The 88,899-nt window shown below is 50.9% G+C and carries 81 protein-coding genes and 1 other annotated feature (1 of these 82 cut by a window edge); of the genes, 67 read left to right on the top strand and 14 right to left on the bottom strand.

Going from position 1 to position 88,899, the window contains the following annotated elements; genetic code table 11:
- Positions 1-101: 101 nt before the first annotated feature.
- On the bottom strand, positions 102-425 hold the full coding sequence (locus PGL02S_RS19635) for a hypothetical protein (RefSeq protein ID WP_063455990.1): 324 nt from the start codon (positions 423-425) through the stop codon (positions 102-104).
- 425 nt (positions 426-850) lie between these two features.
- Here PGL02S_RS19635 and PGL02S_RS19630 point away from each other — a divergent pair, with 425 nt between their 5' ends.
- The 4 genes from PGL02S_RS19630 to PGL02S_RS19615 all read left to right on the top strand — a co-directional run bounded on the left by PGL02S_RS19630 (position 851) and on the right by PGL02S_RS19615 (position 9,341).
- Positions 851-1,819 (top strand): ABC transporter permease, encoded by a 969-nt coding sequence (locus PGL02S_RS19630; protein WP_051449366.1) that lies wholly within the window; start codon positions 851-853, stop codon positions 1,817-1,819.
- 16 nt (positions 1,820-1,835) lie between these two features.
- A complete protein-coding gene (locus tag PGL02S_RS19625) occupies positions 1,836-2,753 on the top strand; it encodes a carbohydrate ABC transporter permease (RefSeq protein WP_036644583.1) in 918 nt (305 codons plus the stop codon).
- A 285-nt stretch (positions 2,754-3,038) separates the two neighbouring features.
- Entirely contained in the window at positions 3,039-4,577 is a 1,539-nt protein-coding gene (locus tag PGL02S_RS19620) for an extracellular solute-binding protein (protein WP_036644580.1), read from the top strand.
- A gap of 123 nt (positions 4,578-4,700) precedes the next feature.
- Entirely contained in the window at positions 4,701-9,341 is a 4,641-nt protein-coding gene (locus PGL02S_RS19615) for an S-layer homology domain-containing protein (protein WP_036644578.1), read from the top strand.
- Between the two features lie 109 nt (positions 9,342-9,450).
- On the opposite strand, the gene PGL02S_RS28540 is transcribed toward PGL02S_RS19615, so the two are convergent.
- Positions 9,451-9,597: a hypothetical protein gene (locus PGL02S_RS28540; RefSeq protein ID WP_160163985.1), complete on the bottom strand. Its 147-nt coding sequence runs from the start codon at positions 9,595-9,597 to the stop codon at positions 9,451-9,453.
- A 145-nt stretch (positions 9,598-9,742) separates the two neighbouring features.
- Here PGL02S_RS28540 and PGL02S_RS19610 point away from each other — a divergent pair, with 145 nt between their 5' ends.
- On the top strand, positions 9,743-10,252 hold the full coding sequence (locus PGL02S_RS19610) for a hypothetical protein (protein WP_155984661.1): 510 nt from the start codon (positions 9,743-9,745) through the stop codon (positions 10,250-10,252).
- Positions 10,253-10,270: 18 nt separating this feature from the next.
- Here PGL02S_RS19610 and PGL02S_RS19605 read toward each other — a convergent pair whose 3' ends face one another.
- Positions 10,271-11,017: an aminoglycoside adenylyltransferase domain-containing protein gene (locus PGL02S_RS19605; protein ID WP_244892247.1), complete on the bottom strand. Its 747-nt coding sequence runs from the start codon at positions 11,015-11,017 to the stop codon at positions 10,271-10,273.
- Between the two features lie 207 nt (positions 11,018-11,224).
- On the opposite strand from PGL02S_RS19605, the gene PGL02S_RS19600 reads away from it, so the two are divergent.
- Positions 11,225-11,926: a 4'-phosphopantetheinyl transferase family protein gene (locus PGL02S_RS19600; RefSeq protein ID WP_051449365.1), complete on the top strand. Its 702-nt coding sequence runs from the start codon at positions 11,225-11,227 to the stop codon at positions 11,924-11,926.
- Between the two features lie 72 nt (positions 11,927-11,998).
- Here PGL02S_RS19600 and PGL02S_RS19595 read toward each other — a convergent pair whose 3' ends face one another.
- Positions 11,999-13,573 (bottom strand): FAD-dependent oxidoreductase, encoded by a 1,575-nt coding sequence (locus PGL02S_RS19595; protein WP_036644572.1) that lies wholly within the window; start codon positions 13,571-13,573, stop codon positions 11,999-12,001.
- A 156-nt stretch (positions 13,574-13,729) separates the two neighbouring features.
- A complete protein-coding gene (locus PGL02S_RS19590) occupies positions 13,730-16,042 on the bottom strand; it encodes a helix-turn-helix domain-containing protein (RefSeq protein ID WP_173937147.1) in 2,313 nt (770 codons plus the stop codon).
- A 202-nt stretch (positions 16,043-16,244) separates the two neighbouring features.
- Here PGL02S_RS19590 and PGL02S_RS19585 point away from each other — a divergent pair, with 202 nt between their 5' ends.
- The 11 genes from PGL02S_RS19585 to sigK all read left to right on the top strand — a co-directional run bounded on the left by PGL02S_RS19585 (position 16,245) and on the right by sigK (position 27,722).
- On the top strand, positions 16,245-17,774 hold the full coding sequence (locus PGL02S_RS19585) for an extracellular solute-binding protein (RefSeq protein WP_036644568.1): 1,530 nt from the start codon (positions 16,245-16,247) through the stop codon (positions 17,772-17,774).
- Positions 17,775-17,992: 218 nt separating this feature from the next.
- The gene (locus PGL02S_RS19580; protein ID WP_036644565.1) at positions 17,993-19,531 is read left to right on the top strand and encodes an extracellular solute-binding protein; all 1,539 of its coding nucleotides are present in this window, start codon (positions 17,993-17,995) and stop codon (positions 19,529-19,531) included.
- A gap of 87 nt (positions 19,532-19,618) precedes the next feature.
- The gene (locus tag PGL02S_RS19575) at positions 19,619-20,578 is read left to right on the top strand and encodes an ABC transporter permease (protein WP_036644563.1); all 960 of its coding nucleotides are present in this window, start codon (positions 19,619-19,621) and stop codon (positions 20,576-20,578) included.
- 21 nt (positions 20,579-20,599) lie between these two features.
- On the top strand, positions 20,600-21,478 hold the full coding sequence (locus PGL02S_RS19570; RefSeq protein WP_006208946.1) for a carbohydrate ABC transporter permease: 879 nt from the start codon (positions 20,600-20,602) through the stop codon (positions 21,476-21,478).
- 20 nt (positions 21,479-21,498) lie between these two features.
- The gene (locus PGL02S_RS19565; protein WP_036644561.1) at positions 21,499-22,926 is read left to right on the top strand and encodes a family 43 glycosylhydrolase; all 1,428 of its coding nucleotides are present in this window, start codon (positions 21,499-21,501) and stop codon (positions 22,924-22,926) included.
- A 15-nt stretch (positions 22,927-22,941) separates the two neighbouring features.
- The gene (locus tag PGL02S_RS19560; protein WP_036644559.1) at positions 22,942-24,069 is read left to right on the top strand and encodes a prenyltransferase/squalene oxidase repeat-containing protein; all 1,128 of its coding nucleotides are present in this window, start codon (positions 22,942-22,944) and stop codon (positions 24,067-24,069) included.
- A 211-nt stretch (positions 24,070-24,280) separates the two neighbouring features.
- Complete coding sequence (locus PGL02S_RS19555) at positions 24,281-24,598, top strand: cupin domain-containing protein (protein WP_036644556.1); 318 nt, start codon at positions 24,281-24,283, stop codon at positions 24,596-24,598.
- Between the two features lie 60 nt (positions 24,599-24,658).
- Positions 24,659-25,474, top strand: coding sequence for an alpha/beta hydrolase (locus PGL02S_RS19550; protein ID WP_036644553.1), 816 nt, complete (start codon positions 24,659-24,661; stop codon positions 25,472-25,474).
- A gap of 71 nt (positions 25,475-25,545) precedes the next feature.
- Positions 25,546-25,797, top strand: a complete 252-nt coding sequence (locus PGL02S_RS28285; RefSeq protein ID WP_164762879.1) for a hypothetical protein — start codon at positions 25,546-25,548, stop codon at positions 25,795-25,797.
- Positions 25,760-26,821, top strand: coding sequence for a dienelactone hydrolase family protein (locus PGL02S_RS19545; protein WP_036644551.1), 1,062 nt, complete (start codon positions 25,760-25,762; stop codon positions 26,819-26,821). The genes PGL02S_RS28285 and PGL02S_RS19545 overlap by 38 nt, the downstream gene beginning before the upstream one ends.
- A gap of 199 nt (positions 26,822-27,020) precedes the next feature.
- Positions 27,021-27,722 carry an RNA polymerase sporulation sigma factor SigK gene (gene sigK / locus PGL02S_RS19540; protein ID WP_006208952.1) on the top strand — a complete coding sequence of 234 codons (702 nt, stop codon included), beginning with the start codon at positions 27,021-27,023 and terminating at the stop codon, positions 27,720-27,722.
- A 121-nt stretch (positions 27,723-27,843) separates the two neighbouring features.
- Here the strand turns inward: sigK and PGL02S_RS19535 are convergent, their stop codons facing one another.
- The 3 genes from PGL02S_RS19535 to garR are packed head-to-tail and all read right to left on the bottom strand — an operon-like array spanning position 27,844 to position 31,582.
- Positions 27,844-29,277, bottom strand: coding sequence for a four-carbon acid sugar kinase family protein (locus tag PGL02S_RS19535; protein WP_036644548.1), 1,434 nt, complete (start codon positions 29,275-29,277; stop codon positions 27,844-27,846).
- Positions 29,278-29,314: 37 nt separating this feature from the next.
- Positions 29,315-30,658: a GntP family permease gene (locus PGL02S_RS19530; RefSeq protein WP_036644544.1), complete on the bottom strand. Its 1,344-nt coding sequence runs from the start codon at positions 30,656-30,658 to the stop codon at positions 29,315-29,317.
- Positions 30,659-30,688: 30 nt separating this feature from the next.
- Entirely contained in the window at positions 30,689-31,582 is an 894-nt protein-coding gene (gene garR, locus PGL02S_RS19525; RefSeq protein ID WP_036644542.1) for a 2-hydroxy-3-oxopropionate reductase, read from the bottom strand.
- Positions 31,583-31,798: 216 nt separating this feature from the next.
- On the opposite strand from garR, the gene PGL02S_RS19520 reads away from it, so the two are divergent.
- Positions 31,799-32,422 (top strand): GntR family transcriptional regulator, encoded by a 624-nt coding sequence (locus PGL02S_RS19520; RefSeq protein WP_006208957.1) that lies wholly within the window; start codon positions 31,799-31,801, stop codon positions 32,420-32,422.
- Positions 32,423-32,499: 77 nt separating this feature from the next.
- Here PGL02S_RS19520 and PGL02S_RS19515 read toward each other — a convergent pair whose 3' ends face one another.
- The 3 genes from PGL02S_RS19515 to PGL02S_RS19505 all read right to left on the bottom strand — a co-directional run bounded on the left by PGL02S_RS19515 (position 32,500) and on the right by PGL02S_RS19505 (position 34,258).
- Positions 32,500-32,772, bottom strand: a complete 273-nt coding sequence (locus tag PGL02S_RS19515; RefSeq protein WP_036644540.1) for a hypothetical protein — start codon at positions 32,770-32,772, stop codon at positions 32,500-32,502.
- A gap of 210 nt (positions 32,773-32,982) precedes the next feature.
- Complete coding sequence (locus PGL02S_RS19510; RefSeq protein ID WP_006208959.1) at positions 32,983-33,261, bottom strand: hypothetical protein; 279 nt, start codon at positions 33,259-33,261, stop codon at positions 32,983-32,985.
- 160 nt (positions 33,262-33,421) lie between these two features.
- A complete protein-coding gene (locus tag PGL02S_RS19505) occupies positions 33,422-34,258 on the bottom strand; it encodes a sugar phosphate isomerase/epimerase family protein (RefSeq protein ID WP_036644538.1) in 837 nt (278 codons plus the stop codon).
- A 310-nt stretch (positions 34,259-34,568) separates the two neighbouring features.
- Here PGL02S_RS19505 and PGL02S_RS19500 point away from each other — a divergent pair, with 310 nt between their 5' ends.
- The 7 genes from PGL02S_RS19500 to PGL02S_RS19470 all read left to right on the top strand — a co-directional run bounded on the left by PGL02S_RS19500 (position 34,569) and on the right by PGL02S_RS19470 (position 41,329).
- Positions 34,569-35,534, top strand: coding sequence for an acetylxylan esterase (locus PGL02S_RS19500; protein WP_036644536.1), 966 nt, complete (start codon positions 34,569-34,571; stop codon positions 35,532-35,534).
- Positions 35,535-35,806: 272 nt separating this feature from the next.
- A complete protein-coding gene (locus tag PGL02S_RS19495; protein ID WP_006208962.1) occupies positions 35,807-36,178 on the top strand; it encodes a Na-translocating system protein MpsC family protein in 372 nt (123 codons plus the stop codon).
- A 150-nt stretch (positions 36,179-36,328) separates the two neighbouring features.
- Positions 36,329-37,108, top strand: coding sequence for an ABC transporter ATP-binding protein (locus tag PGL02S_RS19490; protein ID WP_006208963.1), 780 nt, complete (start codon positions 36,329-36,331; stop codon positions 37,106-37,108).
- A 30-nt stretch (positions 37,109-37,138) separates the two neighbouring features.
- The gene (locus PGL02S_RS19485) at positions 37,139-38,020 is read left to right on the top strand and encodes an ABC transporter permease (protein WP_006208964.1); all 882 of its coding nucleotides are present in this window, start codon (positions 37,139-37,141) and stop codon (positions 38,018-38,020) included.
- Between the two features lie 43 nt (positions 38,021-38,063).
- Positions 38,064-39,101, top strand: coding sequence for an ABC transporter substrate-binding protein (locus PGL02S_RS19480; RefSeq protein ID WP_036644533.1), 1,038 nt, complete (start codon positions 38,064-38,066; stop codon positions 39,099-39,101).
- Positions 39,102-39,150: 49 nt separating this feature from the next.
- Positions 39,151-39,813, top strand: coding sequence for a cysteine hydrolase family protein (locus PGL02S_RS19475; protein ID WP_006208966.1), 663 nt, complete (start codon positions 39,151-39,153; stop codon positions 39,811-39,813).
- A gap of 112 nt (positions 39,814-39,925) precedes the next feature.
- Positions 39,926-41,329 carry an MFS transporter gene (locus PGL02S_RS19470; protein WP_036644530.1) on the top strand — a complete coding sequence of 468 codons (1,404 nt, stop codon included), beginning with the start codon at positions 39,926-39,928 and terminating at the stop codon, positions 41,327-41,329.
- Between the two features lie 124 nt (positions 41,330-41,453).
- On the opposite strand, the gene PGL02S_RS19465 is transcribed toward PGL02S_RS19470, so the two are convergent.
- Entirely contained in the window at positions 41,454-42,527 is a 1,074-nt protein-coding gene (locus PGL02S_RS19465) for a M42 family metallopeptidase (protein WP_036644528.1), read from the bottom strand.
- Positions 42,528-43,079: 552 nt separating this feature from the next.
- Here PGL02S_RS19465 and spoVAC point away from each other — a divergent pair.
- The 20 genes from spoVAC (at position 43,080) to leuS (ending at position 63,306) form a co-directional block, all read left to right on the top strand.
- Positions 43,080-43,568, top strand: a complete 489-nt coding sequence (gene spoVAC, locus PGL02S_RS19460; protein WP_006208970.1) for a stage V sporulation protein AC — start codon at positions 43,080-43,082, stop codon at positions 43,566-43,568.
- A gap of 6 nt (positions 43,569-43,574) precedes the next feature.
- On the top strand, positions 43,575-44,588 hold the full coding sequence (spoVAD, locus tag PGL02S_RS19455; protein WP_006208971.1) for a stage V sporulation protein AD: 1,014 nt from the start codon (positions 43,575-43,577) through the stop codon (positions 44,586-44,588).
- A 4-nt stretch (positions 44,589-44,592) separates the two neighbouring features.
- Entirely contained in the window at positions 44,593-44,943 is a 351-nt protein-coding gene (gene spoVAE / locus PGL02S_RS19450; protein ID WP_006208972.1) for a stage V sporulation protein AE, read from the top strand.
- Positions 44,944-45,117: 174 nt separating this feature from the next.
- Positions 45,118-46,074: an AAA family ATPase gene (locus tag PGL02S_RS19445; protein WP_006208973.1), complete on the top strand. Its 957-nt coding sequence runs from the start codon at positions 45,118-45,120 to the stop codon at positions 46,072-46,074.
- A 2-nt stretch (positions 46,075-46,076) separates the two neighbouring features.
- Positions 46,077-47,324: a DUF58 domain-containing protein gene (locus PGL02S_RS19440; protein ID WP_036644523.1), complete on the top strand. Its 1,248-nt coding sequence runs from the start codon at positions 46,077-46,079 to the stop codon at positions 47,322-47,324.
- On the top strand, positions 47,324-49,561 hold the full coding sequence (locus PGL02S_RS19435) for a DUF4129 domain-containing transglutaminase family protein (protein WP_036644520.1): 2,238 nt from the start codon (positions 47,324-47,326) through the stop codon (positions 49,559-49,561). Before PGL02S_RS19440 ends, PGL02S_RS19435 begins: the two co-directional genes overlap by 1 nt.
- A gap of 240 nt (positions 49,562-49,801) precedes the next feature.
- Complete coding sequence (locus PGL02S_RS19430; protein WP_006208975.1) at positions 49,802-50,332, top strand: YqeG family HAD IIIA-type phosphatase; 531 nt, start codon at positions 49,802-49,804, stop codon at positions 50,330-50,332.
- Positions 50,329-51,453, top strand: a complete 1,125-nt coding sequence (yqeH, locus tag PGL02S_RS19425; RefSeq protein ID WP_036644517.1) for a ribosome biogenesis GTPase YqeH — start codon at positions 50,329-50,331, stop codon at positions 51,451-51,453. The genes PGL02S_RS19430 and yqeH overlap by 4 nt, the downstream gene beginning before the upstream one ends.
- 53 nt (positions 51,454-51,506) lie before the next feature.
- A complete protein-coding gene (locus PGL02S_RS19420) occupies positions 51,507-52,367 on the top strand; it encodes a shikimate dehydrogenase (RefSeq protein WP_006208977.1) in 861 nt (286 codons plus the stop codon).
- A gap of 107 nt (positions 52,368-52,474) precedes the next feature.
- The gene (gene yhbY / locus PGL02S_RS19415; protein ID WP_006208978.1) at positions 52,475-52,765 is read left to right on the top strand and encodes a ribosome assembly RNA-binding protein YhbY; all 291 of its coding nucleotides are present in this window, start codon (positions 52,475-52,477) and stop codon (positions 52,763-52,765) included.
- A gap of 60 nt (positions 52,766-52,825) precedes the next feature.
- Positions 52,826-53,416, top strand: coding sequence for a nicotinate-nucleotide adenylyltransferase (gene nadD, locus PGL02S_RS19410; protein ID WP_036644516.1), 591 nt, complete (start codon positions 52,826-52,828; stop codon positions 53,414-53,416).
- On the top strand, positions 53,400-53,978 hold the full coding sequence (gene yqeK, locus PGL02S_RS19405; RefSeq protein WP_006208980.1) for a bis(5'-nucleosyl)-tetraphosphatase (symmetrical) YqeK: 579 nt from the start codon (positions 53,400-53,402) through the stop codon (positions 53,976-53,978). The genes nadD and yqeK overlap by 17 nt, the downstream gene beginning before the upstream one ends.
- Complete coding sequence (gene rsfS / locus PGL02S_RS19400) at positions 53,975-54,322, top strand: ribosome silencing factor (protein ID WP_036644514.1); 348 nt, start codon at positions 53,975-53,977, stop codon at positions 54,320-54,322. The genes yqeK and rsfS overlap by 4 nt, the downstream gene beginning before the upstream one ends.
- Positions 54,319-55,218 (top strand): CvfB family protein, encoded by a 900-nt coding sequence (locus PGL02S_RS19395; protein WP_036644512.1) that lies wholly within the window; start codon positions 54,319-54,321, stop codon positions 55,216-55,218. Before rsfS ends, PGL02S_RS19395 begins: the two co-directional genes overlap by 4 nt.
- Positions 55,219-55,261: 43 nt before the next feature.
- Positions 55,262-56,032, top strand: a complete 771-nt coding sequence (locus PGL02S_RS19390) for a class I SAM-dependent DNA methyltransferase (RefSeq protein ID WP_006208983.1) — start codon at positions 55,262-55,264, stop codon at positions 56,030-56,032.
- Positions 56,033-56,355: 323 nt separating this feature from the next.
- Positions 56,356-57,222: a sugar phosphate isomerase/epimerase family protein gene (locus PGL02S_RS19385; RefSeq protein ID WP_036644511.1), complete on the top strand. Its 867-nt coding sequence runs from the start codon at positions 56,356-56,358 to the stop codon at positions 57,220-57,222.
- 28 nt (positions 57,223-57,250) lie between these two features.
- Positions 57,251-58,420 carry a Gfo/Idh/MocA family protein gene (locus PGL02S_RS19380; protein ID WP_036644508.1) on the top strand — a complete coding sequence of 390 codons (1,170 nt, stop codon included), beginning with the start codon at positions 57,251-57,253 and terminating at the stop codon, positions 58,418-58,420.
- A 23-nt stretch (positions 58,421-58,443) separates the two neighbouring features.
- The gene (locus tag PGL02S_RS19375) at positions 58,444-59,529 is read left to right on the top strand and encodes a Gfo/Idh/MocA family protein (protein ID WP_036644505.1); all 1,086 of its coding nucleotides are present in this window, start codon (positions 58,444-58,446) and stop codon (positions 59,527-59,529) included.
- A 65-nt stretch (positions 59,530-59,594) separates the two neighbouring features.
- Positions 59,595-60,479, top strand: a complete 885-nt coding sequence (locus tag PGL02S_RS19370; RefSeq protein ID WP_051449363.1) for an AraC family transcriptional regulator — start codon at positions 59,595-59,597, stop codon at positions 60,477-60,479.
- Positions 60,480-60,519: 40 nt separating this feature from the next.
- Positions 60,520-60,776, top strand: a binding site (T-box leader).
- A gap of 88 nt (positions 60,777-60,864) precedes the next feature.
- Positions 60,865-63,306 carry a leucine--tRNA ligase gene (gene leuS / locus PGL02S_RS19365; RefSeq protein WP_036644499.1) on the top strand — a complete coding sequence of 814 codons (2,442 nt, stop codon included), beginning with the start codon at positions 60,865-60,867 and terminating at the stop codon, positions 63,304-63,306.
- Here the strand turns inward: leuS and comER are convergent.
- The gene (gene comER / locus PGL02S_RS19360) at positions 63,287-64,129 is read right to left on the bottom strand and encodes a late competence protein ComER (RefSeq protein ID WP_036644497.1); all 843 of its coding nucleotides are present in this window, start codon (positions 64,127-64,129) and stop codon (positions 63,287-63,289) included. The genes leuS and comER overlap by 20 nt on opposite strands.
- A gap of 173 nt (positions 64,130-64,302) precedes the next feature.
- On the opposite strand from comER, the gene PGL02S_RS19355 reads away from it, so the two are divergent.
- The 6 genes from PGL02S_RS19355 (at position 64,303) to holA (ending at position 71,771) form a co-directional block, all read left to right on the top strand.
- On the top strand, positions 64,303-64,968 hold the full coding sequence (locus PGL02S_RS19355) for a helix-hairpin-helix domain-containing protein (protein ID WP_036644494.1): 666 nt from the start codon (positions 64,303-64,305) through the stop codon (positions 64,966-64,968).
- Positions 64,969-65,016: 48 nt separating this feature from the next.
- Positions 65,017-65,535, top strand: coding sequence for a deoxycytidylate deaminase (locus PGL02S_RS19350; RefSeq protein WP_006208991.1), 519 nt, complete (start codon positions 65,017-65,019; stop codon positions 65,533-65,535).
- 196 nt (positions 65,536-65,731) lie between these two features.
- The gene (locus tag PGL02S_RS19345) at positions 65,732-68,386 is read left to right on the top strand and encodes a ComEC/Rec2 family competence protein (RefSeq protein WP_036644492.1); all 2,655 of its coding nucleotides are present in this window, start codon (positions 65,732-65,734) and stop codon (positions 68,384-68,386) included.
- A 183-nt stretch (positions 68,387-68,569) separates the two neighbouring features.
- Positions 68,570-69,118 (top strand): RNA polymerase sigma factor, encoded by a 549-nt coding sequence (locus PGL02S_RS19340; protein WP_036644490.1) that lies wholly within the window; start codon positions 68,570-68,572, stop codon positions 69,116-69,118.
- Positions 69,115-70,362, top strand: coding sequence for a zf-HC2 domain-containing protein (locus PGL02S_RS19335; RefSeq protein WP_036644489.1), 1,248 nt, complete (start codon positions 69,115-69,117; stop codon positions 70,360-70,362). The genes PGL02S_RS19340 and PGL02S_RS19335 overlap by 4 nt, the downstream gene beginning before the upstream one ends.
- Before the next feature lie 389 nt (positions 70,363-70,751).
- Entirely contained in the window at positions 70,752-71,771 is a 1,020-nt protein-coding gene (holA, locus tag PGL02S_RS19330) for a DNA polymerase III subunit delta (protein WP_036644487.1), read from the top strand.
- 146 nt (positions 71,772-71,917) lie between these two features.
- Here holA and rpsT read toward each other — a convergent pair whose 3' ends face one another.
- Complete coding sequence (gene rpsT, locus PGL02S_RS19325; RefSeq protein ID WP_006208995.1) at positions 71,918-72,190, bottom strand: 30S ribosomal protein S20; 273 nt, start codon at positions 72,188-72,190, stop codon at positions 71,918-71,920.
- Between the two features lie 162 nt (positions 72,191-72,352).
- Between rpsT and gpr the strand changes: the two genes are divergently transcribed.
- From gpr to PGL02S_RS19245, 16 genes are all read left to right on the top strand, one after another.
- Positions 72,353-73,354: a GPR endopeptidase gene (gpr, locus tag PGL02S_RS19320; RefSeq protein WP_036644484.1), complete on the top strand. Its 1,002-nt coding sequence runs from the start codon at positions 72,353-72,355 to the stop codon at positions 73,352-73,354.
- A 168-nt stretch (positions 73,355-73,522) separates the two neighbouring features.
- Entirely contained in the window at positions 73,523-74,893 is a 1,371-nt protein-coding gene (locus PGL02S_RS19315) for a stage II sporulation protein P (RefSeq protein ID WP_036644482.1), read from the top strand.
- A 63-nt stretch (positions 74,894-74,956) separates the two neighbouring features.
- Positions 74,957-75,364: a hypothetical protein gene (locus PGL02S_RS19310; RefSeq protein WP_255308653.1), complete on the top strand. Its 408-nt coding sequence runs from the start codon at positions 74,957-74,959 to the stop codon at positions 75,362-75,364.
- An 87-nt stretch (positions 75,365-75,451) separates the two neighbouring features.
- Positions 75,452-77,266, top strand: coding sequence for a translation elongation factor 4 (gene lepA, locus PGL02S_RS19305; RefSeq protein ID WP_036644477.1), 1,815 nt, complete (start codon positions 75,452-75,454; stop codon positions 77,264-77,266).
- A gap of 201 nt (positions 77,267-77,467) precedes the next feature.
- Positions 77,468-78,634, top strand: a complete 1,167-nt coding sequence (gene hemW, locus PGL02S_RS19300; RefSeq protein ID WP_036644474.1) for a radical SAM family heme chaperone HemW — start codon at positions 77,468-77,470, stop codon at positions 78,632-78,634.
- A gap of 75 nt (positions 78,635-78,709) precedes the next feature.
- Positions 78,710-79,171: an N-acetyltransferase gene (locus PGL02S_RS19295; protein ID WP_036644473.1), complete on the top strand. Its 462-nt coding sequence runs from the start codon at positions 78,710-78,712 to the stop codon at positions 79,169-79,171.
- A 108-nt stretch (positions 79,172-79,279) separates the two neighbouring features.
- The gene (gene hrcA / locus PGL02S_RS19290; protein ID WP_006209001.1) at positions 79,280-80,314 is read left to right on the top strand and encodes a heat-inducible transcriptional repressor HrcA; all 1,035 of its coding nucleotides are present in this window, start codon (positions 79,280-79,282) and stop codon (positions 80,312-80,314) included.
- 13 nt (positions 80,315-80,327) lie between these two features.
- Positions 80,328-81,863, top strand: coding sequence for a TCP-1/cpn60 chaperonin family protein (locus PGL02S_RS19285; protein WP_006209002.1), 1,536 nt, complete (start codon positions 80,328-80,330; stop codon positions 81,861-81,863).
- A 61-nt stretch (positions 81,864-81,924) separates the two neighbouring features.
- Positions 81,925-82,521: a nucleotide exchange factor GrpE gene (gene grpE, locus PGL02S_RS19280; protein ID WP_006209003.1), complete on the top strand. Its 597-nt coding sequence runs from the start codon at positions 81,925-81,927 to the stop codon at positions 82,519-82,521.
- Between the two features lie 87 nt (positions 82,522-82,608).
- Positions 82,609-84,447: a molecular chaperone DnaK gene (gene dnaK / locus PGL02S_RS19275; protein ID WP_006209004.1), complete on the top strand. Its 1,839-nt coding sequence runs from the start codon at positions 82,609-82,611 to the stop codon at positions 84,445-84,447.
- Between the two features lie 92 nt (positions 84,448-84,539).
- Positions 84,540-85,658: a molecular chaperone DnaJ gene (dnaJ, locus tag PGL02S_RS19270; RefSeq protein WP_006209005.1), complete on the top strand. Its 1,119-nt coding sequence runs from the start codon at positions 84,540-84,542 to the stop codon at positions 85,656-85,658.
- Positions 85,659-85,837: 179 nt separating this feature from the next.
- Positions 85,838-86,209, top strand: coding sequence for a hypothetical protein (locus PGL02S_RS19265; RefSeq protein ID WP_006209006.1), 372 nt, complete (start codon positions 85,838-85,840; stop codon positions 86,207-86,209).
- A gap of 49 nt (positions 86,210-86,258) precedes the next feature.
- Positions 86,259-86,459: a YfhD family protein gene (locus PGL02S_RS19260; protein ID WP_006209007.1), complete on the top strand. Its 201-nt coding sequence runs from the start codon at positions 86,259-86,261 to the stop codon at positions 86,457-86,459.
- Positions 86,460-86,642: 183 nt separating this feature from the next.
- A complete protein-coding gene (gene prmA / locus PGL02S_RS19255; protein WP_036644469.1) occupies positions 86,643-87,620 on the top strand; it encodes a 50S ribosomal protein L11 methyltransferase in 978 nt (325 codons plus the stop codon).
- A 2-nt stretch (positions 87,621-87,622) separates the two neighbouring features.
- Complete coding sequence (locus PGL02S_RS19250) at positions 87,623-88,315, top strand: site-2 protease family protein (RefSeq protein WP_036644467.1); 693 nt, start codon at positions 87,623-87,625, stop codon at positions 88,313-88,315.
- Between the two features lie 74 nt (positions 88,316-88,389).
- Positions 88,390-88,899, top strand: partial view of a 16S rRNA (uracil(1498)-N(3))-methyltransferase gene (locus PGL02S_RS19245; protein ID WP_006209010.1) — the 5' portion only. Its footprint extends 261 nt past the window's final position; the window shows 510 of its 771 coding nt (coding positions 1-510); it begins with the start codon at positions 88,390-88,392; the stop codon falls past the right edge of the window.

The raw sequence follows: 88,899 nt of genomic DNA, 5'->3' as shown, positions 1-88,899 counted from the left end.
TCCAATCGCTGTTGTCGCGGAATTTCCAGGAATGAAGGTTACGTAGGAAGAAATTCGGCTCCAGATTATGCTTTCGATGTGAGTTTTCTTATGGAAAACTTTCAGCCGACCGCTACCGCTTTTCCGGAATCGATATGTCCTCTCCGCTGGTCCGCGTGGGTCATGCCCACAAAAAGCGTCTCCCCCTTGAAGTGGGGGAGGGGGCAAAACGCAGCGCAGCAGAGCGCGCGCAGTACATAAACTAACCAAACGAGCCGTTCGGGGCATACATCCCGAACGGCTCGTTTGTTTATCCCTCCATCCCCAACCATCGGCAGGACGGAAGTAATCACCCGCATGGGCGCTTCAGATGGTTGTGCAGAAAGGCTAAGCTCGGCGCAGAGCAGACGAGGTGCTGCCTTTAGCGACGGTGCACGGCAAGCCATAAATCGACCGCCTAAACCCTATTGAGTAAGCTTCAACGGAGCAGGCGGAATTGTTCTGGAGAAGCGGCAGCGGTCCCCTTTATCCCCGGATTTCCACATTATCTATCCATTCAGATGAAATCCGGGGGTAACAGGGATCGGAAGAACAATCCGTATGCGGAGTGATGAACCATCCTCTTTTTTGGCAGTGTATGCTTTGAATTTCAGATTTGAATTTCGTTGGCAGCGATTAGCCGATCGTGACAAGTTAACACCTCATGAAATACCTGCCGTAACCTCATGTCATAATTACTGACGTCCATGCCCCAACACAACATCATATTACCATAAATAGTAATCATCCTCGCCTACTCAGTCTCCTCGGCGCGAATTACAATTTGTAGTAACCAAGGAGATTGAATCAATAGAAAGGGGGAGACGAGTCGATGAAACCCACGATAGAACCATCGCCGGCACCGCATAGAGAGATAAAACCAAAACGAGGATACTGGGGCCGTTTAGGGACGGACATTTGGAAAGAGTGGGATCTTTACCTGCTGCTTGTGCCGGGCATCTTGTTCATTTTATTGTTCAAATACACACCGATGTACGGGATCACGATCGCATTTAAGGATTTCAACATCTTCACCGGATTTGCCGATAGCCCGTGGGTAGGATGGAAGCATTTCGAGAAGCTGTTCACGTCGCCGGACTTTGCGCAGGTATTCAAAAATACGGTCATCATCAGCTTCCTGAAAATCGTGATTTTGTTTCCTCTCCCCATTATGATCGCCCTGATGCTCAATGAGCTGAGGAATATGGTATTTAAACGCACGGTGCAAACCGTCATCTATCTTCCGCATTTCCTGTCATGGGTCATCGTTGGCGGATTGTTTATCGATCTCCTCTCAACAAACGGAGGAATCGTCAACAAATTGCTGGTATCCCTGGGGATGGAGCAGATTGCCTTTTTCCTGGATAACAGCGTGTTCCGGGGCGTGCTGATCACATCCGCAGGCTGGAAGGAAACGGGCTGGAGTACGATCGTATATTTGGCAGCGTTTACAATGATTGACCCGATGCTGTACGAAGCCGCGAAGATTGACGGGGCCGGACGCTGGAAGCAGCTGTGGCATATCACGCTGCCGGGGATCGCGCCGATTATTGTCCTGATGTTTATCCTGCGGCTCGGGAACGTGCTGGAAGCGGGAACGGAGCAAATTCTTGTCATGTATAATCCGGTGGTGTACCAGGTGTCGGATGTCATCGGAACCTATGTATACCGGCAGGGTCTCGGGAACCAGGATTACAGCTTCTCCACCGCGGTTGGCTTGTTCGAAGCCGTTATATCCTTCACGTTGGTCATCATTGGCAATTCTATGAGCAGAAAATACTTACAGCGCGGGATCTGGTAAAGAAAGGGTGGCGCATATGGATCACAAAAAAGCTTTGGAAGGAACAAACACCACCCGAGGTGTCATCCAAACCTCGTTTTCGGAAAAATGCTTCTCGGTATTCAATTATGCTTTTTTCATTGTGATGGGCTTAACCACGCTGCTGCCTTTCATGAATTTGATCGCCAAATCCTTGAGCAGCGAGGGCGCCGTCATATCAGGGCAGGTAGGGCTGCTCCCGGTCGGGGTTCAATTCGAAACCTACAAATATGTGCTTCAGGATTCCATGTTCCTGAATTCGCTCAAGGTGTCCATTTTCTTGACAGTGGTTGGAACGGCCTGCAGCCTGTTCCTGACTACGCTCACGGCTTATCCGTTATCCAAATACCGACTGCGGGGACGAAAAGGCCTGCTGTTGATCTTCGTATTCACGATGCTCTTCAGCGGCGGCCTGATTCCGACTTACCTGCTTATGCAGAACTTGAATTTGGTAAACACCTTCCCGGTGTTGTTCCTGCCAGCGATGGTGAATGTGTACAACATGCTCATTATTAAAAACTATTTCGAGGGTCTTCCGGATGAGCTGGAGGAATCCGCCAAGCTGGACGGCGCGGGGAATATCCGCATCCTGGTCTCGGTCATTGTGCCGCTCTCGCTTCCCGTCATGGCAACGATTGGATTGTTCTTTGCGGTCGCTTTCTGGAATGACTATTTTGCGGCGATGATCTACATTACCGATCCGGCGATCAAACCCATGCAGCTGTACCTGAAGGAGCTGCTGGTTTCGTCCAGCGGGGATTTCCTGAAGGATAATGTCGACGCCGCGATTAACGCAACACCTCAGTCCATACAGGCTTCTTCGATCCTGCTGGCAACGATCCCGATTCTGCTGGTGTATCCATTCCTGCAAAAGTATTTTGTCAAAGGCGTGCTGGTAGGTTCGGTTAAAGGCTAGATGCATCAGGTTTTCTGAAGGTATCAGAAATTATAAACTTTGGAGGATCTGCAGCCTGAATATCGCAAGAAAAACTACCGCTAAACGTGGTCTGTCTTCTTTGAGAGTACGTCGATAGACGTTTTTCTTAACATTATTATAATTTCCGGGGTCCCCACAAAGTACCTGAATGGACTTCGGAGCAAGGCCCCACTTTGTGGGGTTCTCTGATAAAGGTGGTGATGCGCTTCGTATTGCTCAGGTGGCAGGATTCATTGAATTTCTCAATCACAAGGAGGGTTATCCATGATCAAGATTAAAAAATCCGCAGTACTGGCTGGAATTCTCGGATTTACGCTGGCGCTGTCCGGATGCGGCGGCGGGGGAGGCGGCACGACCGATACACCGGCGGCTCAGCCGACGGATGCACCGGCAAGCACGCCAAAAGACGAGGGGAACGGCGGAACAACGGCTGAGAAACCGGGTCTGCGCATGATCATGCAATATGGATTGTTTGATCCGAAGACTGAATATGCGGCCAAGTACATCCAGGAAAGAACCGGATTCAATGTGGAATATGAACTGCTGCCGGCAGAAAATGCGGACGAGAAGCTGAACCTGCTCGTAACCGGTAAAAATAATTATGATATCGTGAAATTAAATGCAATGCAGTTTTATAATCTCGCATCTGCAGGAGCCCTGGAGTCAATCGATGAGCTTCTTGAATCTCATGGGAATTATATCAAACAATCCATAAAACAAGAGTCCTTTGGCAGTGCAACGATCGACGGGAAAATCTTTGGTATCCCAGAGACAGGGGCAGGCGCAAGCATCGGCGAGGCACTGGTGGTCAGACAGGATTGGATGGATGAATTAGGCCTAGCTACACCTACAAACACCGATGAGCTTTACAATGTGCTTAAAACAATTAAAGAGAAGAAGAATGTTATTCCACTCACAGTGAGCAATAAGGCTCCAGCTATCTATGGCAACATTGCCGCAACATTTGGCGTTTTCACCGATTGGAAGGAAGTCGATGGCAAATTGGTGCATCGGGCTGAACTGCCTGAAATGAAAGAATATCTTACTTTTATGAACAAACTGTACAAAGAAGGATTGCTTGATACCGAGACTCCGATTAATACCGCACAGAAATCCATTGAAAAATTTTCGGGTGGTAAAGCTGCGATGTATGAACTGCCTTGGTGGAGCGCCGGGACAACGATTGAGGCACTGACGAAAAATTCCCCGGAAGCAAAAACATCCATTATCCCGTACCTGAAGGGCAAAGATGGTAAGGCTGCTATTGGAGTTAAAACGAATACAACTTGGTATGTGGCTATCCTGAAATCTTCGAAGAACAAGGAAGCTGCCATGGATTTCCTCAATGCGAAGTTGGAGCCTGAGACATTTAAAGGTATCGCGCTTGGCAAGGAAGGCGTCCATCATGAAGTGAAGGACGGTAAGTACTATCCCATTCTGCCTATCTTTAATGATGAACTCAATAATGCAAGCAGCTTCTTGACAGGTGTCGATGAGGAGAAATATCCGATCTACTGGCAGGCGCGCGTTCGTAAGGATCCGGTTCTGCAAGCACATTTCGAAGCTTTCCAGAAAAATGCCGAAGGCATCATCGTGGTTGATCCCATGTCAACGGCTCCGCCAATTGAAGCCGTATCCAAAAATCTGCTGAAATTGACAACCATGCTGGATGACAATGTGCTGCAATTCATTTCCGGAGCGAAGCCGATTGATGCATACGATCAATTCCTCGCTCAATGGAGAGCTGAGGGTGGAGCCGATATGGTAAACGCAGCGAATGAATGGTTCCAATCCACGAAGTAAATGATTTCATTTGAAGAAGCAGTCTGCATTTGCAGCTGCTTTTTCAAAATTAAGAATAAAGAGGTGTTGGTTGAATTTAAAGATCACGGTTCATTCTTAATAAGAGAAGGGTGGAAATCATTAATGTATCGTTTATTTCGCAGGCGGATCGCTCTGCTACTCAGTCTTTCGCTGATCGTATCACTCATCGTTCCGGTTGGTTCTTCCGCGTTCGCGGATAACGAAGCTCCCCTGGCTCCAAGTACGAGTCCTGACCCGGTTACGCTGGTCTCCCAAGGCGGACAGAGTCTGGAGTTTACGGATATTAACGTGGCAGGTGACCCGTTGGAAGGGAAAAATGATTATTTGGCATTGTATACCAGCGGTGCAACCGTTACGGGTTCTGTATATACCGGCGAGGTGTGGGTTCCGACGCTGCAGGTTGCGGTTGCTGTGAATGCAAGCGGCATCGTGCAGGATATCGTTGGACCGGACAGCGATCCGCCGACTGCCTGGGATCCCGGCACATTGCTGCCGATTCCGGCCGGGGGTTATGTTGTCGTGGCAGGCGGCACCCTTTCGTGGGAGCAATCTGCTTTTCAAAAGCCTCTCTTCAATCAGAACAAAACGGGAGATTCGGTGAAGCTGATGCGAGCTGGAATAGAGGTGACAGCGGCCGATTTCCTGCCGGGCCCAGGTCCGGATCCGCTGCCGCCGGAGCTGCATCTGATTACACCAAACGATATAACCGTGGATATCCCGGTCATTGAGATTGCGGGTTTTGTGGCGAACTATGCCGAGGACCTGGATTTAAGCGTCACCGTCAATGGCGATGAGATCACGCTTACAGCGGATGGGGTGTTTCGCACGAATGTTTATTTGGAGCCGGGTCCGAACGCAGCTGAAGTTAAGCTGTTCAAGGGAGAAGGCGAACTGGCTGCTCAAACGCTGAACATCGTGTATGAACCGATTGAGAACCAGGATTATATTGAAGTTGAGGCGGCGCCAAAGGACATTACCATCGACATTGAAGGTCCGCGCAAGAAGCTGGATTACGTTGACAAGGATGTCACGGGCGTGCCTAACATCGTGGCGGTATTTACAAGGGATTATGGCACTTCCATCACGATTCCTCAGACCAATGTTGCCGTGCAGGTGGATGCCAACAATCGTGTACTAAGGGTCATTAATCCATCCATCGACGGCAAACCTCCGGTATGGACTGGACCGACCGATCTTGAAATACCTGAAGGCGGTTATGTGCTGATGGCACAGGACAACAGCTATGCAGGCAATAACATCAAGCGGTATTTGGCCGAGAACTTTAAGGTTGGGGACATGATTAAGCTGCGCAAGAACGGAGAAGTGGTACAGGTACGCGACATCATGAGCGGCAACGGGCTTATTGCCCGGCTTACGCTGGATAACCAGGCGATGTATACGGTAACGGAAGGCAGCACCGTGATTTCTGGCCGCATTGACAACATGGACGATATCACGGCGATTAAACTGCTGATGAACGATAACGAGATTTCTTTTCAAGCAGATGGTTCATTCTCCTACACTTATACGCTTGCGAATGGGACCAACTATATCGAAGTCAAAGTGCTGAAGAATGACATCGAGCAGGATGTTCGTCATCTTGCGGTGTTTGCAAGACCTGGATTTTCCCCGGAAAAAGAAGTTATTCTCTGGGTGGACCAGGCTTCCAATGCGAGAAAGTTCAAAACCAGCGAGGATGTTCTGGCTTTTCTGACAAAAGCCAAGGAGACGGGTGTTACTTCGATTGCGTTTGATGTAAAAGGCGTTGAAGGGTATGTATCGTATAAAAAGAATGACCTGACAGGTAGACCTTACGTCAGTGAGATCAAGGCACCCGAAAAAGCGGGAGCAAGCCCGGATCTGGATCTGCTGCAGGAGTTCATTGACCACGGCCATGCGCTTGGTTTGGAGATTCATGCGGCAATCAACGTGTTTGCCGAGGGATCGATCGCTCATAACGAGTATGCGGTTCTGAACGATCACCTCGACTGGGAGGAGCGCGTGTATTTTCCTGAAAACAACGGGGAGATCAAACGTCTTCGCGAAAGCAAAAAGCAGGGCTTGGTAGCCTTTGTCAACCCGTCCAATGACGAGGTTCGAAATTATCAGCTTAGAACCTTTGAAGAAATCATGAAGAACTATGATGTGGACGGCGTTATCCATGACCGGAGCCGCTATGACAACGAAGGGGCCGATTTCAGTGACGAAACCCGCGTGAAGTTCGAGCAGTTTTTGCAGGCCCGGGGCAAGCAGCTTGTCAATTGGCCAAACGATATCTTCTACTATGAAAACAATGCAAGGGTATACGGCCCGCTGATTCAGGATTGGTGGGAATTCCGCTCAGGGACGATTCAGAGCTTCTTCGGCGAAGTGAAGACGCTGGTGGATTCCTACGAAGCGTCAAAGGGAAGAAAGATAGAAGTCTCCTCCTATGTAGGATCCTGGTACGAAACGTATTATTTGAACGGCGTTAACTGGGGCAGCAAGAACTTCCGGTTTAATCCCGCGCTCGGCATGCCGGACGAATCGGTGTATACGCCGGAATATTATCAGACCGGGTATATCGAGCATTTGGATTTCCTGATGATCGGGGCGTATCAAACCACCAGTCAGGAAATTCAGAAATACATCACGCTTGGCAACATCGTTACGAACGGGGAAATTCCGCTGTATGCGGGCATTGCGATGAACAATGTGCAGGCACCGGCCGTACAGCGCGAAGTGTTCCAGGCGGGCTTGAAATCCACGAACGGACTTATGCTGTTTGATGCATCCCAGGTCAACTGGCCGATTGCGGCAGCTGCTCTGCAGGATAAGGAGTGGGTGAAGGATTACCAGCTTGGCATGAGTTTGCCTGGAAGTCCGGATTCGTTCCTCGAAGGCAATTTCTATAATATTAACCGGATTGAGGGCAACGTCAATGTGATGACGGAGGTCTTCGGTTACTCAACCGGTACGAACCGCTTCGGGGTTGAAGTGGTTGTGGACGCCACGGGGCACGTCACACGCGTGGTCAATCGGAACCAAGCCATTAAATGGAGCTGGGGATCGCCGGAGGAGAACAACAGCGTCATTCCGCAAGGCGGCTTCGTGATTTCGACGCTGGATCCTTCAGGCACAAGAACGCTGCGGCAGCTTGTTGCCAATGCTTATAATACGGGCGACCAGGTTCGTTCGGCGGTACTAAGCGGACTGATGGATGATGAAGGCAAAGAAACGCGCGACAGTCAGCTTGCATTGAAAGGCATGGTTGAAGTTCTGGGACCAGGCAAAGCAACCGTGAAGGTGAACGGTGCGGAGGCCGTCATGTCAGCGAGCGGAGAATTTACTGCTAATATTCCGCTGGCGACCGGTGTGAACTCCATCACGGTGGATGTATTCGTTGACGAATACAAAACCAACAGCAAAACATTTGAGGTGATCCGGACCTCAACGGGTGATGGCGGATCGGAGCCAGGCCATCCAGGTTCTCCTGGTAGCGGCTCCGGTTCATCTGGTGGAACGACGTCTCCTAAACCACCTGTGCCAGAGCGCCTGAGTATCAAAAAAGAAACGGCTGAAGGTGGTCATACGGTCATCGTAGCGGATGCAAACGAGAGCGCCATGCTCGCGGATGTGGAACGTCTCAGCAAGCTGCCCGCAGCCTCGCGCCTGCTTACGTATACGGTGACGGACACGTCGGATTCCGTCGTTCTTCACTTGCCGGTTCAGGGACTGAGCGCTGCGGTGAAGGAGCTGCCAGGGGGATCCATCCTGTTGGAATCCTCCCTTGGCCGCTTGGAAATTCCGCTGCAGTCGCTGACGGAAGCGCTGCAGCGTCGGGGAACGGCCGACAGCCTGCAAATTCGCATCGGTTTTGCTTCGAAAGAAGAAGAGGACCGGATGAAGGCAGCCATGGAGGATGGAGCCTCCATGCTGGATGCGTCGCTTGCTATAACCTTGGCCTGGAAACAGGGTGACAAGTTATCGACGCTGCCAGCACTGAAGGGAGCTTACGCGAAGTTTACCAAGGCGCTGTCCCGTGTCGTCAGCCCATCCCAAACGACGGTGTTGCGATGGGATCCGGCATCCGGCAAGGCAGTGTTCGTGCCGGCACTCATTCGAACGGCCAACGGAAAATCCCATGCGGAGTTCAAATGGATGGAGAGTGGAGTGTATTCCGTTGTCTCCTATGAGAAGACGTTTGCGGATTTAAGCAGTCATTGGGCACGCGAGGACGTATCGCTGCTGGCTTCGAAAAAAGTGATCGAGGGTTTAAGTGATACGCGTTTTGGTCCGAATGAGCCGATCACGAGGGCGCAGTTTACCGCGATGCTCGTTCGTGCTCTTGGACTGAAGGAGCAGGGAGCCGATGCGGGCTTCCAGGACGTGAAGACAAACGATTGGTATGCAGGCGCTGTGGCCACTGCTGTGGAGAATGGGCTGATCGAGGGCTTCAGCAATGGTACGTTCCGTCCGAACGAAGAGATTACACGTGAGCAGATGAGTGTCTTGCTGCTCCGGGCGCTGAAGCTTGCCGGAACGGAACTGGAGGCAGGAGATCCCGCATCTATATTGGAAGGATTCAAGGATCGCGACAGCATTGCAGCCTGGTCGGAAGAGGCCGTATCGGCCATTGTAAGATCAGGCCTGATGGAGGGACGTTCGGCCGACAGGTTCGTGCCGGGAGCTCATTCCACCCGGGCTGAAGGAGCGGTAGTATTAACCAGAATGCTGCAGATGGCAGAATTCATGAATCGATAAAGTCAAAATCCCCGTTCGTTATCAACGAACGGGGATTTTTTATGTATTAGCCCTCTGGAATAGCACAGATCTTGATGCAGCTTTAGTCCGAAGCAGCCGAAAACAGGTGTCAATTGCTATCCGGGCTACCTAATGAATTCAGGAGCTCCGCCGCGATTAAAGCGAATGCGCCAATTACCAGCAAAACAACAACCATGATAATAACAAATGTCTTACCGTTCATCATATTCACCTCTTGATCGGTCATTTTTTTCATATAAAACCGATTATTTCAAATAATAGTAAACATTTCGTTTACTATCTTCATTTTAATAATGATAGGATGTTAACCGTATCTTGGCAATGGATGAATCATTGCTGCTCCTGTTAATTATACAATACATGAATCCTCTTTGAATGGAATGAAAAAATTGAAAAAACCTCTAAAAATCACTCTAATCGTTTCTATCATCTTGAATGTTTTATTGTCTGCTGTATTTCTATATCAATACACACATCATAAAAATAATTATGGAATCGGAGATACCAACTCGTACAGAATATTTATCCACAGGCTTGAGTATTTCAGTCAAACGATGGGTGAGGTCGTAGAAACAAATGGAAAAGTTGAAAATATGAATCTGTTGATTAACGCAGATGAAAGGCTTAACTTATCCATTCATTCGTTTATACGATTTGAGAATTCTATGGCTTCAACCAAGATGAACTCGCATAGCATAGAACTATTTTTATCTTATATCGACGAGGCAATGTTTGAACGGATGTCTGCATTTAATTTAGAAGATTATGATATTAGCACGTTTGAAGACTTGAAAAACCGAACAGATGAATTGCTCCGTCTTTTGCCTGATGCCTATAATCCTCAAGATCAAAAACGATTCATTGAAACCATAAACGATATCATTCTATAAGGTTTGCGTATCCCTTGTCTATTCCAGCGACTCATAAATTTGAGCGAGCATATCGCTCGCAAACGACATGAGTTCATCCGGTGCGGAATCCGCAGCATTACGGGCACCGCCGCTATATTGAGCTAAAGCGCGCTGAATCAAGGGACGATACTTGGAGGGGAGTGCGTGCAGGCCCCATTCACCGCCTTCTTTTTTGGAGGATACCACGCCCTCCTTCAGATAGTACAGCACTCGGCACAGGTTCAGCGTATAGTACATGGGTGAGTTGGTGATGTCCTGCACCGCTCCTTCCACATCCTGTACAATCGCCTGGATGTAATACTGCCGGTCGATAAGATCAAAGATTTCTCGAACCGGTTTCCCGTACAAAGCAATGCCGCGATGATAGATCACGGTGTAATGAGCGGCCAAGTCAGCGTCCTCGAATCCACCACAAACATATTCGTTGTCGGTCAGGTACCTCTCGCGATGAAAGGCGGAATAGTGGAATTCGAACGGGGGCGGATACACGAAATTCTGCAGGCTGGATTCCAGAACAAGGCTAAGCTCCAATCCCTGCTGATTGGGCATGGTATCGTGTAAATCAATGATGTTCTTGGCAAGCCGTCTCATCTGCTCCCGGGTCAGCTTGTCCCGTACCACGAGCAGCAGATCCACATCGCTGGTGTCCGGATTGAAACATCCCATTGCCAATGACCCATGCAAATATATGCCGACCAGATTGCCACCAAGCTCCTCTTTAAATAATTCTACAACACGATTCAAAACCAAGGGTGTGTCCAACTTGATGCCCACCTTTAACTTATGTGATATTCATCCATTATGTTTGGGGATTATTTCCTTGTCAATTGGCGGCGTTGGCTGCAGCCGTTTACGCCAGTAATTGGGGCAGACTGCACCTGGCAAGCAGGGGAATTGTACCTGTGCATCGAAGTGAACAGTGGACTACTTATTTGGTGAAAGGACGGAGTTATGGCTACATTGAATCAGGACCAACCCGGCGCTGTCGAGGTATATGCAATCAAGAATTCGGACCATATCCGTGATGAGACGTTCCGAGCCTTATTCCTGACGTTGTCACCCGAAAGGCAGGACTACGTATCCAAATTCAGAAGGGTGGGCGATTACCACCGCTCAGTGCTTGGAGATGTCATGGTCCACCGGGTTCTTCGGGAGAAGCTGGGGCAAGGTCGAAATCACATAGAAATCATAAGAAATACATATGGCAAGCCGTTCCTGAAGGATTATGAGAACCTGCATTTTAATATCTCGCATTCAGGGCATTGGATTGTGTGCGCCGTCAGCCATGAGCCCGTCGGGATCGACGTGGAGAAGATGGAGGCCATCGATATGGATATCGCCAAGCGCTTTTTCCATAAAACCGAGTTTCACGCACTGTTAGACCGTGATCCGTCGGCGCGGCTTTCTCACTTCTTTGATCTTTGGACGTTAAAGGAAAGTTATATTAAGGCAGTGGGCAAGGGGCTGCACCTGCCGCTGGATTCTTTTGCATTGGAATTGAAGGAGGGCAAGTGGGCACCTGTTGTTGGGGAGAGTGGAGAGACGTATTCTTTTAAACAGTATGCACTGGAAGAAGGCTACAAGCTGTCGGTATGCAGTACCTGCCAGCATTTCCCCGAACGAATCCGGTTCGTAACGGCTGAGGAGTTGTGAATAGTCAGGAAAAAAACCAGCCCGGGGGATGGCCCCTGAGCTGGTTTTTTGGCGTTTCTGTTATGAATGGGATCAGACCGGGCGCAGTGCCGGCCACGCAAGCTCAATCCCTGCACTGACCAGCCTTTGCTGGAAGGTGGCCAGTCTTTCTGCATCGTTTCGCACGTCTGTCGGCAGGATGTCTTGATCCAGACAGTAGCTGATGCAATAACCGGCGGCTTCGCCGATGTTCCATTCTACGGGATGCAATCGGTAACAGCCATTGGTGATATGGGTTACACCGATGTTCTTGCTTGCAGCCAGCACATTCTTCATCCGTTTCGGGATTAAGCTGCCCAGCGGAATCTGGAATGGCAGGGAAGAGATATCGATGTAAGGGCGCTCTCCGGTGCTCGGGTGTAAGTCGATCCGATAACAGCCGATGCCGACCGAATCCTGGAACGTCTCGGCAACGCCGTCCGGCCGCGATTCAGTTGCCACATGCTGTTCCAGTACCGTAAACTCGGCTTGAATTCTTCTGGATTCACGGATATAAGGATACATGGCCATTCCGTCTTCCGTACCCACAACATCCGGCCGCAGGCGCAGCCCGGGGTAGCCCTGCCCGCCATCCGGCCGCGGCACCTCGGTTTGCAGCCAATACAGCAGGGACAGGCTCAGCTGCTTGGCCTGATACATACGATGGTCCGCGTCTTCCTTCGGTACATCGATAATGGAGCCCAGCCAATAGTCGTTTTGCGGCCAGTTTACCAGAGAAACCGGGCCTTCAAACGTGCCTTCGGCAAAATGCTTCGGGTCCAGAATTTGCCGGTATTGAAAGAGAGGGAATTTGCCATGGCCCGGAAAAATCTCATACTCAATCGGCTCATTTGTGGAAGGCTTGACGGCGGTCAGGCTTAACAGCTTATCCGGCCAGAAATCGGGCTTGTAATCGCGCCAAAAATCATACAGCTCCGGCTTCTCAATCGTATGGTCCTCGCCCTCCAGATAATCCACGGCAAAACAATACGTGAAGCCCTGCATGTCCTGCGGCAGCGGCTCCCCATCGACGGCATGCGGTTCGCCTGTCTGGGATTTGGACTCCGCTCCGGTAACATATTCGATACCCGCCAGCGGCAGCAGGTCCCCGAGCTCGGTGGCATCCACGAAGTACGGGGCCTGGAGCAGGATTTGATCCTGGGTCTCAAGATGTTGAACGGTTACGCAGTTCACGTGATCCCCGCTAACCTCGGCAGACACCGCCGCATATCGATACAGGATCGTGAGCCGCCCGCTGTGAATATAGGGGGCCAGCATTTGTTGCAGCACAGCTAATGCGGTCCGGGGCTCATGGCACAACCGGCTGACAATGCCGCTGCCGGGGTTTAGCTGTACATTGGATCTTGCTTTGGGAGTCATGGGGAAATGATCGCGATAGTACTGGCGGACGCCTTCGCGGAACTGCCTGTAGCTGCGCGTGCAGCCAAACGATTCAATCCATGGATGCTCGTCGGGCGGAACCGCCTGGCTTGTCAGCTGTCCTCCGATCCAGGCGGTCTCCTCCGTCATGATGACGGTTTTTCCTGATTTCGCAGCGGCGAGCGCGGCAGCTGTTCCACCTGTCCCGCCGCCGAGAATGACGATATCGGCCTGCATTTGTTGTGTCATTACACAGATTCTCCTTTGGGGGTGGTTTAGAGTGATTCAGTGATCCACATGATCAGAACAAAAAAAATGACTATTCTAATTGTAGGTTCTCTACCCAAGGAAAAGTACGGGACACAGGTGACCTTTTTTGGTAATTTGATGCGGTATTGCTGCGGTTTAAGGCGCGGCTCTGTACTTGCTGCGATATTGTCCGGGCGTCATTCCCTCCAGCTTGCGGAAGGAGCGGATAAAATTCTGCGAATTGTTGTAACTCAGCTTTTCGGCGATATCCTTAATCGGCATATCCGTTTCGACAAGCCACTTCTTGGACATTTTGAAGCGGTATTGGGACAGGTATTCACTGAAGGACATGTTGGTTTCTTTTTTAAATACACTGCTTAGATAGAAATTGTTGTAGTGCAGGCGTGACGCGCATTCCTCAAGCGTAATATTACGGTCAAATTCATTGCGGATCATCTCAATCATCTGCTCCGACAGATTCTGATATTGGGAGTCTTGGCGATCCCGGAATACACTCACCATCGGCCGGATAATACGGGATTTGAACCAGTTCTCGATATCGGGGTTGGTATAGAGCCGAAGGAGCTCCTCCACCAGGGAGCTGTCCCGGATTTCAAGCTGCTCCAGCATGATCCCGTTCTCTTGCATCACAATCATCAGATCATTCAACAGCCGGATGAATGAAATTTGGTAATCATGGGGCGTCCGATCCTTGCGAAATACTTCATCCAGCCACTGCTTCAGCAGCTCTATGGCCCGTTCCTCGTCAGCCAGCTTAATGGCATCAATCAGCTCGTTCTCAAGCTGCATCGGATAGAAATAGACCCGCGTATGCTTGCCGGAGTTGAGACTGAAATAGGGAATGATGACGCCGGTGCCGAGCTTGATGCGGTGCTTGAGCGCTTCGAGCCCTTCCTGATAAGCGCGTGATGTTTTGGATAAGCTCTCATATGGCAAACTGATGCCGATGCTGACTTCAAGATCCAGGACATGGCGGGTCGTCTTCTGAATCTCTTCAGATAACGTATAGAGATCATCATTGAATTCCTCCAGGGAAATCCCGCCCCGTCCGATCAGTGTAACCTGCGTTAGGTCAATAATGACGGACGGCAGCCGATGGGCGGAGGGGATCATCTCCTCAATAATATTGTTGATGGCAAACAGCAGCAGATCGGAATCCTTGCGTTCATAACGCGTTTCATCCAGCATGTCGATCTGAAGGGTAAACACCGCCAGGTGTTCCCAAGCGGATACTTGCTCCTCAAAGCCGAACAATTCGATTTGTTCCATCACTTCCGGGGGACTGATTTTGCCGAGGAACAGTTTATGGAGGAAAAAGGTGCGCAGCTGCTGGCTGGTCTGCCGCAGCTCGCTGCGGAGCTTGGTGTTCGAATTGAACATATCCCGGATATGCTCATCGATGACTTGCAGCTCGCTCTTTTTATTCGCTTGAATTTCCGGCAGGCGCTCTACGATATGTTGGAAGATGCGGCGGATGGGCGTGTACATCTTACGGGTACCGAGCCATACCAGCAGAACGCTAAGGCCGATCATCAGCAGGCAGATATACAGTGTAAACCAGCCGATGGAGCGGGACTCCTTGGTAATGGCGGACATTTCGGTGAAGGAGGCATACAGCCAGCCGTTAAAATCGGACCGTACATAGGTAACCGACACCGGCTTGTTATGTATCTTCGTTTCGAATTGCCCCGACTTGCTGTCAAAATGGTTCAGCGCCTCCTTCGCATACCCGTTATCCGTCAGGTACTGACCAAGCTTCGCTTGCTCGGGATGCACGATAATCCGGTAGTCATGGTCCAGTACCATCACCTCACGGGAATCGGAAGGGCTGTCCATCATCGCGGCGAGACTGCAGCTCGGAATGGTGGCAAGTGCGACTCCCCGGGCGATGGAGGCGGAGAGCGGCATTTTCTTAACAAGCGCAATGGTGTAAGGGCAGGCATAACTGAGCGTATCGCTGGAGCCCAGGGATTCCGTATCCAGCATCACCCAGTTGGAATTCCCCTGAAGCTCCATCAGTGTCAAGAGTTTATTTTTGGAAGCGTATTCATTAAATGGGTACATGCCCCGATTGTTGATCAGCCAGTTCGTGGTTGTATTCGCGAGAATGACATCCGTTACTTTAGTTTCAGGAGACTGCAGCAGGCTCATTTCTTCTCTCAGCTTGTTATACAATTGAAAGTCATAGTAGGACAGCGGCCGATACAGCGCACTTTGCAGAATGTTGGAATTAATCACGTAATTAAGTGTATAGTCCACCGTCCGCAGCACCTGCTCCAGATTGCTGTTCGTTTGATTCATAATCTGAATATTGCTGCCGTTTACATGGTTTTGCACAGAGGTTGATGATTTCATGAACGAGAAGAAGCCGAGGGCTGCAAGAGGGAGGATGCTGATGACACAGCCGAACAGGACCATTTTAGAATAAAAGCTACTTTTTGGATGCAATAGGTTACACCTTCCCATTTTACAAAGTGTATAATCATTGTATGGGCAACCCTGGTTTCATTCAATAATCATTTCGAAATGAATAATCACTGTATTTGATCATCATGGGCTTATCATGTAAAAAGATGTACATATGGTATGATCATCCCATTCATATGGGAATTGCAAGAAGCATGGTGGGAACGGAGGTAGAACGGAAGTGATGACCCGTCTGTCAAACTATGTATTTCTTACGCTGGCTGTCCTTATTGTCTCTGCTGCTTGCCTCAGCATGGCCAGATCCTCAGGCGAGGATGAAGGAAGTACGTCTTCTGGTCGATTAACCAGCATCTCTATTATGGCCAACCTGCACACCGCACAGGTTCCATCCGACTGGATTGAGAAATGGCTTGAGGAACGAACGGGCACTCAGCTGGACATTCAGTGGGTTCCGGACGGCAGCTATGACCAGAAGGTATATGCTTCGCTTGCAACAGGGACGCTGCCGCAGGCGCTGTATTTAAAAAATGCCGCATCCTTGTCCTATTTCAGAGATGAGATTCGGAGCGGGCTGTTCTGGGAGATCGGACCGCTGCTTGCGGACTATCCGAATCTAAAGAACCTGAAACCGGAGGTTCTGAACAATACCTCCATTGACGGTAAACTGTACAGCCTGTATCAGGAGCGCGCTTTAGCCCGTCAAGGCATCATTTACCGTAAGGATTGGGCAGACCGACTCGGGCTTTCGGCACCGGAAACGCTGGATGAGCTGTACGAAATGCTGAAAGGGTTTACATACAATGACCCTGACAACAATGGCGTTGATGATACCATGGGTTTGGCGGATCGGAATGATCTGATCTACGGGGCATTCAAGACCATCAGCTCCTATTACGGAACGCCGAATAATTGGGGATGGTACCATGATTCATTGCAGCCCGAGTTTGTGTTCCCGAATTATATGGAGACCATGAAGTTCTTCCGCAAGCTCCATAGTGAAGGACTTATGAACGAGGATTTTCCGATTACCAGTAAAACGGATCAGCAGGAGCTGTTTGTTACGGGAAAAGCCGGCGTATATATCGGAGCGATGGGGGACGTGCTGTCTTTGGAATCCAGGCTTCTTGCCCATGATCCAGCAGCAGAGCTGGATGTGCATAATCGGGTGCTCGGACCGGAAGGGTACGGCATATGGGCCTCGGAGGGATATGGGACGGTGATCTTGTTTCCGAAGTCCGCCATTGCAACGGAGGAGGAATTGAAGAAAATCCTCTCCTTCTATGATGCGTTAATGAGTCCCGAGCTTGCGAATCTGATTTATTGGGGAATCGAAGGAACCCATTACACCGTTCAGAACGGCAAAGCCATGGCGGTGGATGCTTTTGAGCTTAAGGAAAAGGACGTAAAGCCTTACCAGGCCCTGATGGTCGGAGGATTCAGCACCATACCGGGCATGCTGCAGCCGGTTAACGCGAATAAGGTCAAGGATAAGGCAGAGCAGCTGATTTATGATAATGAAAGCTTCCTGATCTATGATCCGACCGGCCCACTGGAATCTCCGCTGTACAATGAGATCGGAGTCAGATTGAATGAGCATATGCGGGACGCCGCATATCAATTCATGCTCGGCATGATGGATGAGAAGGGATATGAAGCCGAGATTGATCGCTGGCTTGAAGATGGGGGCAGGCAAATTATCGAGGAATATAATGCGTCTTACCGAAGGACGGTAGGGGCGTATCTGCATGAGTAAACCGCTGGGGAGCACGTTCCCTGGCGGTTTTTTTTTGACTTGGCGCGCGAGTGCCATGACAGTGGCAGCATAATCATTAGATTTGATTTAGGTGGTTCCACATATGAGGCGAGCCCGAAATCGCTACATCCAATCTTGGGATTATATACGTAACGGAGCGCCATAATCTAAGCTGTTACTTGCCAGGCCCATTCAAATTTTAATACGGAGGTCAGAAGATGAAGAAGAAAAAAGCCAGTTCCATCCTGGCAATTGTAACCGCTTTATCGGTGTTGGCGGGTTGTGGCGGCGGCAGCTCCGCGCCTGCGGCAACCGGCACTTCCAATGGCAGTGCAGCGCAAGGGGAGAACAAGAGCGAACCGGTAGCCATCTCGATCATGGCCAACCTCCATACCCCTGAAGTTCCCTCCGATATGATTGAGAAGCTGCTGGAAGAGAAAACGGGCACCAAGCTGGAGATTCAGTGGGTACCGGACGGTACATATGACGAAAAGGTTAATGCATCCTTTGCCACAGGAACGCTGCCGCAAGTGACATATCTAAAGAATGCAGCTTCGCTGGTGAATATGCGTGATGCGATCCGCAACGGTCAATTCTGGGAAATCGGCCCGCTGCTGGATCAGTACCCGAACCTCAGTCGGCTGAAACCGGAGGTGTTAAAGAACACGGCGGTGGACGGCAAAATCTATGCGCTTTACCGTGAAGTGCCCTTGTCGCGCCAAGGCATCATTTACCGCAAGGATTGGGCCGACAAGCTTGGGCTCAGCGCTCCAACCCATATCGACGAATTCTACAACATGCTGAAGCAGTTCAAGGAGAACGATCCTGACGGCAACGGCAAAGATGATACCATCCCGCTGACGGACCGAAACGATTTGGTCTATGGTGCCTTCAAGACGATAAGCTCCTGGCTCGGTACACCTAATAACTGGGGCGAGAAGGACGGCAAGCTGGCACCCGAATTCATGTTTCCTGAGTATATGGAGACGATGAATTTCTTCAAGAAGCTTCACCAGGAAGGCCTGATTAATCAGGATTTTCCGGTCACCAGCAAAACCGATCAGCAAAATCTGTTCATCACTGGCAAGTCCGGTGTTTACATCGGAGCGATGGGGGATGTATCCAGCCTGCATCCGAAGGTCGTGGAAGTGAACCCGGATGCAGAGCTCGACGTCCAGAATAAAATCGAAGGCGGACCGAACGGCTATGGCATCTGGTCTGTGCCCGGCTATGGCTCGGTTATTCTCTTCCCGAAAACAGCCATTAAAACAGAAGAGGATCTGAACAATGTTCTTACATTTATGGATCAACTGATGAGTCCAGAACTTGGCAACCTGATCTATTGGGGGGTTGAAGGCACGCATCACAAGCTGGAGGACGGCAAGGTCATTCCTTCAGAGGACACCAAGCTGACGGATCGTGAAGTGAAGCCCTATCAAGCGATCCAGGTCGGCGGGCCTTTAACAATCGAAGGATTTTATGAACCGAAGCATATGCTCCCTGTCAAAGCAAAATCCGAAGAGATGATTACGGAGAACAATGATTATCTGATTGAGGACCCGTCGGCCGCGCTCGATTCCAAGACGTTTAACGAAAAAGGCGTACAGCTGCAGGAGATGATTAAGGACGGTACGTATCGCTACATGCTTGGCGATATCGATGAGGCCGGATTTCAGTCCGTCGTAGATAACTGGCTAAAGAGCGGCGGTCAACAAATTATAGATGAATTCAATGTTTCCTACTCATCTTCCAAATAATGAACAGGCCAGCATCCCGAGGAGTCGGGGGACTGCGATGCTCTGCAGTCCCCCGGGGGTTCGGGGCAGAAAGGAAGTCTTTAGATCATGAGCGAAACCGCAGTGAAGACCGGGATGCGCAAAAGCACCCCCAAAATACCGGAGTCTGGCCGAATGAGAAGAATCATAAAAAACCGGGCGATCTACCTCATGATTCTTCCGGGATTTTTATACTTTCTGATCTTTAAATATATCCCGATGTCGGGATTGATCATAGCTTTCCAGGAGTATCAGGCTTATCTTGGCGTTACGGGCAGCCCCTGGGTTGGACTCAAGCATTTCGAACGGCTGTTTACCGAGCCGATGTTCTTCACGATCCTTGGCAACACACTGCTGCTGTTTTTCTTGAACCTGGCGTTCTATTTTCCTGTGCCGATTATTCTAGCCTTGATGCTGAATGAGGTGCGGCGCGAGGTGTTTAAACGTTTTATCCAGACGCTGGTATACATTCCCCACTTCATGTCTTGGGTCATCATCGTATCCATTTCGTTTGTGATGCTCTCGATGGACCGCGGAATCATTAATGAGTTAATGGTTATGGCCGGATTCGACAAAATCAATTTCCTCATGAGCAGCGATTGGTTCAGGCCAATGTATGTCATGCAGGTCATCTGGCGGGAAGCGGGCTGGGGGACCATCATTTATTTGGCCGCCATGGCCGCGATTGATCCCGGTTTATACGAAGCGTCCCGAATGGACGGGGCAAGCCGTTTTCGGCAAATGTGGCATATTACCCTCCCCTCCATTCGCAGCGTGATCGTTGTACTGTTGATTCTGAAAATCGGGGATGTGCTGGAACTTGGATTCGAACATATTTATCTCCTCTTAAACTCGATGAACCGGGATGTGGCGGAGATATTCGATACGTATGTGTACACTGCGGGTCTCAAGCAAGGACAATTCAGCTTCAGTACAGCCGTCGGGTTCTTCAAATCACTGATCGGTCTGATCTTGGTGATGCTGGCCAACAAGCTGGCGAAAAAAGCCGGAGAAGAAGGCATCTATTAAATAACAGAAAGGTGGACCGCTATGGTACAAGATAAAACGATTTCGAGCCGAATCTTCGATATCGTGAACTATACGCTGCTGTCGATCATTGGCCTGGTTACGATTCTGCCTTTCCTTCATGTCATCGCCGGATCCTTCACAACGGTGACGGAGCTGGCGCAGAAGCAGTTTGTCCTGTTTCCGACCGTATGGTCCCTGGATGCCTATAAATATGTATTTTCAACCAATACCGTTTTTCGCTCGCTTGGCGTTTCCGTGGGGGTAACCTTCTTCGGCACCTTGTTCAGCATGCTGTTAACCTGCCTGATGGCATACGGACTGTCGCGGAGGGATCTGGACGGCCGAAACTTCATAATGTTCATGGTATTGTTCACGATGCTCTTCAGCGGCGGTATGATTCCCACGTTCCTCGTTGTGAAGGAGATGGGCCTGATCGATACCTATGCAGCGCTGATTGTCCCGACGGCCATCAACGCCTTCAATCTCATTATCATGCGAAACTTCTTCCAGAACCTGCCTGAGGGATTGGAGGAATCCGCAAAGATCGACGGCGCAGGCGATTGGGGCATTCTGTTCCGGATTGTCATCCCGCTGTCGATGCCGGCCATTGCAACGATATCGCTTTTCTATGCGGTAACCTACTGGAACACCTATATGTCGGCGATTCTGTATCTGAATGATGCGGCCAAATGGCCTGTCCAGGTCATCCTGCGGCAGATTGTCATTCTGGCCAGCGGATTGGCAGCGGACACGTCCGGTATGGACGAATTTGTCCGTCCGCCGGAGCAGACGGTGAAGATGGCGGTCATTGTCATTGCGACGCTGCCGATCCTGTGTGTATATCCGTTCCTGCAGAAGCATTTTGCGAAAGGTGCGCTGCTGGGTTCAATCAAGGGGTAGGGAGGAGCTGTGGATCGCTAATGGAAAAGAGACAGTATGCGCCTGTTATTGCCGGGAATTATGCCGACCCCTCGGTCATCCGGGTAGGCGCGGATTATTATATGACGCATTCATCCTATAAGCTGACGCCCGGGCTTATTATCTGGCATTCGCGCGATTTGCTGAACTGGAGCAGGGTTGGGGCTGCGCTCCCCCGTTATGAGGGGGACGTGTGGGCGCCGGATTTTGTGGAGCATAACGGGGTGTACTATATCTATTATCCGGCGGGGAGAACGAACTGGGTTGTAACGGCGCCCAGTCCGGCAGGGCCATGGAGCAAACCGATCAATTTGGGCATCAAGGGAATTGATCCAGGGCATACGGCAGGACCGGACGGAAAGCGTTATCTGCATATGTCCGGAGGTGATTGTGTAGAGCTGACAGCGGATGGATTAGCGATTGCCGGTGAAATCAGACACGTGTATGACGGCTGGCGATATCCGGATGACTGGGTAGTGGAGGCATACAGTCTGGAAGGACCGAAGATCACCCTTCACGATGACTATTATTATTTGACGGTGGCTGTAGGCGGGACGGCTGGTCCGCCTACAAGCCATATGGCCGTATCGTCAAGATCCAGAACGCCTTCGGGCCCGTGGGAGCATTCTCCGTACAACCCGATAGTTCACACGGAATCCAGGAGTGAGTCATGGTGGTCCAAAGGACATGTATCATTGATAGATTCTCCAGACGGTCAGTGGTGGATGGTATACCATGCCTATGCCAATGGATTTCATTCGCTTGGCAGGCAGACCCTGCTTGAGCCGGTCGAGTGGACCCCGGACGGGTGGTTTCGTGCTGCGGGAAGCCGTCAAGGGATCGATCATCCGGATGGTGTGGAAGGTGCGATTCCAGCAGATGAGGCAGCGTCGTTTCTTGATACCTTTGACGATTCTGAACTGGGCCTGCACTGGCAATGCGAGGGTGTGGAGCCTGCGGTCCGGTTCCGTTCGGGGAATCATGAGCTGGTTGCTGAAGCGGCAGCGGAGGAAGCCACAGCTTCTCCGCTGCTCTATATGGCGGGCAGTAAGCGTTATTCGGCAGAGGTCGAGGTCGTTGTGGAGGGACCGGCAGAAGGTCGTCTGCTGCTCTATTATAATGATGAGGCATATCTCGGCATGGGAGTCAACGAGCACGGAGTACGGCATTTCCGCTCATTCAAGGGATACGGCACGATGCCGAATCATACTCGCAGGGCATTTCTGCGGTTGGTGAATGATGCGCATACCGTATTTTTCTATTACAGCTTCGATGGGCTGGAATGGATGCGATATGACAAGGTGGTGGACGTCTCAGGGTTTCATCACAACACGTTTGGCGGATTTCAGAGCCTTCGCATCGGATTGGATGCCGTTGGTAAAGGCAAGGTAATCTTCCGGAATTTTTCGTATAACGTTCTAAGCAGCTGAAAGGGGGGGCTTGAAATGAAATCCTATTTAGAAGACCTTGTTGCACGTGGTGACGGGCTGTTTGAAGGTTTCTTCGAGTGGCTTGCGCTTCAGTATGATGAAGTGAGCGGCGGCTTCTATTATGCCCGCAGCTCCAGGGGAGGAGAGGCGTTTACGCCCGATATCGAATCGACGGCCCAAGCGCTGAATATCATCGAGTGCTGTGGAGCGGGCAGCTTGCTGAGCGCAGAGAGGAGAGATCGCATCGTCCGTTTTTTTCAAGCGAAGCAAGACCCGGTAACGGGTTTTTTCTATGATGCCGATCCCCGGATGAGAAGGGACGATGTGATGGTCGGCCGTGCACTTGGTTATAGTCTGGGGGCTCTTCACAAGCTGGGAGCAGCTCCCTTGCATCCGCTGCCGGGCCATCGCAATATGGCGCCGGAATACTGCGATTCACCGGAGGTTTATGCCGAATGGCTCCGCTCGGTCAGTCTGGCAAACAGCTGGCGCGGCTGCGACAGATTGTGTAATTCCGCTCCGCATCTGATGCAGATGACAGCGGAGCAGCGGCAGCCCTTTTTAAGAGAAGCGCTGTCTTATTTCGCCAGCATGCAGGATCCGGAGACCGGGTTGTGGGGAGAAGGCGCCCCCTATGTCCAGATTTCAGGGACCTTTAAGCTGCTGACCTTCTATAACCGATTCCATGTTCCGCTGCCGCGGACGACAGAGATATACCGCTCATTGCGGCATGCCCTGCGAAATGAGAGGGCAGTGGATATGTGTTATATCCGGAATCCGATCAGTCTGCTGTCATCGATGAGAATGGAACTGCCAATGCAGGCATTGGCCGAGATCACCGAGATTACCCTGCACAACATGGCACAGCTTAAGCGTGAGGATGGAGGATTCTCCAGAGAGATCGATCACTCCCCGCCAGCACCGAATGTGGCGCAGGTAAAGCCGGGAGAGTATTATCCCGACATGCCCGCGGCTGTTCCGTTAGGTATGGGTGAGGTGGAAGGGGACATGAATGCGGGAACGCAGGCCATTCTCATTCGTTATTCCCTGCGCGAGCTTGGAAGACTGGCGGAACGGCATCTGCCTTATGCGGAATCCGAGCTGCTGCCTCATTGGGCAGATGCGAAAAGGATCGGTGAATAATCTGATATTCATATAGGGATTCGCGGGACCTGCGGCGAAGAAGTAGGCAGGGGCATTAAGGAAGCCGCAAGAGTGACGCCTTTTCATGAAGAGCGGGGATGTGCGGGGACATCGACATCAGTTGCTCTTCTTGTTGTTCCTTGCGGAAGGCAGAAATCGCTTAGAGTTAAGACATGGATTATGGACTATGGATTAGCAGAGGAGGAGGAACATGGCGGCCATTGGAGTTTGGGAGCAAGCGGAGCCCGGGGTTACAAGAAAGGTGTTTCAACCGGGAATCGGGCTGATGATGATGGAGGTTCATTTTGAAGAAGGGGCGGAAGGGGCACTGCACTCCCATCCTCATGAGCAGATGAGTTACTGTTTGAAGGGTGTCATTGAATTTAAGATCAACGGAGAGAAGACCCTTGTTCGTCAGGGAGACACCATCGTCATTCCCGGCGGAGCAGAGCACGGGGTGAAAGCCCTTGAGCCATCCGCTCTTCTGGATACGTTTACACCGCTCAGACTGGATTTGCTTGGCACTTGAGGAAGGTGCGAACGGAGGGAAGTGAATCTATTGACAAGGGAGCAGGAAGGAATGGGTATAATGAAGCTTTGGGAAGAGGATATTCCCGGATATGAGTCGGTGGAAGAGAAATTCGCACCGTACATGAAACCTTATATTTTGGAAAATGATTCGCCTCGCGGAGCCGTGCTTGTGCTGCCGGGCGGTGGTTATGGAGGACGTGCAGACCACGAGGGCGGTCCGGTTGCCATGTGGCTGAATTCGATTGGCTTATCGGCCTTTGTGGTTCATTACCGCGTGGCCCCTTACCGCTATCCCCATCCGCTGCTGGATGCTCAGCGAGCGATCCGTCTGGTAAGACATCATGCTGAGGAATGGAACATCGATCCGGACCGCATCGGGATCCTGGGCTTCTCTGCCGGCGGACATCTCGCGGCTACTGCCAGCACTTATTTCGATGAAGGGAACCCGGAGTCGGCAGATGCTGTGGAGCGGCATAGCTCACGGCCGAACGCTTCGATTCTGTGTTACCCGGTTATATCGTTTAAAGATCACTACCATGAGGGCTCCATGTTCAATCTGCTGGGTGAGGAGCCTTCGGAGGACAAGAGGCAGGCGCTGTCCCTGGAGTGGGCGGTTAAACCGGAGACCCCGCCTGCCTTTCTGTGGCATACGGCTGATGATGGGGCGGTTCCGGTCGAGAACAGCCTGATGTATGCCAGGGCACTAAGTGAGCAGCGCATCCCGTTTGAGCTTCATGTCTTCCCGGAGGGGCGCCATGGACTTGGGCTGGCCGAAGCGGACGTCAGTGTCGGGCAGTGGACGGGCCTGTGCGAGGGCTGGCTTCGGAAAATCGGATTTTTGTCGCAAGTCGTGATGCAAGAGCAAGGAAGATAAGGCCGGAAGGGCATGACCTTGAGAACACTTTGGATGACCAAACAAACAAGCTCATCTGATGCATCCTTCAGATGAGCTTGTTCGTATGGCCGAAAGATCAGGATCGGACTCTGATCTCCTGGCGGAGGAACAGAACGCAAGAGATGGCGAAGCAGATGAGCGTGGTCGTGGTCAGCCTGGCACTATGGTGCCTTGATGCCTCCGACCTGCCGGGGACATCCATGAATCTAAGCAAGGGAACGCCTGGTGTGAAACAGCGAGTAAATCGAAGGAGGTGGGTTCGGGATGCGGGAAGCAGATACTTTACTGGAGCACATGTATAACGAAGCAATGAGAGAAGCGAAAGACAGGCAGGTTTCCATGAGTCCATCAGAGAGGAAGCGGCATTTGAAGCAAGTGCTTTGGCAATTGATCGGCGAGTTCGAAATCAATGTAAACCACAAGCCTGTAATGCTTGAACGAGTGCCGTGTGAAGGCTACATTCGCGAAAGGGTGGAGCTGTCCGCTGTACCCGGCGTATCCTATGCTGCCTATGTATTGATTCCGGAAGGCAATCAGGGGAAGCCGATGCCTGCCGTCGTTGCCGTTCATGGCCATGGCTATGGAAGCAGGGAGATTGTGGGGCTGAGGGAGGACGGATCAACTGATACCGATCAACCAGGCATCCATCGGCATTTCGCGGTTGAACTGGCGCGGCGGGGCATGGTGGTAATTGCCCCGGATGTAGCCGGTTTCGGTGAACGTCGCCTTGCGGCGGATCTCGCACGGAACCCGGATACCGCGAACTCCTGCCATCGGTTGTCTACCCAGCTGATGATGTACGGCAAGACGGTTGCCGGTCTGCGCGTGGCCGAGACACTTGGGGCAGTGGGCCATCTGGCCGAGCGCTCCGAGGTTCAGCCAGGCAGAATCGGCATTATGGGTTTTTCGGGCGGCGGGCTGATCTCGTTCCTGTGCGCGGCGCTGGATGAACGAATCCGGGCCGCTGTGCTGGCTGGGTATCCTAACACCTTCAAGGACAGTATCATGGAAATCCGCCACTGCGTGTGCAATTACATCCCCGGTATTCTGAATCATGCCGAGCTGCCCGAATGGCTGGGGCTGATGGCTCCCAGGCCCTTGTTTCTGGAGTCTGGAACGCATGATCCGATATTTCCCGCTGCCGGTTTTAACGCTGCAGTTGATCGGCTCAGGGAAATATACCGGCGCGAAGGCTCTGAGGAGAACCTGCAAACCGATCTGTTCCCGGGGGCCCATCAAATCAGCGGCAGGCATTCCTACGATTGGTTATTCGAGCAGTTGAACCGCCCTGATATGCCTCCGCCATTGCCTAGGATCCGTTTTTAAAGCTTGGTGCGACTATGAAAGCCATAAATGGTTAATGCGTAATGATATGTCCCGTTATATGTCTGCATCTTGTGTTTTTTACTTATCACTTTCCCCCGTACAGGCACTTCTGGGCCGCTGCCTACATACAATGAGAAGACCGAGAAACCGAGCGCGATAAGGGCCGGTTGCATTGTAACTTCGCAGGAGGTGTCCCAAAGTGCCTGGACTGTTTACCGCAATTGCTTTGTTTATTAAAGAGTTGACCCTGCTCGTTTCGTACGTGAAAAACAACGCGTTTCCTCAGCCTCTGACTGAGGAGGAGGAAGCTAAACATCTGCAGCGAATGGCCGAAGGCGATCCTCAGTCGCGCAATAAACTGATTGAGCATAATCTTCGGCTGGTCGCACACATCGTCAAAAAATTCGATAACACCGGCGAAGATTTGGAAGACCTCATATCCATCGGAACCATCGGTCTGATCAAGGCCATTGAAAGCTTCCGGCCCAACAAGGGCACAAAGCTGGCCACATTCGCAGCTCGATGTATCGAAAACGAGATATTGATGCATTTGCGCTCGCTTAAAAAAACCCGCAAGGACGTATCCCTCCACGATCCGATAGGAACGGACAAAGAAGGGAACGAAATTACACTTATAGATATCCTCGGAACAGAAGCGGATGATATCGTGGATGCGGTGCAGCTGAAGATTGAGAAGAGCAAGATCTATAGGAATCTCGATATACTGGATGATCGCGAGAAGGAAGTGGTTATTGGTCGCTTTGGCCTGGAAGCCGGCGGAGAGGAACGGACGCAGCGGGAAATTGCCAAGGAGCTTGGCATTTCACGCAGCTATGTGTCACGCATCGAGAAGAGGGCGCTGATGAAGCTGTATCACGAGTTCTACAAGCAGAAGCGATAGGCGCAGCCCGTTGGAGTTTTTCTTGGATCAACGTTCATGGTTCTCATATAGAGCAAACAAAGCCACTTCCCATTTAGGGAGGTGGCTTTAGCTTGGTTTATGCAGAACGTAAATACAGGTTCTACCGTTCCAGCAGTTCGACTGTTTCTTTTAGTGTATCCCGTGTTCCCACATTGCCCGGAAAGATGATATACGGCATACCGGGGAACAAACTCTCATCTCCGGTAATCCATACCGGCACGCCAGGTTTGATTTGTCCGGCTACCGTGGCACGTTTGACCCGGAGACCTTTCGTGCCGATATCGCTGGACGTTATACCGCCTTTTGCAATGATATAACGAGGGCGTGCTTGCAGTCTCTCCACGATGCTGGTCACGGCATCGGAAATTTTGATGGATTGCTTCAATTCTTCTTCTTGTTTGCCTTCACCCAGATCCAGCCGCTCGCGCCGGGTATAAATCGTAACTGTTTTGCCGGAAGCAATAGCACTCTCGGCTAGAGCGATGACACGATCGGTTTCCGACTGGAATGCAGCCGCATCGGTGACCAGGTGAACATCAAATTCGATGAATGTAATCGAATCAACGGTTTTCAATTGTTCCAGCTGCTCTGTCGTTTTTTGGACATGCGATCCTACCAGGATGAGCCCACCACTTGTGGAGGATTCTTGGATAAGCTCCTCTTTTGTAAGCAAGGGTTTGTCGCTGACACCCCCGATCACCTTGGTGAAGGAAGCCGCGCTTCGGAACATGAAATGTTTCCCTTTTTTAATCGCTTGAATGAGTGCAATGGTGAATACTTCGACATCTACATCATCGGCTGCGTTGACCACAACTTTGTTGAAATGCTCAACTGCCATGAGCTGATCCACGATGGGCTCGATTTCCAAGGCTCGAAGGGATTGAAGTGAAATATAGGTTGTATTCGCGGCGGTATACACGCCATTGGTTTTCTCTTCGACCCATTCCCCCAGGTCGGATTTGGTGTAGCCAAACGTACGGTCGCGCGCGAACTCCGTTTCACCGGCGGGAATCAGTTCTTCACCGTACAATACATAATGCACATTATCAACCGTAAACCGTCCGCCTGCCTTGAAAAAGGGGATTATAACCTCGCCATCAAACGAGATGCCGGATTGTGCCTCCACCGTGTCTTTCAGTGTTTCCGTTTCGAGCGGGTAATGGCCTCGCAGGGTGGAATCACCTCGGCTGATAATCACATATGGCTTGTTTGTCGCTTGAGATGCCTCTTCCGCATGAAGGGCAATATCACGATGCACCGCTTTTGTGTCGCTTGCCACAAGGCCGCGGGAATTGGTCAGGATGAAGAACATCGACTGCTCCTCTTCAAATCCCTTGATCATGGTGTTGACTGTCCAATCGGTATATACCGAAATGCCATGTACCGTTTGAACCCCCGTTGGGTCATCATCCAGCACGATGATTTTCCGGTCAAATCCGTCCAATTCGTCCGCAAGTTTGGCTCTTACCCATGTTTCATCGATGCGAGGCAGGTGATCCAACACATCTGCTGCCATTCTCTTTTTCGTATTCATAGGTTCTCATCACCCTTTATCTGTATAGTCGTGCCCGTTATAGTCCTGGTAAGATGCCGCTGAACAAACTTAATACATACACCGATGCGAGTGCTGTCAATCCGGCGATGAAACCGCCGAGTGTCCATACCTTCAGCGTCTGGGTTACTGTCAGCTTGCCGAAGCGGTTCACGACCCAGAAGCCGGAGTCGTTCGGAAGCGATAAACCGATACCGCCCGCACAGATGGCCAGTCCGAGCAAAATAGGAGAAACACCCAGATCGAGAACGAGCGGCCCCATAATACTGGAGGTCGTAACGAGTGCCACGGTTGAGGAGCCCAGCGATGCGCGCAGAATCTGCGAGAATATGAAGGCCAGCATCAACACCGGAATGCTCCAGCTTTGCATCGTTGTGATCAGATAGTCGCCAATGCCGCTATGGTTAATGACTGCGCCGAATGCTCCGCCCGCTCCGGTAATAAGCACAATCATACCGCCGGTCGCGATAGCTTCGGAATAAAGCTTGCCCGAATCCTCCGCGATGTAAGGACGCAGGAAAATGACAGCCGCGAACACGCTGATCAACAGTGCAATGTTCTTATCGCCGATAAAACCGAAGAAGGTTTCTATGGCTGTTCCCGGGTACAGCATTTTGGAGATGGTATTAGCCAGAATAAGCACAATGGGCAGTGCCAGCATCCCGAAAGACAAGGAGGTGCTGATTTCTTTGCGCGGAGCTTTGTTCTCGGCTTCCTCGGCAACCACAACCTCTTCTGTGGTTTGGATGCGTTTTCCTATAAACATTCCGTAAATAAAACCGCCCACTAATGTTGCGGGGATTGCCACCAGGATACCGTACAAGATAAACAATCCCAGATCAGCCCCGGTATTCTCGGCAACCACCATCGGACCAGGCGTTGGCGCAATCATGTTATGGGAAGTAATGAGACCGATGCCGAGAGCGGTTACAAATGTAACAATCGAGATGCCTGTTCGAGTTGCCAAGCTTTTGAGCAGTCCGCTTAAGATGACGAAGGCTGCATCGAAAAACACCGGTATGGAAACAAGGGTACCTGACATGGCCAATCCGGCCGGTGAATTTTTAATGCCGAATATTTTCAGAAGCGAGCCGGCAATCTTTTCAACTGCACCGGAAGCGCCAAGAAACTGGCCGAAGATGACGCCAAGACCGATTAGAATGCCTACCCCGACCAGCGTGTTTCCAAATCCCGACGTTACGATGCCCGGCACTTCCTTGAGCGGGATGCCAATGGCAATCGCGGTGCCGAATGCGATGACGGTCAGAGCCAGAAACGGCTCTACCTTCCATTTAATAATCAGCAGGAACAAGAAGGCTAACGCAATAAGGAATACTACGATGAGCATAGGTCCTGTTAACATGTATTTTCCACCTTTACAATGATATTATTTTTAGTTCGGCATTTTTTTGACTTCCACATTTGCTGCTTTTTCATAGTATTGGACAATGCCCGCATGATCATTTGCCTGTTTGCCTTCATCCTTCAAGGTTTCAAAAATATGGCGGACATGCTCGGTCAATGGGAGGGACATATCAAATGCTTCAACCGTCTCCATGACATTTGTCAAATCTTTCAGATTGATATCAACGCGTCCACCGGCTTTGAAATTTCGTTCGATGATCATTGGAAGCTTGGCATCAAGAACGGCGCTCCCGGCAAGCCCCCCGCGAATAGCGTGATACATTTTTTCGATATCGATGCCAGCTTTGGCAGCAAGCACAAGCGCCTCTGACATAGCGGCAATATTGACATTGACCATAATCTGATTGGCCAGCTTGGCGGTTGCACCACTGCCGCTGGGACCCACCCACGTAATGTCCTTGCCCATGCAAGCGAGCACTGGCTTAACTTTCTCAAAAACGCTTTCATTTCCGCCGGCCATAACGGACAGTGTACCGTCGATTGCTTTGGGTTCGCCGCCGCTGACCGGGGCATCCAGCATTTCTATGCCGTGGTCTTGCAGGCTCTCTGCGACCTCCTTGGCAACAACCGGTGAGATCGAACTCATGTCGATGACAACCGTCCCGGCTTTAGCGCCTTGAACGATACCGTCTTCTCCAAGAATGACATGTTTCACAATGGCGTTGTTTGGAAGCATCGTAATAATGACATCGCTTTCAATTGCAACCTCTTTAGGTGATTGTCCATTTTTTGCCCCCAATTGCGCTAAGTGATCGATGGCCTCTGTATTCAGATCATAAACGGTAAGGCTGTAACCTTTGTTCAACAAGTTTGAGGCCATCGGTTTACCCATGATACCAAGACCTATGAATCCAATATTCATGTAAGTTCCTCCTAGATGATAACGATATTTAAAATTCGAACTAATTGTACACAATAAATTTAAAATTGTATACAAAAATATTATCATTGGATACAAGTGTAAATGTAGTGGATACAAAAATTGAAAGAAAGCTTTTAATGGACCATGCTTTCCCCTATAATTTAAGGACGGTGTATAAGTCATGCTCTATGTGTAAACGAAGGATGGGAATAATGAATGTCTAAACAAGGATTCCAAGCGGCGTATCTCCATTGTTATGAGCTGATCAGGGATAGAATATTGAACGGCGAATTGCCGGGCGGCATGAAATTGGTGGAGGAACGGCTTGCGGAGGAATTGGGTGTAAGCCGCACTCCTGTCCGTGAGTCCATCCGAAAGCTGGAGCAGGAAGGTCTCATCAAGAATAAGCGGGTGGTGAATCCGTCTGACGAGGATTTGCGCCATATTTTTCAGGTGCGCATGCTGCTCGAAGGTTTTGCTGCTCGTTGTGCGGCATTTTATATGGATGAAGCGACGCTGGAACAGCTGCAGGAATGCATTGCTGTGGCCCGCAGCGGGAGCGTCAGCGAAACCATGGAAGCTAACAAGATGTTCCATGATATTATTGTGCAGTCAAGCCGCAATCCGGAGCTTGTTCTTATCATTGATCGAATGCAGTCCATTATTTATCTGTTTCGCAGAGCAGTGGTGCATCATAAACGTCCGTTCCTCATTGATGAGCATCAGCAGATCGTGGATGCAATCCGTGCTCATGATGCTGAAGAGGCTGAGCGCTTAATGAAATCTCATCTGCAGGCAGATCTTGATTTTTACTTGCATTTGAGCAGAAGTTCAATTTAAACACCTTGTCCGGTAGCAAAAATACAAGTTGGAAAGTATAAAGCGGCGGCACCTCTCCAAGGTGCCGCCGCTTTGATCTATGTAGGGTTTAGCTCCCTTGCACCTGACAGCGAGCGCAGACTCAGGTGCGGAGAATTGCCGGATTTAAGCTGCTGCCACTGCAGCACGCGGCGAATCGCAATCGGAGCCAGGATACTGCCGATCATGCCAAGCAGATCGGATTGAAGTGCTCTTTGTGCGATGATATAGCCGCAGGATCCACCGATAAACTCGATGGACATGTAGTGTGTAACATGGGATAAAGTGACAACATAGATAACGAATTCTTCGTTTTTCCTCTGGTTTGGCATAAGCAGCTCCCCCCACTCCTTCTTATCTCTGTATCTTCGGTAAATTGCGATAAGGCTCATGAGCCAGTGCATCATGGTGTTCGATTGAGGTTTTTATGCCATCTTATGTATTTTTATAGGCGATTATGCTCTTCGGCCGGGACATACAAGCCCTGTTACGACAAAAACCAACCGTCTTGTCCACAGAATGACGGTTGGTATATACAGTTTCTACTCTGGTTTTTCTTGTCCCGGATCTGCTTGAATGGTTTCATCTTCACCGGGATAATCCCGCTTGATGCCCATGTGCAGATTGCGATCCTCATAATCGAATCGATTCGGAGGGCGTTGATCCGCGCGCCACGGACTGCTCTTGCCGAGGGATTCGCTGCGAAGATCGGAACCATAGGGTCCCTCCGGAAATTCCTCCGGTGCCAGATCGTTGCGCTGTGACTCAACGGTGGACAGATCGGTGGCTTCCGATCGTTCTTCCTTCTCAAACCCGTTCATATTGCGGCCTCCCGAAAAGGTACTTAAACTACCGTTTCAGTGTACCCTGAACACGAGAATTCATTCCGTCAGCGGCTGAACCGCGAGCTTGGATAACAGCTCATTGCCATACATAATGTTACTTATCCTGCGGTCATTCCGTACGAATCACATGATCCCGCTACAGTCCGGCAGCGCCGAATACTTTATTAAAGGCTTCGCGTGATTTGGCTGCCAGCTCTTCCGGTGTTCCCGTTGGTGCAGACGGGGTCAGAATTTCTTGCGTAACCGGGCCGGTATAACCGATATCGTTCAGGGCCGAAAGGAAGCCCGGCAGATCGATGACGCCTTCACCCGGGTAGAGCCGATCATTGTCGAGTACGTCCTGGACAGGAATGTCCTTGGCATCATTAATGTGAACATGGACAATCTGCTCGGCACGCAGCGATCGAATATCGGCGGTTGTCATCTCGTTGGTATACCAATGGTATGCATCATACAGAAGCCCGACATTCGGTTCTGCAATTGCATCAACCCAGTCCAGAGTCTCTTGGACGGTCCAGATGAACGGGTTCTTCCATTGGGTACGCAGATGATGCGGTCCTACAAATTCCAGCGCCAATCGGATCCCGTAAGCTCCGAGAATGCTGGCGCAGGCCCGCAGCCTTGTTGTGGCGAGCGCCATAAAATGTGCTGCGGACGCATCTGTCGCAGGCAGAATATATGTACAGCAGCGCGTACAGCCCAGGGCTTTGGCAGCCGCTGCCGCTGCCGGCAGTTTTTCAAGGCCGCTGAGAAACTGTTCGTCTGATCCTCTCCATTCAACGGGGAGACCGATTGCGCCTATCTCCAAGTGATGGGATTGCAGCAGATCGGCTGCCGCTTCTACTCCAAGACGGTCTGCAAGACCCTTGGCATCGATATCGACACATTGAAACTCATATTTGGCCGCGAGTTCGATAAACTGTAAATCGCTTTCAAGTTTTCCGAGTCCTGCGCTAGTTAAACCTTGCAGCATATTCATCGTCTCCATTCGCTATAAGATGTCATTTGGGGGTTAGGTGAGTGCTTCGTTTATATCAACCCTCGTTATTTCATAGTTTCTATTATGATATGTTCGACTCTATAAATCTATGATAGCTTTTATTATTTTTTACAAAAGGTTAACGGGTAGCCGTCCCGTTCCTTGTACCGCTTTATCGAAGGACCTGCCGTTTTTTGTTCGGGGCTGCTTCCTATTCTATCGAAGGGGATTGCAGGTCACTTGCCGAATAATCATGTTAACCATGTACTTCTACTTCACACGCGAAAAGGGGATTGAACACTAGATGGATACCATTAAGCTTCGCAAGAATGAACTTGGCAGCCTGCGTCCGGAACCAACGATGAACGAGCAGGTACTGAATCGGTTTTGGGAGGAGGCGCTCAAGAACTACGACGATAAGCCGCTGCAGATTGTCAATCATCCGGAAGATACGCCATTTCCTCATATGAAAGTATCAAAGGTTACCTATCACGGTTATGATGATACCCCCATCCATGCATGGTATATCACGCCAGCCAGCGGTATTTCAACGAAGAAGACCATGCCATGTATCGTGACCTTCCCGGGTTATTCGGGAGATCGGGGACTTCCCGAACGGTACGCTCACTGGGTGATGCTCGGTTACGCAGTGTTTGCAGTTGATGTCAGGGGACAGGGCGGGGAGACGGGAAATCTGCTGTCCATGGACAGCGGCGTGGTGAAGGGCTGGGTGACACAGGGGATTACGGATATGCATCGTTCCTATTACATGGCAATTGCCATGGATGCTGTGAGGGCAGTTGAAACAGCGTCGCAGCAGCCGGGTGTGGACTCGGATAAAATCGCCGTGGTTGGCGGGAGTCAAGGCGGAGGTCTGGCGCTGCTCGCAGGGGCTCTGAATGCGAAGGTTTCAGCCATCGTAGCAGACATTCCCAATATGTGCAGAATGGATTACGGAATTCTGTATTCGGTCAGCTCCCTGACCGAAATCGCCCAGTACATCAAACGTTTCCCGGAGCAGCTGGATCATATTCTGGCGCATCTCGCGCATTTTGACATGCTGAATTTAGCGCCCAGAATCAAGGCGCCGGTCATGGTATCCGTGGGCTGGAAGGATACGGTTTGCATGCCTGAGACGATATATGCCGCATACAACAGGATAGAGGCGAATAAAGAAATCAGGGACTACCCGTTCTCGGGCCATGAAGTCAATGAATACCAGAAGCGGGAGGCGGTTTTGTTCCTGGAGCGGATTTTTAACGGGGAATAGAAGAGGGCACAGGGCCTAGCCGAATCAGTGGATATCTCTAACAATCTATGAAACAAGAACAGAGTAGAGCTAAGGTAGAGAAATGAAATTGTGTCATATTAATGTTATATATTTTAACATAAAATTGATTTTTGGTAACTTTTTTGACGTTATTGTATTGACAAGTGTCTGTAATCGCCTATAATTATACCCAAGGACAGAGAAAACTCGATAAACACCCTATACCTACCCCGGTCAATGTAATGAAAATTTACACAAAGGGATGTTGGACAATGACGACAGCAGGCGAACTCAAACAGGATCTTTTGAGGGTTTACAACGCGATAAATAAGAAAATATTTAACGTGGGTGTAAAGCAGCAAAAAGTCGATTTCGTCGGCAACAAAATCATCATTGTATCGAGGAATAGTAGAGTCCCCGTCCTCAAACTGCTGGATGAGAATTACCCCCTCTCTACCCGGCAGTTGGACCATCTTTTATTTCAGGTATTCAAACAGGAGATTAAAACCTGTCTCGAAGCGCAATTTCAATTTAAAATCATCTCCATTCTTAAAGACTACGATGCAGAGACCGAATACTCCGGTACCATCGTATTCTTGGAGAAGGATGTAGAAACATATCTGAACGACATGCCGGAACTCTAAGTAGAGAGCGGGCCGATCGTCAGTTTGGTACCAAGCATGCACGTATGTGCATAGATTGGGGCTGGACTGGCGATTTTTTTCATCCGCTTTTGAAAATAAATGTTTGGTATTTCTGAAAAATCATGAAATCAGAATGAAGGAGGAAGGGGTATGACTCACAAAATTGAAATTTCGGGTGTCAGCAAATGGTTCCGCAGAAATGGGGAAGAAATTGCTGCCATGCGGGAGACGAGTCTGTCGATTGAGGAAGGGCGCTTTGTTAGCATTATTGGTCCCAGCGGGTGCGGCAAATCAACCCTGTTTAACATTATTGCCGGCTTGATGCCGCCGTCCACGGGAAGAGTGCTGGCTGATGGGAAGGACATCGTGGGCAAAACCGGTTACGTGGGTTACATGCTGCAAAAGGATATGCTCCTGCCTTGGCGCACGATCCTCGACAATATCATTCTGGGCATGGAGGTTAGAGGCGTCCCCTACAAGGAAGCAGTGGAAAGGGCCCTGCCCTTAATGGAGAAGTATGGATTGAAGGGTTTTGACAAGCATTATCCGAGGGAGCTGTCGGGAGGAATGAAACAGCGCGCCGCTCTGCTGCGGACGCTGCTCTACGACCGGGATATTATTTTGCTGGACGAGCCGTTCGGCGCATTGGACGCACAGACCCGGCTGACTATGCAAAATTGGCTGCTGCAGATCTGGGAGGATTTTGGAAAGACGGTTCTGTTTGTTACCCACGACATCGATGAAGCGATTTATTTGTCGGATGATATCTATGTGTTCTCTTCCAGACCGGGGCGAATCAAATCCAAAATTACGGTAACGATGGAACGTCCGCGCAAAACGGAAGACATGACGTCTCCTGCATTTATGGAGCTGAAGCATCATCTGATGGATTTATTGTCGGCCGGGCATGAAGAAGAGCAAATATCGTAAGCGACAAGTATCGAAGAGGGAGGGATAGCGATGGAAACTGCACGTAAAGAGGCATTTGTTGTACACGCCGTGGCACCGGCGGAGTCGGTGACCGGATCATCCAAACGGCCAGAGGTTGTACCGTACATCCTGGATGAAGAGGCGATGGAGCGCCGCAGGAGTCGGCGGATCGTCTGGGGACGCGCCGCTGTGGCTGTATTTATTTTTCTGGTATGGGAGGTGTTCACCCGGATCGGTCTGCTGGATTCCTATTATTGGAGCAGTCCCAGCGCCATTCTTGGCACGACCTGGACTCAAATGGCCGAAGGGACTCTCTTGAGGGACATTACGTACACATCCGGCTCGACGATCCTCGGCTTTGTGTTCGGAACCTTGCTTGGAGCGCTGCTCGGATTATCGTTCTGGTGGTCGAGGTCGTATGCAGGCATCAGCGAGCCGTATCTTATCATTCTGAATGCCATGCCCAAGCTTGCCCTGGCTCCGGTACTCGTCATTCTGCTGGGAATTGGATTCTTCTCCAAGGTGGCTCTCGCTTTCTCCATGACGGTTGTCGTTTCTGCGCTTTCCGCATACAGCGGTGTAAAGAGCGTGGACCCTGATATGGAAAAGCTGATGTATTCCCTGGGCGCCAAACGGCATCAGGTCTTCACCAAGGTCGTTGTCCCATGGTCCATGCCCTGGATTATCAGCAGTTTGCGGATTAACATTGCCCTTGCGCTGGCAGGAGCCATCGTGGGTGAGTTTATCGCTTCAAGCCAGGGTGTCGGCCGGATGATCATGTATGCAGGGACCATACTCGATATTAATCTCGTGTGGGTGGGCGTAGTTGTCTTGTCGCTGCTGTCCATGGTGATGTACTGGGGAGTAGTCGTCATAGAGAAATGGTTGTCCAAGGGCTTGACCAAACAATAGACAGAAATCGAACTTATTATTTCTATATAAAAGGGGAATTCATATGAACCGTAAAATGAGGAAGCTTTCACTATTGTTCGCACTTGTCATGATCACAAGTCTGCTGGGAGCCTGCGGCAATGAGAAGAATGACACCGCCTCCGCCTCCGGCGAGGGTAAGCTGAAGAAAATCGTGATCGCCGAGCCGCTCCATTCGACAGGCTATCTTCCTCTATATGTGGCCCAGCGCGAAGGTTTCTTTGCGAAAAGGGGGCTGGATGTCGAGGTCATCCAAGCCGCGGGAGGTGCGCATGTAACCGCCGTGGTCAGCGGCGATGCTTGGGGCGTCATTGGCGGGACGGAGTCCAACGCCTTGGCTAACAACAACAATTCCGATCCGATCATCTCTGTCGTCAACGTTGTCAACCGGGCGAATGTGTATTTAATGGCTAAGAAAGGCACCGCACCCGCCAGCCATTCTCCCGAGGACCTGAAGGCTTTTTTACAAGGAAAAAAGATCAATGCCGGGCGCCATGGCGGTACGCCCAATCTGTTAACCCGCTATCTGCTGATTCAGCTTGGTCTGGATCCGGAGAAGGACGTGCAGCTGCTTGAGCCGGCAGACGGCTCCACGGTCGTGACGATGGTTCAGCAAGGGGCTGCCGATATCGCCAATGGGGCGGAGCCGCAGATTAGCGACGGGATATCGAAGAATGTGTGGGAGGAGCCGTTTTACAAGTTTCATGATTTGGGTGATTTCTCGTATTCGGTGCTCAGTGTGAGGAAGTCCACAATCGAGAAGGATGCAGAAGCCGTTCAAAGCTTTACAGACGCCATCATCGAAGCGCTTGGAGCTGTTCAGAGCGATAAAGAACTGGCGAAGAAGAATTTGAAGGCCGAATTCCCGACGCTTTCCGATGATGCGATTCAAGCGGCGCTGGACCGGGCTTATGAAGACAATTTATGGAGTTTGGACGGGCTGATCTCGGAAGACGCGCTGAAACATGACATGGATGTCATGATCGAAACGGGGATATTCAAGGGGGATTATACCTACGATGCCCTTGTGGACATGCAGTTTGTGAACAATGCCAAGAAGTAAATGATGGGGTTCATTCTTTCAAATACACAATCGGAAGGGGAGAGTCGCGATGAAATCTTTGAATCAGCTGATGCTTGAGAGCAAAGCGGCGGTGATCGTGGTTGATGTGCAGAATGATTATTGTCATCCGGAGGGAGCGCTGCCCCGAGCGGGCTGCGATGTTAGCGGGGTAGGAGAGATGATGCCGAAGCTGCATAAGCTGCTTCAGTCCGCCAGGGAGTTTCATGTGCCCGTCATTTTCATTCAGACACTCCATGAGAAAGCAACGGATTCCGACGCCTGGACTACCAGGTCATCGGGACGGTCGGCCCATGTCTGCCGGAGGGGGAGCTGGGGAGCCGAGTTCTATGAGGTTGCTCCGGAGCAGGATGACATCATTGTCAATAAACACCGGTACAGCGCTTTTGTGAATACAAGGCTGGATTCCGTGTTGAAAACGTTGAAAATCGAAACGTTAATCATGACGGGAGTCAGCACCAATGTCTGCGTGGAATCCACTGCCAGGGACGGTTTTATGCTGGATTATCATATCGTGCTTGTAGCGGATGCCTGCGCATCGTATTCGCAAAGCGCCCATGATATGACACTCGAGAATATTGAAGGGTATTTCGGGAAAGTTAGTGGGGTGCAGCATGTGATTGATATCTGGATGGATAAGATTCCAGATGAATCAGTAAGGCCGATGTCGGCGGCTCAGACGACCGCGCGTTAGGTTGTCTGAGTGCATGATCCAGGCAGAATGAAGCTCTCCGCATGCGGGAGCTTTTTCTGTGAGGGTCCTCTCTTCGCATGCACAAATTCATGAATAAGCTGGTGAGGCCTGCGTGAATAACAGATCGAGGATGATCGTTCAATACACCATTTGTTTAGGAGCATTTCTGTCCAATCTGTCAGCCGGCATGTTCAACATTGCGCTTGTAGACATTGCAAGAACCTTTGATTCAACTATTCCAACAGCCCAATGGATCGTCACGGCTTACCTGCTTGTGATTTCCATATTGCTGCCTGTGATGGGCAAGCTCGGCGATATGCTGGGCAGACGGAAAATTCATAATATCGGCTATTTTATTTTTATGGCCGGGGCTATCTGCTGTGCCGTGTCGCCTTCATTAAACGGACTGATATCCTCCCGCATTCTTCAAGGTATAGGGGCGGCCATGTACCAGGCCACCAATATGGCTTTGATCATTTCTGTGTTTCCCAAGGAGCAGCGAGGCAAAGCGCTCGGGCTGATCAGCACGTTTGTTGCAGCAGGCTCCATGATTGGTCCGAGCCTTGGCGGTATATTGATCCAATGGTTCAGCTGGCGAAGCAATTTCTGGCTGCTGACGGCGCTGTCGCTGATTGCGTGGATGTTTGCTCAGCGGTTCATACCGAAGGACAAACCGGAAGGGTCGGAAAGCCGTTTGGATGTGCCTGGGGCTGCCCTTTTTGCCATATCATTGACTGGTCTGGTTACGGCTGTGAATTTGGGCGCTCAGTGGGGCTGGAGCTCATGGCAGGTTGCGGTACTGTTCATTCTGTTTGGGGTGGGCTCTGCTTCCTTCATCGGGTGGTGTCTGTCCTCACGCTGGGAACGGCAAGGGAAAGGGCGGCTGCCCTTCATGAAGCTGGATCTGTTCCGAGATGCGGGCATCAGCGTGGGGATTATCATTACCATCATTTCCTATATGGCGGCTTTCTCGGCCCAGCTTGTACTCCCAGTATTCCTGCTGAGTGAGCTTGGCATTGAGCCTGCGACGGCAGGGCTGATCATGATGGGTTATCCGTTGTCGCTGATCATATTCTCTCCCTTGAGCGGCAATCTGTCGGACAAGCTGGGGACATTTCCGCTGCTGTCGGCCGGTCTGCTGGTTATGACGACCGCATTACTCGTACTGGGCTTTGTATCGCCTGCCTACCCTATATTCTTTTTGATTCTCCTGATTGTACTGCTCGGCGGTTCCATGGGGCTGATTACGCCTCCAAACAATTCTCTGGTGATGAGCCGAACATCCAAGAGCGATCTCGGCTTGATCAGCAGTATTCTGGCGCTGTCGCGGAATCTGGGCATGATGTTCGGGACGGCGGCTGGCGGTGCCATGCTGGCGCTTCCAGGCCAGGCGGCAGGAGGATTGACCGGATTTCGCATGATTTTTGTGCTGAACACGGTGCTGGTGGTTTTCGTCTATTTAACGATGATTATCTCCTTTCGTTTGGCAAGGCATAAAGAGACGCTGTCTTCCTAGTGTGAACATGAGGAAAAAAAGGGTATCCCGCAGTCTGATCAAGACGATGCAGGATACCCTTATTTAACATAATCAGAAATATATATTTTGAAAGCCAGCAGGGGCTTCCTTGAACTGATATCGCTTATGCGCGGTCCAGAATCGTCTGGAGCGTCGAGCGATCAAGACCTTTAACAAGCTTGATCAGAAGTTCTTTAGCTGCTTCATAATCATCGGTATGGATGATGGATGAAGAAGTGTGGATGTAGCGGGAACAAATGCCGATGATGGTGGATGGAACACCGATGCCGCTAAGATGTACTTGGCCAGCGTCGGTACCGCCCGGAGAGACAAAATACTGGTATTTGATTTTGTTGGTCTCCGCGGTATCTTGAACGTATTCCACCATTCCGCGGTGAGTCAGCATCGTTGGATCGAAGATGCGGAGCAGCGCGCCTTGTCCCAATTGACCGAACTGGCTCTTGTCACCCATCATGTCGTTTGCAGTACTGGCATCCAGTCCGAAGAAAATATCCGGCTGAATCAGGTTTGCCGAAGTGCGCGCCCCGCGCAGCCCCAGCTCTTCCTGAACCGTCGCACCGGCATATACCGTATTTGGAAGCTTCTCGCCGTGAAGAGCTTTCACAAGCTCGATGGCCAGGCCTACACCATAGCGGTTATCCCATGCTTTGGCCATGATTTTTTTGGGATTGGCCAGCGGGGTGAATTCACAGATCGGAACCACTTGCAGACCGGGACGGATGCCAAATGATTCGGCCTCCGCTTTGTTGTCCGCACCGATATCAATATACATCGTTTTGATGTCGACAGGTTTGCTGCGCTGTGCTTCATCCAGCAGATGAGTAGGAATGGAGCCGACAACGCCGACGACCGGGCCCTTATCTGTAATAATTTGCAGGCGCTGCGCAAGGACCGCTTGGCTCCACCAGCCGCCTAGCGGCTGAAAACGGACCATACCCGCTTCGGTGATGCCCGTGACCATGAATCCAACTTCGTCCATGTGACCGGCTACCATGACTTTTGGCCCTTCATCGTTTCCGCGGAGAACAGCAAACAGACTGCCCAGGCGATCCTGCACGAACTCATCTGTATATGGAGAGAGGGCATCCTTCACCCATGAACGAAGTTCTCTTTCAAAGCCCGGCGCAGCCGGAAACTCCGTTAGTGTTCGAAATAATTCCAATGTTGATTCATTCATAACGAATATCGCTCCTTTTGAAAAGGTATGTATGAGTTTTACTTTTCTAGTATGCCCCTATATATCTGAAAAGTCTACAAAACCGGCGCCGTTCAAGATACTCCAAATAAAAAGTAAATGACAAGCACCCTGTATGTGGGATAGGAATAGGATGATAGGAAAACAAGTGAAATTTTGTCAGTCGGGGAAGGGGCAGAATATGAACCACCATGGGGTTGTTTGGTACGACCATCATGCCGAAGTCAGAGAACTTCTGCTCATTATGGTCCTGTTCATCCTACTCGTCATTTTGCTGAAGTTCATTCTTATATAATGACAGCCTTAAGCATAATGGCAGCGAGACTTCTTTCAGCTTTCAGGTCGTATTCCTGAAGGCTGATTTTCGTGCGGATTCTCCATATGCTGGGGGACAAGCTGTGCCTCATCATGAGAAGGATGATTTTCCAAACATAAAGGAAGTTCATTCAAAGCATAATGATATCGAGTGATATCCATAGTGTCTCTTCGGCGCTTCATGAAATTCCATACTTAATTCAAGCGGAGGTGTTTTGAATGTCCGGCTCTAATCAAAAGTCCAAGTCCGATATCACCACAATGAGCTCGGCGGAATATCAGGCCATTGCCAAAAAGCACGAACCTCCCCGCGCCATCCTTAAAAATTGTTTGCGCGCTTTTTTGGTCGGAGGTTTGATCTGTTTGATCGGCCAGTGTATCCAGCGGTTTTTTATGTCCGTATTCGATATGACTTCAACCGAAGCAAGCAATCCGACGGTTGCCGTGCTGATTATACTGTCGGTCATCCTGACCAGCTTCGGCGTGTATGACAAAATCGCGCAGTGGGCCGGGGCAGGCAGTGCCGTGCCGGTTACGGGGTTTGCCAACTCCATGTGCTCCGCAGCGCTGGAGCATCGGGCAGAGGGCCTGGTTCTAGGCGTGGGGGCCAGCATGTTTAAACTTGCAGGCTCTGTCATTGTGTTTGGTACCGTTGCTGCGTTTATTATCGGTGTCATCTATGCCATTTTTGGCATCGAAGGGAGGTAACGTTCAATGAAGGTGATTGGCCAAACCTGGCAGTTCGAGAATAAACCCGTCATTATCAGCACGGGAACCATTGTAGGACCGGAAGAAGGCGAGGGACCGCTGGCGAATGATTTTGATTTTGTGTATGACAATATCGAAATTAATGAAAAAACATGGGAAAAGGCCGAGCGGAAGCTGCTTGAGGATGCTTCCAGAAAAGCAGTGGAGAAGGCGGGCATCAAAGAGGACCAGCTGCAGTTTTTTGTCGGCGGGGATCTGATGAACCAGATCATCAGCAGTTCTTTTGCCGCCAGACAGATGGGTGTGCCTTATATCGGCGTATTTGGTGCTTGCTCCACCTCCATGGAAAGTCTGGCCGTCGCCTCGATGCTGGTGGATTCGGGAGGAGCCAAGTATGTGATGGCCGGAACGGCAAGCCATAACTGCACGGTGGAGAAGCAGTTCCGCTATCCGACGGAGTACGGATCACAGAAGCCGCCCTATGCGCAGTATACGATTACGGGAGCAGGCTGCTCCGTTGTTTCGGACAAGGGGGATGGCCCTGCGGTCACCTATGCCACCATCGGCAAGGTTGTGGACCTGGGTATTAAGGATCCGTTCAACATGGGGGCGGCAATGGCTCCTGCGGCAGCAGATACGATTACCAAGCACTTTAAGGATACAGGCCGGCAGGCGAAGGATTATGACTTGATTGTCACCGGTGACCTGGCCTCGGTGGGGCTTCCCATCGCCAAGGATCTTCTGAAGAAGAATGATGTCATCATGGACGGTACGGTGTTTGCCGATTGCGGGTTGATGATCTACGACTTGGAGAAACAGAAATATGTGAATGCCGGAGGCAGCGGGTGTGGCTGCTCGGCTGTAGTCACATACGGCCATATCTTGAAACGGATGCGCAAAGGCGAATTAAAAAAGGTGCTGATTGTGGCTACCGGGGCTCTGCTGTCGCCGCTTTCGTACCAGCAGGGCGAGAGCATTCCGTGTATTGCTCATGCCGTAGCCTTAGAGATGGGAGGATAATGTTATGCAGTTTCTGTGGGCTTTTATTATAGGCGGTCTGATTTGCGTTATTGGGCAAATTATGATGGATGTTATCAAGCTGACACCGGCACATACGATGAGTACTTTAGTGGTGGCCGGAGCCGTTGCTGACGGTTTCGGGTTATATGAACCGCTTGTCAAATTTGCCGGAGCCGGAGCCTCGGTGCCTATCACCAGCTTTGGCAATTCCCTTGTTCACGGCGCCTTAACGGAGCTGGGGAGGGACGGCTGGATCGGGGTCGTGACGGGGATATTCGAAGTAACGAGTGCAGGGATATCCTCAGCGATCATTTTCTCTTTTCTTGCAGCTTTGTTCGTCCGTCCGAAGGGATAAGCCATATGATGCGGTTTGCAAGACCCTGGTACTGTACCAGGGTCTTTTGCCTGTTTATGCGGACCTGTAAACAGGTTAATAACCAAAATATCTCTTCGAATGTACTCCGGGACTTCGATCATGTACAATAGTACTAAATTAAGTATTTATTCCCTTACAGGAGGTTAGTCATACATGCCCGTAAGCCAAGAATCCATGAAAATCATTACCTCGGTACGAACCAATCTGGAGTCGTGCCTGCTAGGCAAAGAATTTGAGATCCAATTGCTCCTTACGGCGCTGCTCGCCGGCGGACATGTTCTGATCGAAGATGTGCCCGGCACAGGAAAGACCCAATTGATCAAAGCATTAGCTAAATCCATGCAGGGAGACTACCGCCGCATTCAGTGCAATCCGGACATTCTCCCGAGTGATATAACAGGGGTTTCGGTATTCCACCCTCGTGACGAAATGTTCTACTTCCGTCCAGGCCCGGTCATGACCAATATTCTGTTGGCGGATGAAATAAATCGAGCTACCACCAAGACGCAATCGGCTCTGCTTGAAGTGATGGAGGAGCGCAGTGTAACGGTGGACGGGGCGACCCACGAACTTCCCCATCCCTTCATGCTGTGCGCTACCCAGAACCCGATCGATTTTGAAGGTACGTACATGCTCCCGGAGGCCCAGCTGGACCGGTTTATGTTAAAACTCAGCCTGGGTTACCCTGATGCCGCAACGGAGAAGCAGCTGATGTACCGTTCACGTGACGGACAGCTGGCGGACAAGCTGCAGCCGGTAACACATATGGATACAATCTCCGCCATTCAGCGTGAAATTCGGGACGTCTTCATCGGCGAGCCTGTTGCCGACTACCTGCTGAATATCACCCGCTCGACGCGTGAACATCCTTCCGTTATGCTGGGCGCAAGCCCCCGGGCAACCCTGTCATTCATGAACGCGGTCAAAGCCTACGCCTTCTTGAACGAGCGGGATTATGTTTTACCTGATGATGTGAAGACGCTTGCTCCGTACGTACTTTCGCACCGGATCATGCTGCGTCCGGAAGCCAGACTCGACAATGCGAGTCCGGAATCGGTGCTTGAGTTTATACTGCGTCAGGTCAAAGTGCCTGTACAAATGGGGAAATAGGCATGCGCCGTGCGGTTTCGTTATTTTTGAATGGCATGCAGCCGTCCAAACTGGCAGCGGTGTTGGCGGTATGGTGCCTGTGTCTTTTGTACGTTTTGTTTCAAGGAGGCAAAACCTCGCTCATGCTGTTCTCGATGGTGAGCCTCCTGACGATATATCTGATCGGTGCTGGCTTTGGCGGTGTCAATCGAGTCAAAGCGCAGCGCAGCGTATTGGGCGGGTCTGAGCGTGCTGGAGAGCAGCTTCATGCCGGTGAACAGGTTCGCGTGAAGCTGGAGGTTCATGTTCCAGGCTTGCTGCCTATGCCATACATGATTGTACGTGAAGTGCTGCAGAGGCATAACGGCGACTCCTGGTCTTTCGAGGACAGCATCATTCCGAACCTTCGGGGTACAGGCAAGCTTGTATTCCAGACGCCGCCGCTTGAGCGGGGGCGGTATGCTTTTTCCAAGACGGAATGCATAAGCGAAGATATTTTCGGCTTAATGGAGCACAAGGGACGGATTGAAATTCAGACTGATTTTCGCGTATTGCCGAGAACCATCTATATCCCCAAGTGGCATCGAAACATTCGGAATTCCAGGTTAGGCGGCACGCATACAACGATATCGGCTTCAAGACGGGAAACAACGCAGATCAATGGAGTCCGCGATTATGTATACGGTGACCGGATCTCCCGGATTCACTGGAACGCTACGGCAAAGACCGGCTCCTGGAAGTCGAAGGAATTCGAGCATGAATCCTTTCCGAAGACGATGATCGTTCTGGATTGCACCGCAGAAGGGTTTGATAACGCCCAGCAGTTTGAGCTCGCTGTATCGGCAGCGGCGTCGTTGATTGAATATGGTGCCAAGGAGCATGCGGGTACAGGTCTGTTCACAACCACGCAGGAAGCCAAAATGTTCGCTCCCGCCGACCATGCGGGCGAACGGATGCGGATGATTCAGCATTTGGTTGATGTGGATTATAACCGAAAGGGCAAATTGATCGCTTCCCTGGAGAAGTCCTATCGTCATTTTCCCAAAGGCGCCTTGTTCCTGTTGATCAGTCCGATGAGTGGAAAGGAAGCATCCGAGATTATGCGCTGGGTTGAAACCAGGGGGATGAACCCTTGTTTTCTGCAAATTCATAACCCGAACGAAAAGAAGCGGCAGGATGAATCCATATCGCTCCTTCAATCCCGGGGCATATCGAGTTATTCGGTTTCCTCGCTGGATGAGCTTCCGGCAGCGCTTGGAGGTGGTGTTTGATGAGACTATGGCTGGATAAACTGTCCACGACCTTTTTCAGTACATTGGCGATGCTCTGGGTCTGGATCATGGGCATGCAGTGGGTATCCTTCACCGAAACGATCTGGCTCTCGGAAACGACGGCCATTGTCATAGCGGCGTTAACCATCACGGCTGTCATTGAAGCCCTGCTTCCCATTAAACAGGGCTACAGACTGCTGATACAGTTTGTTTTGATTCTCTATTGCGTGTACAGTTTGCTGAAGTCTTACGGCAATCCGGTTCCTGTCATGACAAGTGAAAGTGTTTTGGCTGAAGAAATCATGTATCTCTTTCCCTATTTATGGTTCGCTGTCGCTGCCTGGGCGATTTTCCTGTTCATTGCACACTGGGCCAAAACCAAAGGACGCGTCCTTTTTATAGTCGGGCTGAATGTCATCAGCTTTGCCGTGCTGGATTCCTTTACAAAAATTGTGCTGTGGGATGAGATCGCTTGGGTGGTCGGAGCCGGAATGGGCTGGCTTGTTTCCAGCCATTTCAACCGGTTCCGCAGACGGTTTCCTCAGGGCTGGATCAACTTATCAAAATACCCGTTTAAGATTATTGCTAACATTTTGGTTATATTCTCTTTGATTATTGTAGCTGGCGTGAATATGCCTCATGTGCAGCCGACATTAACAGATCCTTATACGGCATGGAGGGAATGGAGCGGGGTGCCGCTGTCCACGGGCAGTACAACCGGAACCGGAACTCTCATCGAGTCTTCATCAGAGAGCATGTCCGGTTACGGAAGAGAGGACAATGATCTTGGCGGCGGCTTTAACTTCGACTACTCACCGGTGATGTCAATCACCTCGGATGAACGCAGCTACTGGCGCGGCGAGACCAGAGCGGTGTATTCCGGCACAGGTTGGGCAGACGGAGCCAGCAGCCGGCGTTCCGGTACAGGCGTAGAGATCGGCGAGGAGCTGCCGGGTGAATCGAACGGATCACTATCCACCAAGAAACTGGAGCAATCAGTGACGATGCTGAGTGATACGGTGTACCCCGTATTGTTCGGTGCATACTCTCTTAAGCAGCTGGAGGGTCTGGATGAAGATATTGATCCGGGGCGGCTCCGCTGGCAGATGGAAGGCGCGGAAATGCATCTGGATGATGTCCGGGATGCAGATTATCCGAAGAGTTATACCTTAACCTCTGAAGTGCCGGTTATTCCTATTGATGAGCTGAGCACAAGAACATACGATCAGTTGTATTCCGGCTCTATGGACGATGCCTATATCCAGAAGCCGAGAAATTTCCCGGAACGCGTCACAACGCTGGCTGAAGAAATTACGGCTGAAGGAGATACTCCGTATGAGAAGGTTATGCTTTTGCAACAATATCTAACAAGCAACTATACCTATACGAACACCCCTGACCTTACCCGCAAGAAGAGCGATGATTTCGTGGATGGTTTTCTGTTTGAGGTCAAGGAAGGATATTGTGATTACTTTTCTACCTCACTTGTCATGATGACAAGGTCCCTTGATATCCCAGCACGCTGGGTAAAGGGTTATGCTCCCGGCAGCCTGACGGCTTCGGAATACATGCCGATGGATGGTCAAACCCCGATTGAGCCAGGGAACTATACCGTAACGAATGCAGACGCCCATTCTTGGGTGGAGGTATATTTCGGTGAGTACGGATGGGTTCCGATTGAGGCAACGCCGGGATTTAGCATGCCCATCCTGACAGCCGACACAGATGCCGAGCCGGTCATTGAGGAAGACGTTGAAGAAGAAGAGAGTGCAGAGGATGAAACCGCTCCTGCTTCCGCCTCTAATGATCAACAATCCGGGTGGGTCAAAATGATTGTAACGGCTGCCGCGGTTGTAATCGTATTGTGGATTCTGTATATTTTGTGGAGAATGCGTATCAGCCTGCGTTTTGCAGGAGCGCGCATTCGTGCAGGCAAGCCGCTGACGGCAGCGGATAAAGTCATTGCCGAAACCGAACGCTGGATTCGTTCCGTGCACCGCAAGGGATTGGTACGCCAGGAACATGAAACGCTTCGTGAGTCGGTGAAGCGCTGGTTGCAAGCACATCCTGCGCTGGAATCCGAAATGAGACCGCTGCTGCAGCAATTCGAGGCTGCACGTTACAGTCCTGCTGAAGTGCAGGAGGAGCAGTGGCGTTCCGTTCAAAATGATGCCGAGAAACTGAAGAAGTCTATAAAAAAGATTCGAATTGTGCATGAAAAACGGCTGTCGCCGTAATTCCAGGAAGACAGACCGCATAGTGGTGGTTGTTCTTGCGATATCAGGATACCTCGATATGGATACGTGCTCTGATATCCAGTAATTTCAAGACCGCCCGGCTCTCTTCCTGAGCTGCCGGGTGGTCTTTTGCTGGTCATGATGATTACGCGGTATGGAAGGATGAAAAAGGCTCGTGATTATTTTTACTAAGGAACCGGAATATGGTATAGTTTTTCGTATGAAATTGAGGTGACGAACTTGTTTGAAATGTTAATCCCAAAGCTCCGTGTCAATACGGTTTTTGATATTAACCTAGAAGAATTATATGAGCAGGGGTATCGTGGAATCATTACGGATCTGGATAACACCCTCGTTGGTGCAAAGGCTCCGCTGGCGACACCGGAACTGGTCGTTTGGTTCAAAAGAGTGAAGGAGCTTGGCTTTCAGCTCATCATTGTTTCGAACAACCAGCTCGAACGCGTGTCCAAATTTGCGACGCCGCTGGATATCCAATATGTGCACGAAGCCCGTAAGCCCAGCAATACTCCGTTTCGCAAAGCCATGAAAATGATGGAGCTCACTCCGGATAAAACGGTGGTTGTCGGTGACCAGATGCTGACTGATGTATATGGCGGGAATCGCCTCGGTTTGTATACGGTTCTGGTTATGCCTATCGCAATCAGCGATGAGGGATGGTTTACCCGTCTGGTTAATCGCCGGGTGGAACGCATCGCATTGACCCGTTTACGCAAAAAAGGATTATGGATGGAGGAGGAACCGAAATCATGACGTTGCCTACAGGCGGAGACATCAAGAAGTGCAGCGGCTGCGGCATACCGCTTCAGAGTGCAGCACAGGACAAGCCCGGCTATTTGCCGGAGAAGGCCTGGGACCGTGACCCGGTCATTTGCCAGCGCTGTTTCCGGATCAAGAATTATAATGAAGCATCCTCGGTAACCGTAGATCAGGACGAATTTTTACGGCTGCTCGGACAAATTGGCGGCAAGAATGCGCTTGTTATTCATATTGTGGACCTCTTTGACTTTGAAGGAAGTCTCATTTCAGGACTGCAGCGTTTTGTCGGCAATAACCCTGTCGTTTTGGCTGTTAATAAAACAGACCTTCTGCCGAAAGTTACCAATTGGAACAAGGTTCTGAATTGGGTGCAGAAGCAGTGCAAGGAGCATGGCCTGAGAACGGAAGATATTGTGCTCTGCAGCGCGAAGAAGAATCAAGGCTTCGAGCGGCTGCTGGAGATGGTCGGGCAGCATAGAGGCGACCGTGACGTATATGTAGTTGGAGCCACGAACGTAGGCAAATCCAGCTTGATCAACCGTTTGATCCGCGACTACAGTGATCTGGATCAGGAGTTGACCGTTTCCCGTTATCCGGGAACGACATTGGATATGGTCAATATCCCGCTGGATGATGGCCGATATATTATTGATACGCCGGGCATCGTATACCCTTGGCGCTATAGCGAGGTAGTCAGCCGTGAGGATTTGGGGACAGTGATGCCGGAGAATCCGTTGAAACCGATGGTATACCAGCTGAACGAGGGTCAGACCCTGTTCTTCGGAGGTTTTGGCCGCTTTGACTTTTTGCAAGGGGAGCATCAATCCTTCACTTGCTTCATCAGCGGCCGATTAGGCATTCATCGGACCAAGCTGGAACGGGCGGATTCGTTGTTTGAGGAGCATGCCGGAGAGCTCCTCTCGCCCCCGACTAAGGAACGGCTTGAGGAATTACCGGAATGGACAAGACATGAAATCCGTATACCGAAGGGAACGCGCCAAGACGTGTTTATATCCGGCCTCGGCTGGATCAAGATCAACGGTGAGCAGGGTGCGCTTGTAGCGGTTCATGCACCGAAAGGAATCAAAGTTCTGTCGCGTCCATCCTTGATATAAGTGACTCATCCATAGGTGCACCATTGGCTTATGGCGGGAGAGGCGGAGGAGAAATGAAAGAGAATTCATGGATCGAGCGTGATTACCTGCTCCTTGGCGTTATGGGGGATCCCATCGGCCACTCGAAATCGCCGGCCATGCATAATGCGGCCATAACCGCACTGGGGTTATCGGGCGCCTATGTGCCGCTTCATGTACGTCCGGAAGGATTAGGGGAAGCGATCCAGGCTGTGAAAGCGTTGGGGTTTCGGGGGGTAAACGTTACGATCCCCCACAAGGTGGAGGTTATGAAGTATCTGGATGTCGTTGATGAAGGGGCGCGGCAGATCGGCGCCGTCAATACCATCGTCAATGACAACGGCACCCTAAAGGGTTACAATACGGATGGCATCGGATATGTTCGTTCATTGAAGGATGAAGCGTGTCCCGACCTCAAAGGGAAGCGCATTGTTGTCCTTGGAGCCGGAGGCGCTGCCCGGGGTATTATTTATGCCCTTATCGGCGAAAAGCCCGAGACGATATCGATCGTGAACCGGACAGCCGCCAAAGCGCTGGCGCTGGCTGAGGAATGGAGCTCGCTTGCCGACTTGAGGGGATACGGTGAAGATTATGCCGAAGAGGCATTGCTTACAGCGGATGTCATTATCAACACAACCTCTGTAGGCATGTTTCCCCGGATTTCGGAGATTCCTATCCCTCAAGGGCACATCCCGGAAGGGATCGTGGTCAGCGATCTGATCTATAACCCGCTGAAGACGGAGCTTCTCCGGCAAGGTGAGTTGCGGCAATGCACCGTGCATGGCGGACTTGGGATGTTTATCAACCAGGGCGCGTATGCACTGGAGTATTGGACGGGATTGACGGCACCTGTGCAGGCCATGAAGGAAGCGGTTCTGAGCAGCTTTCAAGCCTGAACCGGTGCATCTTGTTTATTGATTAATGGTGAAGCAAAAGCTACAATATAGCTTTCGACCAATCCGTTGGATTTAATAATTGAATATTTAAGGAGTAATGACCAAGCATGTTAACAGGAAAGCAAAAACGACATTTACGTTCCCTTGCGCACCATCTGGATCCGCTGTTCCAGGTAGGCAAGGGAGGAAGCAACGAGCATCTGATCCGTCATATTTCCGAGGCGATTGAGAAGCGTGAGCTGCTGAAAGTATCCGTATTGAACAACTGCCTTGAAGATCCTCGGGAAATCGCGCAGGAACTTGCCGAGGGAGCCAAAGCGGAATTGGTGCAGGTCATCGGCAAAACGATCGTGCTCTATAAAGAATCCAAAGATTACAAGACCATCGAACTGCCATAAGGGAGCACGTTGCTCCTTGTAAGGCAGTAGAATAACTCTCTATAAGGGGAGGCGATCCGGATGAAGGTAGGGATAATGGGTGGAACCTTTGATCCCATTCATATCGGGCATATGCTGGCAGCCGAAGCTGCACGGGATACTTATGACCTGGATGAGGTATGGTTCATGCCGAGTCATATCCCCCCGCACAAGGAAGATGCCGGCGTAACCGGACTCATGCGGCTGGAAATGACGGCCGAGGCTGTAGCCGACCATCCGTCCTTTCGTACATTGGACTGGGAAGTGCAACGCGGCGGAGTTTCCTACACCGTCGACACCGTCAGAGAGCTGCGGGATACGTATCCCGAGCATGAATTTTCGTTCATTATCGGAGCGGATATGGTGGCATACCTTCCCAAGTGGAACCGCATTGAGGAACTGGCGGAAATGCTCACCTTTATCGGGCTCAACCGTCCCGGGACCAAGCTGTCCGTGGATGAGCTGCCGGAATTTCTGCGTCAGGTGGTGGTCACGGCGGAGATGCCGCTGATCGAAATATCCTCCACCCTGATTCGGGATAGAGCGGCATCGGGCATGTCCATCCGTTATATGGTACCGGACCGTGTTTATGATTATATTGTTAGGAGCGGTATATATGCTGTACAGCCGTGAGAAACTGATTGACGCTGTATCCTCCCAGATGCCGGCCAAACGCTGGGAGCACACGCAGGGCGTAATGGAAACCGCCGTCATCCTGGCCGGCCGGTTTGGAGCCGACCCGGTTAAGGCGGAGCTGGCAGCCATCCTGCATGATGTTGCAAAATATTGGCCTGTGCAGAGGCTTCACCAGATGATGGTGGATCATAAACTCTCCGAAGAGCTGCTCCATTACGACAAGCAGCTCTGGCACGCTGAGGTCGGGGCTTTTGTAGCGCAGCAGGAGTATGGGGTGACGGATGCCCAGGTGCTTGACGCAATTCGTTACCATACGTCAGGACGCATAGGAATGACGCTGCTGGACAAGGTGGTCTGCCTTGCGGATTACATGGAACCGGGACGGGATTTTCCCGGGGTGAATAATATTCGCGAACTGGCCAACCATAGCCTTGAAGAGGCGCTTGCCGCCGGTTTTGATTCCACGATCGGACACCTGCTATCACGCAGACAAATTATTTATCCGTTGACGGTATTAGCCCGCAACGATCTAATTAAGCAATTGGAGGCGAATTCATGACGTTGAAACCGAATGAGTTGTTAAATGTGGCAGTTGCCGCCGCAGAAGATAAAAAGGCAATGGATCTCGTTGTTCTGGATCTCAGAGGGATTTCGCTAATCGCAGACTATTTTGTCATCTGTCATGGTAACTCGGATACCCAGGTGCAAGCGATAGCAACCGAAATCCGCAAACGGGCCCATGGTGAAGGCGTAGCTCTTCGCGGACTGGAAGGAATGGACGCAGCCCGCTGGGTATTGATGGATCTTGGAGATGTTATCGTGCATATTTTCCACCGCGATGAGCGCGAGTATTACAATATCGAGCGTCTGTGGTCGGATGCTAAAGTGGTGGAGAACGTATGAGTTTAATTGCCGGCACATTGACGGAGCTGGTTGTATCCAGAGAAGTTTCTCCTTACGGTTATTTTCTGGATGGCGGCGATCGGGATGTGCTTCTTCACTATTCGGAGCTCACGGGCAAGATTGAACCGGGGGACACGGTAGAGGTATTTATTTTCTTTGATACGGAAGATCGCTTGGCTGCAACGATGAAGAAACCTTATCTGACACTGGGTGAAACCGCGAAGCTGCAGGTGGCGGATGTTCATCCCCGTCTCGGGTGTTTTCTTGAGATGGGGCTTGGCAGACAATTGCTGCTTCCAATCCGGGAGTTGCCTGAGATGCGGGAACTGCATCCGGTCGTGGGAGACTATGTGTTTGTCATTATGGAGCATGACAAGCAAGGGCGTCTTCGGGCGAAGCTTGCCGGCGAGCAGGAGCTGGCTCCGCTTTCGTTCCATGCGCCTGATTCATGGAAGGGCGAATGGTTCACAGCCCTCGTCTATAAACCGCTCCAGATGGGCACATTTGTCATCATTGACGGAGGCGTGGTCGGCTTTGGTGCAATCGGCATGATCCATTCCTCCGAACGGACACGCATGCTGCGCCTTGGCGAAGAGGTCAAAGTCCGGGTAAGTCATATTCGGGAAGATGGAAGGGTCAACCTGTCCATGGTTCCGCAAAAAGAGATCGGCCGGACAGATGATGCCGACCGGCTCCTTGCTTTTCTGAAGGAGCGCCCGGGCCATGCGATGCCGTATTCGGATGATACACCGCCCGATATCATCAAGCAGCGATTTGGCATAAGCAAATCCGCTTTCAAACGTGCGCTTGGCAAACTGATGAAGGACGGGCTCGTTACCCAGAAGGACAGCTGGACGTATATGGTCAATAAAGAAGAGAATACCGATTCTAAGTAACAACCCGGATCATAGGGGAAGCTTCTAGGAAAGTGGTGTCATCATGTTGTCTTACCGCAAGTTTGCTTACGTATATGATCAACTCATGGAAGACATGCCTTATCCGGATTGGATCCGCTTTGCGAGAACAGCCTGGGATAAACACGGAATGCCAAAAAGCGTTGCGGAGCTCGGGTGCGGAACTGGCAGTATCACCATCCCGCTGGTTAACTCCGGATTTGAGGTAACAGGTATTGATCTGTCAGCGGACATGCTGTCCGTTGCCAGACGCAAGCTCGAGGGAACACCGCAGGGGCACCGTTTATTTCGGGAGGGCAGCGTCCGCTGGGTACAGCAGGATATGCGCTCCTGGGAACTGCCAGAGCAGGTGGATTCTGTCATTTCATTTTGTGATTGTGTGAACTACCTGCTGGAGGAGAAGGACATACGCTCCGCTTTTGCACGGACTTACAGCGGTCTTAAGGAAGGCGGCACGTTCCTGTTTGATGTGCATCACCCCAATACGCTGATTCGTTATGACGAAGAGCAGCCATTCGTTCTGGATGAACGGGAAGTGTCCTATATCTGGACATGCGACCTGGATGAACGTCGTTGTGAGATTGAACATCATCTTTCCATTTTTGCCAGGGACGATCAGGATCCTTCGGTTTACCGCCGCTTTGAGGAGACTCATGTCCAGCGCGGATACGACCCGGAATGGATGAGAGTTGAACTGGTGAAGGCCGGATTTCGGGATGTGAAATGTTATGCCGATTTTGAGTGGATTGAAGCAGGGCAGGATGCATCCCGGCTGTTCTACGTTGCCGTAAAATAATGAATACTTATGATAAGGAAGGCACTCTTACCGTCTGTTCCAGGACGGCAGGGGTGCTTTTTTGCGTTAAGGACGGTTGATTGTATTCAAAGACACTTCTTTTCCGCTTTGTTTGACTGTGGTTAAGGTTCGGATACAGGGATATGGGTTTGCCTCCTGGACTGTGCTACGATGTTGGAGAGAGAGAAAAGACAGAAATGAGAGCGCTATCTGCAAGGTTGGTTCTATGAATCTATGACGCTCTGTATGATAAGAAATGAGTCCAACGATGATCAAATGTTGCTCATGCAAATTCACAGGTCTGAAGAGAGGATGACGGAATAATGAAACTGTCTGTTTTTACAGTCGCAACACCTGATTTGCAGCCTGAGGCGCTGGCTAAAGCAGCGGCTGATGCCGGTATTGAGGGCATTGAATGGCGCTTCAAGGAAGTTCCAGCCGATGCCGCAGAGGAGAAGCCTTCCTTCTGGCGTCATAATCGATGCTCAATAGATCCGGGAGGCACGGAGGAGGATTGGCTTAGATTCCGCCAAGCTGCCGACAAGTTTGGACGGCGCAGTCTTGCGGTGGTCCCCTATCTGACCTGTGGTGATGTGGAGGCAACGGAAAAGGTCATGCAGGCAGCCAAGCTGATCGGAGCTTCATTTATTCGCGTGGGTATTCCGGGATATGACCGAAAGCACAACTACAATGAACTGTACGATCAAGCGGTACGGTATTTACACGAGGTTCAGGACTTGGCAGCGGCTTATCAAGTCAAGGCATTGGTGGAGACGCATCATCTGACGATTGCGCCGAGTGCGGGACTAACGCACCGTCTTGTATCCCACTTCAATCCACAGCATATTGGGGTGCTGTATGATCCGGGCAATATGGTCCATGAAGGGTATGAGAATTACCGAATGGGCCTGGAACTGCTGGGTCCCTATCTGGCTCATGTCCATGTTAAGAATGCAGGATACCGCAAGACTCCATCAGAGGATGGAAGCACGGCAGTCTGGTCTGGAGAATGGGTTTCTCTTGCCCAGGGAGCCGTTCCGTGGGTGCAAGTGATACAGGATTTGCATTCGGTGGGCTACGATGGTTATTTCGGGATTGAAGACTTTAGCGGTACGTATGAGTCCACGGAGATGCTGCTCCGTTTTGCCGAGCAGATGAAGGTGTGGGCAGATCATAAACAGCGCGTGTAGACATACATTCACAAGGGAGGTAAGAAATATGAATCAAGTAAGAGTAGCCGTCATTGGACTCGGCATGGGATTCTCGCATGCCAGAACGCTTGCAGCAGGCCGGATTGCCGGAGGGAAGCTCAGCGCTATATGTGACCTCAACCCGGCTAAGCAGGAAGAGGCGAAGGCAACACTGCCCTCGGATGTGAAAATCTGGAATGATGCAGATGCTTTAATAGCTTCGGGAGAGATCGATGCGGTGATCATTGCCACGCCGCATTATGCACATCCACAAGTGGCGATAAAATGCCTCAGTCATGGACTCCACGTCCTGATCGAGAAGCCGGCGGGCGTCTATACCAAGCAGGTTCGGGAAATGAACCTTGCCGCTGCGAGCAGTGGCAAAGTCTTCTCGATTATGTATAACCAGCGCTGTAATCCGCTGTATAAGAAGCTTCGGGAGCTGATTGCAGACGGCGAGCTTGGTGAGATCCGGCGGATGAACTGGATCGTAACCAATTGGTACCGATCTCAAAGCTATTATGATTCCGGCGGTTGGCGTGCAACCTGGGGCGGTGAAGGTGGAGGCGTGCTGATCAACCAGTCTCCGCATCAGCTGGATTTGTGGCAGTGGACGACCGGAATGATGCCGAAGAGGATTCGTGCCTTTTGTTCGTTTGGCAAATACCGCAATATTGAAGTGGAAGACGATGTGACGGCTTATGCTGAATATGAGAATGGTGCAACGGCAGTTTTTATCACCACAACGGGCGAAGCGCCTGGAACGAACCGGTACGAAGTGACGGGGGACCGTGGAAAAATCGTCATTGAGGACGGAAAGCTTACCTTCTGGCGCCTTCGCGTTCCGGAACCCGAATTCAATCAGCAGTATACCGGAGGTTTTGGAGAACCGGAATGCTGGAAATGCGATGTGCCGATCTCGGGTGATAATCCTCAGCACAGCGGCATTATTCAAAATTTTGTGGATGCCATTCGTCAAGGCACGCCGCTGATTGCGCCGGGCGAAGAGGGGATTCACGGATTGACGCTGTCAAACGCGATGCATCTGTCCACCTGGACCGATCATTGGGTCGATCTGCCCTTGGACGAAGATTTGTATTATGAGCTGCTGCAGGAACGCATTGCCCAATCTTCCAGCCAGAAGACCGTCAGAGAGGTTGGGCCGGTTGATATGAGCAAAACGTTCGGAACCTATTAATGAACCGTCAGGAGGCAATCGGTATGGATCGCAGTAATGGAATGCACTATGCGCCGGTTGGCAAAGCCCAGCCGGTGTGCAAGCCCGGGGAGTTTGTCTTTGCCGCCATGTCGCTGGAGCACGGACATATATACGGCATGTGTAACGGATTAATTGAAGCAGGGGCAACTTTAAAATGGGTGTATGATTCAGACCCCGCCAAGGTAGCGGCTTTTCTCGAGACCTATCCCGGGGTAACCGCCGCTTCCTCCGAGGCACAGGTGCTCGAGGACGCGGAAGTTCATCTTGTAGCGGCTGCCGCCATTCCATCGGAGAGATGTGAGCTTGGTTTGAAGGTTATGTCACACGGCAAGGATTATTTTACCGATAAGACACCGTTCACCACCCTGGAGCAGGTAAGCGCGGCACGTGCTAAGGCGGCAGAGACAGGCCAGAAGTATATGGTGTATTACAGTGAACGGCTGCATGTGGAGAGTGCCGTCCACGCGGGTCGGCTGATTAAGGACGGGGTGATCGGCCGCGTGGTGCAGGTGATGGGAACAGGACCGCACCGCTTAAATGCTCTATCCCGTCCGGACTGGTTTTTCCGCCATCAGCAGTATGGCGGCATATTGTGCGATATCGGGTCCCACCAGATTGAGCAGTTTTTGTTTTTTGCAGGCTGCCGCGATGCCAAGGTGCTCAGCAGCAAGGTGGGCAATTATGCGAATCCGGCCTACCCGGAGCTGGAGGATTTCGGAGATGCAACACTTCTCGGAGACAACGGGGCCACGAATTATTTCCGTGTCGATTGGCTGACGCCTGGGGGCCTTGGTACCTGGGGCGACGGAAGAACCGTTATTTTGGGAACGGACGGATATATCGAACTTCGTAAATACATTGATATTGCCAGACATCCACAAGGCGATCATCTGTATTTGGTTAACGGCGAAGGGGAGTTTCATATGGAGCTGCAGGGCAAGGTAGGCTATCCGTTTTTCGGCGAGCTGATCTTGGATTGTCTGGAACGGACGGAGTTTGCCATGTCCCAGGAGCACGCCTTCAAGGCTGGCGAATTATGCGTGATTGCTCAGAATGAGGCCGTGCGCATTCAAGAAAATCATATATAATAGAGAAAAACTCCGCGATGTTCAGGGGTTCTACAACCCCAGGCCGCTAAAGGGGCGATTCTCTTATGTCCTCGTCATCATCCAAAGGGCTGCCAAGTTTCGAGTGGATGCAGCTGAAAGAGCCGATTGACCTGAGCTATTATAATGAACAGCCCCTTACCAGCGGGCAATTCCATTCCCACGCCTTTTATGAAATCTATTATTTTCACGAGGGATGCTGCACCTATCTAATCGGTGACTCTGTCTTTACGCTGAAGCCGGGGGATCTGCTGCTAATGAATGGTTTGACGCTTCATTGTCCGAGTGTGGAACCCGATTCCAGATACGTAAGAAGCATTCTGCATTTTGACCCGGCCTGGGTGTGCAAGGGGCTGTCGGAATCGGCCAAGACGATCCTGCTGGACCCCTTCGATACGCTCCGGAATCATCGTATGACCCTAACCGGGACCAATCGGGAAGAGTTCGAGGCCCTGCTGGCCGATATTCATCGCCTGTCAGCGTCCACGACCCACTACCGCCAGGAACGCATGACCTTGCGCATCCAGGAGCTGATGTACGTCATTGCAGGCTGGTGTCAGGCCGCTGTACAGGGTCAAGACTCGATCTCAGAGAAGGAGCGGCATGTCCAGCATGTGGTATCGTTTGTCGAGGAAAATTATATGCACGATCTGACGCTGGAGAGAATTGCCCGCGATATGCATATTACCAAGCATTATCTATCCTCCTTATTCAAGGAGGTGACGGGAACAACGGTGTTTAAATATTTGTATCACCGGCGGATCAACCAGGCTAAAATTTTACTGCGGCTTCACCCTTATCTGAGCATAACGGAGGTCAGCCAGGCATCCGGGTTTAAGCATCTGGCTCATTTCAGCCGGATGTTCAAATCAATGGTCGGAACGACACCGGAGCATTACCGCAGGAGCGGAGATGAACTTTCGTTGACTTGATCGTACATTTTGGGTATAATAGCCACATTAAAATGGTAATATGAAAGCGATGATGAGGATCAGTACTTCCGCATTCGATCATGCAGAGAGCCGGTGTTTGGTGAAAACCGGTTGACGATAGGAATGAACTCGCCTCGGAGCAATGATGTTAACCCGGCAGCTGAATGGCTATTTCAGCAACTGGCCGATGAAGCATCGTCGTCTCATCCGCGATAAGGATGCAAAGGGAGTGAAAGGCAAAGTATGCCTTTGGCTAACTAGGGTGGTACCACGGGAATCAAACCTCTCGTCCCTAGCGATCAACGCTATGGATGATGAGGTTTTTTTGTTTTTGGACAATGGCATCAGGCCTTGTCTCTCGAATGTGAAGGAGGAGCATTGAAGTATGACGGACAATCAGACAACCGGCCACGGCTATATCCCGCAGGCCATCGAACCGAAGTGGCAGCAGTACTGGGACGAGAAAAAAACGTTTAAAACCGAAGAGGCATCATCCAAACCGAAGTTTTACGCATTGGATATGTTCCCATATCCATCCGGCGTAGGCCTGCATGTAGGGCATCCGGAAGGATACACGGCAACAGATATCGTGTCCCGTTACAAACGGATGCGCGGTTACAATGTGCTGCATCCCATGGGATGGGATGCTTTCGGCCTCCCTGCAGAACAGTATGCGATGGACACAGGCAAGCATCCCCGCGAGTTCACCGTGCAAAATATCGATACGTTCCGGCGCCAGATCAAATCCCTCGGATTCTCGTATGACTGGGACCGGGAGATCAGTACCACCGATCCGGAATATTTCAAATGGACCCAGTGGATCTTTATCCAGCTATATAACCGCGGCTTGGCTTATGTGGCTGAAGTTCCGGTTAACTGGTGCGAAGCACTCGGTACCGTGCTGGCGAACGAAGAGGTCATCGATGGCAAGAGTGAACGCGGAGGACATCCGGTCGTTCGCAAGCCGATGCGTCAATGGATTCTGCGTATTACCGAATATGCAGAGCGCTTGCTTGAGGATCTGGATGAGCTGGACTGGAGCGAAAGCCTGAAGGATATGCAGCGCAATTGGATTGGCAAATCCACGGGTGCCGAGGTTCGTTTTGACATCGAAGGTTACGATGGCCATCTGGAGGTATTTACAACCCGCCCGGATACACTGTTCGGCGCTACCTACTGTGTGCTGGCACCGGAGCATGACCTCGTGGACAAAATTACGTCAGCGGATCAGCGCGAAGCGGTCAAGGCTTATCAAGTTCAGGCTTCCCGTAAAAGTGATCTGGAGCGGACGGATTTGGCAAAAGACAAAACCGGTGTCTTTACCGGAGCATACGCCATTAATCCGGTGAGCGGCGCTAAAGTGCCGATCTGGATTGCGGACTATGTGCTGGCAGGTTACGGAACAGGAGCCATTATGGCGGTTCCGGGTCACGACAGCCGTGACTGGGAATTTGCCAAACAGTTTGGTCTTCCGATTATTGAAGTCGTTCAGGGTGGAAATGTCGAGGAGGAAGCCTACACCGGCAGTGGCGAGCATGTGAATTCCGGTTTCCTGAACGGGCTGGATAATGAAGCGGCTATTCAAGCGATGAATGAATGGCTGGAAAAAGAGGGCAAGGGTCAGAAGAAGGTAACTTACCGTCTGCGTGACTGGCTGTTCAGCCGTCAGCGCTATTGGGGCGAGCCGATTCCGATCCTGCATCTGGAAGACGGAACGATGAAGACCGTGCCGGAGGATCAGCTTCCGCTGCTTCTCCCGGATGTTGATCAGATCAAGCCGTCCGGTACCGGTGAATCACCGCTGGCTAACGTTACGGAGTGGGTGGAAACGGTAGATCCTGAAACCGGCATGAAAGCCCGCCGCGAGACCAATACGATGCCGCAATGGGCAGGCAGCTGCTGGTATTATCTGCGTTACATCGATCCTGACAACCATGATGAATTGTGCTCCAAGGAGAAGCAGAAGGAGTGGCTTCCGGTTGACTTGTACATCGGTGGCGTGGAGCATGCCGTGCTTCACTTGCTGTATGCGCGCTTCTGGCACAAAGTATTGTATGACCTGGGTGTTGTTGATACGAAAGAGCCATTCCAGAAGCTTGTCAATCAGGGCATGATTCTTGGCAACAATAATGAAAAAATGAGTAAATCCCGTGGCAATGTCATCAATCCGGATGACATCGTTAACGAGTATGGAGCCGATACGCTGCGCGTATACGAGATGTTCATGGGGCCGCTGGAAGCGACCAAACCATGGAACACCAACGGCGTTGAGGGAACGCATCGCTTCCTCTCCCGTGTATGGCGCCTGTTCATCGGTGACGATGGTCAATTGAATCCTAGAATCGTTGAGGGCGAGGGTACGGACGAATTCAAACGTACGCTGCACAAAACGATCAAGAAAGTGACCGATGATTTCGAGCATCTGCGCTTTAACACAGCAATCAGCCAGCTGATGATATTCATCAACGAGGGATACAAGACGGATGAGCTTCCACGGAAGGCCATGAAGAGCTTCGTTCAACTGCTTTCCCCGCTTGCGCCTCACCTGGCTGAAGAGCTGTGGAGCCGTTTAGGCTACAGCGAGAGTGTAACCTATGAGCCATGGCCTGATTTTGACGAGGCTTGGACCGTAGAGGCAGAAGTTGAGATTGTTGTTCAAGTCAACGGCAAAATCATAGAACGTGCCAAAATCGCGAAAGACATGGATCAAGAAGCCATGCAACAACATAGCCTCTCCCTTCCGAATGTCAAGCAGGCGCTGGAAGGAAAGAGTGTACGCAAAATCATTGCCGTACCGGGTAAACTGGTCAATATCGTGGCCGGTTAATCGTAAAACCGAAGGCAGCATCCAGTTTTGCCAGATCCTCCTCATACTTGTCGTGTGTGGTCTGGATCAATTGGTAGAACAGTCCGTTCAGGTTTGACTCAAGCAGTGTCAAAGCCTGGGCGGTGATGCCTCCGGGAACCGCCACCCGCTCTTGCAGCTGCTCGGGGGAGAAGCCCTCCTCCGTTAGCAGCTTGCCGGTGCCAAGCAGCATTTCACCGGCTAATGCATTGAGGGTCTTACGGTCGATACCGGTCATTTCAACGGCAGCGTCGATCCATTTTTCCATGAATAAACTTAAAAAAGCAGGCCCGCAGCTGGAGAAATCGGAAGTGATTCGCGTGTGCGATTCCAGTATCTCGAGCGGCCTGCTGATATAAGACAGGAGGCTTTCTATAAGCTGCCTGTCTTCTTCTTTTATTCGGGAACCATACATACATAACGATGCTCCGCCTCCGGTAATGTTGGTGATGCTCGGTATGATTTTCGCCACCTTGCATGGCAGCGTTGATTCCAAATGGATCAGTTGCACCGGACTCGTGATGGATATCGCGATTTGCCGGGCTTCCAGCTGATCTTTGATCTCGCTGATGACCGTTTTAAACTCCAGCGGCTTGACACATAAGAAGAACAGGTCGCTCTGTGAAGCCGTCTCTGTGTTAGAGCTGCATACAGTCAAACCGGGATGTCGCTTTGCCAGCTTCTGCGCCTTTTCAGGACTTCGGTTGCTGACTCGAATCTGCTCAGGCAGGAGTGCGCCCGATTGAATGAAGGCTTCGATCAACAGACTTCCCATGCTGCCCGTACCGATAAAACCGACCTTCATGTGTACGTTCCCTCCTTTCGCGCTTTACGGCAGAAATGTACCGTCCTTAAGTTAATGTATGCGGGGAAGATGCCGATTCATGACGGTTTTTCATGTGATTTCGGTCAGAGAATGCAAGTATTCTGTTTTTGAACGCAATGGATATGAATTTTTATGATAAGGAGAGGTCATGAATGAAACGGATATCATTAGGTTGGAGTCTTGCGGCAACCATCGCAGGCTGCGGATTCATTTTGTTTGCAGGCGGCACCGACAAGGGGATCGAGGGCTGGCAGCCGTTAAACGACCAACTGGAGCAAGTGGTGGGGGTTGAAGGAGAAAAGGGAATGAAGACGTCCTCCGCGAACTCCAGGAACGGGGCCGTGGAAGATGCTGCTCCAGCAGAGGCTGGTGACGTTCCTGATGCTGCGAAGAAGGCGGACCCTGATACAGGAAGCGAGCCTGCGGGCAACACGAAGGATCTCTCACAAAGCAGCAGCCAAGGTGTTACCGTAAGCGGTTCCGCAGGCGAAACGTCGCCTCCGGCTTCTGTCCAGCCCGAATCCTCTTCGGGTTCCTCCCAGACCGATGGTGGCGCTCTGCAGACGCAGCAACGAGCTTCTGCTAGTGAGTCTGCCGTGGATTCGCCGTCGTCTTCGGCACAGTCCGGATTGATTAATGTGAACACGGCGGATGCAGCGACTCTGATGGAACTCCCCGGCATCGGGGAAGCCAAGGCCCAGGCCATCATCGATTACCGGAAGCAGTTTGGGCCTTTTCGGAGTATAGCGGATTTAATGAATGTCAAAGGCATTGGACCCAAAATGATGGAGAAGATGAAGCCTTACGTTGGACTTTAGCTATGTGCTACAATAAAGGAGATATCGATAAGAAACAGGTGACAGATGATGAGTGCAGATCAACGTAAAGATTGGGATACGTATTTCATGGATATTGCCTTTATGGTTTCTACCCGCTCCCAATGCCCGCGGCGTCATGTTGGGGCGGTGCTGGTGCAGGGGAAAAAGCTGCTCGGTACAGCATACAACGGCGCGCCGATGGGGGTTCCTGACTGCTCGGAAGCAGGCTGTATGATAGCGGAGGATTACGAGTTGGTTGTGCAGGATGGCCAGGAGCGCATGGTGAAAAAACAGCGCTGTATCCGCACCATTCATGCCGAACAAAACCTGCTGCTGTTCACAGACCGGATCGACAGGGAAGGCAGCACGGTCTATGTGACCGATGAGCCTTGCTGGACCTGTGCGAATATGCTGGCTAACAGCGGCATTGTCGAAGTGGTATTCCACCGCTCGTATCCGAAGGATTCGGGCAAGGTGTCTCGCATGATGGAACAGAAGGGGATTTTGTTCCGGCAGCTTGAGTCGTACGAGCCCCCACGAGAGACATTAATGACTGTAGCGGAATGATGCGTGAAGGATGTCTACGTAATAGTTCTATGAAATAGGATGCGAAATAGGAAGTCACAAAGGAAGAACCTTTGGCTGCGATATGCAGGCACAGGTTCTTTTTTTGTTATGACAACGAAAGGATATACCAATTATGAGGCGAAGGCCGTTACTTGTGTTTACTGTTATATGGGTTATGGGCAGCGGGGCTGCATGTATGTACGATGGATGGAGACTGGCCCTGATTGCTGCCGGGCTGATGCTCCTGCTGCTGGCTGTATGTCATTGGGGACGCACGGGACCTTTGTTTGTGTTCTGCATGCTGTGCTCGTTGTGTTGTTCTACCATCTACTGGGAATGGCACGACGCGTTAAATGTAAGTGATTTGGAATTGCGACTTCCCGCAGCAGAGACAGTGGATACTTATCCTGTGACCGCACAGGGCGTGATTTCTTCGCCTGTGGAGGTGGATGGAGACAGGGCCGATTTCAAAGTTTCGCTGCAGAAGGCTGATCTTGGTTTCAGGCAGTCTACATCAACCCACATGAAAACTCATGCTCACCAGGACAATGACCAGGATCTAAAGACGCATGATGTCGTTATGGTTCAAGTCAGATTATTGGACAAGTCCGAGCTGGATATAGTAGGCCAGTGGCAGCGCGGAGATCATATACAGTTAACCGGAGAACTGCAAAAACCGGGTGAAGCGCGAAATTTTGACGGTTTTGATTATCTTCAATATTTGCGCACTCAGAATATGCATTGGATCATCAAGGTCAAGGGCGCCGACCAAGCGCAGATCACACCACCTGACGGCTGGAGCTTAAGCCATATTCTCAGGTGGAATGATTCTGCCCGAGATACACTCGGCGGCAAGCTGGAGCAATTATACACCGGAGTTCATGCAGGATATATGAAGGGACTTGTTATTGGCAATCAGGATGATCTGGATCCCGATACATTTATGGAGTTCTCCCGCTTGGGTTTAACACATATTCTTGCGATATCAGGCATGCATGTTGCCGTGGTTGTAGGCTGTCTCTTATTCTTGTGCACGACCCTTCGAATGACGCGAGAGACTTCGCTCACCGTGGTCATGTGGCTGATACCGGTCTATGTTTTGCTTACCGGGGCGAGTCCCTCCATCGTCCGTGCGGGAATCATGGGCATGATCGGCTTGTATGCTGCGAGGCGAAGGCTGTTGAAGGACGGATTGCATATTCTTAGTGCTGCGGCACTTGCCATGCTGCTGTGGAACCCGTATTTTCTTGTCAACGTCAGCTTCCAGCTCTCGTTCATCGTGACTGCAGGCTTGATGATTTTCGTGCCGAAGCTGATGCCGCTGCTGAGATTTATGCCCCGCTGGCTTGCGGGCACTGTAGGCATTACGGTGGTGGCTCAGCTTATTTCTTTTCCGCTCACGATTTATTATTTCAATCAGGTATCGCTCCTGTCTGTCATCGCAAATTTGATTCTCGTTCCCGTCATAAGTCTGATCGTTCTCCCGTTAGGGATGGTGTCCCTGCTGCTCAGCTGGGTATGGATGCGGGGAGCAGGCTGGCTGGCGAATATAACCGAATGGCTGAATCAGCTGACATTTCGTATCGTTGAATGGATGAATGTCTCCTCTGCTTTTATGACGTTGTGGCCATCTCCTTCGCTGGCCTGGATATTGGCGTACTATGTTGCCCTGTATGTACTGCTCTCGATTGTGAAGAAGAAGTCAGAGCATCAAGGAGCAGCGATGAATAACTCCGATGACACGGTTCCGTTGGAAGGTCGTGATTCCTTGAACAGCAGAGCAGACTTATCTGAACCGACTGCCGTGTTTCCGCTTGTGGATCAATGGGCTGGCTCGTTGCGATGGAGGGGGTTCATTACAACAAGTCATTATGTCGAGCGCTATGCGGTAAGATCCGTGATCATGCTGCTGTCCGTGGTTTTGGGTGCACTGCTGTATACCGGATATCAATCCCCTTCCATGGGTGGGGCAGGTCTGGTGCAATTTTTGGACGTTGGACAAGGGGATTCGATTCTGGTAACAACTCCGGAAGGCAAGCATATTCTTATTGACGGCGGCGGAACGGTGAATTTTCGCAAGGAAAAGGATGCCTGGAAGGAAAGAAAAGCGCCGTTCGAAGTGGGAGAGAAAGTGGTGGTGCCTTTGTTAAAAAAAAGGGGGGTTCACCAGCTTGAGGCCGTCATTATGACGCATGGTGATCAGGATCATATTGGTGGTCTCTTGGCCGTACTGAAGGAAATTCCCGTGAAATCGGTTGTTTTTAACGGGACCTTGGCTGACTCCGACTCCTTCCGGGAGCTGATGTCAACTGCCGTACAACGGAATGTTCCGATATATCAGGCTGGCGCCGAGCGGGGACCGTGGAAGGTTGACAAGTACACGGACATACAATTTTTGTTCCCTATTTTCCCAGAAAGTGGAGAAACCATAAATTCATTACCGTTGATTAAGGAACAGAATCATGCTTCACTAGTATTTGTCCTTCAGATGAATGGAAGCCGAGTGTTATTTACCGGAGATACGGATCAGGCTGCCGAACAGAAAATATTGCTGCATCTGGAGGAACTGCTGCACGAAGGATCGGGACTCCAAGCCGATAACCCGGTTGATGTCATGAAGGTTGCCCATCATGGAAGCAAAACCTCGACATCGGCGGCATGGCTGAATGCTTGGAAGCCGAGGACGGCGGTAATTTCTGCTGGTGTTAACAATATGTACGGGCATCCGCATCCGGATGTGGTAGGACGGCTGGAACGGTCCGGGTCGATCATCTATCAGACCAATCTTCATGGTGAAGTCCAGATGAGGATGAAGGAGAACCATATTGAGATCCGCACGAAGCTTCCATAATGCGCACGGCTGTCCTTGAGACCCGGAATCGTAGTATGATCTATATAGGAAATTGCAGCAGATGACTATAAACTTTATATTTGGTATAGTTAGATGAAGTTTCCTGAAAAAATAATAGGTTACATACTGCAACATTTTTTTATTCTATCCGTCTGTATGTATGCAGGGAGAGGGGGATCCACTGTGGTGGAGCAGGGACTCATAAGAGCCGCTCAATCGGGCGATCGCGACGCTCTAATCACCCTATTGCGAGAAATTGAGCAACATGTTTACCGAACTGCTTATTATATTTTAAACAATGAACAGGATGCCATGGATGCAGCCCAGGAAGCACTAATACGCGTATATACGAAGATTAACTCCTACGAGGAGAAGGCCCAGTTCAAGACATGGGTCCAGCGAATTGTAACCAACATATGCATTGATAAATTCCGCAGAACGAAGCCGACGGTTTCCATCGATGAACATGATCTGGTGTTTCGGGATAATCTCGATGTAGAACGGGAAGTGATGTCGGGTTATCTCGCTCAGGATATCCAGGAGGCCATTAATCAACTCCCGGATCATCATCGCACCGTCATTGTCTTAAGATATTTGCAGGATCTATCCTACAACGAAATCGCTGATTGTCTGAACCTCCCGCTCAATACGGTGAAATCCTATTTGTTCAGGGCCAGGCAGCAGCTGCAGAATATGCTCCAAGAGCATCAGAAAGGTGGTGTATCAGGATGAATTGCCAAGAGGTGGTGGAACGTATGCACCGGTATTTGGACCGGGACCTTACTTCCGATGAGACGGCCGAAATGTATCAGCATATTGCTCTGTGTCCCATGTGTGCGGAGACCTTTAATATATTGAAATCATTGAATAGAGAGCTTGAGGATCTTCCGGCCGTAACCCCGCCTGTCAGTCTGGTAGATGCTATCATGCCGAGACTTGATGCTATTGACCGTGATCGCCATAACCTTGTCATACCCCCAGCCGTAAAAAACCAGGAGCCTGCAGAGATGATGCCGGAAATTCGGCGTCCACGACGTGCAGGCAGCTGGTGGAGTACGGTTGGCGGGAGAACGGCCATCGGAGCTGCTGCCGCAGTGCTTATACTTGGCGTTGCCATATTCAATAATGAGCCGAAGATGTTATCCGATGCGGAAATTCCATATGAAGAGGCAAGTACGACAAGCGCTGGATCGACAGAGGAATCGACCGAGATCCAGGATCAAGGTACGCCGCAGCTGTTTACCGATGGCGGTGCAGCGGCCAATAGCACGGAGAAGGAGGGGAGCGATCCTTCCGACAGTACTCAAAGCTCGGCGTTGGAATCGTCAACCGAATCCGATCCGGATCCGAATGAAACCAAGGGAGCAGCTGAGCCGTCGGATGCCCCTAAGGATACTGGGGAAGAAACGCCGGCACCGGATGCTTCCGTGAAAAATAACGATGAAGGGGTACCTCAAGCGCCAGAACAACCTGCAACGAGCAACAAGGAGGTACCGAAAAGCAATGCTACAAGTCCGTCTGCCCCTCCAGCCAGTGACCCTCAACAGAACAATGAGGGAGCGAATGGGCAGACCCCGCCTTCCGAGTCGGTGGATACGAAGCCAGAGACGCTGTCTCCAAGCAATGATCCTTCAGCAGATGCAGGAGCCGGAAGTGCTGAATCTTCCGAACGGTCAATGGGAATTGCGATGATGCCGGAGCAATGGTCATCTCCGGACGGTCTGTACAGGGCTTCGCTGGAGCTGGATCAGCTGGTCATTTATCGGCTGCCTTCGGGAAGTAATACGTCGCCAGAAGCGATGGAAACACTCGAGAAGATTCCACTCAGCGGCAAATGGGTATCCGGTCAATGGTCCGAGGATGGCTTGACGTTTAAGTACAAAGTGCAGATGAACAGCGAATTGGTTGAATCCGTTTATTCCGTAGAGAAGACCGAGCCGCCTGCTGCCACACAACAGAAGAAGCCGAAGCAATAGAAATATATATAGATAATGAAATCGGCGCACCAATGCCGGGAGATATGAATACACTATATATTAGAGAGAGCATTATACCAACTACAGTCGTATGACCGGCGGCGGGGTGTTTCTAGAGCATTCTTGCCGGCGTTTATATAGATGTGTTGGGACGAAGGGACCTTGCCGCTGCTAAAGCCGAGGTCTCTTTGTTTTTTGAAGACTCCGGATTGATTAGACATCCAATTGCCGCAAGGTTTGATATCGCAAGCGAGTTCATGATGATATGCGAAATCCTTCTAGTTTTGTTGCCGTTTGTTCAAACTGCGGTCTTATAATTATGCCGGTCATCTATCGCTTTTGGGCCCTCTTTTTTGGTATAGTGTACAGAGTAGAAAGGGGGGACGCCGATGGATGCCAAAGCGGCGGCCAAGGCGGTCAAGCAGGGAGATGTGTCTTCCGTCTATTTGCTGTACGGCAGCGAGAAATTTCAAATGAAGGAATTCGCCGAATTTCTGGAAGCCCAGCTGATCCCGAAAGAAGACCGTGATTTTGCCCTGATTCATATGGATTTAGGGGAAGCTCCGATTCAAGCCGTTGTGGAAGAGGCGGAGACGGTTCCTTTTATGGTTCAGAAAAAATTGATATTTGTCCGGGATACATCTTTTTTTACCGCTGCAAAAGATAACGGGAAAGTGGATCATCGTCCAGAGGCACTGCTGGATTATTTGACCAATCCTGCTGATTATAGTGTGATTGTCTTTATGGTGGGCCAAGAGAAGCTGGATGAGCGCAAAAAGGTAGTTAAAGCCGTGAAGAAGACAGGCGTAGCGCTGTCCTTCATGCCTTTAGGCGGGGAAGAGCTGCTCCGCTGGGTGGACAAGCAGGTGAAGCAAAGCGGCTGCACACTGCGTGAGGGTGCGGCTGAAGCGATTGTTCGTAATGCCGGAACCAGCCTGCAGTCCTTGTCGGGCGAGATCGAGAAGCTGTGTTTATACGCGGGTTCAGGCGGAAGCATTGATATCGCAACCGTGGATATGCTGGTGGCTCGAAGCACGGAACAGAATGTGTTTGCGTTGGTCGAGGATATCGCAAATCTCCGGATGGACAAGGCACTCGGTATTTATTACGAGCTGTTGAAACAACGCGAGGAGCCGATCAAGATTGCTGCATTGATCACAAGGCAATTCCGAATCATTCTGCAAGTGAAGACCTTATCCACCCAAAGCTACTCGCAGCAGCAGATTGCATCCACGATCGGACTGCATCCCTATGCGGTGAAGATTGCCGGAGAACAGGCCCGTAAGTTTGAGACGGCTCGTCTGGAAGGCATACTGAACCATCTGGCTAATCTGGATTATCAGATGAAGACCGGGGCTGTGGATAAGGTGCTGGGGATTGAACTGTTTCTATTAAGGCTTGGAGCATAGTCATTTGTTCAACGACACACCTGAATGTTAATGCGAGATCGGAGCGTGCGGCTATCACTAGCGTATGCTCCTTTTATCTCCACAAAAAGCCCTGAGCAGCGTGAACTGTTCAGGGCTTTTTCAATGTCGTATTCAACAAACGTTACTTACGCTTGAGCCGTAAGAGCGTTCAGTCTTTTCGCCAGACGGGATTTCTTGCGGGCAGCTGCGTTTTTATGGATCAGGCCCTTCGTAACGGCTTTATCAAGCTTTTTGGAAGCAGCTTGGAAAGCAGCTTTAGCAGCTTCGATTTCTGTACCATTCAACGCTACGTCAGCAGTTTTAACAGCTGTGCGAAGCGCGGATTTCTGAGAAATGTTAAGCGCGTGGCGTTTGTCACTTGTCTTTACACGTTTAATCGCGGATTTGATGTTTGGCATTACATTCACCTCCTGTAAGGCATTTCAATAGAGCGAAATGATTCACAACTTAAAATATTTTAGCATGGGGGTGGACAAAAAGCAATACTCATTCGGACTTCTGCATAAACTCCCCCCTACTCTCGCACACTATTAGCAATATGAGGAGGAGTGTGAATTTAGATGGATCTGGATCTTCAAAAATATTCGGTCCGAACGGACCTCGCGGTGGAATCTAGAGAACTGGCCGGTGGCGCAGGCAGTCCAGCCATTCCGGGTTTGCTGGAAGATGTGGTTCAGGAGGACGGAATCAAGATTACGAGGCTTGACGTAGAGAACGAAGCTGCCTCCCAAAAGATCGGAAGAGTGAAGGGTCACTACGTCACATTGGAAGTTCCCGATCTCCGCAAGGGAGACACAGAGCTGCAGGATCAGGTATCGGTTGTGTTCGCACGCGAGTTTGAGGCGTTTATGTCTCGAATCGGAATCGGACCTAAGGCGAGTGTGTTGATTGTGGGGCTTGGCAACTGGAATGTAACCCCGGATTCGCTGGGACCACTCGTTGTCGAGAATGTGATGGTGACCCGTCAGTTTTTTGAGCTCATGCCTGATCGTGTAGCGCCAGGCTATCGCCAGGTCAGTGCGGTTGCACCCGGCGTCCTCGGTCTGACGGGGATTGAATCAAGCGAAACGGTGCAAGGCATTGTGGAGCAGACCCGTCCCGACCTGATCATTGCTATTGATGCACTGGCTTCGCGTTCACTGGAGCGGGTTAACACGACCATTCAGATTGCGGATATCGGAATCCATCCCGGCTCGGGCGTTGGCAACAAGCGCAAGGGTCTGACGCAGGACATACTCGGCGTCCCCTGCATTGCGATTGGAGTGCCAACTGTCTGTTATGCCTCCACTATCGTAAATAATGCGATTGAAATGATGAAGTCACATTTCGGCGAGGGAGCACCGGAGACCGGGAAGATCATGGGCATGCTCCATGATATATCGGAGGCGGAGCGGCTTGCGCTCGTGAAGGAAGTACTGGAGCCTCTGGGCCACGACCTTATCGTTACGCCGAAGGAAATTGACGAGTTTATCGAGGATATTGCCAATATCGTGGCATCGGGGTTAAACGCGGCGCTCCATGAGGCCGTGGATCCCGGTAATGTGGGGGCGTACACCCACTAGCTCCAATCTATAAAAGCTCCGAATCTATCGGAGCTTTTATATTTTTCCATGGATCTAGTTCTATCGATTCTCCTCGGTTCATAGATTTGGAATATAAGAGATTACAGAGTCGCGGGAACGGCGAGTAGATGGCCGGATAGCTCCCGGCGAACCGAGGAGGACTTCGTTATGAACAATCGCAAGTTTCGTATATGGAATATTGCCCGACTGAAACGCAAGGTGATGGAAGGTCTGAGCATGGGGCGAACGCTAGTCATATTAATGCTGGGCTCTCTTATATTTTTTATTTTACTAGGGCTCGGCGGGATGGCGGAGCAGCGGATGAATTCCTCGCCTGTGTCGTCGATGAAAGGTTTGGCCGCTTCCCTATCAAGCCACTTTTTCATTGATATGATCGGAATGGAAATGCCGCATATGACGGCTTCGAAAGAGACTTCAAGTTTCTCCGGGGATAAAATGTCGACCTTCGTCTTTGAACTGCTCACGAGTGTGAATCCCAAAGATCCAAAAAGCCTCCTCGCGGGTGAGCTTCCGGGTATGAAGGCCAATCAACCGGTACAGCTGTCCCACGGCTCTGGCAATGAGGATGGCGAAGCCCCGGCGGACTACCGGCCGGATCCTGCAGCGGAACAGCCGGAAGAGAATCCGGGGGATACGGGCGAGGAACCGCCGCAAGGAGAGCAGGGCGACAACGGCATAGGCGGTGAAGACGGGCCGGATCAAGGGGCCGAGGAAGAGCCTGGCAGCAAGAATGAACCTGGAAACACATCCAAGGACGGTAAAACCACAGGCGGCAAGAAGGCTGTATTAATCTATCATTCGCATCCGCAGGAGGCCTATAACCCGCTGCTCACGCATCCATCCGATAATCCGGGGGCGGTATCGCCGAGCAAAAACGTTATGCTGGTGGGCAGTTTTCTAAGCAAAAGACTTGAGGCCAACGGGATTGGCACCCTGCATGACAAGAGTGACTATCAATCTACCGTACCGGGGTACAACTACAACTATTCCTATAAATACTCCCGCCAGATGGTCATGGAAGCCATGTCCCAGAATGACGGCATCAACTATCTGATCGATATCCACCGCGATTCGCAGCGTTACAACAAAACAACAGCCACCGTGAACGGTGTGAACTACGCCAAGGTCTACTTCATTATCGGTCATGCGAACGAGAACTGGAGAAAGAACGAGGAGTTTGCAAGTAAAATCAATGCCAAGCTTGAGAAATCCTATCCCGGCGTCTCACGGGGCGTGTGGGGCAAATCCGCAGATCAAGGAAACGGGGAGTACAACCAATCCCTGTCACCGAACAGCATCCTGATCGAAATCGGCGGGATCGACAACACCAAGGAAGAATTACAGCGTACGTCTGAAGCGTTGGCGGATATTATTGCAGATGTGTATTGGCAGGAGCAGGAGGCCCAGAAAGCCAGCGTGAAAAAAGACAGTGATCCAGCGAACAAACGTGCCGCTTCAGCGCCAACCAAAGAAAGCGGCACTGCGGACACTGAGCGTAAAGCAGCCAAGGCAGGCTAAGTTCTGAAAGCTGCCTTGGCAAATACAGGGCAGAGCACACGTGAAATCGGAGGGGGACTTATGATGTCAAGAATGGGGAAACGGTTTGTGGCTCTTATCATTTGGACAGGCATCGGCATATTGGTCGGCATGCAGCTTGGAGGGTCGAGAGCGCCTGTACCGGCAGACGGCGTTTCAGCTGTGCAGAATGTGCAGCAAGGCCATGTTCAAGAGACGCAAGGCGAGACAACCCGAGGGAATGGCTGGGGAGGGACGCGCAAGACCCCGCCGGCATCAGAGTCCACGGCTCAGGAACAGGAAGTCCGTGCATCGGAGCCTGAATTCGAGCCGTCACCCAGCGATATTCTGCTGCCCGAACGCTCAAAACCGCCTGCGGATGTGCTTGCGGACAAGACGGCAGGACTGCTCCAGCAGCTGTCTGACCAGAGCATACGCTGGGTGGTGTCGATGTTCGGATCCATCACGGATTAAATTCACCTTTTTCTCAGCATTGCTGTGCATCCCCTCAACTGGTATAATAAGTTGATTCAAACATCTGGTGGTTGTTGGGGGTTAGGCATGACAGACGTACAAGCAAGACAACAAAAAATTCGTAATTTCTGCATTATTGCACATATAGACCATGGGAAATCGACACTTGCTGACCGTATATTAGAGTATACCGGTGCATTAACCTCGCGTGAAATGCAGGAGCAGGTTCTGGATCAGATGGATCTGGAGAGAGAACGCGGAATTACCATCAAGCTGCAGGCGGTTCGCCTAAATTACAAAGCCGATAACGGCGAGGAGTACATATTGAATCTGATTGATACTCCGGGGCACGTCGACTTTACGTATGAGGTATCCCGAAGCCTGGCTGCTTGTGAGGGCGCGCTGCTCGTTGTTGATGCTGCGCAGGGTATCGAAGCCCAGACGCTGGCCAACGTATATCTGGCACTGGATAACAATCTTGAAATCCTGCCTGTCATTAACAAAATCGATCTGCCAAGCGCCGATCCTGAGCGCGTAAAGCAAGAGGTCGAGGATGTCATCGGGCTTGATGCCAGCGATGCGGTCCTGGCTTCCGCCAAAGCGGGCATCGGTATCAAGGAGATTTTGGAGCAGGTGGTGCAGAAAGTACCGGCACCTGCGGGCCATCCGGAAGAACCGCTGAAAGCGCTGATCTTCGACTCCCACTATGATCCATATAAGGGTGTCATCGTCTATGTGCGTGTTATCGACGGAAGCATTAAGGCAGGCTCCAAAATCAAAATGATGGCGACCGGCAAATCTTTCGAAGTCATCGAAGTGGGTGCATTTAAGCCCCGCATGTCCATCGTGGACGAGCTTAACGTCGGAGATGTCGGCTTCATTGTAGCGGGCATCAAGAGTGTAGGCGATACGCAGGTCGGCGATACGGTAACGGATGCCAAGCGTCCGACAGCCGAGCCGCTCCCGGGTTACCGCAAAATCAACCCGATGGTGTTCTGCGGATTGTATCCAATCGAAACGTCAGACTACAACGATCTGCGCGAGGCGCTTGAGAAGCTGCAGCTTAATGATGCATCGCTCAGCTTTGAGCCGGAGACGTCCAGTGCACTCGGATTCGGCTTCCGCTGCGGATTCCTGGGCCTGCTTCATATGGATGTGATCCAGGAGCGGATTGAACGCGAGTTTAACATACCGCTGATCACGACCGCGCCAAGCGTTATATACCGCATTACGCTGACAAACGGAGAGCAGATCCAGATCGATAACCCTTCCCATTATCCTGAGGTCGGCAAGGTTGATTATGTTGAAGAACCTTATGTTAAAGCGGCCATTATCGTGCCGAACGATTATGTAGGGTCGATCATGGAACTGTGCCAAAACAAACGCGGCGAATTCGTCAACATGGAATATTTGGACACAACGCGCGTCACCATTACCTATGAAATTCCGTTATCGGAAATTGTCTACGACTTCTTCGACCAGCTTAAATCCAGCACGAAGGGGTACGCCTCCTTTGATTACGAGGTGTCTGGATATCGTAAATCCAATCTGGCGAAGATGGATATTGTACTCAACGGCGAACAAGTGGACGCCTTGTCCTTTATCGTGCACAAGGACCGCGCGTATCACCGCGGACGGGCCATTTGCGAGAAGCTGCGCGAGCTGATTCCTCGCCAAATGTTCGAAGTGCCGATTCAAGCTTCCGTGGGTACCAAGGTAGTTGCCCGTGAGACGGTGAAAGCGATGCGGAAGAATGTACTTGCCAAGTGTTATGGCGGTGACATCTCCCGGAAGCGGAAACTCCTTGAGAAGCAGAAGGAAGGCAAGAAGCGGATGAAGCAAGTCGGCAGCGTCGAAGTGCCGCAGGAAGCCTTTATGGCCGTCTTGAAAATCGACGACTAGTAATCGGATGGTTCAGCAGGACGTGTTTAGTCTCAGCGAAGCCGCCAGTCTTACAGCTTTACAATGTAAATGATGGGAAAGCCGATTCTCGGCTTTCCTTTCTTTCATTACAAGAGGCGTAGCGTTATAGTAGAGAATGAACTTCTGTAATTACTTAAGTAAGTCGTGCAGGAGGCTGCACATAAGGGGGCAAGAAAAAGAATGATGGCAATCGATAAACGGACGGAAGCAGTATACATCCATATTCCGTTCTGCACCAATAAATGTTTTTACTGTGATTTCAACTCCTATGTATTAAAGGATCAGCCGGTTATGGATTATCTGCATGCGCTGGATAAGGAAATGGAACTGACCGTTAAGGCCAATCCTCCGGGCATCATCAAGAGCATATTTGTGGGGGGAGGAACACCGACGGTCCTCAAGCCGAATGAAATGGCGTATTTTCTGCAAAGCGTGAGGCGGCATTTTCCCGAATGGACGGAGGACATTGAGTTCTCGATGGAAGCGAATCCCGGTACTACGGATTTGGAGAAATTGTCCGTCATGCGTGAAGGCGGCGTGAACCGGATCAGCTTCGGGGTGCAGGCCTTCCAGAACAGCTTGCTGACTGGCATCGGGAGAATCCATGATACGGATGACGTGTACCGGAGCCTGGACAACGCCAGACAAGCAGGCTTTGACAACATGTCCATCGATTTGATGTTCGGACTTCCGAACCAGACGCTGGAGATGCTGGCGGAAAGCGTGGATAAGGCCTTGGCACTGGGGCTCCCTCACTATTCGATATACAGCCTGAAGGTGGAAGAGAACACATTGTTCCATACGATGTACCAGAGAAACCAGCTGCCGCTTCCGGACGAGGAGGACGAGCTGAATATGTACCTTCTCTTAATGGAACGGATGAAGGCGGCCGGATATAAGCAGTATGAGATCAGCAATTTTGCTAAACCCGGATTTGAGAGCCGTCATAACATGACTTACTGGCGGAACGAGGATTATTATGGACTGGGCGCAGGAGCGCACGGATATGTAGGCCGTCAGCGTCACGTGAACATCAAAGGGGTCAATCCCTATAATGAAGCAGCCAACAAAGGACTCCCAAGACTGGAAAGCTTTGAGGTGTCAAGGGAAGAAGCGATGGAGGATTTCCTGATGGTTGGACTCCGTGTGCTGGACGGTGTATCACGGACCCGATTCCAGCAGCAATTCGGTGTTCCCATGGAGCAGGTATTCGCCCGTCCGCTGGATAAAATGGTGGGGGCTGGGCTTCTGGACTCCACGGAAGACGGCTATAAGCTGAGCAGCAAAGGAATTCTGTTTGGCAACGATGTGTTCGCCGAATTTATAGGGAGTCTGTCGACAAATTAATCTATTGAACTTATATGCGCTCTGTTGTATATTTATTCATAACATGACGGAGCGTGTAAAGGGGAGACGGACAACATGTCGGCGGTATGCAGAAAAGCAAAGCTTGAGGATGTCGAGCCGCTGTATCAGATGATTCAGGGATATGCCGAGAAGGGGATCATGCTGCCCCGGTCCAAAAAAGTGCTGGAGAAACAGATCGGAGAATTCGTGGTTGCGGAATCCGAAGGACATGTTATCGGCTGTGGTTCATTGTGTCAGCTCGGAACCGATTTGGTTGAGATCCGATCACTCGGCATCTCTGAAGGTTATAAAGGAAAGGGCATCGGCTCGATGCTGGTGGATTCCCTTTTGGAAGAGGCGAAGCGTCGTGAGCTTCCGAAAGTGATGGCCTTGACGTACGAGGTATCCTTTTTCATCAAAAACGGCTTTGACGTCGTTGAGAAGGAGATTTTCCCGGAGAAGGTGTGGACCGACTGCATCCATTGCAAGAAGCAGCACGCCTGTGACGAAATAGCTGTTCTTAAAGTACTGAACTGACTTGACAATCCTCAGGTCGGTTTGGTATTTTTGTTATATCGGTTAGCACTCGATGACGAGGAGTGCTAACGAAAGCGAAATTTAGCAGTCAGCAAGGAGGGGAGCGACATGTTAACAGATCGTCAGCGCATGATTTTGAATGCCATTGTGGATGACTATATCCGTTCTGCCGAGCCGGTAGGTTCGAGAAGCATTTCCAAACGCGGGGATGTGGGTTATAGTCCGGCTACCATTCGAAATGAGATGGCTGATCTGGAGGAGCTCGGGTTTTTGGAGCAGCCTCATACGTCAGCTGGACGAATTCCGTCTCATAAGGGATATCGTTATTATGTTGATCATCTCGCGTCGTCGTTTTCCTTGAACGCTGCGGAGCTGCATTTGATGAAATCATTTTTTGCAGAAAAGCTGAACGTGATGGAGCAGATGATACAGCATACAGCCGGCATTTTGTCTCAGATGACTAATTACACTTCCATCCTGCTGGGACCGGAAGTTTTTCATACGTCTTTGCGTCATTTCCAGCTTCTTCCTCTTCATGAGGACCAGGCCGTAGCGATCATCGTAACCAGCACTGGGCAAGTCGAGAACAAGATTGTCTCCATTCCCAAGGGCGTGTCCGTTTCGGAATTGGAGCAAGTGGTGAACCTTCTGAACAAGAAACTTGTCAACGTGCCTCTATATAAACTCAAGACCCGTTTGTATACGGAGATTGGCGAGGAAATGCAGCGGCATATTTCGCATTACGAGGATCTCATGAGCATGCTCGATATTGCGCTTAATAACGAACCGGACCACCGGGGTGTGTATCTTAGCGGTACCACCCATATGCTGAATCAGCCCGAGTTCAAGGATGTAGATAAGGTAAGGGAAATCTTTGAGCTTCTGGAGCAGACGCCTGCCCTGATGAAGCTGATGGCACCGGCTCCTGGGGAGCACGGCATTCAGGTGAAGATAGGTACGGAGAATACGCATGAAGCGATCTCCAACTGCAGTTTAATAACGGCTACCTATTCCATCGATGGCAAAGCGCTTGGTTCCATCGGAATACTCGGCCCTACACGAATGGAATATGCACGGGTGATCGGCATCTTGAATGTATTATCCCATGACCTGACGAAGCTGCTGTCACACTGGTACAAATAAAGGAGTGAGACAGATGAGCCAAGGACAACATAGCCAAGTGGATGGAGATGAGCGGTACTCTACGCTGCTGAACAATAGTAATGCCGTCCGGGCTGTCACGTCCGCTGTGGAAGGTACTCTTGGGCCCAAGGGGCTGGACGTGATGCTGGTGGGCCCTCGCGGTGAAGTCGTCATTACCAATGACGGTGTCACGATTCTGGATAAAATGGATGTCACCCATCCGGCAGCCCGCCTTCTCATACAGGTGGCGCGTGCCCAGCAGGAGAAGATCGGGGATGGCACCACAACCGCTACCGTGCTTGCAGGTGCCCTGGTACAGGAAGGCGTATCCCGCATTACGCGGGGTGTCCCGGCTTCCAAGGTGGTGGAGGGTCTGCGCCAGGGAATCGAGACGTCTTTGCGGTTGTTATCTGACCGGGTTCGGGTCATTGACGGACTGGACGATCCGCTGCTTGAGCGGACGGTGTACGTTGCTGGCCGTGAACGCAAGGACATTGTGGAATTAATCATGCAGGCTGCACACAAGGCCGGAATTAATCGGCTCCAGGACCCTTCCTACTCGCTTGCAGACAGTATAATTGCTCTGGAGAATGCCGAGAATGAAGTGTTTGAAGGGGTTCTGCTGCGGCAGAGGCCTATCTTCGCCCGCGAATCACAATCATATGATGATGCCAAGGTGCTTGTGCTGTTTGATTCCCTGGAGCCGGATGAGATAGACGAAGAGGCGCTGACAACGGAAGCCGGGTTTGCGCAGTATATGGATCTTAGGAAAGTGTTCGCTTCGGATTTAGAGAAGATGTCGGAATTGTCCGTAAAACTCATTCTGCTTGAAAAAGGAATCCACCCCGATGCAGAGCAGTTCTGCCTCGACCACGGCATGATGGTTGTGCCGCGCGTATCGCGTGCGGATCTTCGGCGGGTAAGCGACATGACGGGGGCTACTCCCATACGCCGGAAGGCGTTACATAAAGACTCGAAGGAGCTTGCGGCTCTTCTGGGCCATACCCCGCGTGTCTCTTATGATGAAGGGATTGAGAAGATCCGGCTTGCATGCGGCAATCAAGACCGTATTGTGACGGTCATTGTCGGTGCAAGCACCTCTGAAGTGGTGGGCGAGGCCGCCCGAATCGCGGGAGACGCAGCATCGGCTCTGCAGGCGGCCGTATCCGGCGGGGTGCTTCCAGGCGGCGGGACAAGCGAACTTGCCGTGTCCTACGAGCTGGAACGAATCCGGGAGGCCCAGAAAGGCATGGAAGCCTTCGGGATGGAGGCCGTTTCGGCGGCGCTGCGCAAGCCGATGTCGCAGATCCTTCTGAATGCCGGTTACAATCCGCTTGAGAAGATGGAGGAAGTGCGCGCAGCACAAATTCGTGCCATCTCCGATAGTATGGGTATTGATTGTGACAGCGGCCGTGTTGTGGATTATGAGGAGCTTGGGGTGCTTGATCCGGCTCCGGTCAAACTTCACGGACTGCGGGCAGCCGGCGAAGTAGCGGCTGCCGTGCTTCGGATTCATCATGTAATCAAGATGAAGGAAATAGGCGAATAACGTAATCCCATAAATGAATCACAGACAACCTGGTTTAGAATATGAAGGAGGTGAAGGCGTCTTGAATAATGAGCATAAGGATGCCGTTCAAGATACAGTTTCAGAGGAAATAGTAGAAGAAACATTGGAGAACACGCCAGGCCCGGGTGAGGGTGAAGTAACCCCTGAGCAGGAGATTCCTGTAACGGAATCTTCGGATGAGGCTGGTTCAGCCGAGCTTGAGAAACTTCAGGCTGAAGTGCTGGAGCATCAGCAGCGCGCGCTGCGAGTGCAAGCGGATTTCGATAACTTCCGCAGACGTACACAGAAGGAGAAAGAGGAGCTTGGTAAATATGCTTCCTCCAAACTCATTACGGAGCTTCTGCCCGTGATTGACAACTTTGAACGTGCCCTTCAGGCATCCGGTGACAATCCGGAGTTTGAATCCTTCTCCAAAGGGGTAAACATGATTTTCCGTCAACTGGAATCCGTTCTGGCAAGCGAAGGCTTGACGGCGATGAACAGTATCGGCGAGCCGTTTAATCCGGAGTATCATCAAGCGATAATGCAAGTGGAAAGCGATGAATTCGAGGAAGGCATCGTGGTCGAGGAAGTGCAGAAGGGCTACATGCTGAAAGACAAAGTATTGAGACCTGCCATGGTTAAAGTGAGCATGTAAGCGACTCTCGAATGGTCGTTTATCATATAAAAAAATGATCAATATCATACGAAGATTCGTGTGAATGAATAAGGAGGAAAATTTTTCATGAGCAAAGTAATTGGTATCGACTTAGGAACAACCAACTCCTGCGTAGCCGTAATGGAGGGTGGGGAAGCAGTAGTTATCCCGAATCCGGAGGGTGCTCGTACAACCCCGTCCGTCGTCGGATTTAAGAAAGATGGCGAGCGTGTTGTTGGGGATACAGCCAAACGGCAAGCGATCACCAACCCGGATCGTACCATTATCTCCATCAAGCGTCACATGGGTACGAATCACAAAGAAACCATCGATGGCAAAGACTACACACCGCAAGAGATTTCCGCAATCATTCTGCAGAAGCTGAAATCCGATGCGGAAGCGTATCTGGGCCAAACAGTAACCCAAGCCGTTATCACGGTTCCTGCATATTTTAATGACAGTCAGCGTCAAGCAACAAAAGATGCCGGTAAAATCGCGGGTCTTGAGGTTCTGCGTATCGTTAACGAGCCGACGGCAGCTGCTTTGGCATACGGTATGGAAAAATCCGAAGACCAAACGATTCTGGTATATGACCTTGGTGGCGGTACATTCGACGTTTCCATTCTGGAACTCGGCGATGGCTTCTTCGAAGTAAAAGCAACCAGCGGTGACAACAAACTCGGCGGAGACGATTTTGACCAAGTGATCATCGACTACCTGGTAGCAGAATTCAAAAAAGAGCAGGGCATTGACCTGAGCAAAGACAAGGCTGCCGTTCAACGTTTGAAAGACGCAGCTGAGAAAGCGAAAAAGGAATTGTCCGGCGTACTGACAACAACGATTTCCCTGCCGTTCATCACCGTTGCTGACGGCGTGCCTCAGCATTTGGAGATCAACCTGACTCGTGCTAAATTCGAAGAATTGTCCGCTTCACTTGTAGAGCGTACGCTTGGACCAACTCGTCAAGCGCTTAGCGATGCAGGTTTGACGGCTAATGATATTCATAAAATCGTACTTGTCGGCGGTTCTACCCGTATTCCAGCCGTACAAGAAGCCATTAAGAAATTGACAGGCAAAGAGCCTCACAAAGGCGTAAATCCTGACGAAGTGGTCGCGCTTGGTGCCGCTGTTCAAGCGGGCGTATTGACTGGCGACGTTAAAGACGTGGTTCTGCTCGACGTAACTCCACTGTCCCTCGGTATCGAAACCGCAGGCGGCGTATTCACCAAAATGATCGATCGCAATACGACAATCCCAACAAGCAAATCCCAAGTATTCTCCACGTATGCCGATAACCAGCCGAGTGTCGAAATTCACGTGCTTCAAGGTGAGCGCGAAATGGCTGCCGGCAACAAAACATTGGGACGCTTCATGCTTGGAGATATTCCTCCAGCACCGCGCGGTGTACCGCAAATCGAAGTTACCTTCGATATTGATGCGAACGGTATCGTCAATGTTTCGGCTACGGATAAAGGCACTGGCAAGAGCCAGAAGATCACCATCACGTCTTCCAGCGGCTTGAGTGACGCTGAAGTTGAACAAATGATGAAAGACGCTGAGCTTCACGCCGAGGAAGACCGTAAACGTAAAGAACTGGTAGAAGCTCGCAACAATGCGGACCAACTCGTATACACCACAGAGAAAACCATCAAAGACCTTGGAGACAAAGTTGATGCGGCCGAAGTGGAAAAAGCGAATGAAGCGAAAGAGAAAGTGAAAAAGGCGCTCGAAGCCGATAACCTGGAAGAGATTAACGCTTCGGTTGAGGAGCTGACTCAAATCGTGCAGCAGCTGTCCGTGAAGCTGTATGAGCAAGCAGCACAAGAACAGCAAGGTGCTGAAGGTGCTGACACTGGCGCTCCGAAGAAAGACAATGTCGTTGATGCAGATTACGAGGTTGTTGACGAAGATAAAAACAAAGGTTAATCTGAATAGATTGTATGGGAAGGTCAAAGCTGCGCATCTTCGCACTTTGGCTTTCCTTATGTAAAGAGTAATAAAGAGATTGGGGTGAAACCGTGGCTGATAAGCGTGATTATTACGAGGTGCTCGGTGTTGGCAAGGATGCATCGGATGATGATATCAAGAAGGCGTACCGCAAAATGGCTCGCCAATACCATCCGGATGTAAACAAAGCGGCTGACGCGGAAGCCAAATTCAAGGAAGTGAAAGAGGCTTACGATGTATTGAGCGATGGTCAGAAGCGTTCGACTTACGACCAGTACGGTCATGTCGATCCGAACCAAGGAATGGGCGGAGGCGGCTTCTCCGGTGATTTCGGCGGTTTTGGAGATATATTTGATATGTTCTTTGGCGGCAATGGACGCCGTGATCCGAATGCGCCTCAGCGGGGGAACGATCTGCAGTACACCATGACGGTAGAGTTTAAGGAAGCCATATTTGGCAAGGAGACGGATATTAATATCCCGAGAACCGAGACCTGCGATACGTGTCATGGTTCCGGTGCCAAACCAGGCACGCAGCCTCATACTTGCTCGGTATGTAATGGCAGCGGACAGCAGGAGGTTGTGCAAAATACGCCATTCGGACGTATGGTGAACCGCCGTGCTTGCTCCAACTGTAACGGAACCGGAAAGATTATCAAAGACCGCTGCTCGACTTGTCATGGCAACGGTAAAGTGAAAAAACAGCGCAAAATTCATGTTCGCGTACCTGCCGGTGTGGATGACGGAGCTCAGCTGCGCATGACAGGCGAAGGCGAAGGCGGATTACGCGGCGGACCGGCCGGTGACCTGTATATTGTTATCCGTGTGAAGCCGCATGATTTCTTTGAACGCGAAGGGGATGACATTTATTGCGAAGTGCCGCTTACCTTTGCCCAAGCTGCGCTTGGCGATGAGATCGAAATCCCGACGCTGACCGAAAAAGTGAAGCTGAAGATCCCGGCTGGAACACAGACCGGCACCTTCTTCCGATTGAAAGGCAAAGGGGTACCGCGGCTGCGCGGCATGGGACAGGGCGACCAGCATGTCAAAGTTGTGGTTATCACGCCAAGTAAGCTGAGTGATGAGCAGAAAGAACTGCTTCGTCAATTTGCTTCGCTTGATGGCGAACAGACTCATGAACAGGAACAGTCTTTTTTTGACCGTGTGAAAAAAGCATTCCGTGGTGACTAATACTGATATAGGGATATTCCCTTTCATAGCACGAAATATAACAGCAGGCTGAAGGATAACATACCTTTAGCCTGCTGTTTTTTCTACAGCTCCCAAGAATAAAAGGATCAATGATGAAGCATCCTAGGGGGGTTCCATCCAGATGCGCGATTTTGAAGAGGAAATGCAGGTGAAGTGAAGTGGCAGAGAAAAATATTTTGGCGTATTTCAAAAGCCCTGATCAGGCACAGCACGCAGCTCGCAAGCTCCAGTCGCTGCGCGTTGCGGATATGTCTATCGACCGGTTTGGGGCTTATCCCGGCGGGGAGCTTAACCAACCGATGAATCCGTTGACAGGTAATATTGCCAGCTTGTCAACGTTGACCCTAAATGCGGACATTTCGGGGCCGGGAGCCGGAATCCTCGGAGCGGCGGATCCTTCTGCCAGCGGGATGAGCAGCGGAGGGCAGGACGGAACCGAGGGCCGGGATATTCTGTTGACGGTTGTGTTGGATGAAGGCGTATTCACTCAAGCCATGCGAATCATCGAAGAATCCGGCGGCATGGTTTAAGTGTTGCAGGTCAGCGCTAATCGTTTATAAGGAAAGGAGAATAGCACTCATGATGAGACGTGTGAAAAAAGGAAAAATTTCGAGCAAAACGGAGAAGATGATTGCTCTTCAATCCGCCAAGGCTGAGGATGTTGAATTCTCGGCAATGGAAGCCGATCACGATGATGTCGAGGCGCTTCGCAGAAGCGAGGCAGCGGATGAACGCCAATTGAAGAAAATTCTCGACGAAACCAGTAAAGACGTAGATTGATCGTTACGAATTTAATGTATTGCCTGGTCCCTCTTACCTTCTTCTTGCGGAGGCGGTAAGAAGGGCTTTTTTGATTATATGATCAACAGAATAGTCGCCACGCATTTCCGTACAAACTTTGTATCAGGGGTCCTCCATATAGTACAATGGTATTTATGTATGAACGAGGAGGAACTGTAGCACATGTTATGGCGTGAATTAACGATACATACCACGGAGGAAGCCGTGGAGATGATTACGAATTTCCTGCATGAAGCAGGAGCCGGAGGCGTCTCAATTGAAGAGTCCGGTACTACGAACAAGAAACGGGATACATCCCTTGGGCAATGGTTTGATGAGATTGTTCCGTTTAACGATATTCCTGAAGGGTTTGCCGTCATCAAAGGTTACTTTGATGAGACGGTTACGCTGGAATCGGTCCTTGATGAAATTGCCCCTCGTGTGGAGGAGCTGAAGGAATTTGGCATTGATACAGGTGAAGTAAGTTATGAGATGAAGACGGTGGATGAGAATGAATGGGCGACTGCCTGGAAGCAGTATTTTAAACCGATCCGCGTGTCCGAGAGGTTAACCATCAAACCGACATGGGAGGAATACACGCCTGAATCGGACAATGAATCCATTATTGTACTGGACCCCGGGATGGCTTTCGGAACGGGAACACATCCAACCACTTCCTTGTGCCTGCGTACGCTGGAGATGGTAATCCAGGGCGGTGAGGAAGTCATTGACGTCGGGACGGGATCAGGCATTCTCTCCATCGGTGCGGCGCATCTGGGGGCTTCGCGAATTCTGGCTCTTGACCTGGACCCGGTTGCCGTATCCAGCGCGAAGGAGAATACCCGTCTTAATGGTCTGGAAGATGTCATCACGGTGAAGGAAAGTGATTTGCTCTCGGTACTGACGGATTCGTCCGTTCAATCGGACCTGGGCGTGAGACTGCCGGTACAAGTTGTAGTGGCCAACATTTTGGCGGAGGTTATCCTATTGTTTGTGGACGATGTCTACCAGGCCCTTCAGCCAGGCGGCGCCTATATCGCTTCCGGAATCTACAAGAACAAAGAAGAAATCGTGGAGAAGGCACTGATTGCCTCGGGCTTCGAAATCGCGGACATTTGCCGCGAGGATGATTGGGTTGCATTCGTAGCGAGGAAGAACTGATTATGGATTTTTTGGATAAGCTGCTATTTTATCCGCTGGAACAGCTTCCGTTTTACCTGATTGCTTTAATCATTGCATTTACCGTGCATGAGTTTTCACATGCCTATTTTGCTAATAAATTCGGAGATCCTACAGCCAAGCTGCTGGGCAGAGTGACACTGAATCCTGCGGTGCACTTTGATTTTCTGGGCATCGTCCTCCTGCTGATTGCCGGGTTCGGCTGGGCAAGACCGGTTCCCATTAATCGGGAGAACTTTAGCAACCCACGCCGGATGAGCATTATCGTGGCGGCGGTGGGTCCGCTGAGCAACCTTTTGTTAGGCATACTTGGGGCGCTCATTTATGCTGTTCTGTATCAAACCGGCATTATTCCTCCCGAAGGAATAACCAAGACGGATCAAGCGGTGCATTTGTTCTTTAATATATTCATATTGCTCAATTTCTTTTTATGTCTGTTTAATCTGGTTCCATTGCCGCCGCTGGACGGCTACCGCATCCTGGAGAACGCGCTTCCTCCGCGGATGAGTGCGAAGATACAAAAGTTTGAGCAATGGTCGATCCTTATATTCTTGTTGATCATTCTGTTGCCTTTTTTCCAGAACTATACGATCAAGCCCCTGTATGATACGGCATATGCGCTGTCCTCCAAAATTTTGGATATGTTCATTTTGATGACCGGCGGTTATCGACACTGATTTTTTCTGGTCAGTTCGCATGAAAAGTTGTATGATGGGGTTTGGCGATTTTTGAGTTAGGTGAGGATATAAAGATGCAGCGATATTTTGTGACTCCCGCACAATTCGAGGGAGACCGTGTAGAGATTACGGGCGATGATGCCCGTCATATCACCAAGGTCATGCGAGGCAGGCTTGGTGATAAACTGATTGTAAGCGATGGGGTATCCCGCGAAGCCATGGTTGAAATTGAAAGTTTAGAAGCGGCCAGCGTTTTTGCCGTTGTGATTGAATCCATGGAGATGAGAAATGAGCCGCGCCTGCAGGTGACGATTGCCCAGAGCTTGCCGAAAGGCGACAAAATGGAGACCGTCATCCAAAAATGCACCGAGATTGGCGCGGTGTCCTTTGCTCCCTTCTTATCGGAACGAACGATTGTTCAGTACGATGCCAAGAAGGAAGGCAAGCGGCTGGAGCGTTGGCGCAAAATCGCGAAGGAGGCTGCTGAACAGGCTCATCGTAACCGGGTACCGTCTGTTGAACAGCCTTTATCGTGGAGGAATCTGCTTGCAGCGTTTTCCAGCTATGATGCTGTTTGTTTTTGT

Source organism: Paenibacillus glucanolyticus NBRC 15330 (assembly GCF_004000885.1).
Taxonomy (GTDB): Bacteria; Bacillota; Bacilli; order Paenibacillales; family Paenibacillaceae; genus Paenibacillus_AQ; species Paenibacillus_AQ glucanolyticus.
Note: the sequence above shows the minus strand (reverse complement) of the source record. Positions and strands in the feature narration are given on the sequence as shown.

What these genes read in the sequence shown, in the direction of transcription:
- garR (WP_036644542.1), bottom strand. Translation starts at nt 31,582, where the DNA reads ATGAATATTGGATTCATAGGTCTTGGTATCATGGGTAAACCGATGGCC.
- PGL02S_RS19530 (WP_036644544.1), bottom strand. Translation starts at nt 30,658, where the DNA reads ATGTTAACAGGACCTATGCTCATCGTAGTATTCCTTATTGCGTTAGCC.
- PGL02S_RS19485 (WP_006208964.1), top strand. Translation starts at nt 37,139, where the DNA reads ATGGAAACTGCACGTAAAGAGGCATTTGTTGTACACGCCGTGGCACCG.
- PGL02S_RS19505 (WP_036644538.1), bottom strand. Translation starts at nt 34,258, where the DNA reads ATGCTGCAAGGTTTAACTAGCGCAGGACTCGGAAAACTTGAAAGCGAT.
- PGL02S_RS19370 (WP_051449363.1), top strand. Translation starts at nt 59,595, where the DNA reads ATGTCCTCGTCATCATCCAAAGGGCTGCCAAGTTTCGAGTGGATGCAG.
- PGL02S_RS28285 (WP_164762879.1), top strand. Translation starts at nt 25,546, where the DNA reads ATGAGCTTGTTCGTATGGCCGAAAGATCAGGATCGGACTCTGATCTCC.
- PGL02S_RS19620 (WP_036644580.1), top strand. Translation starts at nt 3,039, where the DNA reads ATGATCAAGATTAAAAAATCCGCAGTACTGGCTGGAATTCTCGGATTT.
- yhbY (WP_006208978.1), top strand. Translation starts at nt 52,475, where the DNA reads ATGTTAACAGGAAAGCAAAAACGACATTTACGTTCCCTTGCGCACCAT.
- PGL02S_RS19335 (WP_036644489.1), top strand. Translation starts at nt 69,115, where the DNA reads ATGAATTGCCAAGAGGTGGTGGAACGTATGCACCGGTATTTGGACCGG.
- PGL02S_RS19585 (WP_036644568.1), top strand. Translation starts at nt 16,245, where the DNA reads ATGACCCGTCTGTCAAACTATGTATTTCTTACGCTGGCTGTCCTTATT.
- hrcA (WP_006209001.1), top strand. Translation starts at nt 79,280, where the DNA reads ATGTTAACAGATCGTCAGCGCATGATTTTGAATGCCATTGTGGATGAC.
- yqeK (WP_006208980.1), top strand. Translation starts at nt 53,400, where the DNA reads ATGCTGTACAGCCGTGAGAAACTGATTGACGCTGTATCCTCCCAGATG.
- PGL02S_RS19515 (WP_036644540.1), bottom strand. Translation starts at nt 32,772, where the DNA reads ATGCCAAACCAGAGGAAAAACGAAGAATTCGTTATCTATGTTGTCACT.
- PGL02S_RS19600 (WP_051449365.1), top strand. Translation starts at nt 11,225, where the DNA reads ATGGCTACATTGAATCAGGACCAACCCGGCGCTGTCGAGGTATATGCA.
- PGL02S_RS19445 (WP_006208973.1), top strand. Translation starts at nt 45,118, where the DNA reads ATGCCCGTAAGCCAAGAATCCATGAAAATCATTACCTCGGTACGAACC.
- PGL02S_RS19395 (WP_036644512.1), top strand. Translation starts at nt 54,319, where the DNA reads ATGAGTTTAATTGCCGGCACATTGACGGAGCTGGTTGTATCCAGAGAA.
- yqeH (WP_036644517.1), top strand. Translation starts at nt 50,329, where the DNA reads ATGACGTTGCCTACAGGCGGAGACATCAAGAAGTGCAGCGGCTGCGGC.
- gpr (WP_036644484.1), top strand. Translation starts at nt 72,353, where the DNA reads ATGGATCTGGATCTTCAAAAATATTCGGTCCGAACGGACCTCGCGGTG.
- PGL02S_RS19615 (WP_036644578.1), top strand. Translation starts at nt 4,701, where the DNA reads ATGTATCGTTTATTTCGCAGGCGGATCGCTCTGCTACTCAGTCTTTCG.
- PGL02S_RS19355 (WP_036644494.1), top strand. Translation starts at nt 64,303, where the DNA reads ATGAAACGGATATCATTAGGTTGGAGTCTTGCGGCAACCATCGCAGGC.
- PGL02S_RS19285 (WP_006209002.1), top strand. Translation starts at nt 80,328, where the DNA reads ATGAGCCAAGGACAACATAGCCAAGTGGATGGAGATGAGCGGTACTCT.
- lepA (WP_036644477.1), top strand. Translation starts at nt 75,452, where the DNA reads ATGACAGACGTACAAGCAAGACAACAAAAAATTCGTAATTTCTGCATT.
- PGL02S_RS19420 (WP_006208977.1), top strand. Translation starts at nt 51,507, where the DNA reads ATGAAAGAGAATTCATGGATCGAGCGTGATTACCTGCTCCTTGGCGTT.
- leuS (WP_036644499.1), top strand. Translation starts at nt 60,865, where the DNA reads ATGACGGACAATCAGACAACCGGCCACGGCTATATCCCGCAGGCCATC.
- rsfS (WP_036644514.1), top strand. Translation starts at nt 53,975, where the DNA reads ATGACGTTGAAACCGAATGAGTTGTTAAATGTGGCAGTTGCCGCCGCA.
- PGL02S_RS19560 (WP_036644559.1), top strand. Translation starts at nt 22,942, where the DNA reads ATGAAATCCTATTTAGAAGACCTTGTTGCACGTGGTGACGGGCTGTTT.
- PGL02S_RS19260 (WP_006209007.1), top strand. Translation starts at nt 86,259, where the DNA reads ATGATGAGACGTGTGAAAAAAGGAAAAATTTCGAGCAAAACGGAGAAG.
- PGL02S_RS19315 (WP_036644482.1), top strand. Translation starts at nt 73,523, where the DNA reads ATGAACAATCGCAAGTTTCGTATATGGAATATTGCCCGACTGAAACGC.
- PGL02S_RS19580 (WP_036644565.1), top strand. Translation starts at nt 17,993, where the DNA reads ATGAAGAAGAAAAAAGCCAGTTCCATCCTGGCAATTGTAACCGCTTTA.
- PGL02S_RS19465 (WP_036644528.1), bottom strand. Translation starts at nt 42,527, where the DNA reads ATGAATGAATCAACATTGGAATTATTTCGAACACTAACGGAGTTTCCG.
- PGL02S_RS19565 (WP_036644561.1), top strand. Translation starts at nt 21,499, where the DNA reads ATGGAAAAGAGACAGTATGCGCCTGTTATTGCCGGGAATTATGCCGAC.
- PGL02S_RS19610 (WP_155984661.1), top strand. Translation starts at nt 9,743, where the DNA reads ATGAAAAAATTGAAAAAACCTCTAAAAATCACTCTAATCGTTTCTATC.
- PGL02S_RS19385 (WP_036644511.1), top strand. Translation starts at nt 56,356, where the DNA reads ATGAAACTGTCTGTTTTTACAGTCGCAACACCTGATTTGCAGCCTGAG.
- PGL02S_RS19375 (WP_036644505.1), top strand. Translation starts at nt 58,444, where the DNA reads ATGGATCGCAGTAATGGAATGCACTATGCGCCGGTTGGCAAAGCCCAG.
- nadD (WP_036644516.1), top strand. Translation starts at nt 52,826, where the DNA reads ATGAAGGTAGGGATAATGGGTGGAACCTTTGATCCCATTCATATCGGG.
- PGL02S_RS19550 (WP_036644553.1), top strand. Translation starts at nt 24,659, where the DNA reads ATGAAGCTTTGGGAAGAGGATATTCCCGGATATGAGTCGGTGGAAGAG.
- hemW (WP_036644474.1), top strand. Translation starts at nt 77,468, where the DNA reads ATGATGGCAATCGATAAACGGACGGAAGCAGTATACATCCATATTCCG.
- PGL02S_RS19545 (WP_036644551.1), top strand. Translation starts at nt 25,760, where the DNA reads ATGCGGGAAGCAGATACTTTACTGGAGCACATGTATAACGAAGCAATG.
- PGL02S_RS19490 (WP_006208963.1), top strand. Translation starts at nt 36,329, where the DNA reads ATGACTCACAAAATTGAAATTTCGGGTGTCAGCAAATGGTTCCGCAGA.
- PGL02S_RS19250 (WP_036644467.1), top strand. Translation starts at nt 87,623, where the DNA reads ATGGATTTTTTGGATAAGCTGCTATTTTATCCGCTGGAACAGCTTCCG.
- PGL02S_RS19555 (WP_036644556.1), top strand. Translation starts at nt 24,281, where the DNA reads ATGGCGGCCATTGGAGTTTGGGAGCAAGCGGAGCCCGGGGTTACAAGA.
- PGL02S_RS19495 (WP_006208962.1), top strand. Translation starts at nt 35,807, where the DNA reads ATGACGACAGCAGGCGAACTCAAACAGGATCTTTTGAGGGTTTACAAC.
- PGL02S_RS19345 (WP_036644492.1), top strand. Translation starts at nt 65,732, where the DNA reads ATGTACGATGGATGGAGACTGGCCCTGATTGCTGCCGGGCTGATGCTC.
- PGL02S_RS28540 (WP_160163985.1), bottom strand. Translation starts at nt 9,597, where the DNA reads ATGAAAAAAATGACCGATCAAGAGGTGAATATGATGAACGGTAAGACA.
- PGL02S_RS19475 (WP_006208966.1), top strand. Translation starts at nt 39,151, where the DNA reads ATGAAATCTTTGAATCAGCTGATGCTTGAGAGCAAAGCGGCGGTGATC.
- rpsT (WP_006208995.1), bottom strand. Translation starts at nt 72,190, where the DNA reads ATGCCAAACATCAAATCCGCGATTAAACGTGTAAAGACAAGTGACAAA.
- PGL02S_RS19625 (WP_036644583.1), top strand. Translation starts at nt 1,836, where the DNA reads ATGGATCACAAAAAAGCTTTGGAAGGAACAAACACCACCCGAGGTGTC.
- PGL02S_RS19295 (WP_036644473.1), top strand. Translation starts at nt 78,710, where the DNA reads ATGTCGGCGGTATGCAGAAAAGCAAAGCTTGAGGATGTCGAGCCGCTG.
- PGL02S_RS19635 (WP_063455990.1), bottom strand. Translation starts at nt 425, where the DNA reads ATGGCTTGCCGTGCACCGTCGCTAAAGGCAGCACCTCGTCTGCTCTGC.
- PGL02S_RS19350 (WP_006208991.1), top strand. Translation starts at nt 65,017, where the DNA reads ATGAGTGCAGATCAACGTAAAGATTGGGATACGTATTTCATGGATATT.
- spoVAE (WP_006208972.1), top strand. Translation starts at nt 44,593, where the DNA reads ATGCAGTTTCTGTGGGCTTTTATTATAGGCGGTCTGATTTGCGTTATT.
- PGL02S_RS19440 (WP_036644523.1), top strand. Translation starts at nt 46,077, where the DNA reads ATGCGCCGTGCGGTTTCGTTATTTTTGAATGGCATGCAGCCGTCCAAA.
- PGL02S_RS19630 (WP_051449366.1), top strand. Translation starts at nt 851, where the DNA reads ATGAAACCCACGATAGAACCATCGCCGGCACCGCATAGAGAGATAAAA.
- PGL02S_RS19380 (WP_036644508.1), top strand. Translation starts at nt 57,251, where the DNA reads ATGAATCAAGTAAGAGTAGCCGTCATTGGACTCGGCATGGGATTCTCG.
- PGL02S_RS19570 (WP_006208946.1), top strand. Translation starts at nt 20,600, where the DNA reads ATGGTACAAGATAAAACGATTTCGAGCCGAATCTTCGATATCGTGAAC.
- PGL02S_RS19575 (WP_036644563.1), top strand. Translation starts at nt 19,619, where the DNA reads ATGAGCGAAACCGCAGTGAAGACCGGGATGCGCAAAAGCACCCCCAAA.
- PGL02S_RS19500 (WP_036644536.1), top strand. Translation starts at nt 34,569, where the DNA reads ATGGATACCATTAAGCTTCGCAAGAATGAACTTGGCAGCCTGCGTCCG.
- PGL02S_RS19595 (WP_036644572.1), bottom strand. Translation starts at nt 13,573, where the DNA reads ATGACACAACAAATGCAGGCCGATATCGTCATTCTCGGCGGCGGGACA.
- PGL02S_RS19435 (WP_036644520.1), top strand. Translation starts at nt 47,324, where the DNA reads ATGAGACTATGGCTGGATAAACTGTCCACGACCTTTTTCAGTACATTG.
- dnaK (WP_006209004.1), top strand. Translation starts at nt 82,609, where the DNA reads ATGAGCAAAGTAATTGGTATCGACTTAGGAACAACCAACTCCTGCGTA.
- holA (WP_036644487.1), top strand. Translation starts at nt 70,752, where the DNA reads ATGGATGCCAAAGCGGCGGCCAAGGCGGTCAAGCAGGGAGATGTGTCT.
- PGL02S_RS19480 (WP_036644533.1), top strand. Translation starts at nt 38,064, where the DNA reads ATGAACCGTAAAATGAGGAAGCTTTCACTATTGTTCGCACTTGTCATG.
- PGL02S_RS19535 (WP_036644548.1), bottom strand. Translation starts at nt 29,277, where the DNA reads ATGAATACGAAAAAGAGAATGGCAGCAGATGTGTTGGATCACCTGCCT.
- spoVAC (WP_006208970.1), top strand. Translation starts at nt 43,080, where the DNA reads ATGTCCGGCTCTAATCAAAAGTCCAAGTCCGATATCACCACAATGAGC.
- spoVAD (WP_006208971.1), top strand. Translation starts at nt 43,575, where the DNA reads ATGAAGGTGATTGGCCAAACCTGGCAGTTCGAGAATAAACCCGTCATT.
- PGL02S_RS19390 (WP_006208983.1), top strand. Translation starts at nt 55,262, where the DNA reads ATGTTGTCTTACCGCAAGTTTGCTTACGTATATGATCAACTCATGGAA.
- PGL02S_RS19520 (WP_006208957.1), top strand. Translation starts at nt 31,799, where the DNA reads ATGTCTAAACAAGGATTCCAAGCGGCGTATCTCCATTGTTATGAGCTG.
- comER (WP_036644497.1), bottom strand. Translation starts at nt 64,129, where the DNA reads ATGAAGGTCGGTTTTATCGGTACGGGCAGCATGGGAAGTCTGTTGATC.
- prmA (WP_036644469.1), top strand. Translation starts at nt 86,643, where the DNA reads ATGTTATGGCGTGAATTAACGATACATACCACGGAGGAAGCCGTGGAG.
- PGL02S_RS19310 (WP_255308653.1), top strand. Translation starts at nt 74,957, where the DNA reads ATGTCAAGAATGGGGAAACGGTTTGTGGCTCTTATCATTTGGACAGGC.
- PGL02S_RS19510 (WP_006208959.1), bottom strand. Translation starts at nt 33,261, where the DNA reads ATGAACGGGTTTGAGAAGGAAGAACGATCGGAAGCCACCGATCTGTCC.